The following is a 113,278-nucleotide window of genomic DNA, read 5'->3' on the forward strand; positions in this document are numbered from 1 at the left end:
ATCGCGCTGCAGGAAGGGATCAGCCCCGCCATGGTGGAGGCGATCGCCGGGCGGCGCCGGCCCGACGCCATGATGGACGACGAGGCGCTGGTGCACGACTTCTGTGTGGAACTGCACAGGAACAAGCGGGTGTGCGACGCCACCTACAGCGCCGCATTGGCGCGCTTCGGCGAGCACGGGGTGGTGGATTTGATGGGGTTGAACGGCTACTACACGTTCCTGGCGATGGTGATGAATGCCGCGCAGTCGGCAGCGCCGCTGTCGGGCGTGGCGCCGCTGCCCTAGCTGCGGGCTTGGCGGCGCGGCATTGGCGGCTTATTGCGGTGCCAGGCCGCGGGTTACCACGTCGGCGACAACTTCGTTGAGGTCTTTGCCGCTGTCTTTGGCCAGCGCTTGCAGCTGCGCCACCAGGTCGCTATTGAGCTTGACGGCGAAGGGCACGAGGCCCAGCGCCTGGTCGCGGCGGCGCTGTTCGCGCTTGTCCACCACCTCGCCGGCGGCGCCGGTGTTGCCGAATCCGGCCGCGCCAGGGGCAACCATCTTGCCCATCAACTTCTTGGCGTCGCTTTTTGCCATGCCGGTTTTCTTCATTTTCTGCTTTCAGTGGTACTGCGGGGGTTAGGCCAGGACCTTCTTCAGCCATGCGCTGATGTGCACAACCTCTTCCTGGCACAGCGAGTGCTGCATGTAGTAGTCGTGCCATTCCACCTGGTAGCCCAGCTTGGCCAGCAGGTCGCGCGAGGCCTCGGCGCGGGCCACCGGGATCACCGGGTCCATACGGCCGTGCACCATGAAGACCGGCACTTGCAGGCTGGCTTCGCTGCGCTCGGCGGCGACCTTGTCGGCCAGCGGCACATAGCCGGACAGGCACATCAGGCCAGCCAGCTTTTCAGGGTGGCGCAAGCCTGCCTGCAGGGTCATGGCGCAGCCTTGCGAGAAGCCGGCCAGGATGATGCGGTGGGCCGGGATGCCGCGCGCTTTTTCGCGCGCGATCAGTGCTTCCACCTGCAGCTGCGAGGCGCGCAGGCCTTTTTCATCTTCCTGGCGGCCCAGGTCGGTGTGGACGATGTCGTACCAGGAGCGCATCACGTAGCCGTTGTTGATGGTCACCGGCATGGTGTTCGCATGCGGAAAGATGAAGCGGATGGCGGGCAGGCCGTCCAGGTCCAGCTCATTTACCATGGGCACGAAGTCGTTGCCGTCGGCGCCCAGGCCATGCATCCAGATGATGGACACGGTCGGGTTCGTGCCCGATTCGATTTCGATGTTTTCCAGCAGTGCGGTCATTGCAAATCCTCAGGCAGGCTTGATTGCCGATTTGGGGCGGAATGCCTTGCATACCGCCGGATTGGTTTCCATGTAGGGGCCGCCGATCAGGTCCACGCAGTAAGGCACGGCCGCGAAGATGCCGCCCACCAGCTGCTTGCCGTCGGCGTCCTTCAAGCCTTCCAGGGTTTCCTTGATGGCTTTCGGCTGGCCGGGCAGGTTCATCACCAGCGCGGCGTGGCCATCGATCTCGCGGATCACGGCGGTCTGGCGCGACAGGATGGCGGTTGGCACGAACTGCAGGCTGATCTGGCGCATCTGCTCGCCGAAGCCGGGCATTTCCTTGGTGCCGATGGCCAGCGTGGCCTCCGGCGTCACGTCGCGCCGCGCAGGGCCGGTGCCGCCGGTGGTCAGCACCAGGTGGCAGCGGGCGGTGTCGACCAGTTCCACCAGCGTCGCTTCGATCTGCGCGCGCTCGTCGGGAATCAAGCGGGTTTCGACGCGGAAGGGCGTCGTCAGCGCGCACGCCAGCCATTCCTGCAGCGCGGGCAGGCCCTGGTCTTCATAGACGCCGCCGCTGGCGCGGTCGGACACCGACACCAGGCCGATCACCAGCACCGGCGCTGCCACGTCACTCGTCATCTTCTTCGCTGTCCTCATCCTCGGCGTCGGCATCGTCGGCCTTGGCTTTGCGGTGCTTGGCGTCGACCTGCTTCAGGATCTGGAAGATCTCGCGGTAAGCCTTGGGCGGCTTGTTCTCGGCCTGCTCCTTGCGGGCGTTGCGGATCAGGGTGCGCAGGTGCTGCACGTCCAGTTCCGGGTTCTCCGACAGCAGCGTGGTGAGCGCGTTGTCGTCGGCCAGCAGCTTGTCGCGGCGGCGTTCCAGCGCGTGCATGGCGGCCGTGTCGGCCTTGGACGCGCCTTTCCAGCCCTCGATGGTGCGCTGGATGACGGCCACTTCTTCCTCGTCCAGGGTGCGCATCTTCTTGCCCACGAACTGCATCGCGCGGCGGCGGCCTTCGTGATTAGTGATAGTTTGGCAAGTCAGGATGGCCTCTTTCACGTCCTCCGGCATGGGGACGCGCTTGACGCGGTCGCGCGGGGCTTCCACCAGCTCGGCGCCGAGCGCCTGCAGGGCGTCGGACTGGCGCTTGAGTTCGGTTTTAGATGGGCGCTCGTATTCTTGTTCGAACTCGGAAGATTGGAAGCCGACGGCGCCCCGGTTTGCATTTGGCATGATAACTGTGAGGCAGGGCATGAACCCGGCCTGTAAAAACTGTAAACGACTGCTATGATAACTGTTTTAACGGTCACCCGAAGAAAACACCACATGAGCGACTCCGCATTTAGCCACAGCCAGGATCAATTGAAGCAGCTTGCACGCGACGTTTTGGCGTACGCGCGCGAGAAGGGCGGCACCGATGCCGCCGTCGAGATCAGCGAGGGCAGCGGCTTGTCCGTCTCTGTGCGCAAGGCGAAAATCGAAACCATCGAGCAAAACCGCGACAAGGGCCTGGGCGTGACCGTGTTCATCGGCCAGAAGCGCGGCAACGCCAGCACCTCGGACTTTTCGCCGGCCTCGCTGCGCGCCACCGTGGACGCGGCTTACAACATCGCCAATTTCACCGCCGACGACGACTGCGCCGGCCTGGCCGACGAGGACATGCTGGAGAAGAACCCGCGCGACCTGCAGCTGTACTACCCGTGGCTGATCTCCACCGAAGAGGCGGTGGCGCTGGCGCAGCGCGCCGAAGCGGCCGCCTTCGAGGTGGACCCGCGCATCACCAACAGCGAAGGCGCCGGCGTGCACGTGCAGCAGTCGCACTTCGTGTCGGCCAACTCGCGCGGCTTCATCGGCGGCTACCCGTACTCGCGCCACACCCTGTCGGTGGCGCCGATCGCCGGCAAGGGCGCCAAGATGCAGCGCGACGACTGGTACAGCTCGGTGCGCGACGCCGCCAGGATGGCCGCGCCCGAAGCCATCGGCCGCTACGCCGCCGAGCGCGCGCTGGCGCGCCTGAACGCGCGCAAGCTCGACACCCGCACTTGCCCGGTGCTGTTCGAAGCGCCGCTGGCGGCCGGCCTGCTGGGCGCCTTCGTCCAGGCCACCTCGGGCGGCGCGCTGTACCGCAAGTCCACCTTCCTGCTCGACAGCCTGGGCCGGTCGGCCTTCCCGTCGCATATCCAGATCAAGGAAGACCCGCACGTGATCGGCGCGGTCGGCTCGGCCCCGTTCGACGAGGAAGGCGTGCGCACCCAGCGCCGCGACGTGGTCAAGGACGGCGTGGTGCAGGGCTACTTCCTGTCGACCTACTCGGCGCGCAAGCTGGGCATGCAAACCACCGGCAACGCGGGCGGCTCGCACAACCTGTCGATGACGTCCTCGCTGACGAAGAAAAACGACGATTTCGTGGCCATGCTGAAGAAGATGGGCACCGGCCTGCTGGTGACCGAACTGATGGGCCAGGGCACCAACTACGTGACCGGCGACTACTCGCGCGGCGCGTCCGGCTACTGGGTGGAAAACGGCGTGATCCAGTACCCGGTGGAGGAGATCACCATCGCCGGCAACATGAAAGAGATGTTCCAGCAAATAGTCGGTATCGGCTCGGACGTACTGGTGCGCGGCACCAAGCAGACCGGTTCCATCCTGATCGAAAAAATGGTTGTTGCAGGAAGCTAATTTCCCGTTGCAAGCTTGCCCACGTTTCCATACACTGTCCCCGGCATATTAAAAAAACCTAGGAGACAATGTATGGAACGCCGTTCATTCATGACCAAGGCCGCTGTCGGCGCCACCGCAGGCATCATCGCCGCCCCGGCCCTGGCGCAGTCGCTGCCCACCATCAACTGGCGCCTGGCGTCCAGCTTCCCCAAATCGCTGGACACCATCTTCGGCGCCGCCGACACCTTCACCAAGCGCGTCTCCCAGCTCACCGGCGGCAAGTTCAACATCCGCTCGTTCGCCGGCGGCGAAATCGTGCCCGGCCTGCAGGTGATGGACGCGGTGCAAGCCGGCACCGTCGAGTGCGGCCACAGTGCCTCCTACTACTACTTCGGCAAGGACGCCACCTTCGCCTTCGACTGCGCGGTGCCGTTCGGCCTGACCTCGCGCCAGCACACCGCCTGGTACGACCAGGGCGGCGGCCGCGAGCTGACCCGCGAATTCTTCAAGGGCTACGGCATCATCAACTTCCTGGGAGGTAACTCCGGCACCCAGATGGGCGGCTGGTTCCGCAAGGAAGTCAAATCCGTGGCCGACCTGAAAGGCACCAAGATGCGCGTGGGCGGCTTCGCCGGCAAGGTGCTCGAGCGCCTGGGCCTGGTGCCGCAGCAGCTGGCCGGCGGCGACATCTACCCGGCGCTGGAAAAAGGCACCATCGACGCGGCCGAATGGGTCGGCCCGTACGACGACGAAAAGCTCGGCTTCCACAAGGTGGCGCCGTTCTACTACGCGCCGGGCTGGTGGGAGGCGGGCGCCTCGTTCTCGTTCTACGTCAACATCAAGGAATGGGAAAAGCTGCCCAAGGAATACCAGGCCGCGATCGAGTGCGCCTCGTACGAAGCGCACGTGGTGATGCAGGCCGAATACGACTTCCGCAACCCGACCGCGCTGGCGAAACTGCTGAAGGGCGGCGTCAAGCTGCGCAACTTCCCGAAAGACATGATGGACGCCTGCTACAAGGCCGCCAACGACGTCATGAACGAAGAGGCGGCACGCAACGCCAAGTTCGCCAAGATCTACGAGCCATGGAAAAAGTTCCGCCAGGACCAGAACCAGTGGGCCTCGGTGGCCGAAGCGACAATGCAGAACTTCCTCATCAGCGCCGGCCGCGGCAAGTAACTTAATTCCGCACATTTTGCTTATCGGCAAAGAGTGCTCTGGGGCTGGCCACAGGTGATCAGGCGGGCGACGTCGGGGTTGTCGAGGTAGCGCACGTGGGCGTCGACGGGATTTTCGAAGGCGCCGAACCAGGTGCGGGCGTTGGATACCAGCACGTTGTGCACCGCCACGCCCGGGCGTTCGTACTTTTCCTTGAGCAGCGTGTAGGACAGCAGATCGTTCGGGTCGGTGAAGGCCAGCAGCGTCAGGCCGGCGATGGCGGCCGGTGCTTCCGATGCCGCCGGTGCCGGGGCGCCGGCGCTGCGCGGGCGGCGCCGCTCCAGCACGCGCTGCAGGCTGTCCTGCGGCAGCGCGCGGCGGCCCACTTCCAGCGGCAGCCCCTGGTCGGCCAGGCCCAGGATGGGAATCTGGTTGGCCGCCATCACCAGGTAGGCCAGGCGGTCCAGCGTTTGCTGGGCGGCTTCCGCTGCTCTTGTCGCCCCGGGTGCGGCGCCGCGTTCGTCCAGCATGCTGCTCAGCGTGTCGAACAGGATCTTGCTGCCCAGGCTTTCCGCGATCACCACCAGCGGCGCATCCGGCGCCGCGCCTGCCGTGGCGCGCAGCACCGCGTCGCGCATGCGCTGCTGGATCTGGCCGCGCGCTTCGCCCTGGTAGATCAGCGCATCGGGCAGGCAGTCGTCCATCAGCCGGTCCTTCACCCGGGCGTTGACGCCGGCGCGCTGCGGCGCGTAGGGCGGGCTGCCCTGGCAGACGGGGGATTTGTCGGTCTGGTCGTAGCACAGCTGCTGCTTGAGGGGCGTGGTCAGCGGCGACCAGATCAGCGACTGGAAGCGGACCGCGCCGTCGCCGGCGGGCACGGTGGCGGGGATGATCTCGATCTGCCCCGGCGCGGCCCTGGACAGCGCCGGGGCGGCCGGCGGCAGGTGGGCGGCCAGCGCGCTGCCGAGCTGCCGCACGGTCTCCTTGGCCCAGCTGGCGTCGTGCGTGCACATGCCGTGCACCAGCAGCACGTCGACCCGGTGGCCGGGCGTGTGTTCGACAAAATGGGCCAGGCCCGGAAAGGTGGTGCCCGCTTCCATGAACTGCGCGGGGCGGTAGGGCATGCTGCAGGCGGACAGGCACAGCAGGGACAACAGCATCGGTTTTTTCATGGCGTTCTCCAAGCAAGGCGCTGGAGACCATGATCTGCGCAGGCGCACGCCGCCGCAAGCATAAACTCGCGGCGGGCTTGTGCTACATCAGAATTTCATTTCCAGCAGCGCGCGCACCACGGCGGTGGTGGGGGTGAGGGTGCCGTCGCGCAGGGTGCCGGTAGGTTCGACGAAGGTCGATTCGCTGTAGTTGTCCTGGTGCAGGGCGTTGGCCACGGCCACGCGCAGCTGGGTCTTCGGGGTGAATTTCCACAAGCCGTACAGGTCCAGCGAACGCTTCGGTATCGAGTACGCGTACTGTTTCTCCGAGATGCGCACCGGGCCGCCGCTCTGGAAGCTGAAGCTGCCGCCCAGCGTGAGCGGCAAGCTGTCCAGTTTCCAGTCCGCGCCGACCGTGCCGCTGACCGGGGTCTGCTGGTCCAGGCGGTTGTTCGGGCCGGGCACGGAGTCCAGGTCGGACCAGTTGCGCGACAGGTTGGCGCGCATTTCGATGGCCGGCGCTGTCGGGTACATGGAGCGCAGCGGCAGCTTGGCTTCCAGTTCGATGCCGCGCGTGTTGGCGGTGCCGGCGTTCATGGGGCGCGACACGTACAGGCCGTCGACCAGCGCCACCTGCTGGCGCGTGATGTCCTTGATGCGGCGCACGAAGGTGCTGGCCGTCATCAGGCCGCCGCCCGGCAGGTAATGCTCGAACGCCAGGTCCAGGCCCCACGCCAGTTCCGGTTTCAGCAGCGGGTTGCCGGTCTGGTCCGGGCTGGTGGCGGTGTTGTTGTTGGCGGCGAAGCGGCGCGGGATCAGGCTGTTGACGCCAGGCGCCTTGTAGGTGCGCGAAATGCCCAGGCGGACCTGGTCGGCCTTGCTGCCGGGGATTTTCCACAAGGTCTGGAACAGCGGGCTCCACACGCTGGACTTGTTGCTCACCGGCGCATAGTCGTTGCCTTCGCTGGTGGTCTCGATGCCTTCCCAGCGCAGGCCGAAGTACACCGACCAGCGGTCCGTGATGGTCCATTCGTCCTGCGCGTACAGGGCCAGGCGCTGCACCTCGGCGTTGTAGACCTGGTCCAGGTCGGACACCGGCGCGCCGATCGGGCTGCTTTCGCGCTGGATGCGGTCTTCGTCGCGCTTGCTGTAGCCGGCGTCCCAGCCGGTGGCCAGCGCGTGGCCTTCGAACAGCGGCGTGGAGTATTTGCCGGTGGTGGTGAAGCCCTTGTCGGTGGAGTCGGACGTGACCAGGCGGTCCACCGCCAGCACGTTGTTGGCGAAGTACTGCAGCGTGGGCGCTTCGGTGGAGCGCTTGTTGTAATTGGCGCCGCCTTTCACTTCCAGCTTGGCGCCGGCGGCCAGCTTGCGGGTCCAGGTCAGGTCGGTGCGCAGCAGGGCGACGTCGGAATCGATGTTCACGCTGGTGGCGCTGTAGCGCGGCAGCTTGCCTTGCAGTGTATTCACGCGCTCGTCGGTGTCGCCGCGGAAGCGGTTCACGTTGACGAAGCTTTGCGAGGTGACGATGTCGTTCGGGCCGAGGTTGACGTTCACGCGCGGCGACAGGTTCAGCGCCTGGAAGGTGCCCTGGCTGGTCTGCTCGGTGCGGCGCAGCAGGTGCTGTTCGCCTGCCGGGGTGTAGCCGGTGGTGACGATTTCCGCCGGGCGGTTGAACTTGCCGTAGGTGACGCCGCCGCCCACCGCGTAGGAAATGGCGCCCTTGCGGTCGGAGAGCTGGAAGTTGGTGTTGGTGCCGAGCTTGCCGTTGTCGTCCTGCAGGCCCACTTTGACTTCGCGCTGGGCCGTGACGATGGCTTTCTTCAGCACGATGTTGATGCCGCCGGCGATGGCCTGGGTGCTAAATTCGGCGGTGGCCGCGCGCATCACTTCGATGCGCTCGATCATGTCCGGCGACAGCGAGTCCAGCGAGAAGCCGGGCGGCGCCGGTTCGCCGTTCAGCATGATCTGGGTGTAGCCGCTGCCCAGGCCGCGCATGCGGATGTCGCCGCCGCGCCCCTGCACGCCGCCCACGGTGATGCCCGGCAGGCGCTTGAGCACCTCGCCGATGGTGGTGTCGCCGTTCTTCAGGATTTCTTCCTGCGTCACCACGATCTTGGTGGCGGTGTCGTTGCGGCGCGCGTCATAGGTCTCGGCCGCGCCCTTGATCTCCACCTTTTGAATCGGCTGCTTGGCGGGCTGGACCGGTTCGTCGGCCGCGTAGGCCTGGGCGCTGCTGATGAGAACGGGAACTGCGGCCAGCAGGCGCAGCAAGGTGGGGGACGGGCGGAGCCGTTGGGTCATGGTGGTTGCCGATTGGGTAATGTTTGCACAAGAAAAAGCCCGCTCAGAGGCGGGCTTTGTCCACTTTGCCGTTATGGTAATAGGAACGTTGCCTACTTTCAATTGGCTATTTTGGTGCATTGGCAGCGGCTTGGCTGTCTATCCGGCTCGATACGCGGCAGATGGGCGCAAATGCCGAATATTGCCGACAATCACCGCAAATCGCGGCAAATCGGCGTCGGCCGGCGGGGCGCCGGCCGGCAAAATATTTTCTCAAGCGTTGGCGCGCAGCGACATCAGCACCGGTTGCAAAATGGCCGCGCCCAGGCGGGCGCTGCGGGCGCCATCCCAGCCGGTCACTGGATCGGGGTCGTTGGCGTTGTCCTTGAACGGCATTTCCAGCGTCAGCGACAGGCAGCCGAAGGCGTGCGAAATGTGCGGCGAACCCATGGTCAGGGTTTCCGGCGTCAGCGGGCTTTCACCGTAGCCGAACGCGTCCTGGAAGTCCGGGCTGGCGATCTTGAAGGCTTGCACGAAGTCCTGCTGGCGCTGGGCGTCGGCCTTGCTCCAGGTTTCCAGCGCTTCGCTGCCGGCGGTGAAGACATAGGGCAGGCCTTCGTCGCCGTGGATGTCCAGGAACAGGTCGCAGCCCGTTTGCTTCATCTTGTTCAGCACCAGGAACACTTCCGGGCTGCGCTCCATGGTCGGGTTCAGCCATTCGCGGTTCAGATTGGCGCCGGCCGCGTTGGTGCGCAGGTTGCCGCGCACCGAGCCGTCCGGGTTCATGTTCGGCACCACGTAGAACACCGCTTCCTGCAGCAGCTGGCGGCCGAAGGGATTGGCCACGTCCAGCAGGGCGTCGACCATGCCTTCCACGAACCATTCCGCCATGGTCTCGCCCGGGTGCTGGCGCGCAATGACCCACACCTTCGGCTTGCCTTCTTCCGGCTCGCCGATCACCATCAGGTTCATGTCGTGGCCGTCCAGGGTGCTGCCCAGGTCTTCCACGCGCACGTAGTCGTTCAGCTGGGCGTTGTCCAGCAGGGCCAGGTGGCGCTCCCACGAGTAGGGCTCGAAGTAGGCGTAGTAGACGCTGTCGTATTCCGGCGTGTGCTCGATGACCATGGTCTGGCCGTCGTACGAGGTGGGCACGCGGAACCAGGTTTCGCGGTCGTAGCTGGCGGCGGCCTGGTAGTCTTTCCAGCCGTCCGGATAGGCGGCCTGGCCGGCGTTCAGGAAGTTCATGGTCAGCGGGGTCGCCTTGGCGCCCTGCACGCGGAAGTAGAACCACTGGATGATGTCGGCAGCGGAATCTTTGCGAATGTTCAGGTCGATCGCGGAAGGGTCGTCCGCGCGCAGAACGTCGATGGCGCCAGCATCGAATTGGTGGCTGATTTTGATAGGCATTGCGTCTGTCCTGATGGGTAAAAGTATCGGGTGTGCGACATGATACTAGTTTTATGGACAAGCTTGGGATTGCAAGCTTGTTAATTCGGTCATACACTAGGCCGGGATTCCTCATGAAAACAACACCGGAGACAGAACCTATGCAGCGTCGTTCCTTCCTGAAAAACGCCACCCTGGGCGCTGGCGCCGGCGCGCTGGCCGTGGCCCCGGCGCTGGCCCAGGCGCAGCCCGCCGTCACGTGGCGGCTGGCGTCGAGCTTTCCCAAGACCCTGGACACCATCTACGGCTCGGCCGACCACTTCTGCAAGCGCGTGGCCGAGCTGACCGGCGGCAAATTCACCATCCGCCAGCACGCCGCCGGCGAGATCGTGCCGGGCTTGCAGGTGATGGACGCGGTACAGGCGGGCACGGTGGAGATGGGCCACACGCCGTCCTACTACTACTTCGGCAAGGATCCGGCGTTCTGCTTCGACTGCGCGGTGCCGTTCGGCCTGACCGCGCGCCAGCAGACCGCGTGGTACGACCAGGGCGGCGGACGCGAGCTGATGCGCGAGTTCTACAAGGGCTACGGCATCATCAATTTCATGGCCGGCAATACCGGCACGCAGATGGGCGGCTGGTACCGCAAGGAAGTGAAAACGGTGGCCGACATGAAGGGCCTGAAGATCCGCATCGCCGGCTTCGCCGGCCGCGTGATGGAGCGCATGGGCGCGGTGCCGCAGCAGATTCCGGCCAGCGACGTCTACGGCGCGCTGGAAAAGGGCACCATCGACGCGGCCGAGTGGGTCGGCCCGTACGACGATGAAAAGCTGGGCCTGCAGCGCGTGGCGCCGCACTATTACGCGCCGGGCTGGTGGGAGGCCGGGCCGCAACTGTCGTTTTATGTCAACATCAAAGAGTGGGAAAAGCTGCCCAAGGAATACCAGGCGGCGGTGGAATGCGCCAGCTACGAGTGCCACGTGACCATGCAGGCCGAGTACGACACCAGGAACCCGGCCGCGCTGGCGCGCCTGCTGAAGAACGGCGCCAGGCTGCACACCTTCTCGAAAGAGATCATGGACGCGTCATACAAGCTGTCGACCGCCGTGATGGAAGAGGAAGCGGCCAGGAACGCCAAGTTCAAGAAGATCTACGAGCCGTGGAAGAAGTTCCGCCAGGACCAGAACCAGTGGGCCTCGGTGGCCGAAGCCACCATGCAGAATTACCTGATCAACGCCGGCCGCCGGTAGCGGCGCGGCAGGGCGCTTCGCCATGACCGGGGGATACTTCGTCGGCATCGCCGTGCTGCTGGTGCTTGTCGTTGGACCGGCGGCACTGGGCCTGGCCGGATGGTTCAAGACCCGCCGCGCTCCGCCGGCCCCGCAACCCGGCGGCAGCGTGCGATGGCGCTGGACGCTGATGTCGGCGTTGCTGTATGTCTTCGCTTTCAATCTGACCTTCTTCATCCAGGAGCTGTTCCTGGTGCTGCCCAAGGCCCTTACGCCGGGTTTGCGCCCGACCCTGTTCCACAACAACCACCGCTGGGAGGGCGAGAACCCGCTGGCAAGCCTGTTCCAGGGGACAGGCGCGCTGGCGACCTTGCTGGCGGGTGGTTTTTGCGCATGGCTGTTGTGGCGAGGCAGCGGCAAATCGGCCGCCGCGCGCCTGTTGCTATTCTGGATGGCGTACAGCGGGATCTTCATGGCGTTGCCGCAGGTGGCCATCGGCGCGCTCAGCACCCAGAGCGATGTGGGGATGGCGATGGCGTACCTGGGGACCACGCAGGCCGCCAAGCTGACGGCGGCGTTGCTTGCGCTTGGCGCCATCCCCCTGTTCGCCGGCTGGCTGCGGCAGCGCTTGCTCGACCAGGTTGGCGGCGTGGACCGTATCCCCGGTCCCACGGGCAGCAAGCTGCTGCTGTTCGAGCTGGCCGCGCTGCCGGCGGTGCTGGCGCTGCCCGCGATTTTCCTGTTTCGCATTCCCAGGGACTGGACGGAAGTGGTCCTGGTGCCGGTGGTGGTGACCATCGCCGGCGTATTCTGGATGCAGGCCGGAGCCTGGCGCCCCGGCGCGGGCAGCGTCAAAGGTGCCGGCGGCGCGGCGGCGGCGTCGGTTGCCTGGCCGCTTTGCGCGGTTGCGGCGCTGTTGCTGGTCTTCCAGCTGTTGTTGAGACCGGGTGTGCGCTTCTACTGACGGCGCCCAGGCTGCCTGCCGGTGCTTACGCCGCCGCGGGCAGCGGCAGGTCGAGCTGGTGCCATGCGGCCATGGCGCCGGCCAGTTCCAGGCTGCCATGGCCGCCCTGGCGCAGCAGGCCGCGCATGCTGTCGGCCAGCACCTCGGGCGTTTCTCCCTGGCCCAGCTTGAATTGCCCCTGTAGCGTGCGGACCCGGGCGCGAAAGGGCACGATGTACTGGCTCAGCACCTCGTAGCGCGGGCTTTCCGCCAGCCGCCACGGGCACGCCTCGCCCGCGTCCATCTGGTCGACCAGGGCCTGCAAGGCCGCGCGCGTGGCGTCCGGGCCGCTGCCGAACTCCAGGTCGACGTCGAACTGCGCCATCTCGTAGTTCCAGGTGGGTGCGTTGCGCCGGTCGCGCAGCCAGGCGGACGAGATGTAGCCTTGGGCGCCGGTGAACACCAGCAGCGCCCGGCCCGACTGGCGCAGGCTGGCCAGCTGCGGATTGTGCGTGGACAGGTGGCCGATGAACTCCAGCCCGCCGCCTTCGGTGCGCTGCAGCACCAGCGGCAGCGGGGTGGCCTGCGAGCCGGCATCGCCATGGCTGACCAGCAGGGCCAGCGGGTGGCGCTTGACGAGGTCTTCGATCGGCTGCAGCTCGGCTGGGCGGAAAATACTGGTGTGATACATTGCGCGTCTCCGGTGGGTTGGTGCGGCCATTGTGCGGCGCGCGCCGGGGCGGCGAAAGGCACGCCGTGCAATCGGCGCGTTCGCCGGTGAACAACAGAAAGGGCGGGACATGGCGGGCAGCGGCAAACTGGGATGGGGCGATTTGCATGTGCTGCACGCGGTGGCCAGCACCGGCTCGCTGTCGCAGGCGGCGGCGCTGCTGGGCACCAGCCATCCCACGGTGTTCCGCCGCATCCAGGCCATTGAGCAGACCCTGGGGGCGACGCTGTTCGAGCGCAGCCGCCAGGGCTATCGCGCGACCGCCGCAGCGGCTGAATTGCTGGAACTGGCCGAACATATTGCGCAGCGGCTGAACGACATGTCCGCTCCTGCCGCGCACGGCGCCGTCGGCGGCACGGTGCTGCTGAGCACGACTGAAACGATGCTGCCGACCGTGCTGCCGCCGGTGCTGGCCCGGCTGCGGGAAAGCGCGCCCGGGATACTGGTCGCGCTGGACATTGCGGACGGCCTGGCCAATCTGCAGCGGCGCGAGGCCGACGTGGCGCTGCGGGCCGGCGGCCAGCCGCCGGACGACCTGGTGGGCCGCGTGGTGTGCGGCATCGAGACCGCGGTGTACCGGCCGGCGGCGTGGCGGCCGGTCGACGAGGCGCGCCTCGCCGCAGTGCCGTGGGTCTGCCTGGATGACGGTTTTGCGCACCTGGCGTCGCTGCAGTGGCTGAAGCAGCGTGGCCTGCTGGCGCGCGCCGCCGCGCGCTGCAACAGCACCGTGGCCGTCATGCGGCTGGCGGAGCAGGGCATGGGCCTGGCGGTGCTGCCGTGCTACCTGGGCGACGCCAGCCCCGCGCTGCGGCGCGTGCTGCCGCCGCAGCCGCAGTTCCGGTCCGGGCTGTGGCTGCTGTCGCACGCCAGCACGCGCGGCGTGGCGCGCATCGGCGCCGTGCTGGAGGCGCTGGGCGACGGCCTGCGGCGGCAGGCGGACCTGTTCGAAGGCCGCCGTCCCTGGCCGGAGCCTTGATCGGCAAAGTCCACTTTCCCTGAGCCAGATCAACATGGGCTGCGCGCCGGCTTGCTATGTTGGCTTGCGGCCCTCCGCATTGTGCGGCCGCGCCGCGCTACCAGGAGACCACCATGGATCATTGCGGACCGGACCACATTGAAGTGCTGGACAAAAAAATCACCGCGCTGAGCGACGCGCTGGCGCACCTGGGCCAGGGCACCACGCTGAAAGAGCTGCTGCGCATCATCCGCTTCCCCGGCTACACTACCCCCGCCGAGTTCGCTTTCTCGGTCGCCATGCTCGACAGCATGGCCCACCAGGCCCGCATGCTCGAACAAATGGGCGACGATCTGCTCGCGGCCGCCAAGCAGGTGGGGCAGGAGGGCTGACGCGCGCTGCCGGCCTGTGGCTGCATTCAGTCCGCGGTCCCGCCGCCTTCCCGCCTGTTGCGCCGCGCTGACAAACCCTTGCGCTGAGGAAAATGTACGCTACACTGCCCTGGCCGCGTGCCGGGGCAGTGCGGCGTTCTTCCACTCTGAGGGGACATAGATGAAGCAGCTGTTTCGGGTAGTGTTGGCGGCCTTGCTGGCCTGTTCGTTCTTGCCGGCTGCGTCGGCGGCGAATGTGGGATCGGCGGACGAGGCGGTGGCGATGGTGAAGAAGGCGGCCGCCTACATCGCGGCCAACGGCAAGGACAAGGCCTACGCTGAAATTAACAACCCCAGCGGCCAGTTCAAGGACCGCGACCTGTATATCGCCGTGCTGGACACCAGGGGCGTGACCCTGGCGCACGGCGGCAACGCCAAGCTGATCGGCAAGCCCATGATCGACCTGAAGGACGTGGACGACAAGCACTTCATCAAGGCCTTCCTCGACGTGGCCGCCACCAAGGGCAGCGGCTGGGTCGACTACAAGTGGCCGAATCCGGTGAGCAAGGCCATCGAGAAAAAGTCCACCTACGTGGAGAAGGCCGGCGACCTGGTCATCATCTGCGGCATCTACAAAGGCTAGTCAGTTCAGTCCGCCGAAGCGCTGGTAGAAGGCGGGGCCGGCTTCGGCGGCGGTGTCATCCTCGCGCCGCAGCACGGCCAGCACGTGCTGCTCGGCGGCGCCCGCCACCAGGCGGTACAGTTCGCGCGCCAGCTCGTAGGCGGCGGCGCCCGGCCATGGATCGGGCAGCAGTTCCACCGGCAACTGCGGGTCGTGCAGCTGGACCCGGCGGTAGGCATGGATCAGCAGCGAGCGGATCACGAAGGCCTGCTCCGGCGCCGGGTGGTGCCCGCCGCGCAGCAGGGCCAGCAGCGGCTGGAACTGCGCGATGAATTGCTGGTAGCCATCCATCACGCCGCTCAAGTCCCAGCCCTCGTCTATCATTTCCCGCAGCGGACGGCCGCTGCGCGCGCCCGGCATCTGGGCGGCGTGGCAGATGAACAGCTTGTCGCGCGTGCCGGTGCGGGCCAGCAACTCGTCGAGCGTGTCCGGATTGCCGGCCGGGTGGCCGAACACGCCGGCCGACACCAGGCCGTAGCCTTCCCACACCAGTTCCTTGCGCAGCAGCGTGCGCTCCGCCGCGCCCAGGCTGTTGCCGCTCATCACCAGCGTCCAGTTGCCGTCCCAGTGCAGGTGCAGCGGCGAGTAGACGCGGCGCTGCGCGCGCGCCAGGCGGGCCTGCGATTCGGGCGGAATGGAGTACGACGAGCGCCGCCCGTCGCGCTGGGACACCAGCCAGCCCTCCTGCGCCAGCCGGAACACCGAGGTGCGCAGCAGCCTGTCGTTGACGCCGAACGGCGCCAGCAGCTCGATCAGGCTGCCCAGCCACACCACGCCGCCGTGCGGCACGATGGCGTCGCCGAAGATGGTCATGACCAGCGATTTGGAGCGCGGCGGGTCGCTGGCCAGGAAGTGGGCTATCCATTCGTTGCTGTTCAGGGTTTTCATCTTGCGCACGGGTGTTTTTCTCTCAAGCGGGGAGTTTACTTTGCTGTGGCTTCGGCGCAGCATTATTTTTCTTGGATCGGGCCATTCTGGCACCAACACGCCGCAAAGGGATACAGTTTTTTGATTTGAGTCAAAAAAACAGTATGCAAACGAATTTTTGTATCGTATGATGATTTTACACCCTTGACCAAGGAGACAAAACATGTACGCACAGATGGTTGAAACCGGCCTGAAGAAAGTTCAGACGAACGAGGACATGAGCGCCGACGAGCGCGCGTTCCAGGCCCGCATCGACGCCGGCGTGAAGATCGAGGCCAAGGACTGGATGCCCGACGCCTACCGCAAGACGCTGATCCGCCAGATCTCCCAGCATGCCCATTCCGAAATCGTCGGCCAGTTGCCCGAAGGTAACTGGGTGACGCGCGCGCCCACGCTGAAACGCAAGTCCGTGCTGCTGGCCAAGATCCAGGACGAAGCCGGCCACGGCCTGTACCTGTACAGCGCCGCCGAAACGCTGGGCGTTTCGCGCGACGAACTGCTGGCCGCCCTGCACAGCGGCAAAGCCAAGTATTCCAGCATCTTCAACTACCCCACGCTGAGCTGGGCCGACATGGGCGCCATCGGCTGGCTGGTGGACGGTTCGGCCATCATCAACCAGATCCCGCTGTGCCGCTGCTCCTACGGTCCGTATTCGCGCGCCATGATCCGCGTGTGCAAGGAAGAGTCCTTCCATGCGCGCCAGGGCTACGACATCATGATGTCGCTGGCCAAGGGCACGCCGGAACAGAAAGCCATGGCGCAGGACGCGCTGAACCGCTGGTGGTGGCCGTCGCTGATGATGTTCGGCCCGTCCGACGCCGAGTCGGTCAACAGCGCGCAGTCCGCGCAATGGCGCATCAAGCTGTTCTCGAACGACGAACTGCGCCAGCGCATGGTCGACCAGACCGTCCCGCAAGCCGAATACCTGGGCCTGACCGTGCCCGATCCCGACCTGAAATTCAACGCCGAAACCGGCCACTATGAATTCGGCGAAATCGACTGGAGCGAGTTCCAGGCTGTGCTGAAGGGCAACGGCCCGTGCAACCGCGAGCGCCTGCGCACCCGCGTCAAGGCCTACGAGGACGGCGAATGGTTCCGCGACGCGCTGGTGGCCTACGCCGACAAACACAAAGAGGAGAAGGCTGCGGCCTGAGGAGACATAAGATGAGCAAAGAATGGCCATTGTGGGAAGTATTCATCCGCAGCCAGCACGGCCTGGCGCACAAGCATGTGGGCAGCCTGCACGCGTCCGACGCCGCCATGGCGGTCAACAACGCGCGCGACGTCTACACCCGCCGCAATGAAGGCGTGAGCATCTGGGTGGTGAAAGCCACCGACATCGTGGCCAGCAGCCCGGGCGACAAGGACGCGCTGTTCGAACCGTCCAACAGCAAGGTTTATCGCCATCCCACCTTCTTCCCGATGCCGGAAGAAGTGAAGAACCTGTAAGCGGGACGCGGTCATGGACAAACTCATGGACGATAAGCTCGCCTGGCTGCTGCGCCAGGGCGACAATGCCCTGATCCTGAGCCAGCGCCTGTCGGAGCTGTGCGGCAAGGGGCCGGCGCTGGAAGAGGATATGGCGCTGACCAATGTGGCGCTGGACCTGCTGGGCCAGACCCGCATGTGGTACACCTGCGCCGGCGAACTGGAAGGCGCCGGCCGCGACGAGGACCGGCTGGCCTACCACCGCGACGCGCACGATTTCAAGAACTGCCTGCTGGTGGAGCAGCCGAACGGCAACTACGCCGACACCATGGTGCGCCAGTTCTACTTCGACACCTGGCACTACTTCTTCATCGGCGCGCTGACCAGCTCCGGCGATGAGCGCATCCGCGAGATCGCCGAGAAGTCGCTGAAGGAAGTGACCTACCACCTGCGCCGCAGCGGCGACCTGATCGTGCGCCTGGGCGACGGTACTGAAGTCAGCCGCGCCAAGACGCAGACGGCGGCCGACGAGCTGTGGATGTACACCGGCGAGTTCTTCAACTACGACGCGGTGGACCAGGCCATGGTGGCCGCCGGCGTGGCCCCGGCTTGCGAGCCGCTGCGCGCGCAATGGCTGGCGCACGTGAGCGACATCTTCGGCGAAGCCACGTTGACGATGCCGTCGCCGGACGCCTGGATGCAGAAGGGCGGCAAGCAGGGCGTGCACAGCGAGCACCTGGGCTACCTGCTGGCCGAAATGCAGTTCCTGCAGCGCGCCTATCCCGGATCGGAGTGGTAAGTGAACGCCGCCGCCGCTGTTGCCGCCACGGGCGCCGCCGTCACCGCTGAGCAGGTCTGGGCCTGGCTCGCCGAGGTGGCCGATCCGGAAATCCCCGTGATCTCCGTGGTCGACCTGGGCATCGTGCGCGACGTGGCCGTGGCGGAGGGCGGTGCTTGCACCGTCACCATCACGCCCACCTACTCGGGCTGCCCGGCCATGCAGGTGATCGCGGACGCCGTCACCGACGCGCTGCGCGAGCGCGGCATCGCGCAGGTGGACCTGCGCACGCAGCTGTCGCCGGCATGGACCACCGACTGGATGAGCGAAGAGGGCAAGGCCAAGCTGAAGGGCTACGGCATCGCCCCGCCCGCGCAGCAGGTGGTCGACATCAGCGGCTTGCGCCGCGGGGCTTCCGGCACTGCCGACCTGGCCGCCGGCCTTCGTGCCAATATCAAGCGCGGCGCCATTGCGCGGCCCAAGGTGGTGTGCCCCCATTGCGGCTCCAGCCACACCGAAAACACCAGCCAGTTCGGTTCCACGCCTTGCAAGGCGCTGTACAAGTGCCTCGATTGCCGCGAGCCGTTCGACTACTTCAAGTGCCACTGAGAGCATAACCATTATGAGCAAATTCTATCCGCTGTCCGTCGCCCAGGTGAGCAACGAAACGCGCGACTGCATCGCCGTCACCTTCGCCGTGCCGCCCGAACTGGAAGAGAGCTTCAAATACCAGCAAGGCCAGCACCTTACGCTGCGCACCCATATCAACACCGAAGACGTGCGCCGCTCGTACTCGATCTGCTCCGCCGTGCAGGACGGCGCGCTGCGCGTGGCCATCAAGCGCACGCCCGGCGGCATGTTCTCCACCTGGGCCAACGACACGCTGAAGCCGGGCACGGTGATCGAAGTGATGCCGCCCATGGGCCACTTCAACGTGCCGCTGAACGCCGCCAACCGCAAGAACTACATGGCGTTCGCGGCCGGCAGCGGCATCACGCCTATCCTGTCCATCATCAAGACCACGCTGCTGACGGAGCCGAACAGCCGCTTCACGCTGTTCTACGGCAACCGCGCCTCGTCGTCGGTGATCTTCAAGAACGAACTGGCCGACCTGAAGGACATTTACACCGACCGCCTGAACATCGCTTACGTGATGAGCCGCGAGCAGCAGGATATCGAACTGTTCAACGGCCGCATCACCAAGGAAAAAGCGCAGCAGTTCCTGCAGCACTGGGTGCGCGTGGCGGACTACGACAACGCCTTCATCTGCGGCCCGGAAGACATGATGCACGGCGTCTCGGCCGCGCTGCAGGAAGCGGGCATGCCGAAGGCGAACATCAAGATCGAACTGTTCGCGGCCAGCATCCCGAAGCACCAGCACAAGCCGCGCGCGCAAGCAGAGGTGGGTACCGGGCTGACAGAGGTGACGGTGGTCATGGACGGCAACCACACCATGTTCACCATGGACCGCGACAAGGAATCCATCCTGGACGCCGGTCTGCGCGCCGGCATCGACATGCGCTACTCGTGCAAGGGCGGCGTGTGCTCCACCTGCCGCTGCAAGGTGCTGGACGGGAAAGTGGACATGGACGTGAACTACGCGCTGGAAGACTACGAGATCGCGCGCGGCTTCGTGCTGAGCTGCCAGAGCTTCCCGGTGACGGACAAGGTGGTGGTCGACTTCGACCAGCACGAATAAACCTGGGCTCAGACCCGCTGGGTCCGACCCCTGCTTTAACGGAGACGCCATGAGTTACGAGAACATCCTGTTTGAAATCAAAGGCGGTATCGCCAAGCTGACCCTGAACCGCCCGGACAAGCTGAACAGCTTCACCCAGGCCATGCACCTGGAAGTGCGCGACGCGCTGGCCAAGGTGCAGGCCGACAAATCCGTGCGCGTGCTGCTGCTCACCGGCGCGGGACGCGGCTTCTGCGCCGGCCAGGACCTGGGCGACCGCGCCGTGGAACCCGGCGCCGCAGGCGTGGACCTGGGCGACTCGGTGGAGAAATTCTACGCCCCGCTGGTGCTCACGCTGCGCAGCCTGCCCATGCCCGTCATTTGCGCCGTGAACGGCGTGGCGGCAGGCGCAGGGGCCAACCTGGCGCTGGCCTGCGACATCGTCATTGCCGGCAAATCGGCCAGCTTCGTGGAAGCGTTCTGCCGCCTGGGCCTGATCCCGGACACCGGCGGCACCTGGATCTTGCCGCGTTTGATCGGCATGGCGCGCGCCACCGGCCTGGCCATGCTGGGCGAGAAGCTCACCGCCGACCGTGCCGAGCAGTGGGGCCTGATCTGGAAAGCCGTGCCCGACGAACTGCTGATGACCGAAGCCGCCGCCATGGCCGAACACTTTGCCGCCGCGCCGACCAAGGGCCTGGCCTTCACCAAGAAAGCGCTGCAGATCAGCCACTGCAATTCGCTGCCCGAGCAGCTCAAGCTGGAAGGTGAGATGATGCGCGAGCTGGGTTACAGCCATGACTACCGCGAAGGCGTGGCCGCCTTCATCGGCAAGCGCACGCCCGAGTTCAAAGGAGAGTAAGCAATGGCAGCTCTGGATAAAGCCAGCGTCGTCGCCGTCATCGGCAGCGGCGCCATGGGTTCGGGTATTGCGCAGGTGGCGGCGGCCGCCGGCCACACGGTCAAGCTGTACGACACGCGCGCCGAGGCGGTGCACAAGGCCATCGCCGACATCGCCAAGGTCTACCAGAAGCTGGTGCACAAGGAGCGCATGAGCGCCGCCGACGCGCAAGCCGCCACTGCCCGCCTGCAGGCGGCCGACGGCCTGGCCGGCATGGCCGATGCCGCGCTGGTGGTGGAAGCCATCGTCGAGAACCTGGACGTGAAGCGCTCCCTGTTCGCCGACCTGGAAGGCATCGTTGGCGACGAGTGCATCCTGGCCACCAATACTTCCTCGATTTCCGTCACCGCCATCGCCGCCAGGCTGCGCCGCCCGCAGCGCCTGGTGGGCATGCACTTCTTCAATCCGGTGCCGCTGATGGCGCTGGTGGAAGTGATCAGCGGCCTGGCCACCGAACCTGCCGTGGCAGAGACGGTGTCCGATACGGCGGTCGCATGGGGCAAGAATCCGGTGTACGCCAAGTCCACCCCCGGCTTCATCGTCAACCGCGTGGCGCGCCCGTATTACGCCGAAGGCCTGCGCCTGCTCAACGAGCAGGCCGCCGACGCCGCCACCATCGACGCCGTGATGCGCGAGGCGGGCGGCTTCCGCATGGGGCCATTCGAGCTGATGGACCTGATCGGGCACGACGTGAACTACTCCGTCACCCAGTCGGTCTTCAACGCCTATTACAGCGATCCGCGCTTCACGCCGTCGGTGATCCAGCAGGAGCTGGTGAACGCCGGCTTCCTGGGCCGCAAGTCGGGCCGTGGCTTCTACGCCTACGGCGACGGCGCCGTGGTGCCGCCAGCGCAAAGCGAGGCGGCGCAAGCCAGGCCTGAATACGTGAGCTACAGCGTGGAACCAGGCGCCAGTGGCGCATCGTGCGTGACGGACGCCGTGCTGGCGCGCTTCCAGGAGCGCGGCATCGCCGTCACGCTGCGCAAGGCCAGCGAGGCGCACGGCCACGCTGCGGCGATCGTGCAGGAGCATGCGCCGGCCTTCCATTGCAACGGCGCGGCCGTCTATCTGACCGATGGCCGCAGCGCTACCCAGCGCGCGGCCGACAACAAGCATCCGGACACGGTGGTGTTCGACCTGGCGTACGATTACGGCAAAGCCACCCGCATCGCCATCGCCGCCGCCGACCAGTGCAGCGCTTCAGCGTACAGCGCCGTGGTGGGCCTGTTCCAGGCCGCCGGCTTCGCCGTGACGAAACTGGACGACGTGCCCGGGCTGGCCGTGATGCGCACCGTGGCCATGCTGGCCAACGAAGCGGCCGATGCGGTCAACCAGGGCGTGTGCAGCGCGCAGGGCGCGGACGTCGCCATGCAGAAGGGCGTGAACTATCCGCGCGGGCCGCTGGCCTGGGCCGACGCCGTCGGCGTCGATCGCATCGCCACCGTATTGGGCAACCTCGCAGCCGCTTATGGCGAAGACCGCTACCGCGTGTCGCCGCTGCTGCGCCGCAAACAGGCATCGGGAGCGAAATTCCATGCATAAAGACGCACCGGTTTTAACCGCCGCCGAGGCGCAGGCGCTGGCCCGGGCCGCCGGCGACGCGATGTATGCGCGCGACCGCGCCACCCAGGCCATGGGCATGCTGCTGGCCGAGATCCGGCCCGGCTATGCGCGCATGACCATGCCGGTAAGGGAAGACATGCTGAACGGGCACCAGACCTGCCACGGCGGCTTTATTTTCGCGTTGGCGGACAGCGCCTTCGCGTTTGCGTGCAACAGCCACAACCAAAACACGGTGGGCGCCGGCTGCACGATCGAGTACCTGGCCCCCGGCCGCCATCACGACCTGCTGACGGCCGAAGCCGTGGAGCAGGCGCTGGCCGGCAAGAGCGGCATCTACGACGTCAAGGTCAGCAACCAGGACGGACGCATCATCGCCCTGTTCCGTGGCAAGTCGCACCGCGTCAGCGGAGAAGTGGCGCCGCAGCAGGGTTAGTTCAAGAATACGAGGAGACAGCAATGGTTCAACGCAATCCCGCCCCAGCCGACCTGGAGCCTATCGAACGCGCCAGCAAGGACGAGCTGCAGGCGCTGCAACTGGAACGCATGAAGTGGACGTTGAAGCATGCGTATGAAAACGTGCCGCACTACCGCGCGGCATTCGACGAGAAGGGCGTACATCCGGACGACCTGAAGACATTGGCCGACCTGGCCAAGTTCCCCTTCACGGACAAGAAGACCCTGCGCGACAATTATCCCTTCGGCCTGTTCGCGGTACCGCGCGAGAAAGTGGTGCGCATCCACGCCTCTAGCGGCACCACCGGCAAGGCCACCGTGGTGGGCTACACGCAAAACGACATCGACACCTGGGCCAACGTGGTGGCGCGCTCCATCCGCGCCGCGGGCGGCCGCGCCGGCGACATGGTGCACATCTCCTACGGCTATGGCCTGTTCACCGGCGGCCTGGGCGCGCACTACGGCGCCGAGCGGCTGGGCTGCACCGTGATCCCCATGTCCGGCGGCCAGACCGAGAAGCAGGTGCAGCTGATCCAGGACTTCAAGCCCGAGATCATCATGGTCACGCCGTCCTACATGCTCAACATCATCGAGGAATTCCAGCGCCAGGGACTGGACGCGGCCGAATCGTCGCTGAAGGTGGGCATCTTCGGCGCCGAACCGTGGACCGACGCCATGCGCGCCGAGATCGAGGCGCGCGCCGGCATCGACGCGGTGGACATCTACGGCCTGTCCGAAGTGATGGGCCCCGGCGTGGCCAGCGAATGCATCGAGTCGAAGGACGGCCCGGTGATCTGGGAAGACCATTTCTACCCCGAGATCATCGACCCCGACACCGGCGAAGTGCTGCCGGACGGCTCGGACGGCGAACTGGTGTTCACCTCGCTGTCGAAGGAAGCGCTGCCCATCATCCGCTACCGCACGCGCGACCTGACCCGTTTGCTGCCGCCGACTTCGCGCTCCATGCGCCGCATCGGCAAGATCACCGGCCGCTCGGACGACATGATGATCATCCGCGGCGTGAACGTGTTTCCGACCCAGATCGAAGAGCTGATCTGCAAGATGCCGAAGCTGGCGCCGCAATACCAGCTGGTGGTGAGCCGCGACGGCCACCTGGACAAGCTGGACGTGATCGGCGAACTGCGCCCGGAGCTGACCGGCAAGCTGACCGCCAACGAAGTGGAGGCGCTGGCGCGCGAGCTGGAACACGCCATCAAGACCTATGTCGGCGTCACCACCCGTGTCAGCCTGCTGGCATCGAACAGCATCGAACGCACCATGACCGGCAAGGCCAGGCGCGTCATCGACAAACGACCAAAGATAGTCTAAGGAACCAACATGAACGAAGCATTCATCTGTGACGCGGTACGCACCCCCTTCGGCCGCTACGGCGGAGCACTTTCCGGCGTGCGCGCCGACGACCTGGCGGCACTGCCCATCGCCGCGCTCAAGGAGCGCAACCCCGGCGTCAACTGGGCCGAGGTGGACGACGTCTACTACGGCTGCGCCAACGGGGCGGGCGAGGACAACCGCAACGTGGGCCGCATGGCGGTGCTGCTGGCCGGCTTGCCGGTCGACGTGCCGGCCAACACCATCAACCGCCTGTGCGGTTCCAGCCTGGACGCGGTGGGCATCGCCGCGCGCGCCATCAAGTCCGGCGAGGCGCACCTGGTCATCGCCGGCGGCGTGGAGAGCATGACGCGCGCGCCTTTCGTCATGGGCAAGGCCGACAGCGCCTTCTCGCGCGCCGCCAAGATCGAGGACACCACCATCGGCTGGCGCTTCGTCAATCCGCTGATGAAGGCGCAGCACGGCATCGACTCGATGCCGGAGACGGCGGAAAACGTGGCCAATGAATTCAACATCAGCCGCGCCGACCAGGACGCGTTCGCCGTGCGCAGCCAGCAGCGCTGGGCGGCAGCCCACGCGGCGGGCCACTTCAAGAGCGAGATCGTGCCGGTGACGATCCTTCAAAAGAAGGGCGAAGCGAAGGTTGTCGACACCGACGAGCACCCGCGCCCGGACACCACCATCGAGATGCTGGCCAAGCTGAAGGGCGTGGTCAAGCCGGACGGCAGCGTCACGGCGGGCAATGCGTCCGGCGTGAACGACGGCGCCTGCGCCATCCTGCTGGCTTCGGCTGCGGCGGTGGACAAGTACGGCCTGAAGCCGCGCGGCAAGGTGCTGGGCATGGCAACTGCGGGACTGGCGCCGCGCATCATGGGCTTCGGCCCCGCGCCCGCATCGAAGAAGGTGCTGGCGCAACTGGGCCTGACCATAGAACAGATGGACGTGATCGAACTGAACGAAGCGTTCGCCGCGCAGGGCCTGGCCGTGACGCGCGACCTGGGCCTGGCCGACGACGCCGCCCACGTCAACCCGAACGGCGGCGCCATCGCTATCGGCCACCCGCTGGGCGCCTCCGGCGCGCGCCTGGTAACGGCCGCGCTGAACCAGCTGGAACGCACGGGCGGCCGCTATGCCCTGTGCACCATGTGTATCGGAGTGGGGCAGGGCATTGCACTGGTAATTGAACGCGTTTGAACACGATCCAAAACTAAAACTACGGAGACAACAATGTTCACGAATATCCTGAAAAAGACCGCCATCGCCGCTTCCTTGATCCTCGCCGCCGGCAGCGCGCTGGCCCAGAACATCAAGATCGGCTCGGTGCTGTCGGTATCCGGCCCGGCCGCCTTCCTGGGCGATCCCGAGCTGAAAACGCTGCAGATGTATGTCGAGAAGATCAACGCCGAAGGCGGCGTATTGGGCCGCAAGCTGGAACTGGTGCACTACGACGACGGCAGCGACGCCGCCAAGGCCAACGGCTTTACCAAGCGCCTGATCGAGTCCGACAAGGTCGACGTGCTGATCGGCGGCACCACCACCGGCGCCACCATGGCCATGGCGCCGCTGGTGGACAAGGCGGGCCTGCCGTTCATCTCGCTGGCCGGCGCGGTGGTCATCATCGACCCGGTGAAGAAGTGGGTCTTCAAGACTCCGCACACCGACCGCATGGCTGCCGAGAAGGTATTCGAGGACATGAAGAAGCGCGGCATCAGCAAGGTGGGCCTGCTGTCCGAAACCAGCGGCTTCGGCGCCTCCGGCCGCAAGGAATCGCAGATTGTCGCCTCCAAATACGGCATCACGCTGGTGGCCGATGAAACCTACGGCCCGAAAGACACCGACGTCACGGCCCAGCTGACCCGCATCAAGAACACCGCAGGCGTGCAGGCGGTGTTCGTGTTCGGCCTGGGCCAGGGCCCGGCGGTGGTGACCAAGAACTACGGCCAGCTGGGCATGACCGCGCTGCCGATGTACCAGTCGCACGGCGTGGCGTCGGACGAGTATCTGAAGCTGTCCGGCAAGGCCGCCGAAGGCGTGCGCCTGCCGACGCCTGCGCTGCTGATCGGCCAGATGCTGCCGGCCACCGACCCGCAGAAGGCCATCGTCACCGGCTACGACAAGGCTTACCGCGACCGCTACAAGGTGGAACCATCGACCTTCGGCGGCTACGCGCTGGACGCGCTGAACCTGTCGGTGGACGCCATCAAGCGCGCCGGCGGCACCGACAAGGAAAAAGTCCGCACCGCGCTGGAACAGACCAAGGGCTTCGTGTCCACCACCGGCGTGTTCAACATGACGGCCAAGGATCACATGGGCCTGGACCTGTCGGCGTTCCGCATGGTCGAAGTGAAGAACGGCGACTGGCAGTTGCTGAAGTAAGCAGGGGACCGCTATGCTCGCCCAATTCCTGCAATTCCTGTACTCGGGAATGACGGTCGGCTCCGCCTATGCACTGGCGGCGCTCGGCTTTACCATCATCTACAACACCAGCGGCGTGATCAATTTCGCCCAGGGCGAATTCATCATGCTGGGCGGGATGCTGGCCGCGATGATGGCGGGGGCGGGCGTGCCGCTGCCGCTGGCCATCATCGGCGCCGTCATCCTCACCGCCATTGTCGGCCTGGTGATGGAAAAAGCGGTGATCGAACCGGCGCAGAACGCGCAGGTGGTCACGCTGATCATCATCACCATCGGCGCCTCGCTGGTGGTGCGCGGGCTGGTGCAGATCTGGCTCGGCAAGGGCACGCACACGCTGCCAGCCTTCTCGGGCGACGCGCCGATCGAGTTCCTGGGCGCCAGCCTGCTGCCGCAAAGTCTGTGGGTGCTTGGGGTGACCCTGCTGATCGTGGCGGCGCTGGGCTGGTTCTTCGGCCGCACGCTGCTGGGCAAGGCCATGCTGGCCACCTCGCACAACAAGCTGGCCGCGCAGCTGGTGGGCATCAACACGCGCCGCGTGCTGCTGCTGTCGTTCGGCCTGGCCGCGCTGCTGGGCGCCGTCGGCGGGGCGCTGCTGGCGCCCATCACCTACACCTCCTATGACGCCGGCATCATGCTGGGCCTGAAGGGCTTCGTGGCGGCGGTGCTGGGCGGCTTGGGCGGCGGCGTGGGCGCCATCGCGGGCGGGCTGATACTGGGCATCGCCGAGGCCATGACGGCCGGCTACATTTCGTCGGCCTACAAGGACGCGGTGCCCTTCGTGCTGATCCTGCTGATCCTGTTCTTCATGCCGCGCGGACTGTTCGGCGCCAAAGTGTCGGAGCGCGTATGAAGACCTTCGCTTCCCGCCGGGTGGCACATCCTGGCCTGCTGATCCTGGCGCTGGTGCTGGCCGCGCTGCCGCTGCTGCTGCCGAACGCTTACTACTTCGACGTGGCGATCCGCATCGCCCTGAACGCGGTAGTGGTCATCGGCCTGAACCTGCTGATGGGCTACACCGGCCAGATCAGCCTGGGCCACGCCGGCTTCTTCGGCCTGGGCGCGTACGCCTCAGCCGTGCTGACCACGCATTTCAACTGGCCACCGGCGGCCGCGCTGGCTGCCGGCGCCGCCGCCACCGGCCTGCTGGCTTTCGTGCTGGCGCGCCCGGTGCTCAAGCTGAAAGGCCACACGCTGGCCATGGCCACGCTGGGCCTGGGCATCATCATCTCGATCGCCATCAACAACGAGGGCCAGTGGACCGGCGGGCCGGACGGCATTTCGGTGCCTGGCTTCGCCGTGTTCGGCTTTGAAATCACCGGCGAAAAATCGTGGTACGCCGTGGCTGCCGCCTTGCTGCTGCTGGTGACCTGGTTCGCGCTGAACCTGATCGATTCGCCGGTGGGCCGCGCGCTGCAGGCCATCCACGGTTCCGAAGTCGCTTCGCGCGTGGTCGGCATCGACACGACACGCTTCAAGGTGCGGGTGTTCGTGCTGTCGGCCGTGGTGGCCAGCATCGCGGGCAGCATCAGCGCGCACTACATCGGCTTCATCACGCCCAATATGGCGGGCTTCTTCCACTCCATCGAGCTGGTGACGATGGTGGTGGTGGGCGGCATGGCGTCGGTGTTCGGCTCCATCCTCGGCGCCGCGCTGCTGACCTTGCTGCCGCAGCTGCTGTCCGCCTTCGAAGGCTGGGAAGTGGTGGTGTTCGGCGCCATCCTGATGCTGACCATGATCTTCCTGCCGCGCGGCCTGGTGCCGTCGCTGGCGCGCCGCCGCAGCAAGCCGGCGCCGGCCGAAGGCGCTGCGCTGCAGCTGGTGAAGAAGCAGGGAGGCGGCCATGCTTGAGATCCGCAACCTGAGCAAGAGCTTCGGCGGCGTGCACGCGGTGCAGGACGTGAGCTTTGCCATCAAGGAGGGCTCCATCCATTCGGTGATCGGTCCCAACGGCGCCGGCAAGACCACGCTGTTCAACCTGATCACCGGCGTCTACACGCCGACCAGGGGCGAGATCCTGCTGCGCGGCGAGAACGTGGCCGGCATGTCGCCGGACGCGCTGGCGCGGCGCGGCATGAGCCGCACCTTCCAGAACCTGCAGATCTGCCTGAACATGACGGCCATCGACAACGTGATGGTGGGCGCGCACCTGCGCCTGAACCAGAACCTGTTCGCGTCCATGCTGCGCCTGCCGTCGGTGCGCAAGGCCGACCGGGTGTGCCGCGACGAGGCCGCGCAGCTGATGGATTTCGTCGGCGTGGGCCAGTATGTGGACGCCGACTCGACCCAGATGCCGTACGGCGCGCTGAAACGGCTGGAGATCGCGCGGGCGCTGGCGGCGCGGCCGAAAGTGCTGCTGCTGGACGAACCGGCCGCTGGCCTGAACCACACCGAGACCGGCGAGATCGAGGCCTTGATCCGCAAGGTGGCGCAGTCCGGCGTGACGGTGGTGCTGGTGGAGCACGACATGAAGCTGGTGATGAATCTATCCGACCATATCCTGGTGCTGGACTACGGCAAGAAGCTGGCCGAAGGCACGGCGGCCGAAGTGCGCGCCAATCCGGACGTGGTGGCGGCCTATCTGGGAGCGGCAGCATGAGGGATGCCATGACGAACAATACCGACGTGACGGTGAAGCCGCTGGTGCTCGAAATCAAAGGGCTCACCAGCCACTATGGCCGTATCCAGGCGCTGCACGGCATCGACATCGAAGTGCGCCAGGGACAGCTGGTGGCGCTGGTGGGCGCCAACGGCGCGGGCAAGACCACGCTGCTGCGCGCCATCTCCGGCGTGCAGCCTATCAGCGGCGGCAGCATCCACTTCAGCGGCCAGGACGTGAGCCGCGCCAGCGCGGACAAGCGCGTGCGCGCCGGCATCTGCCAGGTGCCGGAAGGGCGCCAGGTGTTCGGCCCCATGTCGGTGCAGGACAACCTGCTGCTGGGCGCCTACACCCGGCCCAAGGGCGAGGTGGAGGCGGAGATGGAGCGCATGTACCAGCTGTTCCCGATCTTGAAAGAAAAGCGCCTTCTCCTGGCGGGCACGCTGTCAGGCGGCCAGCAGCAGATGCTGGCCATGGCGCGCGCGCTGATGGGAAAGCCGTCGGTGCTGCTGCTCGATGAACCCAGCATGGGACTGGCGCCGCTGCTGATCGCCGAGATCTTCCGCATCGTCGCCAGCCTGCGCGACCAGGGCATCACCATTTTCCTGGTGGAGCAAAATGCGCACGCGGCGCTGTCGATCGCGGACGTGGGCTATGTGATCGAGACCGGCGCCATCACGCTGTCCGGACCCGGACCCGAACTGCTGAAAAACGAGCAGGTGCAAAGCGCCTACCTGGGCATGTAAGGAGCAGTCATGGTCAAAGTATATGAAATGAACGGCATCACGCCGGTGGTCCATCCCACCGCCTACGTCCACCCGAGCGCGGTGCTGATCGGCGACGTGATCGTCGGCCCGCGCTGCTACGTCGGCCCGCATGCGTCGATGCGCGGCGACTTCGGCCGCCTGATCCTGGAAGAAGGATCGAATCTGCAGGACGGCTGCATCATGCACGGCTTCCCCGGCGAAGACACGGTGGTGGAGGTGGACGGCCACGTCGGCCACGGCGCCGTGCTGCACGGCTGCCGCATCGGCCGCAACGCGCTGGTGGGCATGAACTCGGTCATCATGGACAACGCCGTCATCGGCGCCGACAGCATCGTTGCGGCGATGAGCTTCGTGAAGGCCAATATGGTGGTGCCGCCGCGCAGCCTGGTGGTCGGCACGCCGGCCCGCGTGGTGCGCGAAGTGACCGACAACGAAATTAGCTGGAAGTCCTCCGGCACCGCCCAATACCAGGAGCTGAGCGTGCGCTCGCTCGCCACCATGCGCGAGACCGTGGCGCTCACCGAGGTGGAGCCGGACCGCCAGCGCATGCAGTGGGAATCGTCGCTGCCGCTGCACCTGCACAAGAACGCTACTGAACAATCTGAATAAACTGGAGAACCCGCAATGGCACCAACTCTGCAAAGCCTGATCGCCGGCCGCTGGCACGGCAAGGAAGCGGCCACCCCGCTGCACAGCGCATTGAACAACAGCCTGATCTACCATACCCACGCCGAAGCCATCGATTTCAGCGAAGCCGTCACCTACGCCCGCAAGACCGGCGTGCCCGCCCTGATGAAGCTGGACTTCCAGCAGCGCGCCGCGCGCCTGAAGGCGCTGGCCATGTATCTGATGGAACGCAAGGAAGAGCTGTACAAGATCTCGCACCTGACCGGCGCCACCCGCGCCGACAGCTGGGTGGACGTGGAAGGCGGCATCGGCACCCTGTTCGCCTACGCCAGCATGGGCAGCCGCGAGCTGCCGTCGTCCAACGTGCTGCACGAAGGCCCGGCCATGGCGCTGGGCAAGCGCGGCGGCTTCGCCGGCACCCACATCCTGGTGCCGCGCGGCGGCCTGGCGGTGCACATCAACGCTTTCAATTTCCCGATCTGGGGCCTGCTGGAGAAATTCGCGCCGAGCTTCCTGGCCGCCATGCCCTGCATCGGCAAGCCCGCTACCGCCACCAGCTACCTGACCGAAGCCGTGGTACGCATGGCGCATGAATCCGGCCTGCTGCCGGAAGGCGCGCTGCAGCTGGTGATCGGCAGCACCGGCGACCTGCTGGACCGCCTGGGCGGCGCCGACGTGGTGACCTTCACCGGCTCGGCCGACACCGCAGCCAGGCTGCGCACCAACCGCAACCTGATCGCCAACTCGGTGCCCTTCACCGCCGAAGCGGACTCGCTGAACTGCGCCATCCTGGCGCCGGACGTGACACCGGACGATCCCGAATTCGACCTGTTCGTCAAGGAAGTGGCGCGCGAGATGACCGGCAAGGCCGGCCAGAAGTGCACCGCCATCCGCCGCATCATCGTGCCGAAGGACCGCGTGGACGCGGTGGCCGAACGCCTGCGCGAGCGCCTGGCGAAAGTCACCATCGGTGACCCTTCTGTGGAAGGCGTGCGCATGGGCGCGCTGGCCTCGAAGGACCAGCAGCGCGACGTCGGCGAACGCCTGGCCCTGCTGGCGCAAGGCAATGAGATCGTGTTCGGCGAGAAGGACGGCTACAAGCTGGTCGGCGAAGGCGTGGCGGAAGGCGCGTTCTTCTCGCCCACGCTGGTCCTGTGCCGCAACGCCGGCAGCAACGACGCAGTGCACGACGTGGAAGCCTTCGGGCCGGTCAGCACCATGATGACCTATGAAGGCATCGACGAGGCGCTGGAACTGGCCGCGCGCGGCAAGGGCAGCCTGGTGAGCACGCTGGTGACCAAAGATCCGAAGACGGCGGCCTACGCGGTGCCTATCGCAGCCGCTTCGCACGGCCGGGTGCACATCCTGGAGCGCGAATCGTCGGTGGACTCCACCGGCCACGGCTCGCCGCTGCCGCAGCTGAAGCACGGCGGCCCTGGCCGCGCGGGCGGCGGCGAAGAACTGGGCGGCATCCGCGCGGTGCGCCACTTCCTGCAGCGCGCTGCCGTGCAAGGCTCGCCAACCATGCTGGCCGCGGTGACGGGCGAATACGTGCGCGGCGCGGCCGTGAACGAAAGCGAAGTGCATCCATTCCGCCGCCACTTCGAAGACCTGAAGATCGGCGACTCGCTGCTGACGCACCGCCGCACCGTGAGCGAAGCGGACATCGTCAACTTCGGCGGTGTGTCGGGCGACTACTTCTATATGCACTTCGACGACATCGCCGCCAAGGACACGCAGTTCGGCAAGCGCATCGCGCACGGCTATTTCGTGCTGTCGGCGGCCGCGGGACTGTTCGTGTCGCCCGCGCCGGGCCCGGTGCTGGCCAACTACGGCCTGGACAACCTGCGCTTCATCACCCCGGTGGCGATCGGCGACACCATCCGCGCGCGCCTGACATGCAAGCGCAAAGTGGACCGCAACCGCACCGACGACAAAGGCCTCGGCCAGGGCGTGGTGGCGTGGGACGTGCAGGTCACCAACCAGAACGACGAGCTGGTGGCCAGCTACGACATCCTGACGCTGGTGTCCAAGCACGCGTAAAAAAAGCCGCTAAGCCGGCGCGGGATCGAGTGCGGCTTGCAGCCGTGCCATCGCGTCGGCGATGACTTCTGGTGGCAAAGCTTCCACAGCCCACCGAGTTTCCTTGCCGCCGTATGGTCGCTTCGCTTTCCATCATGCCTCCGGCTGGTAAAACGCTGTCTTACATCTTAGGCGGCATGCCTGAAAGCGTCAAATGAGCCCCTTCGTTTATTGCGCCTGCGCAAGACCGAACGGGTCATCGATGCTGTGGGCCGGTTCGGTGAACCATTTGGGGCCGGATTCGGTCAGGTAGAAGTGGTCTTCGTGGCGCACGCCGAACTCGCCGGGGATGCAGATCATCGGCTCGTTCGAGAAGCACATGCCGGGCGCCAGCGGGGTGGTGTCGCCGCCCACCAGGTAGGGCCATTCGTGGATGTCCAGGCCGATGCCGTGGCCGGTGCGGTGGGGCAGGCCGGGCAGCTTGTAGCCGGGGCCGTAGCCGTCCGCTTCCAGCGAACGGCGTGCGGCCTGGTCCACCTGCTCGCACGGCACGCCCAGCTGGGCCGCTTCGAAGGCGGCTGCCTGGGCTTTTTTCTCGCTGTTCCACACGCTGCGCTGGCGCGCGCTCGGCTCGCCGTATACATAGGTGCGCGTGATGTCCGAGATGTAGTTATGCAGCTTGCAGCCGGTGTCGATCAGCACCGTGTCGCCTTGCTTCAGCGTCTGCACATAGCTCACGCCGTGCGGGTAGGCGGTGGCTTCGCCGAACAGTACGATGACGAAGTAGGAGCCCGGCGCGCCCACCTTGCGGTGCGCGGCGGCGATGAACTGCTCTACCTCGGTGGTGGTGATCCCTTCACGCAGCATGCTGGCGGTGGCCACGTGCACGGCCAGGGTCATGTCCTTGGCGCGCTGCATCAGCGCGATTTCGGCGGCGGACTTGCGGGTGCGGCAGTGCGCCGTCACGCTGCGCGCGTTTTCCAGCGCGTAGCCTGCGGCCAGCGGGCGGATGCCGTCGTAGATGAAGAAGGCGGCGCTTTCGCAGATGCCCACGCGCGGCGCTTGCGCTGTATTGGCGGCAATGCCCATGCGGCCCAGCGTGTCCACGAACAGCTGATAGGGGCTTTCGTGCTCGTGCCAGCCATTCACTTTGCCTTCCACCAGCATGAAGTCCAGCAGCGTGCTTTCCTCGAAGGCGGGGGCGATATATTCCAGCGCGCCTTGCGCGGGCAGGATGGCGCCCACCATGCGCTCGCTGGCGTGCCAGCGGGTGCCGGTGAAGTAGAGCAGGTTGGAGCCGGCGTTGATGTAGATCGCGGCGATGCCTTGCTCGCGCATATAAGCCTGGGCTTTGGCGATGCGCTGCAGATGTTCTTCCTTGCCGATAGGGATAGCGCCCGCCGTCATGTCGGACAGGGTCGCCAGTGCTTGTTCAGCGGTTTTGCCGCCTACGCCTATGCTCATAGTCATGCTACTTTCCTCCAGAAGTGATGGCCGGGATGATATCAGTTTTGGGGGCTGGAGCCCCCGTGAACAGGTCGGCGGGATAGGTGAACAGCCAGTCGGCGTAGCGCGGCTTGCGGTTCAGGCTTTTGTCCTCGTCGCGGAAGCCCCCCTGCTTGATGGGCGCCTGCACGGACAGCGAATACACGCCCACGATGCGGCCCTGCTGGCGCAGCAGGCCCCATTCGGCCTTGCCGGTGATGGGATCCTTGTACAGGCGGCGCAAGTGGCGCTTGGCGCCGGGGTAGCGTGGGTCTTTCAGCAGTTCGTCCAGCGTGAGGGGGTATTGCGCCGCGCCGCCCGCACCTTGCGCGTTGTGATAGCGGCCCAGGGCCTGGCGGAACTCGTGGCCGATGAACAGCAGTTGCGCTTCCTTGTCGCGGCGCGCCGCCGTGGCGTAGGTTTCGGAGGCAATGGCCAGGCCCACGCCCGCGAAGGCCACCAGCATCAGGGTCCAGATATAGGCGAAGCCGCCTTGCCGAAGCAGCTTCATAGCTGGCCGAAGGGCACGCCGTCGCGCGTGCTGCCTTTGGCGCCGCTGCGCACGTCGGCCACGCCGGTCATTTCGCTGTCCTGCGGCGCCACCAGCTGCCAGGTGGCGGCCGATTCGGTGATGGGGTCCACCGGCACCTTGTTGAAGTAGCGGTGCGTCACCAGGTCCGCCAGGCCGGCGGGAAATTCGCCCTTGTCGCCATAGAATTTGTCGATGCTGATGCGCAGGACCTTCAGGTTTTCCTTGAGCGCCACTTCCTTGGACTTCTCCACCGAGCCGAAGTAGCGCGGCAGCGCCACCGTCAGCAGCAGGGAGATGATGGCCAGCACCACCAGCAGTTCAATCAGCGTGAAGCCTCGTTTATGCATTGCGGTCACCATGTCTTGAGGGGGATACCGTTCAGTCCCACCTTGTCGGAACGCGAGTGGACGTCGAACACGTCCTCGCCTTCGGTGGGGTTGTCGGGCGGCGCACTGTAGGCGCGCCTGTTCCAGGTGGCGGCCGCGCTGGCTGCGCTGGCCGGCGCAAACGGGTCGCGCGGCAGGCGGCGCAGGAAGTAGATGTTTTGCTTGCGCGGGCTGCGCTGGTCGGGCACGCCTTCCACCAGCTCTTCGAGCTTCTTGGGGAAGCCGGAGTCGCCGATGTTCAGCTTGATGCTGCCGTTGTCTGCGGCGCGCTTGTAGGCGTCGATCGCCTCGCGGATCTCCAGCAGGGCGGCGCGCAGCTGGTGCTCGCGCTCGCGCTGCACCGCCACCTGCACCATGGGTACGGCCACCGCCGCCAGCGTGGCCATGATGGCAAGGGTGATCATCAGTTCGATGAAGGTGAAGCCGCGCTGGGCGGCATCCGGTGCGCGGGCCGGCATTTACCGGCCCTTCTTGGGCACGTTCGGCACCGGACCGACGGGCTCGGGTTTGGCCGGGCTGGAAGGCTGGGCGAAGGCGCTGCCCTGGTCGTCGCCGCCGGTCATGGAGGAGTTGCGGGGCGGCAGCGGTTCGGACGGCGCTTGCAGCGCGGCCGGTGCGCCGCCCGAGCCGACGGCGGCGCCCGGCTGCGCGTAGCTGGCGCTGCCGGCACCAGCGGGCAAGGCGCCAGCGGCTCCGCCATCGCTGCCGGCGATCGGCCCGCGTCCGCCGATATTGGACTCGGTACCCGACAGGAACTCTGCCTCGCTCAGCTCCGGCCTGCGGATTGCGCGCACCAGGCGCGGCGTGATGGACAGCACGATCTCGCTGCGCGAGCGGTCGTCCTTCTGGCTGCCGAACAGGCGGTTTAGCATGGGCAGTTCGCCGATGCCGGGCACCTTGTTGCCGGTGCTGCGGTCCTCATCGCTGATCAGCCCCGCCAGCATCTGCGTTTCGCCGTCACGCAGGCGCAGCACGGTGGAGGCGCTGCGGGTGCCGATCTGGTAAGCCTGGGTGCCGGACTTGCTGGTCACGTCCTTCACAACATTGCTCACCTCCAGGTTGACCTTGATGGCCACCTCGTCGTCCAGGTAGACGTTCGGCTCCACGTCCAGCTTCAGGCCCACGTCGATGTAGTTCACGCTGTCCGAGCTGACGCCGTTGTTGGTGGTGACGGTGATCACCGGCACGCGGTCGCCGATCAGCACCTTGGCCTTGTCCCTGTTGCGCACGCGGATGCGCGGATTGGCGAGGATGTTGCTGTCAGTGTCGGTCTTGAGCGCGTTGATGACCACCGAGCCCAGTTCCAGGTTGGTGGTCTCGCTGCTCACGCGGCGCAGGTCGGCCAGTTTCAGTCCGCCCACGCTGGTTGCCGCGCTGCCCACGCTCAGCTTGGCCTGTTCCGGCCAGCGCACGCCCAGTTCCTGCAGGCGGGTGCGTTTCACCTCCAGCACTTCCACTTCCAGCACCACTTCCGGGTCCGCCACGTCCTGCACGGCGATGATGCGCTCGGCCATGCGAATCAGCTCGGGCGTGTCGCGCATGATGATGATGCCCACCCGTTCATCGGTGACGATGTCGCGTGCCTTGAGCAGCGTTTTCAGCGTGAACGCCACCTGCTTCACGTCCGCGTTGGTGATGAAGAAGGTGCGCACCAGGAGCTGCTGGTAGTCCTTCACCTTTTGCGCCGTGTTGGGGTAGATGGTGAGCGAGCGGTCGCCGGTGATGCTTTGCTCCAGCTGGTTGGAGCCGAGCAGCATGGCGATGGCTTCTTCGATGCTGGCATCGCGCACGGAGATGGTGGCGCGCAGGCCGGGATCGACTTCCTTGTCGAAGGCGAAGTTCAAACCCGAGACTTTGCCGATGAAGTCGAACACCGAGCGCAGCGGGGCGTCGCGGAATTCCAGCGTCACCGGCTTGCGGTAGGCCGCGGCCAGGCGTCCTGCGCCGGGCTTCTGGCGCGACTGCTCGTCCGTGATGCGGGCTTTCAGGCGCAGGGCGTCGCGCTGGCCGGGGCGCTCCTGCAGCACGGGGCGCAGCAGCTCCTGGGCGGCCGCCAGGTTGGCCTCGCCGCCACGCCGCGCAAGCCCTTCGGCCTCAGTCACGGCCTGACGGTAGCGTGCCTCTTGCGCCAGCGCTGCCTGTCCCTGGCGGGCGATGGCGTTGTTGGGATCGATGGCCAGCGCTTGCTGGTACAGGCTGTGCGCTTGCGCGGCGGCGGCATCGGTTCCTTGCGCGCGCTGGGCGTCGGCGCGGGCGGTCAAGCCGTTTACCAGGCTGGCTTTCCGGTTCAGCAGGGTGATGCGGTATTGCGCGTTGTGGGGATCCTCGCGTACCGCCTGTTCCAGTTTCGCCAGGCCATGTTCGGTCTGGCCGGCCTCCAGCAAAGCATTGCCTTCAGTGTAAGTCTGGCTGCCGGCGCAGGCGGCCAGCAGGACGCTCAGCGCCAGGATGTGCAGGCGTTTTGCAGCGGAGTGGTTCAATTCGTGTCCCCTACGGCTAAGGTTTGTTTCAGGTTGAGCGGCAGATAAGTGAAGGTCAGCGTCCCGTTGGCTGCGCCGTCGAGCTGATAGTGGTCGCCGACTTTTTCGCCGACGCGGGCGACGATGTTGCGGTCGTCCATTTGCAGGAAGTAAGCGGCCTTGCCGTCGTCGATGAAGCGGCCCATGAACTGGAATGGGAGCGCGGGTGCGCCGTTGCCGTTCCCGGTTTTGCTTCCCGCACCGGCCTGCCGATCTTGCGGCGCACGCGCGTCGATGGGTTTGAGCGGTGAGAGGGTTGGCCAGCCCTGGCTGGCGAACAGGTTGCCGAGGTCTTCTTCCGCCACGCGGCGCTGGATCTGCAGTTCGATGGGGATGGCGGGCGGCTGTGCGCCCGCGGCCTTGGCTTGGGCGACCTGCGCCGCGATGACGGTGCTGTTCGGGTCGCGGGCCGGGCGCGTCGTAGCCGCCGCTGGCGAGACGATCAGGCCTTCGTCTTCCGGCGCGAACCATGCGGCCAGCAAGGTGGCGGCCGCCGCGCCGGCCAGTATCATTTTCCTCATTGCGCGCCTTCCGCTTTACGCACCAGCAGCATGAATTGGATGCGCGCTTCGGTGTCGCCGCTATCGATGCGTTCGCGTTTGAACGCGACGCTGTCCAGCGTCAGGGCGGGCATGGCCTGCATGGCCTCGAGCATGAATGCTTGCACGCTGGCGTACTCGGCTTTCACTGGCAGGTTGATCTGGTATTGCATGAAGCCGGCGTGCGGCCCGGACTGGGCTTTGTAATCGGCCCTGGCAAGTGGCACCTTGTGCTTGCCTGCGATTTCCACCAGCGTTTGCAGCTGGTCGGGGATGGCGGCGTGCGCGGGCAGATAGGCATAGAATGCGCGCAGGCCGTCGGCGGCGGTGGGAACCACGGCTGGCGGCTGCGTTGCGGCGCGGGCCGCTGCCGCCAATTGCTTGCGCAGGGTGAACTCGCGTTCCTGCAGTTGGGCGGTGTGCCAGTGCGCGGCCACCGCTGCGGCCAGGGCGGCGATACCGATCGCGGCAGTGTGGCCGGTCTTGCGCCACAGGCGCTTGCTTTCCCAGGCCAGGCGCTGGCCTGGGTTCACCGGGAGCGCGAACTTCAGCACTGCGCCGGACTTCATTGCCGCCATTGGGCCTCCAGCTGGAATCGGTATGCCTGGCCGGCGGTGACGCTGGCCGTTTCGTGTTTGACAAGGTAGACGGAGCGGAACATCTGCTGCTGGTTCAGGAAGGCCAGGTAGCCCAGCATGTCTTGCGCGGTTTCCGCCTCGGCTGCGATCTTGATGGTGCCGGATGGGACGGCGATGGGCGCGGCCTTGGCGCCGCCCGCCTGCACAGCATCGGCTTCGTGCAACGGCTGTCCGTTCAGGTCGAGGCCCAGCAGGGCGACATGCAGGTCGGCCGGTGCTTGCAGGGTTTTCAGCAGGCGCGCGACCGGCAGGTTGAGCTGGCGCACGGCTTCGGCGATCGCTTTGGTTTGCTGGTCCAGGTCGCGCTGCTGGATGGGGGTGAGCGCCGGCTGCGGCGCGCGGCGCGGTTGCGCCTGGGCGAGCAGCGCCTCCAGGCGCTGGATTTCGTTTGCCTGCCGCAGCCAGAGCGCGCAGGAGGGAAGCAGGGCGATGAAGCCTGCCGCGAGCAGCGCGAGGCGCCAGCCGTTCAGCGGTGGCGCAACGCGGACGAAGGCGAGGCGGGTGACGCTCATGCGGCCTCCAGCAAGCCGCCGGCGTGGCCGAACGGCGTGCCGGCAAGACGGAAGCGGCCCGGGAGCCGCCCCTCCGCATGGGCGGCATGTTGACCGCTCAGGTCGACCACGGCGACGGCTGCGACCTCCGCCAGCTCCGGGGCGCGCAAGGCCCAGCGCTGCCAGGCTTGTGCCAGCTCGCCGTGCCATGCGGCGCTGCAGGGCTGCGACAGGACGGCGTTCACGCGGCCTTGCGCCAGCGCGGCCATCGTAATACGGCCCGGCTCGATGACGGCGAAAGCCTGCGGCTTGCCCGGTGCGAGCGAGGCGCAGACCACGCTGGCCAGCGGCTCGATGGCGGCGCAGCGCGTGCCGTGTTCGGCAGCCAGCGCATGCAGGGCGTCCAGCAGTTCGGTGGCTATGCCGCAGACCAGGCGTGGCTGGCCGTATGGCGCGTCGTCGCTGCTGGCCGTCCACGCGCGCGCGGCGTCACCGTAGACGGCGGCGAGCTGCATAGTGAGGAAACGCGAGGCGGCCGGCTCGGACAGCAGCGCGTCGTTCCACGGCGCCATCAGCGTCTGGCACCAGCGGCTGGACAGGCTCAAGTGCAGCGGCAGACGCGCAGCCAGGGCGGCCCGCGCAGCGGAACCCGCCCCGTGCTCCACGGTCACGGCTTCAGCGAGCAGGGCGCGCAGGGCGGCGAGCGGCGCTTGCCATTGGCCTGCGGGGTTGCCGACGGCGATGTGCAGCGCGCCATTGTCCGCAATGCGGCCGCCGTGGCGCACCACTGCCAGCAGGCTTTGCTGCGCGAGGTGGATGTGCAGCGTGCGGCGCGCCGGCAGCAGTCCTGCGATGCGTTTAATAAGTGACACGATTCAGCTCCGTCAGCGTGGTTTCTCCCAGCCGCACCAGCTCCAGCGCGGCTTCCCGCGCCAGCCGGAATCCGTTCTGCGCGGCCTCCTCCTTCATGCGGCTGACCGGCGCGCGGGTGCAGATCATCTCGCGCATGGCGTCGTTCAGTATCAGCACCTCGGCCACCGCCTTGCGGCCTTTGTAGCCGGTGCCCCGGCAGTGGCCGCAGCCCGCGCCGGCCTTGAAGCGCCATCCCTGCACTGCCTGTTCGGTGAGGCCGCTGTCGCGCAAATCCTGCGGGTCGGCCTGCACCTCCACCGCGCAGTGCGTGCAGTTCAGGCGCAGCAGGCGCTGGGCGACGATCCCGTTCAGCGCGGCCGCGAAGCTGTACGGGTCGACCCCCATGTGCAGGAAGCGGCCCACCACGTCGAACACATTGTTGGCGTGGACGGTGGTAAACACCAGGTGGCCCGTCAGCGAAGCCTGCACTGCGATCTGCGCAGTCTCGTCGTCGCGGATTTCGCCGATCAGGATCTTGTCCGGATCGTGGCGCAGGATGGAGCGCAGGCCGCGCGCGAAAGTCAGGCCCTTCTTTTCGTTGACCGGGATCTGCAGCACGCGCGGCAGGCGGTACTCGACCGGGTCTTCGATGGTGACGATCTTGTCGCGCCCCGTGTTGATCTCGGTGATGGCGGCGTACAGCGTGGTGGTCTTGCCCGAACCGGTGGGGCCGGTCACCAGCAGCATGCCGTGCGGTTTGGCGGCCAGGCGGCGGATCTGCACGATGGCGTCCGAGTTCAGGCCCAGGCTCTCGAGCCGCAGCGCGGCCGCGGCGGCGGTCAGCGCGCGCCTGTCCAGCAGGCGCAGCACCGCGTCTTCGCCGAAAATATTGGGCATGATCGAAACGCGGAAGTCGATCTCGCTGCCCTTGACGCGCACCTTGAAGCGCCCGTCCTGCGGCACGCGGCGCTCCGCGATGTCCAGGTCGGCCAGCACCTTGATGCGCGAGATGATCTGCTCGGCCATTTGCAGGCCCTGCACCTGGCCGGCCTGCACCAGCACGCCGTCGATCCGGTACTTGATGACCAGGCTGGCCACGTCGCATTCCAGGTGGATGTCGCTGGCCTGGACCTTCAGCGCGTCGTAGATGGTGGAGTTGACCAGCTTGACGACAGGGCTGCTGTCCTCGCTGATGCGGATCAGCGAAATGTCCTCGATGGTCTGGTCCAGGGTCGCGTCCTGGGCGGCTTCGCCGCTCATGCCGGCCATGGCTTGCTGGACGGATTCCTGCTGCGCCAGGTAGGCCGCCAGGTCGTCCGGGTGCGCCAGCGCCACGCTGAAGGCGGCGCCCACCGTGTAAGCTGCCCATTGCAGCACGTCGTCCGCCAGAGGATTTGCGATGACCAGCACCGGTCCGGCGGCGCCTTCCATCAGCACGCATTCGCGCTGCGCGCAGTCGGTATAGGACAGCAGGCGATAGGCGGGCGTGCCCGCTTGCAGGGCGGCCATGGGCCAGGCCGGGTAGCAGAACAGCGCCGCCAGCTGGCGCGTGAATTCTTCCGGCGCCAGCCCGGCCAGTTCTTCCAGCACCGCCAGCTGTGGCCTGCCCTGGGACTGCGCGGCGGCGCCTGCGCTGTGCAGCAGTTCGGGCGTGACAGCCGGCGCCAGCGCGGCTGGGCAGGACGGTGCGCGTGCGTTCAAGAGAGGCTCCCGGCGAGTTCGAATATCGGCATGTACATCAGCACCACCACGCCGCCGATGACCACGCCGATCAGCGTCATCAGCAGCGGTTCCAGCAGGCGCGAGGCCCAGTCCACCCAGCGCGCGAATTCCTCGTCGTGGAACCTGGCCGAGCGCTCCAGCATGTCGCCCAGGCGGCCGGTGTTCTCGCCCACCTTGAGCAGCGACTGCGCCACCGGCGTGGCCAGTCCCTGCAGCTCCAGCGCAACGGAGACGGGCTGACCTTCCTCCACCGCCCGGCGGGCCCGGGCCAGCGCATGCTGCTGTTGCGGCAGCAGCATGGCCGACACCATGGACAGCGCCTTCGGCAGCGGTATGCCTGCATGCAGCAGCAGGCTGAGGGCGCGGTAGAAGCGCGCCAGGCGGAATTCGGCGGCCTTGGCGGCCAGCAGCGGCAGGCGCAGTACCTGCAGCAGCAGCGCGCCGCGCATGGCGGCGTTGGCGGCGGCGAAGACGGCGCCGCCGGCCGCGCCCAGCAGCGCGGCCAGGCACAGCCAGGGATGGGCGGCCAGCCCGCGGCCGAAGGCCAGCAGCATCTGCGACAGCCACGGGATCTCGCGGCCGGAGCTTTCGTACACCACGCTGAACTTCGGCACCACATAGCCGAGCAGGAACAGCGTGACCAGCGTGCCCACGCACAGCAGCATCACCGGATAGATGGCTGCCGACACCAGCTTCTTGCGGATGGCGTCGAACTGCAGCTGATAGGCCACGTAGCGGGCCAGCGCTTCGGGCAGGTTGCCGGAGCGTTCCGCCGCGTGCACGGTGGAGACGTAGATGTCGGGAAAGGCGGCGGGATCGGTGGCCGACAGCGCCGCCAGGGTGTCGGAAAAGCTTTTGCCTTGCTGGAGCGAGCGCCGCATGCCGGCCAGCGTGGCCCTGGCGCCGGCGCGCGCTTCCTTGCTGTGCAGGGTGGCGATGGCTTCGCCCAGGTTCAGGCCCGCTTCGAGCAGGGCCAGCAGCTCCTGGCTGAATTGCAGCAGCGGGAAGGGTTGCTTGCCGGTACGCAGCGTGGCGCCGACGGCGGCAAACTGCGCCGGCCCATCGACGGCCAGCACGCGCCAGCCCTGGCGCAGCGCGAGCCTGACCGCATCCGATTCGCTTGCCGCCTCAATTGCTATGGTCTGACGGCCAGCCTTGCCGTTCGTGGCAGGCTGCACCTGGATCTGATACTGCATTACCGCCCTTCACTGTCGTACTTGGAAGCCGGGCTGAGCCGCATTCGCGCCAATTCGGGGTCTGACCCCGGATTTGGCCGAATGCGGCTCAGCCCGGCTGGTTTGCTACGCTTACTGGGTGACCAGGCTAACCTTGTCCACCACGAACGAGGTCTGGGCCGACGAGTCTTCCGTCATCGCGAACGACAGCGTCACCGTCTGGCCTTTGTACGGCAGCAGGTTGAAGGTGCGGGTCTGGTAGCCGGTGGCCTTGTTCAGGTTGGAGTAGGTGGCCAGCGTGCCGAGCACCGCGCCGCTGCTGTTTTTCACCGTGACCGTCAGCTTGTCGTAGACGGTGCTGGTGGTGGTTTCAGCGGTGTCGATGTGCAGCGCGAAGTTCAGCGTGGCCGAGGTGGCTGCCGAAGGGATGGCCACCGCTTGCGTCAGCGTTTCGGTGGCGGTGGTGCCATTGCCGCCCAGCCAGGCGAAGCGGGTGCCCTCGAACGCGGTCTGGCCGCTGTAGGAGCCGATCACGCCGGTGCTGCCGCTCCAGCCGGTGGTGCTGGACTCGAAGCCACCATTGGTCACGCGCTCGACGCCGCCCACCGTGGACACGGTCAGCGTGGCGTTGCTCGACGTTGCCGTCACGGCCGGCGACGACGAATCGGTCACGGTGGCCTTGAACACGGCGCCGTTGTCGGTGCTTTGCGCGGTAAACGAGTAGGTTGGCGAGGTGGCGCCCGAGATCAGCGCGTTGTTGCGGTACCACTTGTACACGTACGGCGCGGTGCCGCCGCTGGCGCTGACCGAGAACGAGGCGGTGGCGCCCGGTGCCACGGTGATGCTGCCCGGCTGGGTGCCGATGGCGACGCCGCCGCTGGCCACTTCATCCACGTCCAGGCCGACGTTGATGGCCGCGTAGGCGCGCTTGACGGCGGTGGCTTCCTTGCTGCCCACGCCGTACAATTCCTCGGCCGCCGTGATCATCTTGGTGCGCGCGTCGGCGTAGTTGGTGGATGAGGTGAACTTGGTGGTCAGCGCCTTGAACCAGATGCGGTAGGCCTTGTCGTTGCCGATGCCGGTCATGGCCAGCGGCTGCTTGTTCAGGTAGGAGCTGTAGTAGTCGCTGCTCGAGGTGGCGTTCGAGCCTTGCGACAGGAAGTAGAACATGCGGTTGTTCGGGCCGCTGCTGTAGTGCACGTTCAGGTTCTTCAGCGTGCTGCTCCACTGGTTCGGGCTGGAACCGTCCTTGCTCGGCTTGTACATCCAGCGCAGCGGCTGGCCGCTCTTCGAGATTTCCTTGCCCATCATCCAATCGTTGCCGGTGGCCGGGATCACGTTGCCGGTGCCGCCCGCGCGGGCATAGGCCTCGGTCATCTCGCCGGCGATGTCGGCGCCCGATTCATTCAGGCCGCCCGACTCGCCCGAGTAGGTCAGGTTGGAGGTGGCGTCGATCACGCCGTGGCCCATCTCGTGGCCGATCACGTCGATCGAACCGAGGTTGTTGAACGACGAGCCGCCGTCGCCGATGTACATGCATTTGCAGTTCGGGTCGAAGAAGGCGTTGTCGTAGTTGTTGTCGACGTGGACGGCGATGTAGGTGGAGGTGTTGTTGCCGTCCAGGGACTGCCAGCCCAGCGTGTTCTTCATGGTGTCGTAGGTGTTCATCAGACCCCACATCGCGTTCACGGCAGCGGTCTGGCCGTTGGCGTTGGTGGTGCTGCCGCCGCTGATGTACTGCTGGCCGTCGCCCCAGGTGTTGCTGCTGTTGGTGTAGACGGTGCCCGGGGTGGGGTTCGATTCCGGCGCGTGGTTGGCGTTGGTGATGGCCATGCCGCCGAAGGTGCCGCCCACGCCGCGCGACGGGTCTTTCATCTGGTAGGTGCTGCCCGACAGCGTGGTGTTGATCGGCACGGCGCCGTTGTACTGGCTGTTGCCGGTGCCGACCACCGTTTGCAGTGCTTCCCACTGGGCGATCACGGCGCCGGTCTTGGCGTTGACCACGGTGTCGTGGTACCGCACGCGCTTGCGGCTGTCGGCCATGCGGGTTTTCACCAGGTAGGCCAGCTCGTAACGGTCCACCACCTCTTCCAGGTCGGTCGCGTTCAGGGCCGATTCGGCCTTGTTCAGGGCCGAGGCCACGCGCACCGATTTCATCACCGGATAGATCAGCAGTTCGGCCTGCGGCGCCCAGCGGTGCACGCCGTTCGGCGCCACGCTCTTGACCACGGCGGCGACGGCGTCGGCGCTGCTCAGCGACGGCGTCAGTTCGGGCGCGCCGGTGCGGCTGCCGTTGGCGGCCACGCCGCGCGGCGCGTTCAGGCCTGCGCGGCGGTCGGACACGGACTCGCTGACGATGTTGTCGGTGGCGTCGGTGACGATCACGGATTCGGAACCGAACACGCGCAGGCCGTTATAGGTGTGCTGGGCGCGGGTGATCTTGGTGCCGGCCACGCCGGGGTGCTGGCCGCCGATGGCAAAGCCGTGCTGCATGCCGAGGCCGGCCGAGCTGGGACGCTTGGCCAGTTTGGCCGCCAGGCCGGCGCTCTCTTGTGGAGAGGCCTGGGCGACCGGCGCCGCCATCATTTGGGGACCGGCCGCGTGGGCCTGGGCGGCGAGCATCATCGGCAGGGCGGCGATGGCTGCGGCAAGCATGTTCTTACGTAGGTTCATCTTCTCTCCAAGGGTTTCGTTAGTGTTCTGGCAGTGCTTTTGGCGGGCCAGCGCAGCGACACTATTCCTTGCCGATGCGGCAAGTCAAAAAACTTGGGAAATGAGTCGTGAACGGGGAAACTGTTAAAAATGGGACAAACTTGCCTCCGGCCCATGTCGGGATTGCCTACAAAAACGCTAGCAATGGCGCACGATTGGTGGGTTTTATGCCGATACTGTGTGTTACACGCAACGGAATAGACGTAACACTCTATTTTCGTGACGTACGCGACACATTGCCCAATTCTTCAGCACGCTCGGGTTGCAATTTCTTAATGTTGCGATCTACACTAGAAGCACAAAGCGCAGGGCCAGACCCAACAAAAACGACGCGCACCGGGAACTACAGGGAACAGAGAACATGACCACACGCACAGCGCAACCCCAGCCCTCATAGGGCCACGCCGGGCCTCGCCGCCGCCCCCAGCACATCCGTACGCCGCCCGCCGCAACCCGGCTTCCGCGGTGCCATCGCGCGCCTTCGCCCACCCGTGGCCAGGTTCGCAGGGACAGCTTTTTTCTTTGTTTACTATGCTCTCTATATCTACCAAAGTTGAGCGGATCGTCATGGAATCGCCCTTCCTGACCGAGGGACTGGGGCGCGGACTGATCAACCTGTCGGAACTGGCGCGGCAGCTGCAGCCGCAGCTTGAAACGGACCTGTGGAAGCCGGTGGGACAGGCGGCCGTGGTGATGGCGCTGCGGCGCGTGGCCGAACGCCTGCCGCAGCACGAGGCGGCCGCGCACGGCGAGCTGTCGCTGGCGCGCAAGACCGGCGAGCTGACCACCCGCACTGACCTGACGATGTATACCTTCCGCTATTCGGAGAATACCTATGAATGCCACCGCCGGCTGCTGGCCGTGGCCGCGCCGCAGCAGGGCGCGTTCGTCTCGGTCACGCGCGGCATCCACGAGGTGATGGTGGTGTGCAGCCGCCCGCTCACCAGCGCGATCGACGAGGTGTTCGTCACCGAGCGCCAGCTGGCGCGGCTGGAGTGCCTGAACGCGGTGACCTTGCACCTGGACCCGGAGACGTTCAACATGCCGGGGATTTACCACGGCATCCTGAAGAAGCTGGCGTGGGACAAGATCAACCTGGTGAACATGATCTGCACCCACACCGAGCTGACGATATTGCTGGAGCAGCGCCAGACCGGCGCCGCCATTGCGGTGCTGTCGCGCCTGGTGGCGCAGTGATGGCGGCTCGCGGCGGCGCTTGGCGGGTGACGCACGGTGTGCTAACCCGCCCTACGCTACCAGCGGGGCCTGCCTAGGGCGGGCCAGGCGCAGCCGTAACCCGCCGCGACGGGCGCTCAGCCCGCCAGTTGTCCGCGCACGCGGGCGATGGCTTTGCGCACCTGGTTCGGCGCGGTGCCGCCCACGTGGTCGCGCGCGGCCACCGAGCCTTCCAGCGTCAGCACCTGGAAGATGTCCTGCTCGATCAGCGTGGAGAAGGCCTGCAGCTGCTCCAGCGACATTTCCGACAGGTCGATGCCCAGGTCCACGCAAGCGCGTACCGCGTGCGCCACGGCTTCGTGCGCGTCGCGGAACGGCAGGCCTTTCTTCACCAGGTAGTCGGCCAGGTCGGTGGCGGTGGCGTAACCCTGCAGGGCTGCCGCACGCATCGCTTCCGGCTTGACGGTGATGCCGCCGGCCATGTCGGCGAAGATGCGCAGCGTGTCCATCAGCGTGTCGACGGTGTCGAACAGCGGTTCCTTGTCTTCCTGGTTGTCCTTGTTGTAGGCCAGCGGCTGGCCTTTCATCAGGGTCAGCAGGCCCATCAGGTGGCCGTACACGCGGCCGGTCTTGCCGCGCGCCAGTTCCGGCACGTCCGGGTTTTTCTTCTGCGGCATGATGGACGAGCCGGTGCAGAACCGGTCGGCAATGTCGATGAAGCCCACGCGCGGGCTCATCCAGATGATCAGCTCTTCCGACATGCGCGACACGTGGGTCATGATCAGCGAAGCGGCGGCCGTGAATTCGATGGCGAAGTCGCGGTCCGACACGGCGTCCAGCGAGTTGTGGCACACGTCGTCGAAGCCCAGCGCCTTGGCCACTTGCAGGCGGTCGATCGGGAAGGTGGTGCCGGCCAGCGCGGCGGCGCCCAGCGGCAGGCGGTTCACGCGCTTGCGGCAGTCGGCCATGCGCTCGGCGTCGCGGCCGAACATCTCGACGTAGGCCAGCATGTGGTGGCCGAAGGTGATCGGCTGCGCCACTTGCATGTGGGTGAAGCCCGGCAGGATGGTGTCGGCGTGTTGTTCGGCCAGGTCGGTCAGCGCGCCGCGCAGCTGGTTCAGCAGGGCGGTCACGTCGTCGATGGCCGAGCGCACGTACAGGCGGATGTCCGTGGCCACCTGGTCGTTGCGCGAACGGCCGGTGTGCAGGCGCTTGCCGGCGTCGCCCACCAGCTCGGTCAGGCGTTTTTCAATGTTCAGGTGCACGTCTTCCAGGTCCAGCAGCCACTCGAACTTGCCCGCTTCGATTTCCTGGCTGATCTGCGCCATGCCGCGCTGGATGTCGGCCAGGTCGGCCGCCGTGATGATCTGCTGCGCGGCCAGCATGCCGGCGTGCGCCAGCGAGCCTTCGATGTCGGCCCTGGCCAGGCGGTTGTCAAAAAATACAGAAGCCGTGTAGCGTTTGACGAGGTCGGAAACCGGTTCGGAGAAGCGAGCGGACCAGGCTTCGCCCTTCTTGGAGAATTGATCAGTCATGATTTTTATAAGAGGGTGGGCGTGCGGATTAGCGACGATTATAAACAAGGTTGGCCTTCCTCACCGATTCCGGGGCGCCACGGGCGTGACAGCCGGGCTGAAATCGCCGATCATGGCACCATGAAGACACGCGTCGCGCACCCGGAGAACAGAGCATGAAACAGCCAGCCATAGCCAGCCTGTTGTACGTTTTGATGGCAGGTGCGCTGTGCGGCACGGCCACCGCCGGTGGCGTGCACGCCGCACCGGCCGCCCCGCTGGCCGCCACCGCAGCCGCCCCCGCCGGGCCTGCGGCCGGCGCCACGCCTGCCGCGCCAGCCTCCGGCGCCGCCGAGGGCGACGCAGGCCAGGCGCCTGCCATTGCGCCCGAATTGACCACGCTGGACGGCATCCTGTCCGCGCTGTACGGCACCATCTCCGGCGCGGCTGGCGCGCCGCGCGACTGGGAGCGCCTGCGCAGCCTGTTCACGCATGAAGGCCGCATGGCAGTGCATGGCCCGAACAAGACCGGCGACATGACCACCCGCGTGCTGACCATTTCCGACTACATTTCGCGGGTGACGCCGGTATTTGCCAAGGAAGGCTTCTACGAAACCGAACTGGCGCGCAGCACGGAGAGCTTCGGCCAGATCGCCCACGTGTTCAGTACCTATGAATCGCGCCGCTCGCCGGACGAGGCCACGCCCTTCCAGCGCGGCATGAACAGCATCCAGCTGGTGAACGACGGCCAGCGCTGGTGGATCCAGTCGCTGGTGTGGCAGGCGGAAAGCGAAAAAAACCCGCTGCCGGCGCGCTACCTGAAAGGCAAGCATTGAAAGGCAAGCATTGAACATCAGCACCGACAAGGCGGCACTCGACATACCGCTTATTCACCGTTTTCTGAGCGAGCGCTCCACCTGGGCGGTGGGCATGCCGCTGGCGATGCTGGAGAAGGCCATTGCCAATTCGCTGTGCTTCGGCGGCTATCAGGAGGATGGCGGGCAGATTGCGTTTGCCCGCGTGATCACGGACGGCGCCACCTTCGCCAACCTGGTCGATGTGTTCGTGCTGCCGGAGCACCGTGGCCTGGGCCACAGCAAGCGCCTGGTGGCGGCCATCATGGCCCATCCCGAGCTGCAAGGGCTGCGCCGCTTCACGCTGGCCACCGGCGACGCGCACGGCCTGTACGCGCAGTTCGGGTTTGCGCCCCCGCAGCGTCCGCAGACCCTGATGGAGCGCTACTTCCCCGACCTTTACGTCAAATGAACTGCGTGAAATGAACTACTGCCACTGCATCAGCGCCGGCGGAATCAGCAGCAGCAGCGCCATCACCGCGTAGATCAGCTGCAGCGGTATCATCCACTTGGCCCAGGTAATCCAGGGAATGCGCGCCAGGGCCAGCACGCCCACGGTGATGCCCGAGGTGGGGATCATGGGCGTGGTCAGCTCGCCGAACTGGAAGGCCAGCACGGCCGTCTGGCGTGTGACGCCCACCAGGTCCGCCAGCGGCGCCATGATGGGCATGGTCAGCGAGGCCTGGCCGGTGCCGGAGTGGATGAAGAAGTTGATCACGGTCTGGATGGCGAACATCTTCTGCGCCGCGAACACCGGGCTGGACGACTGCACCAGCGGCAGCAGGCCGTGCAGCATGGTGTCGATGATGTTGGCGTCGCGCGCCAGTATCATGGTGCCGCGCGCCAGGGCGATCACCAGCGCCGTGCCCACCAGGTCTTTCGCGCCCTGGATGAAGGCGCCCACCAGCTCGTCCGAATCGAGCCCGCCGATGATGCCAATCAGGATGCCCATGGTCATGAACAGCGCGGCGATCTGCTCGATGTACCAGTCGAACTTCACCACGCCCACCACCATGCCCAGCAGCGAGGCGGCGAAGATCCACAGCACCACCTTGTGCTTGAGCGTCATGCCCGCGAAGTCGTTCAGGTCAAGCTGGCTTTCCTGGCGCTTGACCTGGTCCAGCAAATACGTCGGGCTCAGTTCCGGGTTGCGCTTGATGCGCGCCGCATACCACATCATGAAGCCGGCCGTGAGGGCGGTGGCGACCACCCAGCAGATCAGGCGGTAGCTCATGCCGGAAAACACCGGGATGCCGGCGATGCCCTGCGCGATGCCGACGTTGAACGGGTTCAGGAAGGCGGCCCCGAAGCCCACCTGCGAGCCAAGGAAGGGGATGGAGACGCCGGTGATGGTGTCGTAGCCCAGCGCGAGCGCCAGCGGCACGAAGATGAGGATGAAGGGGATCGCCTCCTCGTTCATGCCGAAGGTGGCGCCGCCCAGCGAGAACAGGGTGATGAACACCGGGATCAGCGCGGCCCGCACAAAGGGTGAATGCGTGTGCGCCTTGGCGATGGACTTGATCATGGCGTCGATCGCTTCGGTCCTGTGCAGCACCTGGAAGGTGCCGCCCACGATGAGGATGAAGCCGATGATCAGGCCCGCTTCGGCGAAGCCCTTGATGGGCGCCATCATCAGCGCCGCCAGGCCTTGCGGCTTGCTCTCGACGTAGTGGAAGGTGTCCGGGTTGATCAGCTGCTTGCCGTTGACCAGGTGGGTGTCGTACTTGCCGCCGGGGATAAGCCAGGTCGCCAGCGCGATCAGCGCTAAAATGGCGAAGACCAGCACGTAGGTGTTCGGGATGCGGAGTTTCATAACGTCCTTGTATTTATTGGCTGAGCAGGTCGCCGGAGCGGAACGCCTCGGCCCCTGCGATTTTGCCGATGTTCCAGCCGCGCAGCACGTGGCGGTGGGCGGTGCGCGCAAACAGCACGCCGTCCACGCTGCAGCATACAGTGCTGGCGGCGCCGCCGACCGGATCGATCACGTCGGCCACCGCGTCGCCCGCCTTCAGTCTTTCGCCCATCTCGCGCTTATAGACCAGCACTCCGGCGTGCGGCGCCAGGATCGGTTCCACGCCCTCCAGCGGCGTGGCCGCGCACAGCGGCGCCGGCAGTTCGCCCACTTCCGCATCGAGCACGCCGGCCTGCGCCAGGAAGCGCACCAGCGCGTCCGCATCTTTTTGCGCCAGCTCGTAGCTCACGTCCATCTCGCCGCGCAGCTCCACCGTGGTGGACAGGCAGGCCGGCGGGATCGGATAGGCGTCGCCGAAATGCTCCTGCAAGTCCCACCACAGGCGGCTGCAGGCCTCGTCGAACGGCTCGCCGCCCGCCGCCAGTGCCAGCAGCACCGCGTGGGCGCCCATCAGGCGCGCCAGCGGGGCGATGCCTTCCGCCAGCGGCGTGCCGGCGTAGATGTGCAGCACGGCCTCGTTGTCGCAGTGCAGATCGAGCACGATGTCGGCGTCGATGGCCATTTCCAGCAGCAGTTTCTTGTGCGCCTCGCCATCCGATTTGGGCTGCCATGCGGCCACCGAGGCCAGCGCGTGTTCACGGATGGTGCGTACGTTGGCGTCCGCGTCCGGTCCCAGCTTGCCCGCCAGCGTGGTTTTCAGCTCGCCGGCCACGTGCTTGTAGGCGCGGTTGAAGTTCACGCCGGTGGTCAGGTCGAAGCGGCCGAAAGGGGCGCCGTGGATGGCTTGCGACAGGCCGATGGGGTTGGCCGCCGGCACCAGGATGATTTCGCCCTTGACCTTGCCCGCCGCGTCCAGCGCCTCCAGCTGCTTGCGCAAGAACTGCGCCACCAGCATGCCCGGCACTTCGTCCGCGTGCAGCGCGGCCTGGATATAGACCTTCTTGCCGCTGCCGGGCGCGCCGTAGCGGTAGCTGGTCAGTTCGAACTGGGCGCTGCTCTGGGGCGCCGAGATGGGGTGTTTTATGGTTCGCATGGAGGTGGCCTGATGGTGTGGTATCGAAGGATTATGCGCATTTGATGTATATTTGCAAGCAGTAGGCACCGTTCCGGGCGCCTCCCCCCGCAATTTCTCTGCAAAACGGACTGGATATGGGTGTACTCAAGACTTTGATTCATAGCGTAGGCCGCTTTTCCCTGCTTTGGTACGCCATAGTCGGCGCCCACACCCATGCGCATGCCGCCGAGCCGGCGCAGCCGAAAGGTTCGCTGGTCATCATCGGCGGCGGCCTGCGCGGCGACAATGCCGACATCTGGCAGCGCATCGTCCAGCTGGCGGGCGGCAAGGGCGCCCGCATCGCCGTTTTCCCTTCGGCCGCCGGAACCCCGGAACGCTCCGGCCAGGCCATCATCGGCTATCTGAAGCGCTATGGCGCCGACCCTTTCCTGGTGCCGATCGCCGTCAAGCTGGCCAATAGCGACTACCGCAAGGCGGCCGACGACATGACCCTGGCCGACCGCGTGCGGCGCGCCGACGGCGTGTATTTCGCCGGCGGCGACCAGGGCCGCATCACGCAGGCGCTGGTGCGCGCGGACGGCACCCGCACCGCGGCGCTGGACGCGATCTGGGACATCTACCGGCGCGGCGGCGTGATCGCCGGCACCAGCGCCGGCGCGGCCATCATGAGCAGCACCATGTTCTACGACGCGCGCCGCGTGCTGGCCACGCTGCAGGAGGGCGTGGCCGACGGCAAGGACATCGCGCCCGGCCTGGGCTTCATCGGCGACGACATCTTCGTCGACCAGCACCTGCTGATACGCGGCCGCTTCGCGCGCATGATCCCGGCCATGCTGAAGAAGGGCTACCAGCTCGGCCTGGGCATCGACGAGAACAGCGCCATGGTGGTCAACGCCAAGCGCGAGGTGGAGATCATCGGCTACCGCGGCGCCATGCTGCTGGACCTGTCGCGCGCCACCATGGATTCCGAATCGAGCGCCTTCAACGTCAGCAATATCCTGATCAGCTACCTGGACCGGGGCGACAAGTTCAACATCGCCACCCAGACCTTCACGCCGGCGCCGGACAAGGCCGACGGACGGCTGGACAACACGCGGCCGGTGCGGCGCGGCGCGGTCTACAGCAACGACATCCTGGGCAACAGCGCGGTGGTGGACCTGATGGAAAAGCTGATCGACAGCGACCAGCAGGACGCCATCGGCATCGCCAGCGGCGACCCGCGCGGCACGGCGCCGGAGATCGGCTTCGAGTTCCGCTTCTCCAAAACGCCCGAGAGCACCGGCTACCTGTCGTCGGTGGTGGAGGCGTACTCGATCCTGAACCTGCGGCTCGATATCCGTCCCATAGAAGTGCAACGTCCGCTGTACAAATACAAGAACTAATGCGGCGCGGGCTGTCTTAGAATACCGGGCACACAACCCCGGTACAAGGACCCGCCATGACCCTCACCACCAAGGCCCGCGCCGCATTGCTCGGCGCGGCGCTTGCCCTGTCTTTCCCCGCCTTCGCCGCACCCTACGCCGTGCCCGCCACGGCAAAGGCTGCCGTTCCCGCCACCGTGCGCCTGGACTATCTGCACACCGGCAACGCCCTCAACGAGCAGTACTCGATCGACCGCGTGGTGATCGAGCCGCTGCCGTGGGCCGGCAAGCTGTCGCGCAGCCTGGACGACACCGACCGCGGCGTGAACCGGGTGGAAGTGGTGGACGCCAGGAGCGGCGACCTGCTGTACTCGCGCGGCTTCTCCACCATTTTCGGCGAATGGCGCAGCACCGAGGAAGCGCAGAAGATGAGCCGGGGCTTCCAGGAGTCGGTGCGCTTTCCCAAGCCGGACCGCCCGGTGAAGGTGCGCATCCTCAAGCGCGACGAGCGCAACGCCTTCTCGGTGGTGTGGAGCGTGGAGATCGACACCGACGCGCCGGACGTGGTGCGCAAGCAGGAGCCGGCGCCGGCCAAGCCGATCCCGATCCGCGTCAGCGGCCCCTCGCCGGACAAGGTGGACCTGCTGATCATGGGCGACGGCTACACCAAGGCCGACATGCCCAGGTTCGAGGCCACCGCGCGCCGCCTGGCGGACTACCTGTTCAGCGTGTCGCCGTTCAAGGAGCGCGCCAAGGACTTCAACGTGTGGGGCCTGGCCGTGCCGACCCAGGAGTCCGGCGTGTCGCGCCCGTCCACCGGCGTGCACCACGCCTCGCCGCTGGGCACCCGCTACGACATCTTCGGCAGCGAGCGCTATGTGCTGGCGCTGGACAACCGCGCGCTGCGCGACATCGCCCAGCATGCGCCGTACGAGTTCATCGAGATCCTGGTCAACAACGACACCTATGGCGGCGGCGGCATCTATGGGCAGTTCAGCACCGCCGCGGCCAACAGCGACTGGGCCAACTACCTGTTCGTGCACGAATTCGGCCACCATTTCGCCGGCCTGGCGGACGAGTACTACACCTCGCCGGTGGCCTACCAGTCCACCGGCGAGCGGGTGGAACCGTGGGAGCCCAACGCCACCGCGCTGCGCGACCCGTCCAAGCTGAAGTGGAAGCACCTGGCCAACGCCGCCACGCCGCTGCCCACGCCGTGGCCGAAAGCCGAGTACGAGGCGCACTCGCGCGAGTACCAGAAGACGCGCGCCGCGCTGCGCAAGGCCAACCGTCCCGAGTCCGAAATGAGCGCGCTGTTCAAGGAAGACCTGGCGTGGACCAACAAGCTGTTCTCGGCCGCGCCGCACAAGCATGAAGTGGGCGCCTTCGAAGGCGCCAACTACGAAGCCACCGGCTACTACCGCCCGGCGCAGCAATGCCTGATGTTCGACCGCAGCGAGAAGTTCTGTGCCGTGTGCAGCGAGGCGGTGGGACAAACCATCGACCTGTATTCGCGCGATCCCGGTGAACCTCGTTAACGTTTGGTAACGTTTGATACGTGTACTTAGTGCGCCACCGTACAGATGGCAAAGGTAGCTCAGCATATTCTGGACCCGTGACAAGAAACAAGCACATCCCAGAAAACTACTGAAAGGTCCATACCATGAATAAGCTGATTGCTACCCTGATCGCAGGTCTGTTTGCCAGCGCCGCCATGGCGCAAACCCCGGCGCCAGCCGCCGACGTTGCCAAGGCCCAGGCCAAGGCCGAAAAATCGGTAGCCAAAGCCGAAGCCAAGGAAATGAAAAAGGACGCCGCTGCCGATGAAGACGTAGCGAAAGCCCAGGCCAAGGCCGACGAAAAAGTCGCCAAGGCCCATGCCAAGGCCGAAAAGACCCATATGAAGGGCGAAGAAAAGATCGCCAAGGCCGACCCTGAAGACAAGGTGAAAGCCGAAGCCAAGGCCGACAAGAAAATGGCCGACGCCAACATGAAGGTCGACAAGACCACCGCCAAGGCCGACGCCAAGGTAGCCAAGGAAAAGGCTGAAGCGATGGAAGACAAAGCCATTGCCGCCGCCAAGACCAACGAGGTGAAAGCGAAAGCCGCTGCCGACGTGAAAGCAGCCACCGTCAAGTAAGGGCTAGCGCGGCGGGGGGGGGCGGCGCGCGCGCCTGACCCGCCGTATCGCTCAGGAAGGGGCCGGAGACGGCCCCTTTTCTTATGCCGATTCCACCCGGTTGCGGCCCGATTGCTTGGCCTTGTACAAGGCGGCGTCGGCGCGCGACAGCATGGTTTCCACCGGCGTGCCGCTGTCCGCCGCGCAGTGCACGCCGATGCTCACCGTGGCGTTGAGCAGCTTGCCGTCCCCTACGGCCACCGTGTGCCGCGCGAACGCGTCGCAGATGCGCTGGGCGATCAGGCGCGCGTCTTCTTCGCTGCAGCCGGGCAGCAGCACCGCGAATTCTTCCCCTCCCAGCCTGCCCAGCAGGTCGCCGCCGCGCAAACAGCCTTCGGCAATGCGCGCGAAATTGATCAGCACCGTGTCCCCGGCCGCATGGCCATGGCTGTCGTTGACCTTCTTGAAGAAATCGATGTCCATCATCAGGACGGCCAGCGGGCGCCGCATCAGTTGCGGCGTGGCCAGCAGCTCGCCGGTGCGCAGCATGAAGCCGCCCCGGTTCAGCACGTGCGTGAGCGGGTCGTGCGAGGCGGCGTATTTCAGGCGCTCGAGCAGCTCGTTGCGCGCCACCATCACGCTGGCCACCGTCAGCGGCGCCAGCGCCGTCAGCGTCACGCCCACCCGCAGCGACATGATGGCCTGCTGGGTGTCGAAGTTGGCGCCGATGACCAGCGTGCCGCTGGAGATGGCCAGCAGGGTCCACATGGAAAAGAACAGCGTGATGCCGGCCGTGGCGAACAGGCTGTAGGTCAGCGCGCACCACAGCATGGCGGGGATGGGGTAGGGGATCACGCCCGGTCCGCCCAGCTGGGTGCCCAGCCACAGGCTGCCGGCGAAGGCGGCCAGGGGCGCCACTTGCTCCAGGCGCCAGCTGGGCCAGTCGGCCCGCCGCCGGTGCGCCTTCATCCAGACGCGCAGGTCCGGGAAAGTCAGCATCACCGGCAAAATGGCGATGTAGTTCACCAGCTCGGTGGAGAACCAGAATGCGAAGCCGTAGGCGGGGCTGCCGCCGAACAGCACCGGGTGAATGAAAATGCCCGCCACGCCGGCCGCCGCTGCCGCGCTCACGACCACCAGCACGAAGCGCAGCATGGAGCGCGGGTGGCGCAGGCGCTGGTGGTCGGCGCTCATGCGCGCCAGCAGCGCGTAGCCGGTGAGCACGCCCATCAGGTTGGTGCAGGTGAGCATGGCGCTTTTGGGCCAGCCGTGCTGCATATAGAGGTCGGCCAGCATGTAGCCGGCGGCGGCGGCCAGCCAGTGCAGAAGATTGGGGGGATGCTGGCGCCGCAGCAGCAGGCCGACCAGCACCGCGTTGGTGGGCCAGAACGCGGCCAGCACGCCGGGCGGCGCGGTGTAGATGCCGAAGATGGAGCAGGCGAAGACCACTGCGCCGACCAGCAGCGCATCCTTGAAGTCAAAGCCGGAACGGCCGTTGCTCATGACATCCCTCCACCCGAATCAGCCCATTGTGAGCATGTCGATAGCCCAAGTCAATTGGGTGGAGGACCGGGATTGCCTTACTTCGGCGCCAGCGTGGACGCTTTGATACGCTGCACCAGCTCCTTGCCCTTGCGGGCCCGCTTGCCGAAGTGCGGCGCCAGCACGTTGCCGGACATTTCCAGCTCGCGCGGCTTGGCCGCCATGGTGCCGTGCACGATCACGCCTTTCTGTGTGATAGCCGCAGCCGACAGCAGCGTTTCCCTGGCGTCGAGCTCCATCAGGATCACGCCGCGGCCGCCGTTGGTCAGCGTCTTCATTTCGGCCATGCCGAACACCAGCAGGCGGCCCTTTTCGGACAGCGTGGCCACGGCGCTGGCGTCTTCCGCCACCACCGACGGCGGCAGCGGCAGGTCGCCTTCATCCAGCGTGATGAAGGCCTTGCCGCCCTTCAGGCGGCTGACCATGTCGCCAGCCTTGGCGATGAAGCCGAAGCCCGCGCTGGAGGACAGCAGCAGCTGGGTCGATGCCGGACCGGCGAAGTAGTGCTTGATGCGCACGCCGCCGGACAGGTCCACCAGCGTGGTGATCGGCACGCCGTCGCCGCGCGCGTTCGGCAGCGCGGCCACCGGCACCGAGTACACCTTGCCGTTGTCGCCGAAGCCGAGCAGGGTGTCCACCGAGCGGCACTCGAAGGCGTCGTGCAGCGCGTCGCCCACCTTGAAGGTGAACTGGGTCTTGTCGTGGCCGATGCCGGTGCGGGCGCGTATCCAGCCCTTTTCCGAGATGATGACGGTGACCGGTTCGTCCACCACTTTCTGTTCTGCCACGGCCCGCTGCGCTTCCTCGATCAGCGTGCGGCGCGCGTCGCCGTAGGCTTTCGAATCGCTTTCGATTTCCTTGATGATCAGGCGTTTCATCGCCGACGGATTTTCCAGCAGGTCCATCAGGCCCTGTTTTTCCTTGCGCAGCTCGGCCAGTTCCTGCTGGATCTTGATCGCTTCCAGGCGCGCCAGCTGGCGCAGGCGGATTTCCAGGATGTCCTCGGCCTGGCGGTCGGACAGCTTGAAGCGTTCGATCAGCGCCGCTTTCGGGTCGTCCGAATTGCGGATGATGTGGATCACTTCATCGATGTTCAGCAGGATGGTTTCGCGGCCTTCCAGGATGTGGATGCGGTCGTCCACTTTCTTCAGGCGGAACTGGGTGCGGCGGGTGACGGTCTCGAAACGGAAGCCGATCCACTCGCCGATGATGTCGCCGATGCCTTTCTGGCGCGGACGGCCGTCGCTGCCTATCATGACCAGGTTGATCGAGGCCGACGATTCGAGCGAGGTATGCGCCAGCAGCATCAGCATGAATTCGGTCTGGTCCTGGTTCTTCGATTTCGGCTCGAACACCAGGCGCACCGGCGCGGCGCGGCCCGATTCGTCGCGGATGGTGTCGAGCGAGCCGAGGATCAGCTGCTTGAGCGCCAGCTGGTCCGGCGACAGCGCCTTCTTGCCCATCTTGACCTTGGGGTTGGTCAGCTCTTCGATCTCCTCCAGCACCTTCTGCGAGGAAGTGCCCGGCGGCAGTTCGGTGACCACGGCCTGCCACTGGCCGCGCGCCAGTTCTTCGATTTTCCAGCGCGCGCGCACTTTCATCGAACCGCGGCCGGACGCGTACATGTCCTGGATCTGCGACGGCGGGGTGATGATCTGGCCGCCGCCCGGGAAGTCCGGGCCGGGGATGATGGCCATCAGTTCGGCGTGGCTGATCTTCGGATTGCGGATCATGGCCACGGCGGCCTGCGCCACCTCGGTCAGGTTGTGCGACGGGATTTCGGTGGCCAGGCCCACGGCAATGCCGGAGGCGCCGTTCAGCAGCACCATCGGCAGGCGCGCCGGCAGCAGGCTCGGTTCTTCGGACGAGCCGTCGTAGTTGGGCTGGAAATCGACCGTGTCCTGGTCGATTTCGTCGAGCAGCAGGCGCGAAATCGGCGTCAGCCGGGCTTCGGTGTACCGCATCGCCGCCGCACCGTCGCCGTCGCGCGAGCCGAAGTTGCCCTGGCCGTCGATCAGCGGGTAGCGCAGCGAGAAGTCCTGCGCCATGCGCACCAGCGCGTCGTACACCGACTGGTCGCCGTGCGGGTGCAATTTACCCAGCACGTCGCCCACCACGGTGGCGGACTTGCGCGGCTTGGCGGTGTGGCCCAGGCCCAGTTCATTCATCGAGTACAGGATGCGGCGCTGTACCGGCTTCTGGCCGTCGCATACGTCAGGCAGGGCGCGGCCCTTGACCACGGAGATCGCGTAGTCGAGGTAGGCGCGTTCGGCGAAGGTGGACAGCACCAGCGTTTCGCCGCCGTCGCCACCGTCGCCGTCATCGCCGTCGCCGCCATCATCGCCGCCGTCGCCGCCGTCGCCGTCGCCGCCATTGCCTTCGGCTGCGGCCGCGGCGTCGTCCAGCGGCTGCAGTTCGTCCATGGTCTCAGCCACGGGATTGACGCCGGGGCCGGCTTTTTCTGCACCGGTAGCTGCTTCCTGCGCCGGTTCGTCAAAGAGATTTGCTTGATGAGTCATATCAGATAACGTGTGCTGTATTAAATGTCGGCTTCGACTTCGTTGCCGTGTTCCTCGATCCATGCGCGGCGGGCGGCGGCTTCGCCTTTACCCATCAGCATGTTGAAGCGCGCGGAGGAGCTGGTGTGGCCGGGGCGGCCCACTTTCACCGGCAGCAGGCGGCGCGTGTCCGGGTTCATGGTGGTTTCCCACAGCTGCTCGGCGTTCATCTCGCCCAGGCCCTTGAAGCGGGAGATCGACCAGCTGCCGTCCTTCAGGCCGTCCTTGCGCAGCTTGTCCTCGATGGCCACCAGCTCGCCGTCGTCCAGCGCATACAGCTTCTGGATCGGCTTCTTGCCGCGCGCCGGCGCGTCCACGCGGTACAGCGGCGGACGGGCGATGCAGATATGGCCCTTCTGGATCAGCGCCGGGAAGTGGCGGAAGAACAGCGTGAGCAGCAGCACCTGGATGTGGGAGCCGTCCACGTCCGCATCGGAGAGGATGCAGATTTTGCCGTAGCGCAGGCCGGACAGGTCGGGCGAGTCGCCGTTGGCGTGCGGATCGACGCCGATGGCCACCGAGATGTCGTGGATCTCGTTGTTGGCGAACAGGCGGTCCTTGTCGGTTTCCCAAGAGTTGAGCACCTTGCCGCGCAGCGGCAGGATGGCCTGGAATTCCTTGTCGCGGCCCATCTTGGCCGAGCCGCCCGCCGAATCGCCCTCGACCAGGAAGATCTCGGTGCGGGTCACGTCGGTCGATTCGCAGTCGGTCAGCTTGCCCGGCAAAACGGCCACGCCGGACGATTTTTTCTTTTCCACTTTCTGCAGCGAGCGCAGGCGCGACTGCGCCTGCTTGATCACCAGCTCGGCCAGTTTCTTGCCGTAGTCGATGTGCTGGTTCAGCCACAGCTCCAGCGGCGGCTTGGCAAAGGTGGACACCAGGCGCACCGCGTCGCGCGAGTTCAGGCGCTCCTTGATCTGGCCCTGGAACTGCGGGTCCAGCACTTTCGCCGACAGCACGAAGGAAACGCGCGCGAACACGTCTTCCGGCAGCAGCTTCACGCCTTTGGGCAGCAGCGAGTGCATCTCGGCGAAATTCTTCACCGCGCCGAACAGGCCGTCGCGCAGGCCCGATTCGTGGGTGCCGCCGTTCGGCGTGGGAATCAGGTTGACGTAGGATTCGCGCACCACGGCGCCCGATTCGGTCCAGGCCACCACCCAGGCCGCGCCTTCGCCCTCGGCAAAGCCTTCTGCGTCCGGGCCGGCGAACTGCGCGCCCTCGAACAGCGGGATCAGGGTTTCGCCGTCGGACGCCTGCGCCAGCGCTTCGGTCAGGTAGCCGCGCAGGCCTTCGTCGTATTTCCAGGTCTGCGAGTCGCCGGTCTTGGCATTGTTCAGCGTGACGGTCACGCCCGGCAGCAGCACGGCCTTGGAGCGCAGCAGGCGCTGCAGCTCAACCTGCGAGATCAGCGAGGAATCGAAGTACTTGGCGTCCGGCCAGGCGGTCACGCGCGTGCCGGACTTCTTGCCGTCCTTCGGCGCCGGCATGGAGTTCAGCGGTTCCACCACTTCGCCGTGCTCGAACACCAGGTGGTGGTAGCCGTTGCCCTTGTCGTCCTTGCGCCAGACGGAGATCTCCAGGCGCTTGGACAGCGCGTTGGTGACCGATACGCCCACGCCGTGCAGGCCGCCCGAGAAGGCGTAGGCGCCGCCCGAGCCCTTGTCGAACTTGCCGCCCGCGTGCAGGCGGGTGAAGACGATTTCCACCGTCGGCACGTTCTCTTCCGGGTGCAGGCCGACCGGGATGCCCCGGCCGTCGTCTTCCACCGTGATGCTGCCGTCGGCATTCTGCGTGACGATGATATTTTTGCAATGGCCGCCCAATGCCTCGTCGGAGGCATTGTCGATCACCTCCTGGATGATGTGCAGCGGGTTCTCCGTGCGGGTGTACATGCCCGGACGCTGCTTGACGGGCTCCAGGCCCTTGAGGACGCGGATGGATGATTCGCTATAGTCGGAAACTGGTTTTTTAGTGGCCATACGTGATCAAGCTAGGTTGTGCGGTTCTTATTGGTGCGGCAGCTCATCTGCTCAGTGCGATGCAAAATGCTGTGATTATATACAGTTATTTCGCTCCGGAAGTGCTTTCTGCGCAACGCCGGCAGGCGCGCTTGCTTGCGCATTCTATCCGCAACCGGCGGCAACGGCGGGATTCACGGCGCTGGAAATGGCGGGCAGTTGTGGTTAAATGGGGAAAAGCGCTGTCAATATCACCACGGTTCACCACGTTTGACCTCGTTGAAGCACGCCGCGTCCATGAATGCAGACACCTTTCCGTTCGCAGTGCGCCTGATCGGCTTTGCCGGGGCGCAGGCCGATGCCCTGGCGGCGGCGCTCGGCCGCACGCCACCGGGCGGGCCGGCGTATTTTTGCGTGTCGGCCGACAGTTTGCAAGAGCCGGACCTGTTGCTGGTCAACGGCGCGGACCTGAAGGCGCTGGCCGCGCTGGCCACGCTCAGCCCGGGCGACGTGCGCCCGGCGCTGCTGCTGGGCGCCGCGGCGCCTGCATTGGCGCCGGCCTATCCGTCGCTGCCGCTGCCGTGCGACGACGACAGCCTGCACGCCGAGCTGGCGCGCCTGGTGGAACGCCGCGCCGACGCGCTGGCCAGGCTGGCCGGCACCGGCCGGCCGCCGCCGGCCGAGCGGCGCACCCGCGCGCGGCTGGACCTGGACCTGACCGATCCCTCCGACTACGCTGTCCAGCGCAGCCCGGCCGAAGACAGGCGCGGCGCCGTGCTGGTGGTGGACCGCAACGCGCGCTTCAGCCAGCACATCGGCAAACTGCTCAAGCCCTGGGATGTAGCGACCCTGTGGGCGTCGGACGAGCCGTCGGCGCTGGCCGCCTGCGCGGACGCGCCGCAGATGCTGGCGCCGGTGGCGGTGGTGCTGGTCAATACGTCGCTGGCCGGGATCGATCCCTACGCGCTGTGCGCCGCGCTGCGCGCGCAGGGCGGGGTGGCCGGCGGCGTGGCGGTGCGCGCCCCGGACGTCATCTTCACGGTGTCGCGCGGCTATCCCTATGACAGCGCGCGCGCCCGCGCCGCAGGCGCCGCCGGCCTGCTCGACAAACCCGTCTCCGACCCCACGCTGCGCGCGGTGCTCATGAAGCTGATGCGCCTGGCCTGATCTATACGCCGCGTATACGCCCGCCACACCTCTTTTTAGGCCGTTTTTACGGGCCGGCCGATAAGCTGCCGGACAGGCGGACCGGGCCAGACAGCACCAGCTGATCGCCCGCTTGCACTCGGCCCGCATCCGATCCGGGCTTGCGCGTGACGTCGGCTGCCCTGGCTTGCACCGTCGTCCACAAGGACAAGGCGGCCGATGGCATGCCCGGCTTGTACCGCGACGTGTTCGCCGCCTGACCAATCCACCCACCTGAGAAAGATTGCACCATGAAGAAATCGCTGCTTCCCGCCGCCATCGCGGCCGTACTTTCCGCTATGCTGGCCGTGCCGGCGCACGCCGGAGAACAGGCGCCGGACCGCGGCCTGGTCTACAATGCGGCCGCCACGTCGGACTATCGCTACCGGGGCATTTCCCAGACCCGGCTGCAGCCCGCGCTGCAAGGCGGCGCTGACTATGTGCATGCCCCGAGCGGCTTCTACGCCGGCGCCTGGGGCTCCAGCATCAAGTGGACAGGCGACGCCGGCGGCGACGGCAGCGTGGAGCTGGACCTGTACGCAGGCAAGCGCGGCGTGCTGGGCGCGGACGTGTCCTACGACGTCGGCGTGCTGACCTATGTTTATCCGTCCAACGGGCTGAAACGCGTGGCCGGCTTCGCCAACGCCGACACCACCGAAGTCTACGGCCAGCTGGGCTACGGTCCGGCCTATGTCAAGTATTCGCACGCGGTGACCAATCTGTTCGGCTTTGTCGACAGCAAGAACAGCGGCTACCTGGACGCAGGCGTCAATCTCGAGGCGGGCGGCGGCTACACCGTCAACCTGCACGCCGGCCACCAGAAGGTGAAAAATGCCGGCCAGGCCGACTACACCGACTGGAAAATCGGCGCCACCAAGGACTTCGGCGTGGTCACCGGCGCGCTGGCCGTGGTCGGCACCAACGCCGGAAAAGCCGCCTACGCCTCGCCCGCCAATGGCAAGTTCCTGGGCAAGACCGCGCTGGTGCTGACCGTCAGCAAAGTGTTCTAGGCTGCACGCGACTCAGTCGCCCAGCGAAGCCGCCAGCGTCAGGCCAATGGCGAGATAGCGCTCGGCGCCGCGGCGTCCGGCGCGGTCGCCGTAGCCGATGTCGATATCGGCCCGGCCGGGGACCAGGCTGTAGCGCGCGCCCAGCTGCACATAGCTGCCGGCGCGCTGCCGTCCGTAGGCCTCCAGCGTGAGGGCGGCGCGTTCGCCGGCCGCCAGCTCCAGCCCCAGCGCCCAGCTGCGCTGCACGCCTGGGCTGGGCTGGTCCTGCCGGCCGCGCTGGCGCAGCCAGCCCAGGTTCGCGTGCAGCATGGCGCGCTGGCCCGCCAGTTCCACACTGAGCGGCAAGTTCAGCGACAGGTCGCCGCGCCCGCCAGATCCGGCGCGGAACTGGTCGGCCAGCACCAGGCCCAGTCCCCAGCCATCGTCCTGCGGGGCGCGCAGCATCGTTTTCGCCTGCAGCAGCGCCAGTGACATGGCGGCGCTATCCTGCAGGTCGCGCGTGCGTCCGGCGCCCGCCGCCAACTCCCATCCACCACCGAAGTTACACGCCGGGACCGCCCAGTACTCGTCCTGCGCGCGGCTGTGTTGCGTCCACGTCTCCAGCTGGCATTGGCGCGGATCGAGGATGGCGGCGTCGTCCGCTGCCATGGGACGGCCGGCCTGCGCGGCTGGCGCGCACAGGGACAAGAGCAGGGCGTTGCGCCAAGCGGATCGGATTTTTTGCATGGGGACTCCTGGAACGGCGTCAGCATAGGGCGGCGCGGCGGCGATGTCCGTCATCACAGGCAATTTTTACGGCTTGTTTACACCCGCCCCGCCAGTCTTTACACCGATTTTAGACCCCTGCCGATAAGCTGGAAACATCAAAACAAGACCTGCGAGGGCTTCAAATGGATGTGGTGTTTATCGGCGCAATAGTCGTCCTTCTGGCCGCGAGCTGCGGCTTGGCCGCCGGCTGCGGCGTGCTGGGAGAGCGGAAATGACTGGCTTCTATGTACTCGGTGCGGCGGCGGCGGCGGGCCTGCTGGTCTATCTGGTGGCAGCCTTGCTGAAAGCGGAGGACCTGTGATGACGATGCAATCCTCGATGGAGTCCTTCATGCTGCTGGCGGCCTTCCTTGGCGTGCTGCTGGCACTGGCCTGGCCGCTTGGCATTCTGCTGGCCCGCGTCGGCGATGGCGCAGGGGGCGCGCTGCCCGGCTTCGGCTGGCTGCTGCGCGTTGAGCAGCTGCTGTACCGCGCGGCCGGCGTGCCGCTCAAGGCGGAACAGCGCGGCATGGGCTGGGAAAGCTATGCCATCGCCCTGCTGATCTTTAACGGCCTGGGCGCGCTGGTGGTGTACGGCCTGCAGCGGGTGCAAGCCTGGCTGCCGCTCAATCCGCAAGGGCTGGGCAATGTCAGCCCGGATTCGTCCTTCAACACCGCTGTCAGCTTCGTGGCCAACACCAATTGGCAAGGCTACAGCGGCGAACAGACCATGAGCTACCTGGTGCAGATGCTGGCGCTGACCTGCCAGAACTTCTTCTCGGCCGCCACCGGCATGGCCGTGGCCTATGCGCTGATACGCGGCTTCAGCGCGCGCTCGGCCAGGTCGATCGGTAATTTCTGGGTCGACGCCACGCGCTCGACGCTGTACGTGCTGCTGCCGCTGTCGCTGCTGCTGGCCGTGTTCCTGATGGGCCAGGGAGTGATCCAGAATTTCTCGGCCTACAAGCAAGTGGCGCTGCTGGACCAGGTCAGCTACAGCGTGCCGACAACCGGCGCCGACGGCCAGCCCGTGCCGGACGCGCTGGGCCAGCCGGCCATCGAGGCAATGACGGCCGCCACCCAAACCATCGCCATGGGCCCGGTCGCCTCGCAGGAAGCGATCAAGATGCTGGGCACCAATGGCGGGGGCTTCTTCAACGCCAACTCGGCCCACCCGTACGAGAACCCGACGGCGCTCACCAATTTCATGCAGATGCTGGCCATCTTCATCATCCCGGCCGGCTTGTGCTTCGCCTTCGGCCGCATGGTGGGCGACCGCCGCCAGGGCTGGGCCGTGCTGGGCGCGATGACCGTGCTGTTCGTCGCCTGCGCGTCGGTGGTGCTGGTGGCCGAGCAGCAGGCACATCCCGCGCTGCAGGCATTGGGTGTGGACCAGGGCATGAGCGCGCTGCAGTCGGGCGGCAATATGGAAGGCAAGGAAACCCGCTTCGGCATCAGCGCCTCGGCCCTGTTCGCGGCCGTGACCACGGCCGCCTCCTGCGGCGCGGTGAACGCCATGCATGACTCGTTCACGCCGATCGGCGGCATGGTGCCCATGCTGCTGATGCAGTTCGGCGAAGTGATTTTTGGCGGCGTGGGCTCCGGCCTGTACGGCATGCTGGTGTTCGCCATCATGGCGGTGTTCATCGCCGGCCTGATGATAGGCCGTACGCCGGAATACCTGGGCAAGAAGATCCAGGCCTATGAAATGAAGATGGCCTCGATCGCCATCCTGGTCACGCCCCTCCTGGTGCTGGGCGGCACCGCCGTCGCCGTGATGACGGACGCCGGCAAGGCCGGCATCGCCAATCCCGGCGCGCACGGCTTCTCGGAAATCCTGTACGCATTCACTTCTGCCGCCAATAACAACGGCAGCGCGTTTGCCGGCCTGTCCGCCAATACGCCGTTCTACAACACCATGCTGGCCATTGCCATGTGGTTCGGCCGCTTCGCCGTGATCGTACCCATCCTGGCCATCGCCGGTTCGCTGGCCGGCAAGCAGCGCCTGGAGGCGAACGCCGGCACCATGCCGACCCACGGCGCCATGTTCGTCGGCCTGCTGGTGGGCGTGGTGGCGCTGGTCGGTGTGCTGAACTACGTGCCTGCGCTGGCGCTCGGCCCGGTGGTCGAACACCTGCAGCTATTTAACAAATAAGGAGCACTGCATGTCGCAAGCTAATCCATCCGCCAAGGACATGACGCAGCACGCAGCGGCGCCGGCCCGGCGCCTGAAAATGTTCGATTCCGAATTGCTGCTGCCGGCCATCGCCGATTCGTTGCGCAAGCTGAGCCCGCGCACCCAGTTGCGCAGCCCGGTCATGTTCGTGGTCTACGTCGGCAGCATCATCACCACGCTGCTGTATCTGCAGGCGCTGTTCGGCCAGGGCGAGACCGCTCCTGGCTTTATCCTGGCCACCACCGTGTGGCTGTGGTTTACCGTGCTGTTCGCGAATTTCGCCGAAGCCATGGCCGAGGGCCGCAGCAAGGCGCAGGCGGCTTCGCTGCGCAGCCTGAAAAAGAGCGTGACGGCCAAGAAGCTGGCTTCGCCGCGCCACGGCACCACCTGGCTGCCTTGCGACGGACCGGACCTGCGCAAGGGTAACTTCATCCTGGTCGAGGCGGGCGACGTGATCCCGATCGACGGCGAGGTGATCGAAGGCGTGGCTTCGGTGGACGAAAGCGCCATCACCGGCGAATCGGCTCCCGTGATCCGCGAATCGGGCGGCGACTTCTCGGCCGTCACCGGCGGCACCCGCGTGCTGTCGGACTGGCTGGTGGTGAAGGTCAGCGCCAATCCGGGCGAAACCTTTTTGGACCGCATGATCTCCATGGTGGAAGGCGCCAAACGCCAGAAGACCCCGAACGAGATCGCCCTGACCATCCTGCTGGTGGCGCTGACCATCGTATTCCTGGTGGTGACGGTCACGCTGCTGCCGTTCTCGCTGTTCTCGGTTGCCGCCGCCGGCAGCGGCACGCCGATCACCATCACGGTGCTGATCGCGCTGCTGGTGTGCCTGATCCCGACCACCATCGGCGGCCTGCTGTCGGCCATCGGCGTGGCCGGCATGAGCCGCATGATGCAGGCCAACGTGATCGCCACCTCCGGCCGCGCGGTGGAGGCGGCGGGCGACGTGGACGTGCTGATGCTGGACAAAACCGGCACCATCACGCTGGGCAACCGCCAGGCGTCGGCCTTCGTGCCGGCGCCCGGCGTGAGCGAGCAGCAGCTGGCCGACGTGGCGCAACTGGCTTCGCTGGCCGATGAAACGCCGGAAGGCCGCAGCATCGTGGTGCTGGCCAAGCAGAAGTTCAACATCCGCGAACGCGACATGGCGTCGCTGCAGGCGGTGTTCGTGCCCTTCACCGCGCAGACCCGCATGAGCGGCGTGGATTTGCCGGGCCGGGACGTGCGCAAGGGCGCGGCCGATTCGGTGAAGAGATACGTCGAGTCGCTGGGCCTGCCATACCCGGACGAGGTGGCGCGCGCGGTGGAGGACGTGTCGCGCAGGGGCAGCACGCCGCTGGTGGTGGCCGACGGCGGCCGCGTAATGGGCGTGGTGGAACTGAAGGACATCGTCAAGGGCGGCATCAAGGAGCGCTTCGCCGCACTGCGCCGCATGGGCATCAAGACGGTGATGATCACCGGCGATAACAGGCTGACCGCCGCCGCCATAGCAGCGGAAGCGGGCGTGGACGACTTCCTGGCCGAAGCCACGCCGGAGGACAAGCTCAAGCTGATCCGCAGCTACCAGTCCGAAGGCCGCCTGGTGGCCATGACCGGCGACGGCACCAACGACGCTCCCGCGCTGGCCCAGGCCGACGTGGCGGTGGCCATGAATTCGGGCACCCAGGCTGCCAAGGAGGCCGGCAACATGGTGGACCTGGATTCCAATCCCACCAAGCTGCTGGAGATTGTTGAAATCGGCAAGCAGATGCTGATGACGCGCGGCTCGCTGACCACCTTCTCGATTTCGAACGACATCGCCAAGTACTTTGCCATCATTCCGGCGGCCTTTGTCGGCACCTTCCCGCAGCTCAAAGCGCTCGACATCATGCATCTGGCCAGCCCCTCCTCGGCCATCATGTCGGCGGTGATCTTCAATGCCCTCATCATCGTTGCGCTGATCCCGCTGGCACTGAAGGGCGTGCAGTACCGCGCCATCGGCGCCACCGCGCTGCTGCGCCGCAACCTGCTGGTGTACGGCCTGGGCGGCATCATCCTGCCTTTCATCGGCATCAAGCTGGTCGACATGCTGCTGGCCGCGTTCAACCTCGTTTAAACAGGAACCATCATGACATCCCATCTTCGTCCCGCGCTGGTGGTCTTCGGCACTCTGACCCTGATTTGCGGCGTGCTGTATCCGCTGGCCGTCACCGGCATCGGCGCCGCCGCCTTCCCGTCGCAGGCGGCGGGCAGCATCGTTGAAGTGAACGGCAAGGCGGTCGGCTCGGAACTGATCGGCCAGTCCTTCACCTCGCCCAAGTACTTCTGGGGCCGCCCGTCGGCCACCGCGCCCATGGCCAACAATGCCGCCGGTTCGGGCGGCGCCAACCAGGGGCCGCTGAACCCGGCCCTGCTGGAAGCGGTGAAAAGCCGCATCGAGGCGCTCAAGGCAGCCGATCCCGGCAACACGGCGCCGGTGCCGGTGGACCTGGTGACCGCTTCGGCCAGCGGGCTCGATCCCGAGATCAGCCTGGCCGCCGCCCAGTACCAGGTGCACCGCATTGCCGCCGCGCGCGGCCTCGACGCCCAGCAGGTGCGTGTGCTGATCGAGCGCCAGATGCGCGGCCGCGTGTTCGGCTTCTTCGGCGAGCCGCGCGTGAACGTGCTGGCGCTGAATCTGGCGCTGGACGGCAAATCCGCGCATACTCGCTGAATCGTTTTGCAGAGTAGAGATCCATGTTTCCAAGCGAGGGCCAACGGCCCGATCCCGACGCGCTGCTGGCGCAGGTCCAGGCGCAGGAGCGCAAGGCTGCGCACGGCCGGCTGCGCATCTATTTCGGCGCCTCGGCTGGCGTCGGCAAGACCTACGCCATGCTGTCGGCAGCGCGCAAGCTGCAGGCGGCAGGCCAGGAGGTGCTGGTGGGCGTGGTGGAAACCCACGGCCGCAATGAGACCGCGATCCTGCTGGACGGGCTGGACGTGTTGCCGCTCAAGGAGGTGGCCTATCGTGGCAAGGTGCTCAAGGAGTTCGACATCGACGCCGCGCTGGCGCGCCGGCCGGCGCTGATCCTGATGGACGAGCTGGCGCACTCCAACGTGCCCGGCTCGCGCCACCCCAAGCGCTGGCAGGACGTCGAGGAGCTGCTCGATGCCGGCATCGACGTGCTCACCACCGTCAACGTGCAGCACCTCGACAGCCTGAACGACGTGGTGGGCGGCATTACCGGCATCCGCGTCAACGAAACCGTGCCGGACACCGTGTTCGACGCGGCCGACGAGGTGGTGCTGGTCGATATCCCTGCCGACGAATTGCTGGCGCGCCTGAAAAGCGGCCGTGTGTACCAGCGGCCGCAGGCCGAGCGCGCGTCAAAGAATTTTTTTCGCAAGGGAAACCTGATTGCGCTGCGCGAGCTGGCGCTGCGCCGCACCGCCGACCGCGTGGAGGACGACGTGCGCGCCTACCGCGTCGAACAATCCATCGGCACGATCTGGAAGACCGGCGCTTCGCTGTTGTGCTGCGTGGGCCCGCGTCCGGGCTGCGAGCACGTGGTACGCAGCGCCGCCCGGCTGGCCGGCCAGCTCGGCACCGAGTGGCACGCGGTGTACATCGAAACACCGGCCTTGCAACGCCTGCCGGAGGCGGAGCGCGAGCGCATCCTGAGGACGCTCAAGCTGGCCCAGGAGCTGGGTGCAGTCACGGCCGTGCTGGCCGGCGGCGACATTGCCGCGACGGCGGTCGAGTATGCGCGCAGCCACAATCTGTCCAGGATCGCGCTGGGACGCGGCCATCCAGGCTGGCCTTGGCGCGCGGCCCACATCAAGCGCATGGCCGGCCTGGCGCCGGATGTGGACCTGATCGAGATCGGCGCCGCCAGCCGCGACAGCGTGCCAGCGGCGGGCGCCGGCGCGGCCTCAGCCCCCGGCTCCGCAGACGGCGACGACGCGCCCGGCGCCGCCGGCAAGCGGCGCGGGCTGGCTTACCTGGGCGCGGCGGCCGCCAGTATCGCCACCGCGCTGGCCACCGCGCCACTATTGCCGCATGTGGACCTGGCCAATATCGCCATGCTGTTCCTGCTGGTGGTGGTGCTGGTGGCGGTGCGCCTGGGGCGCGGCCCGTCCGTGCTGGCCACCTGCGTCAGCGTGCTGTGCTTCGACTTCTTTTTCGTGTCGCCACGCTTCAGTTTCGCCGTGTCGGATTTCCAGTACGTGATCACCTTCGGCGTGATGCTGGCGGTGGGCCTGATCACCGGCCACCTGACGGCCGGGCTGCGTTTCCAGGCGCGTGTCGCCTCGCACCGGGAGGCGCGCTCGCGCGCCCTGTACGAGTTCGCGCGCGAGCTGTCCGGCGTGCTTCAGACCGAGCAGATTTTCGACAGTACCCGCAGCGCGGTGCGGGCCGCATTCCGCGCCAGGGCCACGCTGCTGCTGCCGGACGACGACGGCCGCCTGCAGCCGGCCGCGCCGCAGCCAAGCGGTGCGGCCGGCGCCGTCAACCTGTCGGTGCTGGACCTCGGCATCGCCCAGTGGGCTTACGACCGTGCCGAAAGCGCCGGCCTGGGTACGGACACACTGCCGGCCAGCCGCATCTTCTACTTGCCGCTGGTGGCGCCGATGCGCACGCGCGGCGTGCTGGCCATCGAGCCGGAAAACCGGCGCTGGATGCTGATCCCCGAACAGCGGCAGCAGCTCGATACCTTCGCCGCCCTGGCCGCCATCGCGCTCGAACGCGTGCACTACATCGAGGTGGCGCAGGCCGCGCTGGTCAGCATGGAATCGGAACGGCTGCGCAACTCGCTGCTGGCTGCCCTTTCGCATGACTTGCGCACGCCGCTCACGTCGCTGGTCGGGCTGTCCGAATCGCTGGCCGCTTCGAAGCCGCCGCTGGCGCCGCAGCAGCTGGACCTGGCGCAGTCGCTGCACGCCGAATCGCTGCGCATGAGTACCCTGGTCGCCAACCTGCTGGACATGGCGCGCATCCAGAGCGGCGAGGTGAAGTTCAACCTGGAGTGGCAGGCGCTGGAGGAAGTGGTGGGCAGCGCCTTGCGCGCCAGCGCACCGCAGCTCAGGCGGCACGCCGTCAGCACCGGGCTGCCGCACGGCCTGCCGCTGCTGCGCTACGACGCGGTGCTGATGGAACGCGTGCTGTGCAACCTGCTGGAGAACGCCGCCAAGTACACGCCGCCCGGCTCGCAGATCGTCGTCAGCGCCGCGCTGCACGGCGCCTGGATGAATGTGATGGTGTACGATGACGGACCCGGCCTTCCGGCGGGCCGCGAGGAAGCCGTGTTCGAGAAATTCACGCGCGGCGAACGCGAGTCGGCCAAGCCGGGCGTGGGCCTGGGACTGGCGATCTGCCGCGCCATCGTGGAAGCGCACGGCGGCGCCATCCATGCCGCTCCGTCGCCGCTGGGCGGCGCCGCCTTCGTCATCGCGCTGCCGCTCGGCTTGCCGCCTGCACCGCCTGAAGAATTGATGGAATGATGAATACCCGACCGATGGAAAAACCGGGCGAAACGCCGCCCGTCGCCCTGCTGGTGGAAGACGAACCGCAAATCCGCCGCTTCGTGCGCGCCGCGCTGGAAGAGGAGGGCTGGCACGTGCACGAATGTCCGACCATGCAGCGCGGCCTGATTGATGCGGGCACCCGCAAGCCGGACCTGGTGGTGCTCGATCTGGGCCTGCCGGACGGCGACGGCGTGGCCTTCCTGAACGATTTGCGCAAGTGGTCCACGGTGCCGGTGATCGTGCTGTCGGCGCGGGTCAACGAGGCCGACAAGATCAAGGCGCTGGACGCCGGCGCCGACGACTACCTGACCAAGCCCTTCGGCGTGGGCGAGCTGCTGGCCCGGGTGCGCGCCACCCTGCGCCGCCAGCGGCAGCCGCAAGCCGACACGGCGGGCATCGTGCGCTTCGGCGAAGTGGCGGTGGATTTGCAGAACCGCCGCGTCACCAAGGGCGGCCAGGGCGTGCACCTGACGCCCACCGAATACCGGCTGCTGGCGGTGCTGGTGGGGAATGCCGGCCGCGTGATGAGCAATCCGCAGCTGCTGCGCGCCGTATGGGGGCCGTCGCAAAGCGAAAACGGCCACTACCTGCGCATTTATATGGGCCACCTGCGCCACAAGCTGGAGGACGATCCTGCCCAGCCGAAATACCTGCTGACCGAAACGGCGGTCGGCTACCGGCTGCAGCTGCCCGGCTAGAAACAAATTGTAATTCTTCTCATGCGCGTCAAAACAGCGGCCTAAGATTAGCCATCGATTGCGCGAGGAGAGCATGATGGGTTACATACTGCACGGCACCGACTGGGACGACAACATCGACGGCACCGCCGGCGACGACGACCTGTACGGCTACGCCGGCTACGACTCCCTGTTCGGCGGCCGGGGCGACGATTACCTGAACGGCGGCGCCGGCCTCGACGAGGCCTTCTACAACGGCTACCGCGGCGAATATTCGGTGCTGGCCGACGGCGGACAGTTCTGGGTCAACGACGAGGTCGGCGATGAGGGCCTGGACCTGCTGATGAATGTGGAGCGCCTGAACTTCAAGGACGGGGCGGTGGCGCTGGACATCGACGGCAACGGCGGCGAGGCCTACCGGCTGTACCAGGCCGCTTTCAACCGCGAACCGGACGAAGTGGGGCTGGGCTTCTGGATGGCGCATATGGACCAGGGCTACAGCCTGCGCGCCATCGCGCAGAACTTCGTCACCTCGAACGAGTTCCGCGACACCTACGGCGCCAATGCCAGCAACGCCGAAATCGTGCTGCGCTTCTACTTCAACGTGCTGCACCGCGCGCCCGACCAGGAGGGCTTGAATTTCTGGGTGACCGCGCTGAACACCGGCCAGGCCACCGTGGCCGACGTGCTGACCGGCTTCAGCGAGAGCGCGGAAAACTACGCCCAGCTGATCGGCAAGATGCAGGACGGTATCGACTACCAGCCCTGGGGCTAGGCGCTTCGTCGCGCGCTATTTGCTCAGCATGCGCATGGCCCGCTCCAGCCCTTCGATGGTGAGCGGGAACATGCGGTTGTTCATCAGCTGGCGGATGACGGCGATCGACTGGCGGTACTGCCACAGTCCTTCCGGTTCCGGATTGAGCCAGATGAATTTGGGGAAGGCGTGCGTGAAGCGGCCCAGCCATTCGGCGCCGGCCTCCTCGTTGTTGTATTCGACCGAACCGCCCGGCTGCAGGATTTCGTAGGGGCTCATGGTGGCGTCGCCGACGAAGATCACCTTGGTGTCCGGCGTATATTTGCGCAGCACGTCCCAGGTGGGAAAGCGTTCGGCGTTGCGGCGGCGGTTGTTCTTCCACAGGTAGTCGTACACGCAGTTGTGGAAGTAGAAGAATTCCATGTTCTTGAACTCGGTCTTGGCGGCCGAGAACAGCTCTTCCGTGCGTTCGATGTGGTCGTCCATGGTGCCGCCCACGTCGAGCAGCATCAGCACCTTGATGTTGTTCTTGCGCTCGGGCTGCATCTTGATGTCGAGGAAGCCGGCGTTGTTGGCGGTGGCGCGGATGGTCTGGTCCAGCGCCAGTTCGTCCTCGTGGCCTTCGCGCGCGAACTTGCGCAGGCGGCGCAGGGCCACCTTGATGTTGCGCGTGCCCAGCTCCCGTTCGGAGTCGTAGTCCTTGTAGGCGCGCGCTTCCCACACTTTGACGGCGGTGCGGTTGCCGCCCTTGCCGCCGATGCGCACCCCTTCCGGGTTGGTGCCGCCGTTGCCGAACGGCGAGGTGCCGCCAGTGCCTATCCACTTGCTGCCGCCCTCGTGGCGTTCCTTCTGCTCTTTGAGCAGCTCGTTCAGGCGGTCCATCAGCTTGTCGTAGCCGAATTTTTCCAGCGCGGCCTTCTGCTCCTCGCTCAGCTCGCGCTCCATGCGCTTGATCAGCCAGTCGAGCGGAATCGCGCTGTTGGTTTCAAAGGCGCCGTTGATGCCCTTGAAGTATTGCGCGAAGGCGCGGTCGAACTTGTCGTAGTGGGCTTCGTCCTTCACCAGGGTCAGGCGCGACAGATAGTAGAAATCGTCCATCGAGGCGTCGATGACGTTCTTCTGCATCGCTTCCAGCAAGGTCAAAAACTCCTTGATGGAGACGGGGATCTTCGCGTCTTTCAGCGTGAAGAAAAAATCGATCAGCATGTCACTCTCTATCCAGCTTGTAGCGCAGGTGCGCCTTGATTTCCGGCCATTCGCCGCGCACGATGCTGTACATGACGGTGTCGCGCACGGTGCCGTCGCGGCGCAGCGCGTGGTGACGCAGCACGCCGTCCTTTTTCGCGCCCAGGCGCTCGATGGCGGCCTGCGAGGCGTGGTTGAAGTTATCGGTGCGGAAGCCGACCACGGCGCAGCCCAGCGTTTCGAAGGCGTGTGTCAGCAGCATCAGCTTGCAGCTGGTGTTGACGTAGCTGCGCTGGCGGCTGCGGGCGTACCAGGTGTAGCCGATTTCGGCGCGGTCCAGCGCCGGCACGATGTCGTGGTAGCTGGTGGTGCCCACCACTTCCCCGGTCACGCTGTCGACGACGGCGAAGGCGAAGCGGCCCGGGCGCATTTCCAGCGCCGTGGCGATGTAGCCGTCCACCTGGTCCGGCGCCGGCACGGAGGTGATGCGCAGCTTCCACAGCTCGCCGTCGTGGGCGGCCGCCAGCAGGCCGGCGGCGTGCTGCGGGCCGAGCGGCTCCAGGCGCACGCCGTTCAGTTCCAGCGTGACGGAGGCGAAATTGGCCAGGGCGCTGTTCATCAGCGGTTGGTCCGGTTCATGAACACCAGGCGCTCGAACAGGTGCACGTCCTGCTCGTTCTTCAGCAGCGCGCCGTGCAGCGGCGGCACCACGGCCTTGGCGTCCTTGCTGCGCAGCGCTTCGGGCGGGATGTCCTCGGCCAGCAGCAGCTTGAGCCAGTCCAGGAACTCGGAAGTGGACGGCTTTTTCTTCAGGCCGGGCACGTCGCGCACTTCATAGAAGGTCTGCAGCGCGGTGGCCAGCAATTCCTGCTTCAAGGTGGGGTAGTGCACCTTGACGATTTGCTCCATCGTGTCCTTGTCCGGGAACTTGATGTAGTGGAAGAAGCAGCGGCGCAGGAAGGCGTCCGGCAGTTCCTTTTCGTTGTTGGAAGTGATGATGACCAGCGGGCGGTGCTTGGCCTGGACCATTTCGCGCGTCTCGTAGACGTAGAATTCCATGCGGTCCAGCTCGCGCAGCAGGTCGTTCGGGAACTCGATGTCGGCCTTGTCGATCTCGTCGATCAGCAGCACCACCGGTTCCGGCGCGGTGAACGCCTGCCACAGCACGCCCTTGACGATGTAGTTGTGGATGTCGCGCACGCGCTCGTCGCCCAGCTGCGAATCGCGCAGGCGCGACACGGCGTCGTATTCGTACAGGCCCTGCTGGGCCTTGGTGGTGGACTTGATGTGCCACTGCATCAGCGGCATGTCCAGCGCGGCGGCCACTTCCTCGGCCAGCATGGTCTTGCCGGTGCCCGGTTCGCCCTTGATGAGCAGCGGGCGCTGCAGCGTCAGGGCCGCGTTCACGGCCAGTTTCAGGTCGTTGGTGGCGACGTAGTTGTCGGAACCCTGGAAGCGTTGGCCTTGGCCCTTGTTTGCTTGCATAGAATGGCGTCTCTTAGTGGAAAATGAATCCCCTGAGTATATGCCAGAACGCTATACCACACTGCGGGCGGATGATGTGGACTCGCAACTTGTTATTGGGTTAGAATCGTTGGCTGGTAGTGTAAAAGTCAACTTTTGCGACTACTGTTTCACGCAGTATCAATCACATTACTGACGCTAACCTAGCCATCCACCATGAAAAAAATCTACGCAGTTCTCGTGCTTGCAGGCATCGCCAACGTTGCCGCAGCAGCGGACATCGTTGGAAACGCCAAGGCGGCTCCAGCCAAGATCGAAATGTGTATCGGTTGCCACGGCATCCCCGGCTACAAAGCCACCTTCCCGGAAGTGTTTCAGGTGCCCATGATTGGTGGCCAATCGGCTAAATACATCGAGAACGCGTTGCAAGGCTACAAGAAGGGCGAGCGCAAGCACCCTTCGATGAAGGGCATCGCCGTCAGCCTGTCGGACCAGGATATCGCCGACATCGCTGCCTTCTATTCGCAGCAGACCGCTAAAACCGCGCAGAAATGAGGCCTTACGACATGAAAAAACTGATCATCGCCCTGTTCTGCGCTTCCGCTTCCTTCGCCGCCACCGCCGGCGGCAACATCAACGCCGGCAAGGCACTGGCAGAGAAGTACAGCTGCGCCGCCTGCCACGGCAAGGACTACAATTCGCCGATCGACCCGTCGTATCCGAAGCTGGCCGGCCAGCACAAGGATTACCTGCAGCACGCGCTGACCGCCTACAAGCGCGGCGACGCGCCGAACGGCCGCAGCAACGCCATCATGACCGGCCAGGTCAAGCCGCTGAGCAACCAGGACATCAAAGACCTGGCGGCGTACCTGCACAGCCTGCCAGGCAATATGGTGACGCACCGCTGATTCCGCGCTGCAGCATCAATCGGCCAAAGCCACGCAGCGCGTGGCTTTTTTTATTCCGCCTGCACCGTGAGCCGCTTGATGGCGGCGTTCTTGCCGTAGGTGGCGGAGGCCAGCAGCGGGGCGGGGCAGCGCACGCGGTACAGATAGCTGCGCTCCTCGCCGTCGGTGCTGCGGCGCAGCAGTTCCAGTTGCAGCGGGGCCGGGCAGGGGCGCAGCAGCGCCGCTTCCGCCGTGCCCGCGCCAGCGCCCCTGCGCGCCAGCGCGGCGGCCACTTCCCTGGTCACTTCCGGCTCGGCATCCTCGATGGGCGCAGCGGCGGCCGCGGCCGCTGTGCGCTGCGCCTGGGCGGCCGGCATGGCGCAGCCGGCGGCCAGCGCGCAGGTCAATGTCAGGGATAGCACTCGTCGCATGGGCTTCGCTCCTTGTAAAGTTGGCCCATCTTAGCCCGAGTTCGGGCGCCCTCCAAATTGTCTCAAATTGAACAAAGCGCGGCGTTCTGTCTAAAAAGGCCTGCTTTTACAACGGCGCAAAACGCGTGGCTATACTCGGCTGGCAGCCATATGCACCAGCATATGCCCCCTTATTTGCACACCACCGAACTGATAGGAGTCGTTGCCGCATGCGCCACTTTGCCCGTCCCATCCTCGCATCCCTGATCGTCCTCGCCTACGCCGGCGCCGCCCACGCGGACAGCCGCTCGGTGGACAACCTGACCTTGTTCTCCAACACCAAGGCCGGCTCGGCCGAGGACGCGCTGCGCCAGAACGCGGCCCGCTTCGGCCTGCCCGCTTCGCTCAAGAACCTGGAACTGGTGAAAGTGCAAGAGTCGCTGACCGGCAAGCACTACCACTACCAGCAAATGCTGCGCGGCCTGCCGGTGGACCGGGCCGTCATCATCGTGTCGATCGGCAAGGGCGGCCAGTTGCAGAAGATCTTCAACGAAACCCGCCACATCTCGGACGAGGTGGACGCCAAGGCCGTCAACCAGCTGTACAACCAGTCGCACATCTCGGAAGAGCAGGCGCTGGACAAGGGCTGGAACAACATGAAGGTGCAGCACCCGCTGGTGGACGTGCCGCGCACCGAGCTGGTGTGGGTGCCGAGCAAGGACGGCGTGCAGCTGGCGCGCAAGGTCAGCATCGAAGCGCAGATGCCGACCGGCGGTTTCGTGCAGTACCTGAACGCGCACGACGGCAGCGTCATCGATTCCTACTCCACCTCCATCCCGCGCAAGGGCGAGCGCTCGCTGGCGGCGCGCGCCACAGTGGGCGGTCCGGTGCTGGACCGCCGCAGCGCCATGAAGGCGGCCAGCGACACCCAGGCGGCCCGCACTTCGCTGCGCGCTTCGGCGCCGGTCGCCGCGCTGGCGCCGTCCGGCATCAACGGTTCCGGCTACGCCTTCGATCCCGATCCGCGCACCGCGCTGGCCACCGAGGCGCTGACCGACACGTCGGCCGCGTCCGCCTTCGACGCCGGCTACTCGAACAAATCGCTGCGCGACCTGACCGTGGTGGGCAGCAACTACACGCTGACCGGCCCCTACGTGAACATCAAGAACATCGAAGCGCCCAACACCGCGCCGTCGACCACCACCAACGGCGTGTGGACGGCCAAGCGCGGCAGCAACGCCTTTGACGACACCAACGTCTATTTCCATCTGGACCAGAACCAGCGCTACATCCAGTCGCTGGGCTTCACCGGCACCAAGTCCATCATCAACCGTCCGTTCGACGTCGACACGGACGGCCTGAACGGCGACGACAACTCGCACTACAGCTATAGCGGCAGCACCGACTACCTGGCCTTCGGCCACGGCTGCGTGAACGACAGCGAGGACGCGGACGTGATCCTGCACGAGTACGGCCACGGCATCCACCGCAACATCAACTCCGGCTGGAGCGGCGGCGACACCGGCGCCATGGGCGAAGGCTTCGGCGACTACTGGGCCGCGTCCTACTCGTACAGCACTCCCAACGGCAAGACCTTCCACCCGGAATGGGCCTTCAGCTGGGACGGCCACGGCGCCTGCTGGGCCGGCCGCATGCTGAACCGCACCGATGCCAAGTACAACAGCAGCAAGACTTACGGCGCGCACCAGTCGGTGACCGAAGGCGGCGTCTCGTTCTCGTCCGACGAACTGTGGTCGGCGCCGCTGTACCAGTCCATGGTGGCGCTGATCGCGGCCGGCAAGCCGCGCGGCAATATCGACCAGATCATCCTGGAAGCGCACTTCGGCCTGGGCAGCAACATCAAGATGCCGGCCATGGCCACGGCCATCGTCAACGCGGCCAAGACGCTGTACCCGGCCGACCTGACTTATGCCAACACCTTCCAGGCCAAGTTCGAGGCGCAGAACATCCTGTCGTCCACGCCGAGCGGCCCGAGCGTGGCCGAAACCGAGAGCAACAACACCACCGCCACCGCGCAAGTGATCGCCACGGCCGGCACCACGGTGAACGGCACCATCAGCGCCAACTCGGATGTGGATTACTACAAGGTGACCTTGCCAGCAGGCAAGACGCTGACGCTGACCCTGACCCCGAACGCCGCCTCGGATTACGATCTGGAACTGTACAACAGCGCCGGCACCAAGCTGACCTCCAGCACCAAGGGCACCGGCCAGGTGGACACCGTGACCAGCACGGCGTCCGGCGTGCTGTACGCCAAGGTGATCCGCTACAGCGGCGGCACCGGTTCGACCAACGGCAAGTACACGCTGTCGGCCGGCTGGTAATGTTGGGGTAGCAAAGAAACAACCCGCCGCGGCGGGTTGTTTCGCGTCAGCGCGCCGCGCGGCGCTGCACCGCTTCGATGTAGGCCAGCCCGTCCAGCGGCTGGCCGCTGCGCTGGGCGTTCCAGATCATCTCGCCCAGGCATTCCATGATCTGGTGCTGGGCCTCGTGCGCCGAGTCCAGTTTCAGGGTCAGCGCCGTGGCGGCCGCGCGGATGCCGGGTGGCTGGTCGATCGAGATCTGCTCGTCGATCGACAAGTGCATGGACAGGTGCAGGAAGGGATTGGTCTGGCCGGTATCGACGGAGTAGTCGCGCGCCAGGGCCGCTTCCACGTCGCTCAGGATGTCTTCGTATTCGGGATGGTGGCGGATCCAGTCGCCCGCCATGGTTTCCAGCGGCGTCAGGATGTCGTTGGCGCGCTGCTTCTGGAACACGGCGCAGAAGAAGCGCCGCACGTCGTCGGAGGAGGGATTAAACATGGGCGGTATTGTACCCCGGCATAAAAAAACGGACGCGCGAGCGTCCGTTTTTGCCTAGTCCTGGCCCGGCAGTACGATGCGGGGCGTGTCGGCCGCGCAATCGCAGGGATCGCCGCCCACCAGCTCCGGCGCGCCCACCGCGGCCGCTGCGTTGGCGGCGTTGGCCGCCACGGCAGCGCTGGCGATGCTTGCCTTGCTGGCATTGCTGCCAACATTGCCAGTGTTGCCATTATTTCCGCTATTGCCGCCGCCATTCCTGGGAGCATGCGGCTGGCGCAGGTAGCGCGACGTGTGGTGGCGGTTACCGTTGCCGTTGCCATGCGCCGGCCACGTCAGGAAACGCGACAATTCCTGCAGCGCGCGCTGGTAGACGTCGCGCTTGAACTCGATCACCACATCCAGCGGCACCCAGTACTCATGCCAGCGCCACGCGTCGAACTCGGGATGGTCGGTCAGGCGCAGGTTCACGTCGTTGTCGCGCGCACACATGCGCAGCAGGAACCAGATCTGCTTCTGGCCACGGTAATGGCCGCGAATTTCGCGCTTGATGAAGTGGTCGGGCACCTCGTAGCGCAGCCAGTCGCGGGTGCGGCCGACAATCTTGACGTGTTCCGCCCGTAAGCCTATTTCTTCCTCCAGCTCCCTGTACATTGCCTGTTCAGGCGTTTCGCCGTACTTGATCCCGCCTTGCGGGAACTGCCATGAGTGCTCGCGCACCCGCTTGCCCCACCACACCTCGTTATGGGCGTTCAGCAGGATGATGCCGACGTTGGGCCGAAACCCTTCACGGTCGAGCATGTTGCACCTCAAACTTTCTGCTTGCAGTACGTCCTTCTTATATTTTTGCCCACAAACCTGCGCGCCAGCCCGGTTTTCGGGGTACGAAAACCGTCGGCGGGCCATCTAATGAACGCATTTGTATAAAGTATGGACGCATCAGCCAGCTAATCCTTTAAAATTAGGTTGATTATAACTCTCTCTTTTTAAAAAGAATTCACCGTATGCGTGCCTCCCGATTTTTTATTTCAACTCTCAAAGAAGCGCCTGCCGACGCCGAGATCGTCAGCCACAAATTGATGATGCGCGCAGGCATGATCAAGCGCCTGGGCTCCGGTATCTACACCTATATGCCGATGGGCCTGAAGGTGATCCGCAAGGTCGAAGCCATCGTGCGCGAAGAGATGAACAATGCCGCCGCCATTGAGCTGCTGATGCCGCTGGTGCAGCCGGCCGAGCTGTGGCAGGAGACGGGCCGCTGGGACAAGATGGGCGCCGAACTGATGCGCGTGAAGGACCGTCACGGCCGCGAGTTCGCCATCCAGCCGACTTCCGAGGAAGTGATCACCGATGTTGTTCGCTCGGAAATTAAATCCTACAAGCAGCTTCCGTTGAATTTTTACCACATCCAGACCAAGTTCCGCGACGAGCGCCGTCCGCGTTTCGGCCTGATGCGCGGCCGCGAGTTCACCATGAAGGATGCCTATTCCTTCGACCGCGACCTGGCCGGCATGCAGCAGTCGTACCAGGTCATGTTCGACGCCTACACCCGCATCTTCACCCGCTTCGGCCTGAAGTTCCGCGCGGTGGCGGCCGACAACGGCGCCATCGGCGGCACCGGTTCGCATGAATTCCACGTGATCGCCTCCACCGGCGAGGACGCGCTGGTGTACTGCCCGACCTCGGACTACGCGGCCAATATGGAAGCGGCCGAGGCGCTGGCGGCCGGCACCCGCCCGGCGCCCGGCGCCGAGCTGGTGAAAACCGCCACGCCGAAGGCAGCCAAGTGCGAAGACGTGGCCAAGCTGCTGGGCACCGAGCTGAGCAAAACGCTGAAGACGCTGGCGCTGACGGTCGAGCAGGAAGGCAAGGACGGCAAGGCCGGCAGCAAGCAATACTTCATGCTGCTGCTGCGCGGCGACCATGAGCTGAACGAAATCAAGGTGGCCAAGGTGCCGGGCCTGGCCGGCCACCGCTTCTCCACCGAAGCGGAAATCCTGGAAGTGTACGGCTGCGTGCCGGGCTACCTGGGCCCGATCGGCACCAAGGCGCCGGTCACCGTGGTGGCCGACCGCAGCGTGGCCAACATGGCCGACTTCATCACCGGCGCCAACGAGGAAGACTTCCACTACACCGGCGCCAACTGGGGCCGCGACGTGGCCGAGCCCGCCATCGTGGCCGACTTGCGCAACGTGGTCGAGGGCGATCCTTCGCCGGACGGCAAGGGCGTGCTGGCGGTCGAGCGCGGCATCGAAGTGGGCCACGTGTTCCAGCTGGGCACGGCGTACTCGGAATCGATGAAAGCCACCTTCCTGGACGAGAACGGCAAGGCCGCGCCGCTGCAGATGGGCTGCTACGGCATCGGCGTGACCCGCATCCTGGGCGCCGCCATCGAGCAGAACTTCGACGACAAGGGCATCATCTGGCCGACCTCGCTGGCCCCGTTCGAGCTGGTGCTGTGCCCGATGGGCTATGACCGCAGCGAACTGGTCAAGGAAGAGACCGACAAGCTGTACGCCGCCGCCCAGGCAGCCGGCATCGACGTCATCGTGGACGACCGCGGTCTGCGCCCGGGCGCCATGTTCGCCGACTGGGAACTGATCGGCGTGCCGCACCGCGTGGTGATCGGCGAGCGCGGCCTGAAGGAAGGCAACCTGGAATACCAGGGCCGCCGCGACGCCGAAGCGACCGCCGTGCCGCTGGCCGAGGTGGTGGAATTCATCAAAGGCAAAGTGCAGCAGTGAGCACCATCAGCCAACAGCGCAAGGGCGCGGAACGGCGCCGGTTCTGGGCCCGCCCGCTGCGCTGGTGGCACGTGCTGGCGTTCTCGACCGGCGTGCTGAGCGCGCCGTTCGGCTTTGCCGGCAACCAGCAGGAAGAAGCGCTGGCCGACTCGGTGCGGCTGGCGCTGTCGAACGCCATCCTGGACGCCCGTCCGCCCAAGCCCTCTTTTTCCAACGCGGCCGACCGCCAGCGCTATGAACTGTGGCTGGCGCAGATGTCGGCGCGCCTGAAGCGCAAGCTGCCCGACGAACAGCTGCGCACCGAGTTCCTGGAAACGGCGTGGTACGAGGCGCGCCGCGCCGGGCTGGAGCCGGGGCTGGTGCTGGGGCTGATCCAGGTGGAGTCGGCCTACCGCAAATACGCGGTGTCGGTGGTGGGCGCGCGCGGCTACATGCAGGTGATGCCGTTCTGGACCAATGTGATCGGCGACCGCGACCGCCGCAAGCTGTTCAACATGCAGACCAATCTGCGCTACGGCTGCGCCATCCTGCGCATGTACATCGACATGGAGCGCGGCAACCTGTTCCTGGCGCTGGGCCGCTACAACGGTTCGCGCGGCCGGCCCGACTATCCGAACGCCGTGCTGGCGGCCTGGAACAACTGGAAAGTCACTCCGCCTATCTGATTCTCCACAGCACCGTTTTCAGATAAGATGGCTGCCTTTGCAACTTGAAGGTGGGCCATGGAAAATCGGATTCAGCGTGCGGCGGCAGGGCTTGCCATTACCGCGATTGCAGTTTCACTGTCCGGCTGCGCCGGCACCGGCTCGCGGCAGCCAGGCCCGCAAGCCGAGGCGCCCGTGCCGCCCGCCATGCCGGCTGCATCCACGGCGCTCAAGCACATCATCTTCCTGGTCGGCGACGGCATGGGCTTCAACACGCTCACCGCCGCGCGCAACTACGCGGTGGGCGAGTCGGGCGACCTGGCCATCGACACGCTGCCCGAGTCGGCTTACGTAAAGACCTATTCCAGCGATATGCAGGTGACCGACACGGCCGCCGCCATGTCGGCCTACATGACGGGCGTGAAGACCAACAACGGCCAACTGGCCGTGACCGGTTGCGCGCCGGCCGGCGGCGCCGCGCCGCGCGCGCCAGCCACGCTGCTGGAGCTGGCGCGCAAGCGCGGCTGGGCGGCCGGCGTGGTCAACGCGGCCAGCGTCACCGATCCGCTGACGGCGGCCGGTTACGCGCACACCTGCCAGGCCGCGCGCAGCGAGGACATCGCCGCCGCGCTGGTGCCGGGCGGCGCAGGCTACAACGAACAGTTGGTGGGCGGCCTGGACCTGGTGCTGGGCGGCGGCGCCCAGCACTTCCACAAGCGTGCCGACGGCCGCGACCTGCTGGCCGAACTGCGCGGCCAGGGCTACACGCAAGTGGCCGACTCGGCCGCGCTGGCGGCGCTCGCAGCGTCGGCGCCCGCCGTATCGCCCGCGCCTGCGGTCGCCGGCCAGCGCGTGATCGGCCTGTTCAATGGCGCGCTGCACGCGCCGTCCGCCACCGCTTCCGCCGCCGTGCCGGCGAACGGCAAGGAGCCTTCGCTGCCGGCCATGACCTCGGCCGCAATCGACCTGCTGGCCAAGAGCGGCAAGGGTTTCTTCCTGGTGGTGGGCAACGGCCAGATCGGCCAGGCGCAGCGCGCATCGACCGCGCGCCGCGCGCTCGATGAAACCGTGGCGCTGGACGCCGCGCTGAAAACGGCCATCGACAAGATGCAGGCCATCGACCCCGGCCTGAAGCGCACCCTGATCGTCATGACCGCCAGCAGCGACAGCACCTTGATCCTGAACGGCTATTCGATCCGCACCGGCAAGACCACCGCCACCGAACCGGGTGTGCTGGGCCTGGTGCGCAAGTACACGGACGGCAAATACTACAAGGACCTGGACGACGTGCCCTACACCATCATCGGCTACGGCAACGGCGTGAACCGGGTCAAGGGCAGCCGCGCCGGCGGCTCGCTGCTGAGCGACGCCATCGTGACGGAGCCGAACTACCGCCAGGAAGCGACGGTGCGCATGGCGCCGGGCGCCACCACCAATGGCGGCACCGACGTCTACCTGGGCGCCATCGGCGCGCGCGCGGCCGACTTCCGCGGCACGATCGAGAACACCCAGGTGCACACGCTGATCAAGAACGCAGCCGGCTGGTAAAGGATAACAACAATATGAAACGCAATCTGATCATCTCCGCGCTGCTGGCCGCCGCTGCCGCATCCGCCCACGTGCACGCCGGCGAAGCGAAGAACGTCATCTTCTTCCTCGGCGACGGCATGGGCCCGACCGCCATCACCGCCGCGCGCATCTACCAGTACAAGGAAGTAGGCCTGCTCAAGTTCGAGCGCCTGGAGCGCGTGGCGCGCATCAAGACCTATTCGCAGGACGCGCAAACCACCGACAGCGCGCCCTCCATGGGCTCCTACATGACCGGCGTGAAGATCCAGAACGAAGTGATCTCCATGTCGTCCGACACCAAGGCCATGGCGCCGAAGAAGGACGCGCACGGCAATCCCACCATCGACACCTGCGCCGCCGGCAACGGCCGGGCCGCTGTGACGATACTGGAACTGGCCAAGGCGCACGGCAAGGCCGTGGGCGCGGTCACCACCACCGAAGCGACGCACGCCACGCCGGCCTCCACCTACGCGCACAGCTGCCACCGCAGCAGCGGCTACGCCATCGCGGTGCAGGCGGTGCCGGGCGGCGCGGGCTACAATCCGGCGCTGGGCGACGGGCTGGACGTGCTGATGGGCGGCGGCCGCCACCACTTCACGCCCTACAGCGCCGACAACACCAAGGGCCGCGCCGATGGCCGCGACCTGCTGGCCGAACTGGCCGCGCGCGGCTACGCGGTGGCCACCGACCGCACCCAGATGGAAGCGGCCAAGCCGGGCCGGAAGTTCATCGGCCTGTATGCCAAGGAGGACCACCTGGCCTATGAGCTCGAGCGCGGCGCGCGCAATCCGAAAGGCGAGGCGGCCACGCAGCCGTCGCTGTCGGAGATGACCTCCAAGGCCATCACGCTGCTGTCGGCCAAGCCGGAAGGCTTCTTCCTGATGGTCGAAGGCGGCAAGATCGACCACGGCCTGCACGATTCGAACGCCAAGCACGCGCTGGTGGACCTGGTGGCGTTCGACGACGCCATCCAGACCGCGATCGACCGCATGCAGCTGCTCGATCCGGGCTTGCGCAACACGCTGATCGTCATCACGGCGGACCACGACCACACGCTGGCCTTCAACGGCACCGCGCGGCGCGGCAACCCCATCCTGGACATCGTGCGCAACGCGGACGGCACGCCGGCGCGGGATGCCGACGGCCGCACCTACACCGCGCTGGCCTTCGGCAATGGTCCGAACCGGCCCAACGAGCGCGCCGACGTGGCCAGCGAGACCGCGCTGGGCGACCACTACCACCAGGAGACGGGCATCCGTATCAAGGGTGAAACGCACGGCGGCGGCGACGTCAAGCTGTACGCCACCGGCGCCGGCGCGCAGGCGTTCAAGGGCACCATGGAGAACACCAGGGTGTTCGATCTGATGAAGGCCGCGTTCGGCTTCAAATAGGACGGGGCAAAAGCGGGAGGCGAAAAAAAAGGCCCCGGCCGCGCGTGCGACGGGGGCTTTAGTGTGCGCTGCGCACGCGCAGGCTCTTATTTCAAGTGATCGGAGATCAGCTTGGTCATTTCGAACATGGACACTTGGGCTTTGCCGCCGAAGACGGCTTTGAGCTTGTCGTCTGCATTGATCATGCGGCGGTTGGCCGCGTCTTGCAGATTCAGCTTCTTGATGTAGTCCCACACTTTCTTGGTGACTTCGGTGCGCGGCAGCGGGGAGGCGCCTACCACGGCGGCCAGCGAAGCCGATGGGGTCAGTTCCTTCATGAAGGCGGCGTTGGGCTTGCGAGGTGCTGCGGCTTTCTTGGCGGCGGCAGGTTTGGCGGCGGCGGTTTTAGCCGGAGCTGCTTTTTTGGCCGCAGGCTTTGCTGCTGCTGCTTTCTTTGCTGGTGCTGCTGGGGTTTTCTTGGCTGTTGCCATATTCGAGCCTCCTTAACGAACACAGGGAAAAGTTGCGCAATTCAATCGCACGGCTAATATTGGTGGGGATTTGCCGACTATGCAAGTGTTTTTCGTGTTTTTTCTCGGAAACGCCACGCAAGGGCAAAGGAAGCGCAAAGGGGCCAGGGTTAATTAAATAACCCTGGCCCCTTTTTGCCGCGATGCACCGGATTAGCGCAGGCCCGGCATCATGCCCTTCATCGAGCGCATCATCTTCATCATGCCGCCGCCCGAGAGCTTTTTCATCATGGTCTGCATCTGCTCGAACTGGTTCAGCATGCGGTTGACTTCCTGCACCTGCACGCCGGCGCCGGCGGCGATGCGGCGCTTGCGGGTGGCTTTGATCAGCTCCGGCTTGGCGCGTTCGGCCGGCGTCATCGAGTCGATGATGCCCACCATGCGGCGCACCTGCTTGTCGGCCTGGTCCATGTTGGCGCCGCCGGCGGCCTGCTGGAACTGGGCCGGCAGCTTGTCGACCAGGCTGGCCATGCCGCCCATTTTCTTCATCTGGCCCAGCTGGGCCTTGAAGTCGTTCATGTCGAACTTGCCGCCCGACTTGACCTTGGCGGCCAGGTCGGCGGCCGCTTTCGCGTCCACCCCTTTGCGCGCCTCTTCCACCAGCGCCATGATGTCGCCCATGCCCAGCACGCGGCTGGCCATGCGGGCCGCGTCGAACGGTTCCAGGCCGTCCAGCTTTTCGGACACGCCGGCGAACTTGATCGGCTTGCCCGTCACGTGGCGCACCGACAGCGCGGCGCCGCCGCGCGAGTCGCCGTCCAGCTTCGTCAGCACGATGCCGGTCAGCGGCAGCGCGTCGTTGAAGGCCTTGGCGGTGTTGATGGCGTCCTGGCCCAGCATGGCGTCGACCACGAACAGGGTTTCGATCGGTTTCACCGCCGCGTGCACGGCGGCGATTTCCTTCATCATCTCCTCGTCGATGCCGAGGCGGCCGGCGGTGTCGATGATCAGCACGTCGTGGTAGTGCTTCCTGGCCCAGTCCAGCGCGGCCAGCGCGATGTCGACCGGCTTGTCCTGCGCGGTGGAGGGGAAGAAGTCGGCGCCGACCTGGCCGGTCACCGATTGCAGCTGGGCGATCGCGGCGGGACGGTACACGTCGGCCGAGACGGTCAGCACTTTCTTCTTCTTTTCTTCCTTCAGGTACTTGGCCAGCTTGCCGACGGTGGTGGTTTTACCCACACCCTGCAGGCCGGCCATCAGGATGATGGCCGGCGGCTGCTGCGCGAACGACAGCTGCGACGCTTCCGGACCGAGGTCGGCGCCCATCAGGGCGGCCAGCTCGCGCTGCACCACGCCCACCAGGGCCTGGCCCGGCGTGAGCGAGGACAGCACCTCTTCGCCGAGGGCTTTTTCCTTGACCTTGGCGATGAACTCGCGCACGGCCGGCAGGGCGACGTCGGCCTCGAGCAGCGCCATGCGCACTTCGCGCAGCATCTCGGCGGTGTTGGCTTCGGTCAGGCGCGCCTCGCCGCGCATGGTCTTGACGACCTTGGCAAGGCGCTGGGTCAGATTGTCTAGCATGGTCAACCTACTAATTAATATGCATGGTCCGGCGGCAGGCCGGAAAGGCGCCCATTTTACCTTATCCGGGCGCCGCTTCAGCGCGGCGGCAGCACCAGGCGCACAATGGCCGAGCCCGACGCCACGGCGAAACTGTTGGGACCGGTCGGCACGATGCTGCGGATCAGCGACAAATGGCCGGGCAACGCGCCCAGTTCGGTGCCCAGCTGCAGTTGCAGCGCGGGCGTGCCGGCCACCAGGGTCTGGCTGCCGTCGGGCGCCACGCGGAAGATGCCGCCGGCCTGCAGGTCGGTCCGGTAGCGGTTGCCGTCCGGCGCCGCGCCCAGGCCGGCGGGCAGGGCGGCCACGGTGCTGACCACGCCCTGCGGCGTGACCATGCGCACATTGGTGCCGGAGTTGTTCTTGAGCACGCGGTCTTCGAGGTAGACGTTGCCGGCGCTGTCGATGCCGGCCAGCACCGGAAGGCCGAAGCGCGCGGCGATCCCCGTGCCGTCGCGCTGCAGCGGCAGCGCGGTATTGCTGCCCGGGACGCCGGCGATCAGGGTGAAGCTGTTGCCGGCCTCGACGCGGTAGAGACCGCCGCCTTCGGCGCCGTCCAGCGGCGCCACCGTCACCAGCAGCTGGCTGGCCGGATTGACCGCCATGCCCGTCACGCGCACGCTGAGTTCGGCCGAGGCGTAGGTGCTGACCGCACCGGACGGCGTGGTCTTGCGGATCACCGCGGTGCGCGGCGCGCCGTCGGCCTGCTCCACCGAGTAGATGTTGCCGTTCGCGTCGGCCGCCAGCAGGCCGGGGTGCACGTAGCGCGCGGCCGCGCCCTGGCCGTCGACCGCCTGCAGCGTGTCGTCTTCCAGGCCGGCCAGCAGCACGGCCTTGCCGTCGGCGCCGATGCGGCTCACGCTGTGCCGGCCGGCCACCAGCACGGCGCCGTCGGCCAGCACGCGCATGTGCAGCGCGGCCGTCTTATAGCTGCCTTGCGGCGTGCCGACTGTATACAAGGGGGCCAGCGCGCCGCCGCCGAGTTTGCGGATCTGGTAGCTGGTCTGGTCGGCGGCGGCGAACAGCACCAGCACGTTGCCGGCGGCGTCGGCGCCGATCTGCGCGGGGCGCGCGCTGGCGCTGCCCAGCTGCACCGGTTCCAGCCGCGCCAGCGTGCTGACCTCGCCGGCCGGCGTGATGCGGCGCACCGCGGCCGAGGTGAGCGCGTACAGGTTGCCGTCGCGCCCGGCCGCCACCGCACCCAGGCCGGCGAAGCGGGCCGCCGCGCCGCTGCCGTCGACGTCGGCCGGCACGGCGCCGGTACCGTCGCTGCCGCCGGCCAGCAGCGTGGTGCTGCCGTCGGCCTTGAGCACGCTGATGCGGTCGTCGCCCACCAGGTAGAGCGCGCCGCCGCGGCCGGCCAGCGCGCTGGCCCGCGGCGGCATGCCCAGCCGGGTGCCGTAGCTGGCCAAGGTGGACACATGGCCGTCGGCGCCCAGTTTGCGGGTCCATCCGGTCCACGAGTCGACCGAGCTGGACACGAAGTGGCGGCTTGAGTCGTCGAGATAGATGCTGCCGTCGGCGGCCACGCTGAGGCCGGTCAGGTCTTCAAAGCGGGCCTGCGCCAGCGGGCCGTCGCCGAAGCCGCGCACGCCGTTGCTGAGCGTGCTCACGGCGCCGTCCGGCGTGATTTTGCGCAGCCGGCTGCTCTGCAGGCTGTAGTCGGCGAGGTAGACATTGCCGGCCGCGTCCGCGTCGATGCCGGCGATGCCGGAGAAGCGGGCCTCGCTGCCCAGGCCGTCGCGCGGCCAGTTGTTCTCGCCGCCGTTGCCGATGTTGCCGGCCACCAGGGTCAGGCCGGGGCGGGCCGGGTCCGGCGCCAGGCTCAGCGTGAGGGTCTTGTTCAGGCTGCCGCTGGTGGCGACGATGGTCACGGTGGCTGCCGCGTTGACGGCGGCGCTGGCCGGCGGGGTGTAGCTGACGCTGGCGCCGCTGGCCGCGCTCAGGGCGCCCGGGCTGCCGGCGGCCAGCGCCCAGGCCACCGTGCCGGAACCGTTCAGGCTGGCCGTCAGCTGCACCGGCGCGCCGCCGGCAGTGGCGCCGGTGGCCGACGCGCTGACGCTCAGTTCGGTGGCCGGGGCGATCACCGGCGGGGGCACCGGCGATGCGCCGCCGCCGCCGCCGCAGCCAGCCAGCGCGGCGGCCAGCGTGGCGGCAAGCAGCCGGGCGGCCAGGTGCGGGGCGGAGGGAGGGCGCGGCGGCGCGGCTGGCAAGGTATCGGGCGGCATATTGCTTCCTTTAGTCTGTGTATCAATGTCAAGAAACCGTTTTCCCGCAGATTGTCCGCCATTGCGCCCCTGGCAATGTGCGCACAATGTCACAACGGCGCCGGCAGGCAATATATTTGCTGTTTTTCGCAATGTTGCTTGGTATGATCTGTTCACAATGACGCTGGCCGCCGGCCACAATCCCAAGGAGAGACTGCATGAAACTGAATTCGTTCGGCAAGGTGGTGGCGGTGGCAGCATTGGCGGCGGCGTGCGGCGCGGCCCAGGCGCAGGAAGTGGTGCGGCTGGGTAACCTGAAGTTCGCCCACTACGGGGCGGTTTCCTATATCAAGGAGATCGCGCCCAAGTGCGGCATCAAGGTCGAGGAGCACATGTTCGCCAAGGGCCTGGACGTGATGCAGGCCATCATCGCCGGCGAGCTGGACGTGGGCACCACCGCGTCCGAGGCGGCCATCTCGGGCCGCGCCGGCGGCGCGCCCATCGTGGTGGTGGCCGGCTTCGCCAAGGGCGGCGCGCGGCTGGTGGGGCGGGCCGACCTGAAGCTCAAGTCGGTCAAGGATTTGAAAGGCAAGCGGGTGGGCGTGACGCGCGGCGGCATCCAGGAAGTGCTGCTGCTGGCCGAGCTGCAGCAGGCCGGGCTGACCGTGTCCGAGCAGCCCGGCAAGGACGTGCAGCTGGTGCTGCTGGCCTACGCCGATTTGAACCAGGCCCTGCTGGGCAAGAACATCGACGCCATGATGCAGTCCGAGCCGCAGTCCTCGCAGGCGCTCAACAAGGGCTTCGGCACGGAAATCCTGAAGCCCTACGACACGCCGATCGGCGAGCCGATCCGCACCATGGTGATGACGGAGAAATTCTACAAGGAGAAGCGGCCGCTGGCCGAGAAGTTCATGCGCTGCTTCGTCGAGGCCACCAAGACCTTCATCGACCAGCCGGCCGTGGCCGAGAAGTATGTGCGCGACGTGGTGTTCAAGGGCCAGATCAGCAGCGACGACTTCCAGGACGCGATCAGCAATTCGCCGTATTCCTACGACATCACGCCCGAGCACATCCAGATCACCACCGATGTCATGGTGAAAACCGGCGTGGGCAAGATGAGCAAGCCGCCGGTGGCCAGGGACTGGGTCAAGACCGACCTGCTGGACGCGGCCAAGAAAAGCCTGAACGTCAAATAAGGGGGCGCCATGGCACGACGCACGGGCAAATTCCTGGGCACGGTCGCCTGGCGCGAAGTGGGCGTGGGCCTGGTGGTGCCGGCCGCGGTGATCGCGGTGTGGCAGGCGGTGGCCATGCTGGGCTGGGTCAACCCGCAGGTGCTGCCGTCGCCGCTGGCGGTGGTGCAGAAGTGGATCGCCTACCTGCTGCCGCTGCAGCCCTACGCCGAGGGCAGCTGGCTGCGCTGGGCGCTGTCGGGCGAACTGATCCACGATTCGCTGGGCAGCTTGTACCGCGTGGTGGTGGGCTTCGTCATTGGCGCCGGCCTGGCACTGCCGCTCGGCCTGTCGATGGGGGCCAGCCCGCGCGTGTATGCGTGGATGAACCCGCTGGTCCAGCTGCTGCGCCCGATTCCGCCCATCGCCTACATCCCGCTGTCCATCCTGTGGTTCGGGCTGGGCAACCCGCCGGCCGTGTTCCTGATCGCGCTGGGCGCCTTTTTCCCGGTCTTGATGAACACCATCGCCGGCGTGCGCCAGGTCGACAGCATCTATATCCGGGCGGCGCGCAATCTGGGCGCCTCCGGCTCGACCATGTTCCTGCGCGTGATGCTGCCGGCCGCCGTGCCCTACATCCTGTCGGGCGTGCGCATCGGCATCGGCACCGCCTTCATCGTGGTCATCGTGTCGGAAATGATCGCCGTCAACAACGGCCTGGGCTTCCGCATCCTGGAGGCGCGCGAGTATTTCTGGTCCGACAAGATCATTGCCGGCATGATCACCATCGGCATGCTGGGCCTGGCGATCGACGTCGGCATGAACCGCCTCAACAACCACCTGCTGCGCTGGCACCGGGGACTGGAGCACTGATGGCACAGATACAGATTTCCAAGGTGAGCAAGGTGTTCAAGACCGCCGAGCGCGACGTGGTGGCGCTGCAGGACATCGAGCTGGCGATCCCGCAAGGCCAGTTCGTCTGCCTGCTGGGGCCGTCCGGCTGCGGCAAGTCGACCCTGCTCAACGCAGTGGCCGGCTTCGCGCCGCCGTCGTCCGGCCAGATCGTGGTGGATGGCAAGCCGGTCGAGGCGCCGGGGCCGGAGCGCGGCATGGTGTTCCAGGAGTATGCGCTGTTTCCGTGGATGACGGTGGCCGACAACGTCGCCTTCGGCCTGCAGATCAAGGGCTTGCCCAAGGCCGAGATCGACGCCACCGTGGCGCGGCTGCTCAAGATGCTGTCGCTGGGCGACTTCGGCAACCGCTTCCCCAAGGATTTGTCGGGCGGCATGCGCCAGCGCGTGGCCATTGCCCGCGTGCTGGCGCTCGATTCGCCCATCATGCTGATGGACGAGCCGTTCGGCGCACTGGACGCGCTGACGCGGCGCAACCTGCAGGACGAGCTGCTGCGCATCTGGTCCGAGCTGAAAAAGACCATCATCTTCGTCACCCACAGCATCGAGGAGGCCATCTACCTGGCCGACCGCATCGTGGTCATGACCTACCGGCCCGGCACCGTCAAGCGCGACCTGGCGGTGGACCTGCCGCGCGGGCGCGACCCGGCCGCGCCCGAGTTCAACGCCCTCAAGCGCGAACTGGGCCAGCTGGTGATGGAGGAACAGCAGCGCCACCACCACGACGAGCTGCGCATGGCGGCGGTCGATTAGCGGGCGGGCATGCGGCGCGCCCGCTTAGTGTAAACTTATCCCCATGCAGACTTATTTTCTGATCGCAGCCGCGTTGCTGTATATAGTGTGTGCCGTCCTGCCGCCGCGCCGGGCCGGCCTGATCTCGGCCGCCACGGCGGCGGCCTGGCTGCTGCACGGGGCCAGCCTGTGGCTGGCGGTGTCGGCGCCCGGTTCGCTGCGCATCGGCTTTGCCGCCATGCTGTCGTCGGCGCTGTGGATCTCGGTGGGCGCCTACTGGCTGGAAAACCGCAATTTCGCGCTGGACGGCTTGCGCCGCATCGTCATGCCGAACGCGGCGCTGGCGGTGCTGCTGCAGGCCGCCTTCCCCGGCGCGCTGGTGGCGCTGGACGGCAACGCCCGCATGCTGGGCTGGCACATCGCGGTGGCCACGCTGGCCTACAGCACCTTGACCATCGCCGCCTTCCACGCGGTGCTGATGGCGCTGCAGGAATCGCGCCTGCACACGCGCGGCCAGCGCGCCGGCTTCCTGTCGGCCGCGCTGGACCAGCTGCCGGCGCTGCTGACCATGGAAAAGCTGCTGTTCCGCCTGATCGCCTTCGGCTTCGTGCTGCTCAGCCTGACCGTGCTGTCGGGCATCGTATTCTCCGAGGAACTGTTCGGCAAGGCGCTCAAGTGGGACCACAAGTCGGTCTTCACCCTGCTGTCCTGGCTGCTGTTCGCGGCGCTGCTGGCGGGCCGCCACTTCCGCGGCTGGCGCGGCAAGACGGCGCTCAGTTTCACCCTGGCCGGTTTCGCCACTCTGCTGCTGGCCTATGTCGGCAGCCGTTTTGTCCTGGAAGTGGTTTTGCATCGAGGTATGGCATGACACGTATTTTGTTCTGGCTGGCGCTGATTTTCCTGGTGGTGGCGGCGATCCGCAGCAAGCTGCGCGCGGCCGCGCGCGCCCAGCAGATGCGCACCGACCCGCAGCAAGCGGCGCGCATGGCCGCCGCGCGCGCGGCCGCCGAAGCCGAGGCGCTGGCCCAGGAGCGGGCGCGCCAGGCCGGCTCGCCCCAGGCGCAGGCGCGCGCGCGCGCCGTGGCCGAGGCGGAAACCATGCTCAGCTGCGCGCACTGCGGGGTGTTCTTCCCGGCGTCCGAGGCGGTGCAGCGCGGCGGCCGCGATTTCTGCAGCCAGGCCCACGCCGAGCAGCCGGCGCCCTGACAGTGACGGCGCGCCTGCAAGCGCTGACGGCCGCGTCGCGCGACACCTTCTGGCGCTCGCTGCAAACCCTGAACGGCACCCGGGTGGTGATCGCGCTGGTGCTGCTGGCCTACCTGAGCGTCGATACGCGCGGCCTGCGCGGCGCCGGTTCGCTGATGTACGCCCAGGTGTGCGCGGCCTACCTGCTGCTGGCGCTGGGCTTCGCGGTGCTCACCAGCAAGGTGCGGCGCCGCTTCCTGGCCCAGCTGCTGCTGCAAATCGCCTGCGACCTGGCCCTGATTTCCCTGCTCTACCTGGGCGCCGGCGGCGCCCGCAGCGGCCTGGCCATCCTCTACCTGTTCCCGCTGGCCGGCCTGGCCATCCTGGCGCCGCTGGTGCTGGCGCTGTTCTCGGCCTCGCTGGTGGCGCTGTTCATGCTGGGCACGGCGCTATGGCAGACGGTGGTGCAGGACGCCGACAGCACCTTGCTGCAGTCCGGCCTGTTCGGCGCGGCCTTCCTGGCGGCGGTGCTGGTGGTCAACCGCATGGCGGCCAAGCTGATCGGCCAGGAAGAGCTGGCGGCGCGGCGCGGGGTGGAGATCGGCGTGCAGCAGGCGGTCAACCGGCTGGTGATGTCGCACATGAGCGACGGCATCGTGGTGGTCGACGCCGGCGGCCAGGTGGTGGCCGGCAACCCGGCCGCGCAGCAAATGCTGGGCCTGGCCGGCGACGCGCAGTTCGACCTGGCGTCGGCGCCGGCACTGGCGCCGCTGGCGCGCGCCTACCGCGACTGGCGCGCCGACCCGCTGCAGGCCACGGCGTTCCTGACCATCAAGCCCTACACCGACCCGGCGCTGCAGGACGTGACGGCGGCCTGGAGCGCGCGGCGCGAACTGGCCGCGCATTTGAAGGTGCGCTTCGCGCCGGTCGAGGCCGACGGCCTGGACGTGGAGCGCAGCGTGATCTTCCTGCAGGACGTGACGGCCATCGAAAACCAGGCGCAGGACTTGAAGCTGGCCTCGATGGGACGGCTCACGGCCAGTATCGCGCACGAGGTGCGCAACCCGCTGTCGGCCATCGGCCATGCCACCTCGCTGCTGAGCGAGGACCTGGCCGGGCCGGTGCACACGCGCTTGCTCAAGATCGTGGCCGACAACGTGGCGCGCGTGAACCGCATGGTGGAGGACATCCTGCAGCTGTCGCGCAAGGTGCAGCCGCACAGCGAGCCGCTGGCGCTGGCCGGCTTTCTCGCCGAGCTGGCCGCCGAGTTCCTGGACACGCACGCGCTGGCGCCGGGCATCGTGCGGCTGGAGGTGGGCGGCGGCGCGGCCACGGTGCGCTTCGACGCGCTGCACCTGCGCGAGGTGGTGCTCAACCTGCTCAACAACGCGGTGCGCTACGCGAGCGGCCGGCCGGGCAGCATCCGGGTGTTCGTGGTGGGCGGGCGCGGGCGCGGCGCGGGCCTGGAGCTGCACGTGCAGGACGACGGTCCCGGCATTTCGCCCGAGGTGCGGGCCCACCTGTTCGAACCGTTCTACACCACCTCCAGCAAGGGCACCGGGCTGGGGCTGTATCTGGCGCGCGAATTGTGCTTGAATAACGAGGCCATGCTGGACTATGAATACCGCTACGACCAGGGCGTGCAGGCCGACGGCAGCCGCCAGTCCAGCGGCCGTTTCGTGATCACGTTTGCCAGGCCGGGCGCCTGAACCACCTACTATATAGAGAAGGACACCCATGAGTGCTCCCCGCAATTCCCCGCGCGTGCTGGTCGTCGACGACGAAGCCGACCTGCGCGAGCTGCTGGAAATTACCCTGCTCAAGATGGGGCTGGACGTGGACAGTGCCGAAAACCTGGCGCAGGCGCGCGCCTATCTGGCGCAAGCCCAGGCCCAGGCGCAAGGGGAGGGCGCGGACGGCAAGGGCGCGGCGCCCTACGCGCTGGTGCTGACCGATATGCGCCTGCCCGACGGGCTGGGGCTGGAGCTGGTGCGCGAAGTGTCGGCCAGCTTCCGCAATACGCCGATCGCGGTGGTGACGGCCTACGGCAGCGCCGACAACGCGGTGGTGGCGCTTAAAGCGGGCGCCTTCGACTACATCAGCAAGCCGGTGGCACTGGACCAGCTGCGCGTGATGGTGCAGTCGGCGCTGCGGCTGAACGCACCGGCGGCCGGGGCGGCGGACGCGGCGCCGCGCGCGCCGAGCCGGCTCAAGGGCGACTCGGCCGTGATGCAGGCGCTGCGCGCGCAGATCGCGCGCCTGGCGCGCTCGATGGCGCCGATCGCCATCAACGGCGAGTCCGGCAGCGGCAAGGAGCTGGCCGCGCGCGAGATCCACGCGCAAAGCTCGCGCGCCGGCAAGCCCTTCATCGCCGTCAACTGCGGCGCGATTCCCGAGGCGCTGATGGAGGCCGAATTCTTCGGCTACCGCAAGGGCGCTTTCACCGGCGCGGCCGACGAGCGCGACGGGTTTTTCCAGGCCGCCAACGGCGGCACCCTGATGCTCGATGAGGTGGCCGACCTGCCGCTGGCCATGCAAGTCAAGCTGCTGCGCGCGATCCAGGAGCGGCGCGTGCGCAAGATCGGCGCCACCGCCGAGGAGGCCGTGGACGTGCGCATCATCAGCGCCACCCACAAGAACCTGGAGCAGCTGGTCGAGCGCGGCGCGTTCCGGCAGGACTTGTTTTACCGGCTTAACGTGATCGAGCTGAGTTTGCCGCCGCTGCGCGAGCGGGCCGACGACCTGGGCCTGCTGACCGACGCCATCCTGGCCCGGCTGGGCACTTTCGAGCAGCGCGTGGTGCTGGGGCCGGGCGTGCTGGAAGCGCTGCGCGGCTACGCCTTCCCCGGCAATGTGCGCGAGCTGGAGAATATCCTGGAGCGCGCGCTGGCCTTCGCCAACGACGGCGTGATCGAGGTGCGCGACCTGGCGCTCAAGGTGGGCAAGAGCCCGGATGCGCCGCCCGGCTACCTGCCGCCCCCGGCCGAGCTGCGCCACGACACCGGCGCGCCGCAGGGGCCGGGCACGCCGCAGGGCTACATGCACCTGCCCGCGCCGCCCGCACCCGCACCCGCCGCGTCCGCGCCGGCGCCCACACCGGCGCCGGCGGCTGGCGGCCTGCCCGCCGCCCCGGACGCGCTGCCGAGCAACCTGCCCGACTACCTGGCCCAGGTCGAGCGCGACATCATCATGCGCGCGCTGGCGCAGACCCAGTACAACCGTACCCAGGCCGCCAGCCTGCTGGGCATCAGCTTCCGCCAGCTGCGCTACCAGATGCAAAAGCTCAACATCCAGGAGCCGGAAGGGTAGGACCGTGCCGGGTAGACTATAATGCTGCCCCGCCGCCCGGTTCCGGCCAGGGTGCCGGCGGCTGGCGCAAGCGGCAATGTTGTGTTTTCGCCAGTGCAATATACGGCCGCGCCGGCCCGGCTGCCCAAGGATAAGGCAGCGCGAAACGGTGCGCCAAACGCGGCGTTAGTGCTTGCTATCCGGCTCCGGCCCGGGGCTTCGGGCGTCGCTAAATGTCAATAGAAAAATTGCCGTTTTTGCGCCAATTTTCCCTTGTCTTGCCCAGGCAGGCTAACTACAATTAGTGTCTAAATTTGGTCCGTTCACTAGATGTAGTACTAAATCTTGGCAATCGCTCAAAGATACTCTAGAGCAATTGACGAACTTTATTATCAAATCACGCTGGCAACACACTGCTATTTCGGGAGCTTAAATGCAATCAACTCAAGACATCACGAACCAAGTGGCGCCACAAGCGCCGGCATCGGCGGGCGCCGTCAGCGGCCTGGCCACGGCAGCCAGCGCGCTGGGCGATTACCGCATCATCCGCCGCAACGGCGCGGTGGTGGCGTTCGAACCGTCCAAGATCAATGTCGCCATGACCAAGGCTTTCCTGGCCGTGCACGGCGGCCAGAGCGCCGCCTCTGCCAGCGTACGTGAAATCGTCGAAGAGTTGACCAACAGCGTGGTGTCGGCGCTGGTGCGCCGCCAGCCGTCCGGCGGCACCTTCCATATTGAAGACGTGCAGGACCAGGTGGAACTGGCGCTGATGCGCTCGGGCCAGCACGACGTGGCGCGCGCCTATGTGCTGTACCGCGCCAAGCACATGGAAGAGCGCCGCGCCAAGAAGGACGCCGCCGGCACCGCCGCCGCCGCCGAGCCTGAACTGAGCGTGACCGAGAACGGCGTGCGCCGTCCGCTGGTGATGCAGGAAGTGCGCGACCTGATCAACGCAGCCTGCTCCGGCCTGGAAAAGCACGTGGACGCGGACGCCATCCTGGCCGAGACCGTGAAAAACCTGTACGACGGCGTTCCGGTCGAGGAACTGCACAAGTCCGCCATCCTGGCCGCCCGCGCGCTGATGGAAAAAGACCCGGCCTACTCGCAAGTGACGGCCCGCATCCTGCTGCACACCATCCGCAAGGAAGTGTTCGGCCATGAAGTGCCGCAAGCCAAGGCTGCCGCCGAGTACATTACCTATTTCCCGCAGTACATCGCCAAGGGCATCGAGAACGAGCTGCTGGACGCCGAGCTGGCCAAGTTCGACCTGGCCAAGCTGGCCAAGGCCCTGGTGGCCGACCGCGACCTGCAGTTCGGCTACATCGGCCTGCAGACCCTGTATGACCGCTACTTCCTGCACGTGCGCGAAGTGCGCATCGAGATGCCGCAGGCGTTCTACATGCGCGTGGCCATGGGCCTGTCGCTGCGCGAAGAGAACCGCGAAGCGCGCGCCATCGAGTTCTACAACCTGTTGTCGACCTTCGACTTCATGAGCTCGACGCCAACCCTGTTCAACTCGGGCACCCTGCGTTCGCAGTTGTCGTCGTGCTACCTGACCACCGTGTCGGACGACCTGGAAGGCATCTACGACGCCATCAAGGAAAACGCGCTGCTGGCCAAGTTCGCCGGCGGCCTGGGCAACGACTGGACCCCGGTGCGCGCGCTGGGCGCCCACATCAAGGGCACCAACGGCAAATCGCAAGGCGTGGTGCCGTTCCTGAAAGTGGTCAACGACACCGCCGTGGCGGTCAACCAGGGCGGCAAGCGCAAGGGCGCGGTGTGCGCCTACCTGGAAACCTGGCACATGGACATCGAGGAATTCCTCGACCTGCGCAAGAACACCGGCGACGACCGCCGCCGCACCCACGACATGAACACGGCCAACTGGATTCCCGACCTGTTCATGAAGCGCGTGATGGAAAAGGGCGAGTGGACCCTGTTCTCGCCGTCCGAAACGCCGGACCTGCACGACAAGGTGGGCAAAGCCTTCGAACTGGCCTACACCGGCTACGAAGCCAAGGCCGCCGCCGGCGAAATCCGCGTGTTCAAGAAGATCGCCGCGCTGGACCTGTGGCGCAAGATGCTGTCGATGCTGTTCGAAACCGGCCACCCATGGATCACCTTCAAGGATCCGTGCAACATCCGTTCGCCGCAGTCGCACGTGGGCGTGGTGCACTCGTCCAACCTGTGCACCGAGATCACCCTGAACACCGGCCCGGACGAAATCGCCGTCTGCAACCTGGGTTCGGTGAACCTGCCGGCCCATATGAAAGAGGGCAAGCTGGACCACGTGAAGCTGCAAAAGACCATCCGCACCGCGATGCGCATGCTCGACAACGTGATCGACATCAACTACTACGCCGTGGACAAGGCCCGCAACGCCAACATGCGCCACCGTCCGGTGGGCCTGGGCGTGATGGGCTTCCAGGACTGCCTGCACATGATGCGCGTGCCGTTCTCGTCGCAGGAATGCGTGAACTTCGCCGATACCTCGATGGAAGCGGTGTGCTACTACGCCTACCTGGCTTCGACCGAGCTGGCCGAAGAGCGCGGCCACTATGAATCGTACAAGGGTTCGCTGTGGGACCGCGGCATCTTGCCGCAGGACTCGATCGCGCTGCTGGCCGAAGAGCGCGGCGGCTACCTGGAGCAGGACCGCTCGGCGGCCATGGACTGGACCCCGGTGCGCGAGCGCATCAAGAAGTTCGGCATGCGCAACTCGAACTGCGTGGCGATCGCTCCGACCGCCACCATCTCGAACATCATCGGCGTGTCCGCTTGCATCGAGCCAACGTTCCAGAACCTGTACGTGAAGTCCAACCTGTCGGGCGAGTTCACCGAGATCAACTCCTACCTGGTGCGCGACCTGAAGGCGCGCGACCTGTGGGACGAGGTCATGATCGCCGACCTGAAGTACTTCGACGGTTCGCTGACCAAGATCGACCGCGTGCCGCAAGACCTGCGCGACATCTACGCCACCGCGTTTGAAGTCTCGCCGAGCTGGCTGGTGGAAGCGGCTTCCCGCCGCCAGAAGTGGATCGACCAGGCCCAGTCGCTGAACATCTACATGGCCGGCGCCTCGGGCAAGAAGCTGGACGAGACCTACAAGCTGGCCTGGCTGCGCGGCCTGAAGACCACCTACTACCTGCGCACCATCGCCGCCACCCACATGGAGAAATCGACCTCCAAGACCGGCGCGCTGAACGCGGTGGCCGTGGACGGCGGCATGTCGGCCAGCGCCATCGCCGCTGCGGCCCCTGCCGCTGCCGCCGCCGCGGCATCGGCCGCCGCCGTGGAAGACGGCGCCGCCTGCTACCTGCGTCCGGGTGACGATGGTTTCGAGGAATGCGAAGCCTGCCAGTAATACAATAGGAAGTTAGGAAGACCGCGCCCGATGGCGCGGTTCCGTCGTTAATTCAAGAAGGAAATATCATGCTGTCCTGGGACGAAGACACTGCGCCAGCCGCGCAACCCCAAGCACCACTCAACGCCGAAGGCACCGCCGAGCAGATCGCCCGCCGCGTGAACGCCGACGACAAGCGCGTCATCAACGGCCAGACCGACGTCAACCAGCTGGTGCCGTTCAAGTACAAATGGGCCTGGGACAAATACCTGGCCGGCTGCGCCAACCACTGGATGCCGCAGGAAGTAAACATGCAGCGCGACATCGAGCTGTGGAAGAACCCGAACGGCCTGTCCGAAGACGAGCGCCGCCTGGTGAAGCGCAACCTGGGCTTTTTCGTCACCGCCGACTCGCTGGCCGCCAACAACATCGTGCTGGGCACCTACCGCCACATCACGGCGCCGGAATGCCGCCAGTACCTGCTGCGCCAGGCCTTCGAGGAAGCCATCCACACCCACGCCTACCAGTACATCGTGGAGTCGCTGGGCCTGGACGAGCAGGAAATCTTCAACGCCTACAACGAAGTGAAGTCGATCCGCGACAAGGACGAGTTCCTGATTCCGTTCATCAACACGCTGACCGACCCGGCCTTCACCACCGGCACCGTGGAAAACGACCAGAAGCTGCTCAAGTCGCTGATCGTGTTCGCCTGCCTGATGGAAGGCCTGTTCTTCTACGTCGGCTTCACCCAGATCCTGGCGCTGGGCCGCCAGAACAAGATGATGGGCGCTGCCGAGCAGTACCAGTACATCCTGCGCGACGAATCGATGCATTGCAATTTCGGCATCGACCTGATCAACACCATCAAGATGGAAAATCCGCTGCTGTGGACGCCAGCTTTCAAGGAAGAGATCAAGGGCCTGTTCCTGAAGGCCGTGGAGCTGGAGTACGCCTACGCCGAGGACACCATGCCACGCGGCGTGCTGGGCCTGAACGCGGCCATGTTCAAGGGCTACCTGCGCTTCATCGCCAACCGCCGCGCCACCCAGATCGGCCTGGAAACGCTGTTCGACCAGCCTGAGAATCCATTCCCGTGGATGAGCGAGATGATCGACCTGAAGAAGGAACGCAACTTCTTCGAAACCCGCGTGACCGAATACCAGACCGGCGGCGCCCTGAACTGGGACTGATCCGTTTCTGCGTCACCAGGAACCCGGCCACGCGCCGGGTTTTTTTATGGGTGAGGGGTGAGCCCACGCAGCCCCTCTGCCTAACATGTCGAATTGGATGCTGCCGGACGAGTGATTCCAGATAATCCGGTGGCAAATTCAAGATGATGATCTAGAGTGATGGTGATAGCCGTTTGATTTGATTCAGAATTTTTCTGGTTTTTTAAGATAGCTGAATCGCCCATTTCAGATAATCATCATGCCGGAGTTCCGCCACGCCGACCTCAAGCTGCTGAATCCTTCCTTCGATTCGTCGCTGGTCGACGTGTTGACGGCTGGAGCAGCTGCGCCGCCTGCAGATCGTCGGCAGCACGCCAGCGCCGGTTTTTCTCCAGCTCAAGCAAATCTTCCACATGCTTGAGAGCCTGGGCTCGGCGCGCATCGAGGGCAACCACACCACGTTGGCAGACTATGTAGAGTCGGCCGTCGAAGGCCGCACGCAGGACAGCGACCAGCTGCGCGAGATATCTAATATAGAAGACGCCATGCAATATATAGAGCGGACCGTCGAACCAGGCGGCCCGATCAGCGAGCGCTTCGTGCGCGAGTTGCATAGCATGGCGGTGCTTGGTCTGACTAGAGAGGGCGACCGCAACCCCGGCGCCTATCGTAGCGAGCCGGTACGGATCGCCCAGTCCCGCCACCTGCCGCCGCCACCGCTCCAAGTGCCAGCCTATATGCAGGAACTGATCGCCTTTATCAACCACGGCGCACCGCCGAAATACGACCTCATCAAAGTGGCGACTGCCCATCACCGCTTCGCCTGGATACATCCCTTCGGCAACGGCAATGGCCGCGTGGTCCGCCTCCTGACCTATGCGCTGCTAATTAAGTACGGCTACAACGTGCGCGAAGGGGGCCGCGTGCTTAACCCGACCGCCGTGTTCTGCAACGACCGCGACCACTATTATGAGATGCTGGCCCTCGCCGACCTGGGCCACGACGCCGCACTGGAAGGCTGGTGCATCTACGTCCTGCAAGGCATCCTGGACGAGTTGCGCAAGGTCGACCGCCTCGCCGACTACAGCTACTTCCAGGAAAAAATCCTCGTCCCGGCGCTGGCCGTGTCGCGCGAGCGCGGTCTCATCACTGCGGACGAACACGCCGTGCTGCTGACCGTGATGAAGCTGAAGACCGCCAAGTCGGCCGACCTCGCCCCCAGTCTGCCTGCGCTCAGCGACGCGCAGCGCACCTACCAGCTCAGAAAGCTGGTGGATCGGAAGATGCTGCAGCCCATCCACGGGGGCGCGCGGCAGTACTCGCTGTCCTTCACTTCCAGCTATCTGCTGCGCGGCGTGGTCAAGGCGCTGGGCGAGCAGGGCTTCATCCCGCCGTCGCTGAACTAGCCGGCGGCGGCGATCGCCTCGACCTCTATCATCGCCTCCGGCGCGTACAGCGCCGCCACTTCCACGATGGTGTCGGCCGGGTAGGGCGGCGCGAACCACTGGCGCCGCAGCTCGACGATCTTGCCGAAGTGCCGCATCGACGTCAGGTAGATGGTCACCTTGATGACGCGCTGCAAGCTTGAGCCGCCGGCCAGCAGCACCCGCTCCAGGTTGCGGAAAGCCTGCGCGGCTTGCGCGTCGAAATCGTCCGCGCCGACGATGGCGCCGTCGTCGCCCACGCCGGCCTGGCCGGATATATAGAGCAGCCCGCCGGCGCGGATCGCCTGCGACAGCAGGTAGGGCGCGTACGGGTCGGGCGTGGTGTGGATCTGTTCAAGCTGCATGGCGAATCCTTTCAATGACTGAGTTAAAATGAATCGAAGCCCATTATGCGAACGCCGCTCCATGGCGGCAAACGATCATTCCTCATTCGATAGATGAGAAAAACTAAGCCATCGACAGCATGAGAAAACTGCCTGCCATCGGCGCCCTGCGCGTGTTCGAAGCGGCCGCGCGCCGCCTCAGCTTCAAGGACGCTGCCGAGGAGCTGAACGTCACGCCCACCGCCGTCAGCCACCAGATCAAGCACCTGGAGCAGGCCATCGGCGTGGCGCTGTTCGAGCGCGGTCCGCGCCGCGTCACCCTGACCGCCGCCGGGCGCCAGCTGTTCCCCACCTTGCGCGACGGCTTCGACAGCATCGAGCGCGCCATCGAGCAGCTGGTGCGCGCGCAGGGCGCGCAGGTGGCGCGGCTGTCGTCGACGGTGGCCTTCATGGCGCGCCGGCTGGCCACCCGCGCCGGCGCCTTCCGCGACGCTTACCCCGACTGGACGCTGCGCCTGGACGCCTCCAACGAACTGGTGGACCTCGACGCCGATGCCGACGCGGCCATCCGCTACGGCAGCGGCCTGTATCCCGGCCTGCTGGTCGAGCACTTGTTCGAGGACCGCTTCGCGCCCGTGTGCAGTCCGCTGCTCAACATCCGCAGCATGCGCGAGCTGCGCCGCGCCACCCTGATCCACTTCGAGTGGGGCGACGCGGTGCGCGGCGACGAGCGCGCGGTCGAGTGGCGCCAGTGGTTGTCGGCCGCCGGCGCGGCCGGCATCGACGCCGACACCGGCGTCTCCTTCAGCGAGGAACTGCACGCGGTGCAGGCGACCATCGCCGGCCAGGGCATCGGCTTGCTGAGTCTCACTTTGGTGGAGGAGGAGCTCGCGGCCGGCGTGCTGGTGCAGCCGTTCGAGTTGTCGCTCGAGAGCTTCCGCTACGACCTGGTGTACAGCGCGCGCGCGTCGGCGCGGCCGGCCACGACGGTGTTGCGCCATTGGGTGCGCGAGCACTTCGGCGCGCACTGACCGGCGCGCGCCGGCGCACCCAAAACCGCGCGCGTCCATACGCCAAAACTGCGCGTCGAAGTGCGCCTGCGCGCACAAGGCTTCCTTGCCCGCGCACCGAAAAAATGCGCGCGCACTTTTCGAATTCGCGCGCGCGCATCGGCGTGATCGGAGCGCCGAAAATCGCTGTGCAGTGTCTTCATTTGACGAACTAATGTGCGATAGCGCGCCTAACGTGCAAAAAAGAGTGCGAAAGTGAGTTGTGCCGGTTGCGCACCGACAAGGTTTTCGTGTACTTTACGAGATTGAATTTGCGTGATTTTTTTTGTGCGGTTTTTTGAACCGCGCGGCCCCGCAAAACGATCAACAAAATGGGATACGAACACGCACGAGTATGCACAAGACCACACCGTTTTTTCGATGACCGCCTTGCCTGAGAACGACTCAGGTCGGGCGGTTTTTTCTTCGAAAATCAAAACGCGATGTGGCTGCGATGGGGACGACCGGAGCTGAGCGCACGCCCGCGACCCGCGAACATCGCAACAAGATTTAGTGCGTCGGCCGTTCAAGTGAACGGCGACGCCAGGGCTGAAGCGCTGCAAACGTGAGGAGTTGCAGCAGTTCAGCTGGTGCCGAATTCATTAGCGCAAACCGTCGTTTGCGCCGATGAATAATTCGCCTGGCCAGGGGGCCGGACGGGTTTAAATCTTGTGCGTAATTCTCATCTCTAGATGAAGGAGAGACCAAAATGGCTACAGCAAAAGCAAAGAAAGAAGTAAAGAAACCAGCGGCTAAACCAGCCGCTGCCGCCAAACCAGCCGCTAAGAAGGCCGCCGCCAAGCCGGCAGCCAAGCCAGCGGTGAAAGCTGCCGCTAAACCGGCTGCTAAACCAGCAGCGAAGAAAGCCGCCGCGAAACCGGCAGCCAAGCCAGCCGCTAAGGCAGCAGCCAAGCCGGCAGCGAAACCAGCAGCCAAGAAAGCCGCAGCCAAGCCGGTAGCGAAGAAAGCCGCAGCGAAGCCAGTAGCGAAAAAAGCTGCAGCCAAGCCAGCAGCCAAGCCAGCAGCGAAAGCAGCAGTCAAGCCGGTAGCGAAGAAAGCCGCCGCTAAGCCAGCCGCCAAACCAGCGGCGAAGAAAGCCGCAGCTAAGCCAGCAGCTAAGCCAGTTGCCAAGAAAGCCGCTGCTAAGCCAGCAGCCAAGCCAGCAGCGAAGAAGGCCGCCGCCAAGCCAGCCGCTAAACCAGCTGCGAAAAAAGCCGCTGCCAAACCAGCTGCCAAGAAAGCTGCTGCCAAACCGGCCGCCAAAGCTGCCGCTAAACCAGCTGCCAAGAAAACTGCCGCCAAGCCTGCAGCTAAACCGGCTGCGAAAAAAGCTGCCGCGAAACCTGCAGCCAAGCCGGCCGCCAAAGCTGCTGCTAAACCAGCCGCCAAGCCAGCCGCGAAACCTGCAGCCAAGCCGGCCGCTAAAGCCGCTGCCAAGCCTGCCGCCAAGCCTGCGGCCAAAGCAGCAGCCAAGCCTGCGGCGAAAGGCGTCGCCAAGCCAGCAGCAAAAAAGGCCGTTAAGGCAGCTGCCAAGCCGGCAGCTGCCAAGCCAGTAGCCGCGCCTGCTGCTCCCGCAGCAGCGCCGGCCGCTGCTGCCGCGCCGGCCGCACCCGCTCCAGTAGCCGCCAAACCGGCAGCGAAAAAGCCGGCCGCGCCGAAAGCCGCTGCGCCTAAGAAGGAAGCCGCCAAGCCTGCAGCACCTGCTGCTGCCGCCGCTCCTGCTGCCGCGCCAGCCGCCAAGACCGTGCCAACCCCGGCGGCCGCATGGCCGTTCCCGACCAGCACTCGTCCATCCTGAGCTGAGTCGTCGCTAGCCTTATGAGGCGAGGCCGCTGTGTGAGACAATCACACAGCGGTTTTTTTATGGAGGGAGCCCGTGCTTAGTATCGTCATGCTGATAGTGGACACCATCGCCGGTTTGCTTGGCGCTGTCCTGTTGTTGCGCTTCTGGATGCAAGCCATCCGCGTGCGTCCGCCGTCGTCGGTGGCCCAGTTCACCTTCCAGCTGTCGGACTGGCTGGTGCGCCCGCTGCGCCGCGTGGTGCCGGGGGTGGGCGGCTTCGATTGGGCCAGCCTGATCGGCGCCTTCCTGATCGTTTTCCTGGCCACCTCGGTGCTGTTCTTCGTCGGCGCGCCGTGGCAGACCGTGCTGCTGGCCGCGCTGCACCGCTTCCTGCAATGGATACTGTACGGCTTCATGGCCATGCTGGTGATTGAGGCGATCTTCAGCTGGGTCAACCCGCACGCGCCGCTGGCGCCCTTCATCCGGGCCCTCAACGAGCCGCTGCTGCGTCCTCTGCGCAAGGTGGTGCCGCTGGTGGGTAACCTGGACCTGTCGCTGCTGGTGGCCCTGATCCTGCTGCAGATCGCGCAGCTGGTGCTAGGCATGCTGTTCGGCCGCTAGACAAAAAAAGGGGACGCCGCGGCGTCCCCTTCTTCATTGCGCCGCCGGCGCGTCAATTTCACTCGTAACGGTAGCCGAAGGCCGCTTCGAAGCGGTCGGCAATCTGCTGCTTCGTCAGCACGTGGTTCTGCGCGCCCTTGTGGGCGATCTTGATCGCGCCCAGCAGGCTGGCCAGGCGGCCGGTGGTTTCCCAGTTCAGGTCGTGCGTGATGCCGTACAGCAGGCCGGCGCGGTAAGCGTCGCCGCAGCCGGTCGGGTCCAGCACCGCTTCGGCCGTCACGGCCGGGATGACGATGCGCTGGCCGCCGGTGTAGATTTCCGAACCCTGCTCTCCGCGCGTGACGATCAGCGCCTCCAGGCGGGATGCGATGTCTTGCAGGGTCAGGCCGGTCTTCGACATCAGCAGCTCGATCTCGTAATCGTTGCAGGTCACATAGGTGGCCTTGTCGATGAAGGCGATCAGCTGCTCGCCGTTGAACATCGGCATCTGCTGGCCCGGGTCGAACATGAAGGGAATGCCCAGCGCGGCCAGGTCGTCGGCGTGCTTGAGCATGCCCAGGTGGCCGTCCGGCGAAATGATGGCCACGCGCGCCGCGCCGGCGTTGGCCACCGGGTTCTCGTGCGCGAACGACATCGCACCCGGGTGGAAGGCGTTGATCTGGTTGTTCTCGCTGTCGGCGGTGACGAAGCACTGCGCCGTGTACGCGTCGCCCTTGACCAGGATGTTGGCCGTCGAGATGCCCAGCTTCTGCAGGCGCGCCAGGTAGGGGCCGCTGTCCTGGCCCATCACGCCGACGATGCGGCCGTCGCCGCCCAGCAGTTTCAGGTTGTAGGCGATGTTGCCGGAGCAGCCGCCGAATTCGGTGCGCATGGTCGGCACCAGGAAGGACACGTTCACCTTGTGCAGCTGGTCGGCCAGCAGGCTGTCGGCGAAGCGGCCCTCATGCTGCATGATGAAGTCGATGGCGAGCGATCCGCAGATCAGGGAAGTCTGGTTCATCTGATTTTTCTCCGTGAAACCCCGTCCTTCAGGACGGGGAGTGAAAGGAGCCGACGGCGAAGCCATCGAACTCGCATGATGAGTACGGAACCAAATTCGGCTCCGCAGGTCAAACCAATATGAATCTGGTCTACCGTTATCGTGTGAAGTCCTTGACCGGCTTGCTGAACCAGCAGGCGCGGGCAGTCAACTTCGTGTGGAACTACTGCAACGACAGGCAGAAGGATGCGTTGCGCTTTAACCGGCCCTGGCATAGCGGTTTTGATCTGATTAGGCTGACCACCGGCTGCAGCAAGGAACTGAAGCTGCATTCGGGAACGGTGAACGACGTGTGCCAGCAGTATGCAAAATCGCGCAGCCAGTCTCGCCGCCCCTATCTGCGCTACCGTGGCCGGAAGTCGTTGGGCTGGGTGCCGCTCAAAGGGCGCGAACTGAAGCGGGAGGGTAATGCCTTCCGTTTTGCAGGCAATACCTTTCGCGTATTTTACTCGAGGCCGTTGCCCGAAGGGAAGATCCTCGATGGCACCAATTTTTCGCGCGACCTGCTTGGCAATTGGTTTCTGAACATCGTGCTCGACGTAGCGGAGCCGCCTGCCCGGATGCCGGTACGCGGCGTCGGCATCGACCTTGGCTTGATGGATCTGGCTACGCTGTCCGATGGCGAAAAAATCGCCGCGCCGCAGATATACCGCGAGGCTGAGGCGGCGCTGGCGGTGGCGCAGCGCGCGCGCAAAACGCGGCGGGTCAAGGCCATCCATGCCAGGATTGCCAACCGCCGGCGCGATTTTCTGCACAAGCTTTCCACCCGCATGGTGCGCGCTTGCGACTACATCGTGGTTGGCAATGTCCATGCCGCCGCCCTCGCCAGAACCAGCATGGCGAAGTCGGTTCTTGATGCAGGCTGGTCGTCCTTTCGCAATCAACTGGCGTACAAGGCTGTTAAGCATGGCGCCTGGTTCGAGGAAGTGGACGAACGTTTGACCACCCATATCTGTTCGACTTGTGAAAAGCCATTCCAGACCCTCGCGCCAAGGCGGGGACCGAAAGGTATCGCAGACCTTGGAGTAAGAGAATGGCGGTGCGGGGATTGCGGTGCTGAACATGATCGAGACCTCAATGCTGCGTTAAACATTCTCCGTCGCGGACGTGCGACGCTGTCTGCAGGAATCTCCCTCCTTTAGGGCCGAGAGGACGTCAAGATAGTGTCTTATGGGTAGAAAACTGCGATGTGATAGCCCGATGCCTTGATCTGGGCCAACTCGAAATACAGCTTAACTGATTGCTCGGAGCGCGGGGCGAAACCTTTGGCGATATCAGCCGGGTTGGCCGGGAGGGCTGGCTTGCCAGTGTTGCCTGCGTTGCCGGCGTTGGCCAGGTAGTCGCGCGGCGAGAACACGCGCCGCAGCACGGGCTTGCCGGCGTCGTCGTTCAGTATCAGCTCGATGTGCGGCCAGGCCTGGGCGCTGCGCGCGCCGTTGCGCAGGGTGGTGGTGAAGCTGAATACATTGTCGGCCAGCGTCTGCAGCTCGCCTTGTTCGATGCTCAGCGCGTCGATCTGCGCCGGCAGGTCCACGGTGCAGCCAACCAGCGCGCAGGCCGACACCAGCATCGGCTTCAGCGCAGGCACGGCGGCGGCCAGCGGGTTGCGGAAGGTGCCCAGCACCTGCGCGGCCAGCGCGGCCAGCAGCAGCGGTATGCCAAGCGCCATGGCCACGCGGGAGGCCTTGCCGACCTGCTGGCGGCGGCGGCCACGCTTCACGAAGCCGGGTTCGTCGTCGTCCGCAGCGCCGGCGCCGGCGCTGGCTGCAGCACCTGCGCTGGCCAAGCCGGCCGAGATGGGTGTGGCTGGGCCGCTGCTGGCGCGTGCGGTGTTGTCTTCGGCGAGCGGGAGCGCTTCGGCGCCTGGCTGGAGTCCCGCTTCAATATCCGATTCGGTATCCGCTTGGGCATCCGACTCCGTGCCTGGGAGCTGCTCCGTGGCGGCATCGGCATCTGCGGACGGGGGAGCGGCACCGGATAGCGTGACGATGTCCTCATCGTCGTCCTCCGGCGCATCGCTGCGGGCCGGGTAGGCGTCCAGCTCGAAACTGTCGTGCAGCGCCACGGCGGTCAGGTGTTCGTCAGGGGGCAGGTCCAGCGTGGGCTCGCGGCGGCCGTGCGGCTCGTCGTCGACCGGCGCGGGCAGGGCAGGGGAGGTCGCTTGCGGCTCGTCGTCGACATCGACGTCAATATCGACGTCCAGGTCCAGTTCGATTGCCTCGTCGTCGGGCTGCGCGGGCGGGGCGCTGGGAGCAGGCTCGGGCTCGGGTTCGGGCTCGGGCTCGGGCTCGGGCTCGGGTTCCAGCGTGGCTTCGGGCACAAACTCCGGCTCAGGCGTAATAAGCTCAGGCTCAGGCTCAGGCGAGAATTCCGGCTCCAGCTCCGGCGCAGCGTCATCCTCCGCCTCGGCGGCGCGCGCGTCGAGCGTGGTGATCAGGGCTTCAAGTTCGGGAGAGGAGGTGGGCGCCGGAGTGGGCGCCGCTGGCATGTCGATGATGACGGGCTGCTTGAGCGCCGCTTCCACCAGCGCGGCGTTGCCGTCGAAAACTTCATGGCAGGCGCCGCAGCGCACTATGCCCCCACGTAATTTCAGCTGGTCGTGGGCGACCCGAAATATCGTGTTGCAGTGGGGGCATTTGGTGGCGAGCGCCATCGGCTAGCGTGAGCTTAGCGGGCTTGCGGTGCAGTATCGCTGCCAAGCACGCCGTGCAGCGCAACCCAGCCGTCCAGCTCCGCCCACACGCCCAGCTTGATGAACGGCGCGTACGCGGCTGCCACTTCCTCCGCCTGGCGCGCCAGCACGCCGGACAGGATCAGCGAGCCGCCTTCGGCCACGCGGCCCGACAGCATCGGCGCCATCAGCTTCAGTGGGCTCGACAGGATGTTGGCCACCACGGTGTCGAAGCGTGCATTCGCATGCGCCGACGCCGCGAAGCTGTCCGGCAGGAAGTATTCGATCTCACCGACCTGGTTGCGCTGCGCATTGTCGCGCGCCGACTCGATCGCCTGCGGATCGATGTCCACGCCGGCCACCGCGCCCGCGCCCAGCTTCTTGGCCACCATGGCCAGGATGCCCGAGCCGCAGCCGTAGTCCAGCACCGTCTTGCCCGGCGCCGGATGCGCTTCCAGCCACTCCATGCACAGGCGGGTGGTCGGATGCGAACCGGTGCCGAAGGCCAGGCCCGGGTCCAGTTCCAGGATCAGGGCGTCCGGATCCGGCGCCTCGTGCCAGCTCGGCACCACCCAGATGTTCTTGCCGATGTGGATGGGATCGAACTGCGACTGCGTCAGACGCACCCAATCCTGCTCCTCCACACCGCGCAGCGTGTACTTCGGCACTTCGGCCAGGCTGATGGCGGCGGCCGCGTCGGCCACGATGGCCGCCTGGTCGGCGTCCTCACCGGTCAGCGCCACGACGCGGGAATGGTCCCACGCCGCTTCTTCCGGCTCCATGCCCGGCTCGCCGAACAACGGCTTCTCGGCGTCGGTGCCCTCATCGGCATCTTCCACCGAGACCGACAGCGCGCCCGCTTCCATCAACGCGTCCGACAGCGCCTCGGCGTGGTCGCGCGCGACCTCGATGACGATTTCTACGTAGTTCATTTGTCCGCCTTGGGCATCGCTGCCAGTTTCTGTTCCAGATAATGGATGTTGGTGCCGCCTTCGATGAAGCGCGCGTCCACCATCAGTTCGCGGTGCAGCGGGATGTTGGTCAGGATGCCCTCGACCACCATTTCCGACAGCGCGATCTGCATGCGGCGGATAGCCTGCTCGCGGGTGGCGCCGTAGGTGATGACCTTGCCGATCATCGAATCGTAGTGCGGCGGAACGTAATAGCCGGCGTACGAATGCGAGTCGACGCGCACGCCCGGACCGCCCGGCGCGTGCCAGGAGGTGATGCGGCCCGGCGACGGGGTGAACTTGAACGGGTCTTCGGCGTTGATGCGGCACTCGATGGCGTGGCCGGCCAGCATCACGTCGCGCTGGCGGAAGCGCAGCTTCTCGCCGGCGGCGATGCGGATCTGCTCCTGCACGATGTCGATGCCGGTGATCATTTCGGTTACCGGATGCTCTACCTGCACGCGGGTGTTCATCTCGATGAAGTAGAACTCGCCGTTCTCGTACAGGAACTCGAAGGTGCCCGCGCCGCGGTAGCCGATCTTGCGGCAGGCTTCTGCGCAGCGGTCGCCGATCTTCTCGATCAGCTTGCGCGGGATGCCAGGCGCTGGCGCTTCTTCAATCACTTTCTGGTGGCGGCGCTGCATCGAGCAGTCGCGCTCGCCCAGCCACACGGCGTTCTTGTGCTCGTCGGCCAGGATCTGGATCTCCACATGGCGCGGATTTTCCAGGTACTTCTCCATATACACTTCCGGATTGCCGAACGCAGCGCCGGCTTCCGCCTTGGT

Annotated in this window: 103 protein-coding genes (2 of these 103 cut by a window edge); 60 read left to right on the forward strand and 43 right to left on the reverse strand. The window is 66.2% G+C overall.

What is annotated here, in order from left to right:
- Positions 1–285, forward strand: the 3' portion of a protein-coding gene (locus ASD15_RS02025) for a carboxymuconolactone decarboxylase family protein (protein WP_057153070.1). The gene continues 267 nt to the left of window position 1, outside the view; the window shows 285 of its 552 coding nt (coding positions 268–552); the start codon falls outside the window, past its left edge; the stop codon is at positions 283–285.
- A 30-nt stretch (positions 286–315) separates the two neighbouring features.
- On the opposite strand, the gene ASD15_RS02030 is transcribed toward ASD15_RS02025, so the two are convergent.
- From ASD15_RS02030 to yjgA, 4 genes are read right to left on the reverse strand one after another with little or no spacing between them, the layout of a single operon-like run.
- Positions 316–591: a hypothetical protein gene (locus tag ASD15_RS02030; protein ID WP_057153071.1), complete on the reverse strand. Its 276-nt coding sequence runs from the start codon at positions 589–591 to the stop codon at positions 316–318.
- Between the two features lie 27 nt (positions 592–618).
- Positions 619–1,287, reverse strand: coding sequence for an alpha/beta hydrolase (locus ASD15_RS02035; protein WP_057153072.1), 669 nt, complete (start codon positions 1,285–1,287; stop codon positions 619–621).
- Positions 1,288–1,296: 9 nt separating this feature from the next.
- On the reverse strand, positions 1,297–1,908 hold the full coding sequence (mog, locus tag ASD15_RS02040) for a molybdopterin adenylyltransferase (protein WP_057153073.1): 612 nt from the start codon (positions 1,906–1,908) through the stop codon (positions 1,297–1,299).
- Positions 1,898–2,503, reverse strand: a complete 606-nt coding sequence (gene yjgA / locus ASD15_RS02045; RefSeq protein ID WP_057153074.1) for a ribosome biogenesis factor YjgA — start codon at positions 2,501–2,503, stop codon at positions 1,898–1,900. Before yjgA ends, mog begins: the two co-directional genes overlap by 11 nt.
- Before the next feature lie 93 nt (positions 2,504–2,596).
- Here yjgA and pmbA point away from each other — a divergent pair, with 93 nt between their 5' ends.
- Together pmbA and ASD15_RS02055 are read left to right on the forward strand one after the other, a co-directional pair.
- Positions 2,597–3,949 (forward strand): metalloprotease PmbA, encoded by a 1,353-nt coding sequence (pmbA, locus tag ASD15_RS02050; protein ID WP_057153075.1) that lies wholly within the window; start codon positions 2,597–2,599, stop codon positions 3,947–3,949.
- Positions 3,950–4,021: 72 nt separating this feature from the next.
- Positions 4,022–5,110 carry a TRAP transporter substrate-binding protein gene (locus ASD15_RS02055; protein ID WP_057153076.1) on the forward strand — a complete coding sequence of 363 codons (1,089 nt, stop codon included), beginning with the start codon at positions 4,022–4,024 and terminating at the stop codon, positions 5,108–5,110.
- Between the two features lie 20 nt (positions 5,111–5,130).
- Here the strand turns inward: ASD15_RS02055 and ASD15_RS02060 are convergent, their stop codons facing one another.
- The 3 genes from ASD15_RS02060 to ASD15_RS02070 all read right to left on the reverse strand — a co-directional run bounded on the left by ASD15_RS02060 (position 5,131) and on the right by ASD15_RS02070 (position 9,927).
- Entirely contained in the window at positions 5,131–6,261 is a 1,131-nt protein-coding gene (locus ASD15_RS02060; protein WP_057153077.1) for a hypothetical protein, read from the reverse strand.
- An 87-nt stretch (positions 6,262–6,348) separates the two neighbouring features.
- A complete protein-coding gene (locus ASD15_RS02065) occupies positions 6,349–8,541 on the reverse strand; it encodes a TonB-dependent siderophore receptor (RefSeq protein ID WP_162249873.1) in 2,193 nt (730 codons plus the stop codon).
- 252 nt (positions 8,542–8,793) lie between these two features.
- Positions 8,794–9,927: a M14-type cytosolic carboxypeptidase gene (locus ASD15_RS02070; protein ID WP_057153079.1), complete on the reverse strand. Its 1,134-nt coding sequence runs from the start codon at positions 9,925–9,927 to the stop codon at positions 8,794–8,796.
- A 140-nt stretch (positions 9,928–10,067) separates the two neighbouring features.
- Between ASD15_RS02070 and ASD15_RS02075 the strand changes: the two genes are divergently transcribed.
- Both ASD15_RS02075 and ASD15_RS02080 read left to right on the forward strand, forming a co-directional pair.
- Complete coding sequence (locus ASD15_RS02075; RefSeq protein WP_057153080.1) at positions 10,068–11,156, forward strand: TRAP transporter substrate-binding protein; 1,089 nt, start codon at positions 10,068–10,070, stop codon at positions 11,154–11,156.
- Positions 11,157–11,178: 22 nt separating this feature from the next.
- A complete protein-coding gene (locus ASD15_RS02080; RefSeq protein ID WP_057153081.1) occupies positions 11,179–12,099 on the forward strand; it encodes a hypothetical protein in 921 nt (306 codons plus the stop codon).
- Positions 12,100–12,124: 25 nt separating this feature from the next.
- Here ASD15_RS02080 and ASD15_RS02085 read toward each other — a convergent pair whose 3' ends face one another.
- Complete coding sequence (locus tag ASD15_RS02085; RefSeq protein WP_057153082.1) at positions 12,125–12,769, reverse strand: FMN-binding negative transcriptional regulator; 645 nt, start codon at positions 12,767–12,769, stop codon at positions 12,125–12,127.
- A 109-nt stretch (positions 12,770–12,878) separates the two neighbouring features.
- Here ASD15_RS02085 and ASD15_RS02090 point away from each other — a divergent pair, with 109 nt between their 5' ends.
- The 3 genes from ASD15_RS02090 (at position 12,879) to ASD15_RS02100 (ending at position 14,777) form a co-directional block, all read left to right on the forward strand.
- The gene (locus ASD15_RS02090) at positions 12,879–13,784 is read left to right on the forward strand and encodes a LysR family transcriptional regulator (protein WP_057153083.1); all 906 of its coding nucleotides are present in this window, start codon (positions 12,879–12,881) and stop codon (positions 13,782–13,784) included.
- 113 nt (positions 13,785–13,897) lie between these two features.
- Positions 13,898–14,155 (forward strand): hypothetical protein, encoded by a 258-nt coding sequence (locus tag ASD15_RS02095; RefSeq protein ID WP_057153084.1) that lies wholly within the window; start codon positions 13,898–13,900, stop codon positions 14,153–14,155.
- 160 nt (positions 14,156–14,315) lie between these two features.
- Entirely contained in the window at positions 14,316–14,777 is a 462-nt protein-coding gene (locus ASD15_RS02100) for a cache domain-containing protein (protein WP_057153085.1), read from the forward strand.
- On the opposite strand, the gene paaX is transcribed toward ASD15_RS02100, so the two are convergent.
- Positions 14,778–15,704, reverse strand: coding sequence for a phenylacetic acid degradation operon negative regulatory protein PaaX (gene paaX / locus ASD15_RS02105; protein WP_057153086.1), 927 nt, complete (start codon positions 15,702–15,704; stop codon positions 14,778–14,780).
- 202 nt (positions 15,705–15,906) lie between these two features.
- On the opposite strand from paaX, the gene paaA reads away from it, so the two are divergent.
- Genes paaA through paaZ form a run of 17 tightly spaced genes read left to right on the forward strand, consistent with a single transcriptional unit; the run spans position 15,907 to position 32,342 of the window.
- Positions 15,907–16,896: a 1,2-phenylacetyl-CoA epoxidase subunit PaaA gene (paaA, locus tag ASD15_RS02110; RefSeq protein WP_057153087.1), complete on the forward strand. Its 990-nt coding sequence runs from the start codon at positions 15,907–15,909 to the stop codon at positions 16,894–16,896.
- 11 nt (positions 16,897–16,907) lie between these two features.
- Positions 16,908–17,192 carry a 1,2-phenylacetyl-CoA epoxidase subunit PaaB gene (gene paaB / locus ASD15_RS02115; protein WP_057153088.1) on the forward strand — a complete coding sequence of 95 codons (285 nt, stop codon included), beginning with the start codon at positions 16,908–16,910 and terminating at the stop codon, positions 17,190–17,192.
- Positions 17,193–17,205: 13 nt separating this feature from the next.
- Positions 17,206–17,970: a 1,2-phenylacetyl-CoA epoxidase subunit PaaC gene (paaC, locus tag ASD15_RS02120; protein WP_082551490.1), complete on the forward strand. Its 765-nt coding sequence runs from the start codon at positions 17,206–17,208 to the stop codon at positions 17,968–17,970.
- Positions 17,971–18,558 (forward strand): 1,2-phenylacetyl-CoA epoxidase subunit PaaD, encoded by a 588-nt coding sequence (paaD, locus tag ASD15_RS02125; RefSeq protein WP_057153089.1) that lies wholly within the window; start codon positions 17,971–17,973, stop codon positions 18,556–18,558.
- Positions 18,559–18,571: 13 nt separating this feature from the next.
- Positions 18,572–19,648, forward strand: coding sequence for a 1,2-phenylacetyl-CoA epoxidase subunit PaaE (paaE, locus tag ASD15_RS02130; RefSeq protein ID WP_057153090.1), 1,077 nt, complete (start codon positions 18,572–18,574; stop codon positions 19,646–19,648).
- Positions 19,649–19,697: 49 nt separating this feature from the next.
- Positions 19,698–20,489, forward strand: a complete 792-nt coding sequence (paaG, locus tag ASD15_RS02135) for a 2-(1,2-epoxy-1,2-dihydrophenyl)acetyl-CoA isomerase PaaG (RefSeq protein ID WP_057153091.1) — start codon at positions 19,698–19,700, stop codon at positions 20,487–20,489.
- Between the two features lie 3 nt (positions 20,490–20,492).
- A complete protein-coding gene (paaH, locus tag ASD15_RS02140) occupies positions 20,493–22,070 on the forward strand; it encodes a 3-hydroxyacyl-CoA dehydrogenase PaaH (RefSeq protein ID WP_057153092.1) in 1,578 nt (525 codons plus the stop codon).
- Positions 22,063–22,524, forward strand: a complete 462-nt coding sequence (paaI, locus tag ASD15_RS02145; RefSeq protein ID WP_057153093.1) for a hydroxyphenylacetyl-CoA thioesterase PaaI — start codon at positions 22,063–22,065, stop codon at positions 22,522–22,524. Before paaH ends, paaI begins: the two co-directional genes overlap by 8 nt.
- 23 nt (positions 22,525–22,547) lie before the next feature.
- Positions 22,548–23,873 (forward strand): phenylacetate--CoA ligase PaaK, encoded by a 1,326-nt coding sequence (paaK, locus tag ASD15_RS02150; protein WP_057153094.1) that lies wholly within the window; start codon positions 22,548–22,550, stop codon positions 23,871–23,873.
- A gap of 9 nt (positions 23,874–23,882) precedes the next feature.
- The gene (gene pcaF / locus ASD15_RS02155; protein WP_057153095.1) at positions 23,883–25,088 is read left to right on the forward strand and encodes a 3-oxoadipyl-CoA thiolase; all 1,206 of its coding nucleotides are present in this window, start codon (positions 23,883–23,885) and stop codon (positions 25,086–25,088) included.
- A 33-nt stretch (positions 25,089–25,121) separates the two neighbouring features.
- Positions 25,122–26,270, forward strand: coding sequence for an ABC transporter substrate-binding protein (locus ASD15_RS02160; RefSeq protein WP_057153096.1), 1,149 nt, complete (start codon positions 25,122–25,124; stop codon positions 26,268–26,270).
- 13 nt (positions 26,271–26,283) lie between these two features.
- The gene (locus ASD15_RS02165) at positions 26,284–27,159 is read left to right on the forward strand and encodes a branched-chain amino acid ABC transporter permease (RefSeq protein ID WP_057153097.1); all 876 of its coding nucleotides are present in this window, start codon (positions 26,284–26,286) and stop codon (positions 27,157–27,159) included.
- Entirely contained in the window at positions 27,156–28,157 is a 1,002-nt protein-coding gene (locus ASD15_RS02170) for a branched-chain amino acid ABC transporter permease (RefSeq protein ID WP_057153098.1), read from the forward strand. Before ASD15_RS02165 ends, ASD15_RS02170 begins: the two co-directional genes overlap by 4 nt.
- Positions 28,150–28,905 carry an ABC transporter ATP-binding protein gene (locus ASD15_RS02175; protein WP_057153099.1) on the forward strand — a complete coding sequence of 252 codons (756 nt, stop codon included), beginning with the start codon at positions 28,150–28,152 and terminating at the stop codon, positions 28,903–28,905. Before ASD15_RS02170 ends, ASD15_RS02175 begins: the two co-directional genes overlap by 8 nt.
- A gap of 8 nt (positions 28,906–28,913) precedes the next feature.
- Positions 28,914–29,651 carry an ABC transporter ATP-binding protein gene (locus ASD15_RS02180; protein WP_082551491.1) on the forward strand — a complete coding sequence of 246 codons (738 nt, stop codon included), beginning with the start codon at positions 28,914–28,916 and terminating at the stop codon, positions 29,649–29,651.
- Positions 29,652–29,660: 9 nt separating this feature from the next.
- Positions 29,661–30,281 (forward strand): phenylacetic acid degradation protein PaaY, encoded by a 621-nt coding sequence (locus tag ASD15_RS02185; protein ID WP_057153100.1) that lies wholly within the window; start codon positions 29,661–29,663, stop codon positions 30,279–30,281.
- Positions 30,282–30,296: 15 nt separating this feature from the next.
- Positions 30,297–32,342: a phenylacetic acid degradation bifunctional protein PaaZ gene (gene paaZ / locus ASD15_RS02190; protein WP_057153101.1), complete on the forward strand. Its 2,046-nt coding sequence runs from the start codon at positions 30,297–30,299 to the stop codon at positions 32,340–32,342.
- A gap of 207 nt (positions 32,343–32,549) precedes the next feature.
- Here paaZ and ASD15_RS02195 read toward each other — a convergent pair whose 3' ends face one another.
- The 12 genes from ASD15_RS02195 to ASD15_RS02250 form a co-directional block, all read right to left on the reverse strand.
- Positions 32,550–33,785 (reverse strand): Xaa-Pro peptidase family protein, encoded by a 1,236-nt coding sequence (locus ASD15_RS02195; RefSeq protein ID WP_057153644.1) that lies wholly within the window; start codon positions 33,783–33,785, stop codon positions 32,550–32,552.
- A 7-nt stretch (positions 33,786–33,792) separates the two neighbouring features.
- Entirely contained in the window at positions 33,793–34,317 is a 525-nt protein-coding gene (locus ASD15_RS02200) for a type II secretion system protein (RefSeq protein WP_229418025.1), read from the reverse strand.
- Complete coding sequence (locus ASD15_RS02205; protein ID WP_229418026.1) at positions 34,314–34,685, reverse strand: type IV pilin protein; 372 nt, start codon at positions 34,683–34,685, stop codon at positions 34,314–34,316. The genes ASD15_RS02200 and ASD15_RS02205 overlap by 4 nt, the downstream gene beginning before the upstream one ends.
- A 5-nt stretch (positions 34,686–34,690) precedes the next feature.
- The gene (locus ASD15_RS02210) at positions 34,691–35,182 is read right to left on the reverse strand and encodes a type II secretion system protein (RefSeq protein ID WP_057153103.1); all 492 of its coding nucleotides are present in this window, start codon (positions 35,180–35,182) and stop codon (positions 34,691–34,693) included.
- On the reverse strand, positions 35,183–37,204 hold the full coding sequence (locus ASD15_RS02215; protein ID WP_057153104.1) for a secretin N-terminal domain-containing protein: 2,022 nt from the start codon (positions 37,202–37,204) through the stop codon (positions 35,183–35,185).
- Positions 37,201–37,764: a hypothetical protein gene (locus ASD15_RS02220; RefSeq protein ID WP_057153105.1), complete on the reverse strand. Its 564-nt coding sequence runs from the start codon at positions 37,762–37,764 to the stop codon at positions 37,201–37,203. The genes ASD15_RS02215 and ASD15_RS02220 overlap by 4 nt, the downstream gene beginning before the upstream one ends.
- Positions 37,761–38,360 carry a hypothetical protein gene (locus ASD15_RS02225; protein ID WP_057153106.1) on the reverse strand — a complete coding sequence of 200 codons (600 nt, stop codon included), beginning with the start codon at positions 38,358–38,360 and terminating at the stop codon, positions 37,761–37,763. The genes ASD15_RS02220 and ASD15_RS02225 overlap by 4 nt, the downstream gene beginning before the upstream one ends.
- A complete protein-coding gene (locus tag ASD15_RS02230; protein ID WP_057153107.1) occupies positions 38,348–38,932 on the reverse strand; it encodes a hypothetical protein in 585 nt (194 codons plus the stop codon). The genes ASD15_RS02225 and ASD15_RS02230 overlap by 13 nt, the downstream gene beginning before the upstream one ends.
- Complete coding sequence (locus tag ASD15_RS02235) at positions 38,929–39,783, reverse strand: hypothetical protein (RefSeq protein WP_229418027.1); 855 nt, start codon at positions 39,781–39,783, stop codon at positions 38,929–38,931. Before ASD15_RS02235 ends, ASD15_RS02230 begins: the two co-directional genes overlap by 4 nt.
- On the reverse strand, positions 39,770–41,464 hold the full coding sequence (locus tag ASD15_RS02240; protein WP_057153108.1) for a GspE/PulE family protein: 1,695 nt from the start codon (positions 41,462–41,464) through the stop codon (positions 39,770–39,772). Before ASD15_RS02240 ends, ASD15_RS02235 begins: the two co-directional genes overlap by 14 nt.
- Positions 41,461–42,681: a type II secretion system F family protein gene (locus ASD15_RS02245; protein WP_057153109.1), complete on the reverse strand. Its 1,221-nt coding sequence runs from the start codon at positions 42,679–42,681 to the stop codon at positions 41,461–41,463. The genes ASD15_RS02240 and ASD15_RS02245 overlap by 4 nt, the downstream gene beginning before the upstream one ends.
- Before the next feature lie 111 nt (positions 42,682–42,792).
- A complete protein-coding gene (locus tag ASD15_RS02250; RefSeq protein WP_057153110.1) occupies positions 42,793–45,333 on the reverse strand; it encodes a M4 family metallopeptidase in 2,541 nt (846 codons plus the stop codon).
- Positions 45,334–45,939: 606 nt separating this feature from the next.
- Here ASD15_RS02250 and ASD15_RS02255 point away from each other — a divergent pair.
- The gene (locus ASD15_RS02255; RefSeq protein ID WP_229418028.1) at positions 45,940–46,569 is read left to right on the forward strand and encodes a hypothetical protein; all 630 of its coding nucleotides are present in this window, start codon (positions 45,940–45,942) and stop codon (positions 46,567–46,569) included.
- A 116-nt stretch (positions 46,570–46,685) separates the two neighbouring features.
- Here the strand turns inward: ASD15_RS02255 and argH are convergent, their stop codons facing one another.
- Positions 46,686–48,083 (reverse strand): argininosuccinate lyase, encoded by a 1,398-nt coding sequence (gene argH / locus ASD15_RS02260; RefSeq protein ID WP_057153112.1) that lies wholly within the window; start codon positions 48,081–48,083, stop codon positions 46,686–46,688.
- 155 nt (positions 48,084–48,238) lie between these two features.
- Between argH and ASD15_RS02265 the strand changes: the two genes are divergently transcribed.
- Positions 48,239–48,898, forward strand: coding sequence for a hypothetical protein (locus ASD15_RS02265; protein ID WP_229418029.1), 660 nt, complete (start codon positions 48,239–48,241; stop codon positions 48,896–48,898).
- Positions 48,899–48,908: 10 nt separating this feature from the next.
- Positions 48,909–49,328, forward strand: coding sequence for a GNAT family N-acetyltransferase (locus ASD15_RS02270; RefSeq protein ID WP_229418030.1), 420 nt, complete (start codon positions 48,909–48,911; stop codon positions 49,326–49,328).
- 15 nt (positions 49,329–49,343) lie between these two features.
- Here the strand turns inward: ASD15_RS02270 and ASD15_RS02275 are convergent, their stop codons facing one another.
- Positions 49,344–50,729 (reverse strand): YfcC family protein, encoded by a 1,386-nt coding sequence (locus ASD15_RS02275; RefSeq protein WP_057153114.1) that lies wholly within the window; start codon positions 50,727–50,729, stop codon positions 49,344–49,346.
- A 13-nt stretch (positions 50,730–50,742) separates the two neighbouring features.
- Entirely contained in the window at positions 50,743–51,861 is a 1,119-nt protein-coding gene (locus tag ASD15_RS02280; protein WP_057153115.1) for a succinylglutamate desuccinylase/aspartoacylase family protein, read from the reverse strand.
- A gap of 116 nt (positions 51,862–51,977) precedes the next feature.
- Here ASD15_RS02280 and ASD15_RS02285 point away from each other — a divergent pair, with 116 nt between their 5' ends.
- The 3 genes from ASD15_RS02285 to ASD15_RS02295 all read left to right on the forward strand — a co-directional run bounded on the left by ASD15_RS02285 (position 51,978) and on the right by ASD15_RS02295 (position 55,344).
- Positions 51,978–53,225, forward strand: coding sequence for a cyanophycinase (locus ASD15_RS02285; protein ID WP_082551492.1), 1,248 nt, complete (start codon positions 51,978–51,980; stop codon positions 53,223–53,225).
- Positions 53,226–53,281: 56 nt separating this feature from the next.
- On the forward strand, positions 53,282–54,742 hold the full coding sequence (locus ASD15_RS02290) for an IgA Peptidase M64 (protein ID WP_082551493.1): 1,461 nt from the start codon (positions 53,282–53,284) through the stop codon (positions 54,740–54,742).
- A 125-nt stretch (positions 54,743–54,867) separates the two neighbouring features.
- A complete protein-coding gene (locus tag ASD15_RS02295; RefSeq protein ID WP_057153116.1) occupies positions 54,868–55,344 on the forward strand; it encodes a hypothetical protein in 477 nt (158 codons plus the stop codon).
- Positions 55,345–55,425: 81 nt separating this feature from the next.
- On the opposite strand, the gene ASD15_RS02300 is transcribed toward ASD15_RS02295, so the two are convergent.
- From ASD15_RS02300 to ASD15_RS02310, 3 genes are all read right to left on the reverse strand, one after another.
- The gene (locus ASD15_RS02300) at positions 55,426–56,826 is read right to left on the reverse strand and encodes a GGDEF domain-containing protein (RefSeq protein WP_082551494.1); all 1,401 of its coding nucleotides are present in this window, start codon (positions 56,824–56,826) and stop codon (positions 55,426–55,428) included.
- A gap of 77 nt (positions 56,827–56,903) precedes the next feature.
- Positions 56,904–59,384: a DNA topoisomerase IV subunit A gene (gene parC, locus ASD15_RS02305; RefSeq protein ID WP_229418031.1), complete on the reverse strand. Its 2,481-nt coding sequence runs from the start codon at positions 59,382–59,384 to the stop codon at positions 56,904–56,906.
- Positions 59,385–59,404: 20 nt separating this feature from the next.
- Complete coding sequence (locus tag ASD15_RS02310) at positions 59,405–61,402, reverse strand: DNA topoisomerase IV subunit B (RefSeq protein ID WP_057153117.1); 1,998 nt, start codon at positions 61,400–61,402, stop codon at positions 59,405–59,407.
- 276 nt (positions 61,403–61,678) lie between these two features.
- On the opposite strand from ASD15_RS02310, the gene ASD15_RS02315 reads away from it, so the two are divergent.
- Complete coding sequence (locus tag ASD15_RS02315; RefSeq protein ID WP_157200791.1) at positions 61,679–62,548, forward strand: response regulator; 870 nt, start codon at positions 61,679–61,681, stop codon at positions 62,546–62,548.
- A 269-nt stretch (positions 62,549–62,817) separates the two neighbouring features.
- Positions 62,818–63,576, forward strand: coding sequence for a TorF family putative porin (locus tag ASD15_RS02320; RefSeq protein WP_057153119.1), 759 nt, complete (start codon positions 62,818–62,820; stop codon positions 63,574–63,576).
- A gap of 12 nt (positions 63,577–63,588) precedes the next feature.
- Here the strand turns inward: ASD15_RS02320 and ASD15_RS02325 are convergent, their stop codons facing one another.
- Positions 63,589–64,302: a hypothetical protein gene (locus ASD15_RS02325; protein WP_057153120.1), complete on the reverse strand. Its 714-nt coding sequence runs from the start codon at positions 64,300–64,302 to the stop codon at positions 63,589–63,591.
- 253 nt (positions 64,303–64,555) lie between these two features.
- Here ASD15_RS02325 and ASD15_RS31495 point away from each other — a divergent pair, with 253 nt between their 5' ends.
- The 7 genes from ASD15_RS31495 (at position 64,556) to ASD15_RS02355 (ending at position 73,443) form a co-directional block, all read left to right on the forward strand.
- Positions 64,556–64,645 carry a potassium-transporting ATPase subunit F gene (locus tag ASD15_RS31495; protein ID WP_082551496.1) on the forward strand — a complete coding sequence of 30 codons (90 nt, stop codon included), beginning with the start codon at positions 64,556–64,558 and terminating at the stop codon, positions 64,643–64,645.
- Positions 64,645–66,477 (forward strand): potassium-transporting ATPase subunit KdpA, encoded by a 1,833-nt coding sequence (gene kdpA / locus ASD15_RS02330; RefSeq protein WP_057153121.1) that lies wholly within the window; start codon positions 64,645–64,647, stop codon positions 66,475–66,477. The genes ASD15_RS31495 and kdpA overlap by 1 nt, the downstream gene beginning before the upstream one ends.
- 40 nt (positions 66,478–66,517) lie before the next feature.
- Positions 66,518–68,602, forward strand: coding sequence for a potassium-transporting ATPase subunit KdpB (kdpB, locus tag ASD15_RS02335; protein ID WP_057153657.1), 2,085 nt, complete (start codon positions 66,518–66,520; stop codon positions 68,600–68,602).
- 12 nt (positions 68,603–68,614) lie between these two features.
- Positions 68,615–69,199, forward strand: coding sequence for a potassium-transporting ATPase subunit KdpC (gene kdpC / locus ASD15_RS02340; RefSeq protein ID WP_057153122.1), 585 nt, complete (start codon positions 68,615–68,617; stop codon positions 69,197–69,199).
- A 23-nt stretch (positions 69,200–69,222) separates the two neighbouring features.
- Positions 69,223–71,967 (forward strand): two-component system sensor histidine kinase KdpD, encoded by a 2,745-nt coding sequence (kdpD, locus tag ASD15_RS02345; RefSeq protein WP_057153123.1) that lies wholly within the window; start codon positions 69,223–69,225, stop codon positions 71,965–71,967.
- The gene (gene kdpE / locus ASD15_RS02350) at positions 71,964–72,689 is read left to right on the forward strand and encodes a two-component system response regulator KdpE (RefSeq protein WP_229418032.1); all 726 of its coding nucleotides are present in this window, start codon (positions 71,964–71,966) and stop codon (positions 72,687–72,689) included. Before kdpD ends, kdpE begins: the two co-directional genes overlap by 4 nt.
- A 73-nt stretch (positions 72,690–72,762) precedes the next feature.
- Positions 72,763–73,443 carry a DUF4214 domain-containing protein gene (locus ASD15_RS02355; protein WP_082551498.1) on the forward strand — a complete coding sequence of 227 codons (681 nt, stop codon included), beginning with the start codon at positions 72,763–72,765 and terminating at the stop codon, positions 73,441–73,443.
- Between the two features lie 15 nt (positions 73,444–73,458).
- Here ASD15_RS02355 and ASD15_RS02360 read toward each other — a convergent pair whose 3' ends face one another.
- Genes ASD15_RS02360 through ASD15_RS02370 form a run of 3 tightly spaced genes read right to left on the reverse strand, consistent with a single transcriptional unit; the run spans position 73,459 to position 76,092 of the window.
- Positions 73,459–74,628, reverse strand: coding sequence for a VWA domain-containing protein (locus ASD15_RS02360; RefSeq protein WP_057153126.1), 1,170 nt, complete (start codon positions 74,626–74,628; stop codon positions 73,459–73,461).
- Position 74,629: 1 nt separating this feature from the next.
- The gene (locus ASD15_RS02365; RefSeq protein WP_057153127.1) at positions 74,630–75,226 is read right to left on the reverse strand and encodes a GNAT family N-acetyltransferase; all 597 of its coding nucleotides are present in this window, start codon (positions 75,224–75,226) and stop codon (positions 74,630–74,632) included.
- Complete coding sequence (locus ASD15_RS02370; protein ID WP_057153128.1) at positions 75,226–76,092, reverse strand: MoxR family ATPase; 867 nt, start codon at positions 76,090–76,092, stop codon at positions 75,226–75,228. The genes ASD15_RS02365 and ASD15_RS02370 overlap by 1 nt, the downstream gene beginning before the upstream one ends.
- A gap of 195 nt (positions 76,093–76,287) precedes the next feature.
- Here ASD15_RS02370 and ASD15_RS02375 point away from each other — a divergent pair, with 195 nt between their 5' ends.
- Both ASD15_RS02375 and ASD15_RS02380 read left to right on the forward strand, forming a co-directional pair.
- Positions 76,288–76,626 (forward strand): cytochrome c, encoded by a 339-nt coding sequence (locus tag ASD15_RS02375; protein ID WP_057153129.1) that lies wholly within the window; start codon positions 76,288–76,290, stop codon positions 76,624–76,626.
- A gap of 11 nt (positions 76,627–76,637) precedes the next feature.
- Positions 76,638–76,979: a cytochrome c gene (locus ASD15_RS02380; protein WP_057153130.1), complete on the forward strand. Its 342-nt coding sequence runs from the start codon at positions 76,638–76,640 to the stop codon at positions 76,977–76,979.
- A 50-nt stretch (positions 76,980–77,029) separates the two neighbouring features.
- On the opposite strand, the gene ASD15_RS02385 is transcribed toward ASD15_RS02380, so the two are convergent.
- A complete protein-coding gene (locus ASD15_RS02385) occupies positions 77,030–77,389 on the reverse strand; it encodes a hypothetical protein (RefSeq protein ID WP_057153131.1) in 360 nt (119 codons plus the stop codon).
- 209 nt (positions 77,390–77,598) lie between these two features.
- Between ASD15_RS02385 and ASD15_RS02390 the strand changes: the two genes are divergently transcribed.
- Positions 77,599–79,713, forward strand: coding sequence for a M36 family metallopeptidase (locus tag ASD15_RS02390; RefSeq protein WP_057153132.1), 2,115 nt, complete (start codon positions 77,599–77,601; stop codon positions 79,711–79,713).
- A gap of 46 nt (positions 79,714–79,759) precedes the next feature.
- On the opposite strand, the gene ASD15_RS02395 is transcribed toward ASD15_RS02390, so the two are convergent.
- Positions 79,760–80,191, reverse strand: coding sequence for a DUF1841 family protein (locus tag ASD15_RS02395; RefSeq protein ID WP_057153133.1), 432 nt, complete (start codon positions 80,189–80,191; stop codon positions 79,760–79,762).
- A gap of 54 nt (positions 80,192–80,245) precedes the next feature.
- On the reverse strand, positions 80,246–80,989 hold the full coding sequence (locus ASD15_RS02400) for an RNA pyrophosphohydrolase (RefSeq protein ID WP_229418033.1): 744 nt from the start codon (positions 80,987–80,989) through the stop codon (positions 80,246–80,248).
- A gap of 203 nt (positions 80,990–81,192) precedes the next feature.
- Here ASD15_RS02400 and ASD15_RS02405 point away from each other — a divergent pair, with 203 nt between their 5' ends.
- Genes ASD15_RS02405 through ASD15_RS02420 form a run of 4 tightly spaced genes read left to right on the forward strand, consistent with a single transcriptional unit; the run spans position 81,193 to position 86,536 of the window.
- Positions 81,193–82,932, forward strand: coding sequence for a proline--tRNA ligase (locus ASD15_RS02405; protein ID WP_057153134.1), 1,740 nt, complete (start codon positions 81,193–81,195; stop codon positions 82,930–82,932).
- 56 nt (positions 82,933–82,988) lie between these two features.
- Positions 82,989–83,597, forward strand: coding sequence for a lytic transglycosylase domain-containing protein (locus tag ASD15_RS02410; protein WP_057153659.1), 609 nt, complete (start codon positions 82,989–82,991; stop codon positions 83,595–83,597).
- Positions 83,598–83,654: 57 nt separating this feature from the next.
- Positions 83,655–85,124: an alkaline phosphatase gene (locus ASD15_RS02415; RefSeq protein ID WP_057153135.1), complete on the forward strand. Its 1,470-nt coding sequence runs from the start codon at positions 83,655–83,657 to the stop codon at positions 85,122–85,124.
- A gap of 14 nt (positions 85,125–85,138) precedes the next feature.
- The gene (locus tag ASD15_RS02420; RefSeq protein WP_057153136.1) at positions 85,139–86,536 is read left to right on the forward strand and encodes an alkaline phosphatase; all 1,398 of its coding nucleotides are present in this window, start codon (positions 85,139–85,141) and stop codon (positions 86,534–86,536) included.
- Positions 86,537–86,622: 86 nt separating this feature from the next.
- Here the strand turns inward: ASD15_RS02420 and ASD15_RS31500 are convergent, their stop codons facing one another.
- The 3 genes from ASD15_RS31500 to ASD15_RS02435 all read right to left on the reverse strand — a co-directional run bounded on the left by ASD15_RS31500 (position 86,623) and on the right by ASD15_RS02435 (position 90,833).
- Positions 86,623–87,006 carry an SWIB/MDM2 domain-containing protein gene (locus tag ASD15_RS31500; protein ID WP_082551499.1) on the reverse strand — a complete coding sequence of 128 codons (384 nt, stop codon included), beginning with the start codon at positions 87,004–87,006 and terminating at the stop codon, positions 86,623–86,625.
- A 192-nt stretch (positions 87,007–87,198) separates the two neighbouring features.
- Positions 87,199–88,566: a signal recognition particle protein gene (gene ffh / locus ASD15_RS02430; protein ID WP_057153663.1), complete on the reverse strand. Its 1,368-nt coding sequence runs from the start codon at positions 88,564–88,566 to the stop codon at positions 87,199–87,201.
- Positions 88,567–88,643: 77 nt separating this feature from the next.
- Positions 88,644–90,833, reverse strand: coding sequence for a hypothetical protein (locus tag ASD15_RS02435; RefSeq protein ID WP_057153137.1), 2,190 nt, complete (start codon positions 90,831–90,833; stop codon positions 88,644–88,646).
- A gap of 197 nt (positions 90,834–91,030) precedes the next feature.
- Here ASD15_RS02435 and ASD15_RS02440 point away from each other — a divergent pair, with 197 nt between their 5' ends.
- The 10 genes from ASD15_RS02440 to ASD15_RS02485 all read left to right on the forward strand — a co-directional run bounded on the left by ASD15_RS02440 (position 91,031) and on the right by ASD15_RS02485 (position 104,018).
- Positions 91,031–92,008: an ABC transporter substrate-binding protein gene (locus ASD15_RS02440; protein ID WP_057153138.1), complete on the forward strand. Its 978-nt coding sequence runs from the start codon at positions 91,031–91,033 to the stop codon at positions 92,006–92,008.
- Between the two features lie 9 nt (positions 92,009–92,017).
- On the forward strand, positions 92,018–92,857 hold the full coding sequence (locus tag ASD15_RS02445; protein WP_057153139.1) for an ABC transporter permease: 840 nt from the start codon (positions 92,018–92,020) through the stop codon (positions 92,855–92,857).
- The gene (locus ASD15_RS02450; protein ID WP_057153140.1) at positions 92,857–93,648 is read left to right on the forward strand and encodes an ABC transporter ATP-binding protein; all 792 of its coding nucleotides are present in this window, start codon (positions 92,857–92,859) and stop codon (positions 93,646–93,648) included. Before ASD15_RS02445 ends, ASD15_RS02450 begins: the two co-directional genes overlap by 1 nt.
- Before the next feature lie 43 nt (positions 93,649–93,691).
- Entirely contained in the window at positions 93,692–94,495 is an 804-nt protein-coding gene (locus tag ASD15_RS02455; RefSeq protein WP_057153141.1) for an inner membrane protein YpjD, read from the forward strand.
- A complete protein-coding gene (locus ASD15_RS02460; protein ID WP_057153142.1) occupies positions 94,492–94,833 on the forward strand; it encodes a PP0621 family protein in 342 nt (113 codons plus the stop codon). Before ASD15_RS02455 ends, ASD15_RS02460 begins: the two co-directional genes overlap by 4 nt.
- 2 nt (positions 94,834–94,835) lie before the next feature.
- Positions 94,836–96,521, forward strand: a complete 1,686-nt coding sequence (locus tag ASD15_RS02465) for a PAS domain-containing sensor histidine kinase (RefSeq protein ID WP_057153143.1) — start codon at positions 94,836–94,838, stop codon at positions 96,519–96,521.
- 28 nt (positions 96,522–96,549) lie between these two features.
- Positions 96,550–98,121: a sigma-54 dependent transcriptional regulator gene (locus tag ASD15_RS02470; protein WP_057153144.1), complete on the forward strand. Its 1,572-nt coding sequence runs from the start codon at positions 96,550–96,552 to the stop codon at positions 98,119–98,121.
- Between the two features lie 412 nt (positions 98,122–98,533).
- Entirely contained in the window at positions 98,534–101,464 is a 2,931-nt protein-coding gene (locus ASD15_RS02475; protein WP_057153145.1) for a ribonucleoside-diphosphate reductase subunit alpha, read from the forward strand.
- Between the two features lie 68 nt (positions 101,465–101,532).
- Positions 101,533–102,633 (forward strand): ribonucleotide-diphosphate reductase subunit beta, encoded by a 1,101-nt coding sequence (locus tag ASD15_RS02480; RefSeq protein WP_200953902.1) that lies wholly within the window; start codon positions 101,533–101,535, stop codon positions 102,631–102,633.
- Between the two features lie 392 nt (positions 102,634–103,025).
- Positions 103,026–104,018, forward strand: coding sequence for a Fic family protein (locus ASD15_RS02485; RefSeq protein ID WP_229418034.1), 993 nt, complete (start codon positions 103,026–103,028; stop codon positions 104,016–104,018).
- Here the strand turns inward: ASD15_RS02485 and ASD15_RS02490 are convergent.
- Positions 104,015–104,401 (reverse strand): RidA family protein, encoded by a 387-nt coding sequence (locus ASD15_RS02490; RefSeq protein ID WP_057153147.1) that lies wholly within the window; start codon positions 104,399–104,401, stop codon positions 104,015–104,017. The genes ASD15_RS02485 and ASD15_RS02490 overlap by 4 nt on opposite strands.
- Before the next feature lie 119 nt (positions 104,402–104,520).
- Here ASD15_RS02490 and ASD15_RS02495 point away from each other — a divergent pair, with 119 nt between their 5' ends.
- On the forward strand, positions 104,521–105,411 hold the full coding sequence (locus tag ASD15_RS02495; RefSeq protein WP_057153148.1) for a LysR substrate-binding domain-containing protein: 891 nt from the start codon (positions 104,521–104,523) through the stop codon (positions 105,409–105,411).
- 528 nt (positions 105,412–105,939) lie between these two features.
- Here ASD15_RS02495 and ASD15_RS32850 read toward each other — a convergent pair.
- Positions 105,940–106,962, reverse strand: a complete 1,023-nt coding sequence (locus ASD15_RS32850; RefSeq protein WP_200953903.1) for a hypothetical protein — start codon at positions 106,960–106,962, stop codon at positions 105,940–105,942.
- Between the two features lie 358 nt (positions 106,963–107,320).
- Between ASD15_RS32850 and ASD15_RS02500 the strand changes: the two genes are divergently transcribed.
- Positions 107,321–107,833: a YggT family protein gene (locus tag ASD15_RS02500; protein ID WP_057153149.1), complete on the forward strand. Its 513-nt coding sequence runs from the start codon at positions 107,321–107,323 to the stop codon at positions 107,831–107,833.
- Positions 107,834–107,891: 58 nt separating this feature from the next.
- On the opposite strand, the gene ASD15_RS02505 is transcribed toward ASD15_RS02500, so the two are convergent.
- A complete protein-coding gene (locus ASD15_RS02505; protein WP_057153150.1) occupies positions 107,892–108,833 on the reverse strand; it encodes a carbohydrate kinase family protein in 942 nt (313 codons plus the stop codon).
- Between the two features lie 119 nt (positions 108,834–108,952).
- Between ASD15_RS02505 and ASD15_RS02510 the strand changes: the two genes are divergently transcribed.
- Positions 108,953–110,014, forward strand: coding sequence for an RNA-guided endonuclease TnpB family protein (locus tag ASD15_RS02510; RefSeq protein ID WP_057153151.1), 1,062 nt, complete (start codon positions 108,953–108,955; stop codon positions 110,012–110,014).
- A 26-nt stretch (positions 110,015–110,040) separates the two neighbouring features.
- On the opposite strand, the gene ASD15_RS02515 is transcribed toward ASD15_RS02510, so the two are convergent.
- The 3 genes in view from ASD15_RS02515 to accC are tightly spaced (at most 14 nt apart) and all read right to left on the reverse strand, a layout consistent with a single transcriptional unit that may run on beyond the window.
- Positions 110,041–111,525: a DUF3426 domain-containing protein gene (locus tag ASD15_RS02515; RefSeq protein ID WP_082551501.1), complete on the reverse strand. Its 1,485-nt coding sequence runs from the start codon at positions 111,523–111,525 to the stop codon at positions 110,041–110,043.
- A gap of 14 nt (positions 111,526–111,539) precedes the next feature.
- Positions 111,540–112,475: a 50S ribosomal protein L11 methyltransferase gene (prmA, locus tag ASD15_RS02520; protein WP_057153153.1), complete on the reverse strand. Its 936-nt coding sequence runs from the start codon at positions 112,473–112,475 to the stop codon at positions 111,540–111,542.
- Positions 112,472–113,278, reverse strand: partial view of an acetyl-CoA carboxylase biotin carboxylase subunit gene (accC, locus tag ASD15_RS02525; RefSeq protein WP_057153154.1) — the 3' portion only. It continues 552 nt past the right edge of the window; 807 of the gene's 1,359 nt are visible here — the last part of the coding sequence; the start codon falls outside the window, past its right edge — the gene reads right to left on this strand; the stop codon is at positions 112,472–112,474. Before accC ends, prmA begins: the two co-directional genes overlap by 4 nt.

Origin of the sequence: Massilia sp. Root351 (assembly GCF_001425045.1) — a bacterium.
GTDB lineage: Bacteria > Pseudomonadota > Gammaproteobacteria > Burkholderiales > Burkholderiaceae_D > Rugamonas.

Bases quoted from the DNA above. Each gene is read 5' to 3' on its own strand.
- ASD15_RS02405 (WP_057153134.1), top strand. From the start codon at position 81,193: ATGCGTGCCTCCCGATTTTTTATTTCAACTCTCAAAGAAGCGCCTGCC.
- argH (WP_057153112.1), bottom strand. From the start codon at position 48,083: ATGACTGATCAATTCTCCAAGAAGGGCGAAGCCTGGTCCGCTCGCTTC.
- paaG (WP_057153091.1), top strand. From the start codon at position 19,698: ATGAGTTACGAGAACATCCTGTTTGAAATCAAAGGCGGTATCGCCAAG.
- ASD15_RS02285 (WP_082551492.1), top strand. From the start codon at position 51,978: ATGGGTGTACTCAAGACTTTGATTCATAGCGTAGGCCGCTTTTCCCTG.
- ASD15_RS02205 (WP_229418026.1), bottom strand. From the start codon at position 34,685: ATGCATAAACGAGGCTTCACGCTGATTGAACTGCTGGTGGTGCTGGCC.
- ASD15_RS02415 (WP_057153135.1), top strand. From the start codon at position 83,655: ATGGAAAATCGGATTCAGCGTGCGGCGGCAGGGCTTGCCATTACCGCG.
- ASD15_RS02255 (WP_229418028.1), top strand. From the start codon at position 45,940: ATGGAATCGCCCTTCCTGACCGAGGGACTGGGGCGCGGACTGATCAAC.
- ASD15_RS02490 (WP_057153147.1), bottom strand. From the start codon at position 104,401: ATGCAGCTTGAACAGATCCACACCACGCCCGACCCGTACGCGCCCTAC.
- ASD15_RS02180 (WP_082551491.1), top strand. From the start codon at position 28,914: ATGACGAACAATACCGACGTGACGGTGAAGCCGCTGGTGCTCGAAATC.
- ASD15_RS02055 (WP_057153076.1), top strand. From the start codon at position 4,022: ATGGAACGCCGTTCATTCATGACCAAGGCCGCTGTCGGCGCCACCGCA.
- paaA (WP_057153087.1), top strand. From the start codon at position 15,907: ATGTACGCACAGATGGTTGAAACCGGCCTGAAGAAAGTTCAGACGAAC.
- ASD15_RS02370 (WP_057153128.1), bottom strand. From the start codon at position 76,092: ATGCAAGCAAACAAGGGCCAAGGCCAACGCTTCCAGGGTTCCGACAAC.
- kdpC (WP_057153122.1), top strand. From the start codon at position 68,615: ATGACATCCCATCTTCGTCCCGCGCTGGTGGTCTTCGGCACTCTGACC.
- ASD15_RS02250 (WP_057153110.1), bottom strand. From the start codon at position 45,333: ATGAACCTACGTAAGAACATGCTTGCCGCAGCCATCGCCGCCCTGCCG.
- kdpD (WP_057153123.1), top strand. From the start codon at position 69,223: ATGTTTCCAAGCGAGGGCCAACGGCCCGATCCCGACGCGCTGCTGGCG.
- ASD15_RS02080 (WP_057153081.1), top strand. From the start codon at position 11,179: ATGACCGGGGGATACTTCGTCGGCATCGCCGTGCTGCTGGTGCTTGTC.
- ASD15_RS02090 (WP_057153083.1), top strand. From the start codon at position 12,879: ATGGCGGGCAGCGGCAAACTGGGATGGGGCGATTTGCATGTGCTGCAC.
- ASD15_RS02445 (WP_057153139.1), top strand. From the start codon at position 92,018: ATGGCACGACGCACGGGCAAATTCCTGGGCACGGTCGCCTGGCGCGAA.
- pcaF (WP_057153095.1), top strand. From the start codon at position 23,883: ATGAACGAAGCATTCATCTGTGACGCGGTACGCACCCCCTTCGGCCGC.
- ASD15_RS02035 (WP_057153072.1), bottom strand. From the start codon at position 1,287: ATGACCGCACTGCTGGAAAACATCGAAATCGAATCGGGCACGAACCCG.
- ASD15_RS02060 (WP_057153077.1), bottom strand. From the start codon at position 6,261: ATGAAAAAACCGATGCTGTTGTCCCTGCTGTGCCTGTCCGCCTGCAGC.
- ASD15_RS02395 (WP_057153133.1), bottom strand. From the start codon at position 80,191: ATGTTTAATCCCTCCTCCGACGACGTGCGGCGCTTCTTCTGCGCCGTG.
- ASD15_RS02070 (WP_057153079.1), bottom strand. From the start codon at position 9,927: ATGCCTATCAAAATCAGCCACCAATTCGATGCTGGCGCCATCGACGTT.
- ffh (WP_057153663.1), bottom strand. From the start codon at position 88,566: ATGCTAGACAATCTGACCCAGCGCCTTGCCAAGGTCGTCAAGACCATG.
- ASD15_RS02165 (WP_057153097.1), top strand. From the start codon at position 26,284: ATGCTCGCCCAATTCCTGCAATTCCTGTACTCGGGAATGACGGTCGGC.
- ASD15_RS02505 (WP_057153150.1), bottom strand. From the start codon at position 108,833: ATGAACCAGACTTCCCTGATCTGCGGATCGCTCGCCATCGACTTCATC.
- ASD15_RS02290 (WP_082551493.1), top strand. From the start codon at position 53,282: ATGACCCTCACCACCAAGGCCCGCGCCGCATTGCTCGGCGCGGCGCTT.
- ASD15_RS02440 (WP_057153138.1), top strand. From the start codon at position 91,031: ATGAAACTGAATTCGTTCGGCAAGGTGGTGGCGGTGGCAGCATTGGCG.
- ASD15_RS02315 (WP_157200791.1), top strand. From the start codon at position 61,679: ATGAATGCAGACACCTTTCCGTTCGCAGTGCGCCTGATCGGCTTTGCC.
- ASD15_RS02085 (WP_057153082.1), bottom strand. From the start codon at position 12,769: ATGTATCACACCAGTATTTTCCGCCCAGCCGAGCTGCAGCCGATCGAA.
- ASD15_RS02160 (WP_057153096.1), top strand. From the start codon at position 25,122: ATGTTCACGAATATCCTGAAAAAGACCGCCATCGCCGCTTCCTTGATC.
- ASD15_RS02470 (WP_057153144.1), top strand. From the start codon at position 96,550: ATGAGTGCTCCCCGCAATTCCCCGCGCGTGCTGGTCGTCGACGACGAA.
- ASD15_RS02310 (WP_057153117.1), bottom strand. From the start codon at position 61,402: ATGGCCACTAAAAAACCAGTTTCCGACTATAGCGAATCATCCATCCGC.
- prmA (WP_057153153.1), bottom strand. From the start codon at position 112,475: ATGAACTACGTAGAAATCGTCATCGAGGTCGCGCGCGACCACGCCGAG.
- ASD15_RS02455 (WP_057153141.1), top strand. From the start codon at position 93,692: ATGCAGACTTATTTTCTGATCGCAGCCGCGTTGCTGTATATAGTGTGT.
- ASD15_RS02480 (WP_200953902.1), top strand. From the start codon at position 101,533: ATGCTGTCCTGGGACGAAGACACTGCGCCAGCCGCGCAACCCCAAGCA.
- ASD15_RS02265 (WP_229418029.1), top strand. From the start codon at position 48,239: ATGAAACAGCCAGCCATAGCCAGCCTGTTGTACGTTTTGATGGCAGGT.
- paaZ (WP_057153101.1), top strand. From the start codon at position 30,297: ATGGCACCAACTCTGCAAAGCCTGATCGCCGGCCGCTGGCACGGCAAG.
- ASD15_RS02365 (WP_057153127.1), bottom strand. From the start codon at position 75,226: ATGAACAGCGCCCTGGCCAATTTCGCCTCCGTCACGCTGGAACTGAAC.
- ASD15_RS02420 (WP_057153136.1), top strand. From the start codon at position 85,139: ATGAAACGCAATCTGATCATCTCCGCGCTGCTGGCCGCCGCTGCCGCA.
- yjgA (WP_057153074.1), bottom strand. From the start codon at position 2,503: ATGCCAAATGCAAACCGGGGCGCCGTCGGCTTCCAATCTTCCGAGTTC.
- paaH (WP_057153092.1), top strand. From the start codon at position 20,493: ATGGCAGCTCTGGATAAAGCCAGCGTCGTCGCCGTCATCGGCAGCGGC.
- ASD15_RS02280 (WP_057153115.1), bottom strand. From the start codon at position 51,861: ATGCGAACCATAAAACACCCCATCTCGGCGCCCCAGAGCAGCGCCCAG.
- ASD15_RS02220 (WP_057153105.1), bottom strand. From the start codon at position 37,764: ATGAGGAAAATGATACTGGCCGGCGCGGCGGCCGCCACCTTGCTGGCC.
- paaB (WP_057153088.1), top strand. From the start codon at position 16,908: ATGAGCAAAGAATGGCCATTGTGGGAAGTATTCATCCGCAGCCAGCAC.
- parC (WP_229418031.1), bottom strand. From the start codon at position 59,384: ATGACTCATCAAGCAAATCTCTTTGACGAACCGGCGCAGGAAGCAGCT.
- ASD15_RS02375 (WP_057153129.1), top strand. From the start codon at position 76,288: ATGAAAAAAATCTACGCAGTTCTCGTGCTTGCAGGCATCGCCAACGTT.
- kdpA (WP_057153121.1), top strand. From the start codon at position 64,645: ATGACGATGCAATCCTCGATGGAGTCCTTCATGCTGCTGGCGGCCTTC.
- ASD15_RS02400 (WP_229418033.1), bottom strand. From the start codon at position 80,989: ATGCTCGACCGTGAAGGGTTTCGGCCCAACGTCGGCATCATCCTGCTG.
- paaE (WP_057153090.1), top strand. From the start codon at position 18,572: ATGAGCAAATTCTATCCGCTGTCCGTCGCCCAGGTGAGCAACGAAACG.
- ASD15_RS02095 (WP_057153084.1), top strand. From the start codon at position 13,898: ATGGATCATTGCGGACCGGACCACATTGAAGTGCTGGACAAAAAAATC.
- kdpE (WP_229418032.1), top strand. From the start codon at position 71,964: ATGATGAATACCCGACCGATGGAAAAACCGGGCGAAACGCCGCCCGTC.
- ASD15_RS02320 (WP_057153119.1), top strand. From the start codon at position 62,818: ATGAAGAAATCGCTGCTTCCCGCCGCCATCGCGGCCGTACTTTCCGCT.
- ASD15_RS02450 (WP_057153140.1), top strand. From the start codon at position 92,857: ATGGCACAGATACAGATTTCCAAGGTGAGCAAGGTGTTCAAGACCGCC.
- ASD15_RS31500 (WP_082551499.1), bottom strand. From the start codon at position 87,006: ATGGCAACAGCCAAGAAAACCCCAGCAGCACCAGCAAAGAAAGCAGCA.
- ASD15_RS02325 (WP_057153120.1), bottom strand. From the start codon at position 64,302: ATGCAAAAAATCCGATCCGCTTGGCGCAACGCCCTGCTCTTGTCCCTG.
- ASD15_RS02200 (WP_229418025.1), bottom strand. From the start codon at position 34,317: ATGAAGCTGCTTCGGCAAGGCGGCTTCGCCTATATCTGGACCCTGATG.
- ASD15_RS02500 (WP_057153149.1), top strand. From the start codon at position 107,321: ATGCTGATAGTGGACACCATCGCCGGTTTGCTTGGCGCTGTCCTGTTG.
- ASD15_RS02210 (WP_057153103.1), bottom strand. From the start codon at position 35,182: ATGCCGGCCCGCGCACCGGATGCCGCCCAGCGCGGCTTCACCTTCATC.
- paaC (WP_082551490.1), top strand. From the start codon at position 17,206: ATGGACAAACTCATGGACGATAAGCTCGCCTGGCTGCTGCGCCAGGGC.
- ASD15_RS02515 (WP_082551501.1), bottom strand. From the start codon at position 111,525: ATGGCGCTCGCCACCAAATGCCCCCACTGCAACACGATATTTCGGGTC.
- ASD15_RS02175 (WP_057153099.1), top strand. From the start codon at position 28,150: ATGCTTGAGATCCGCAACCTGAGCAAGAGCTTCGGCGGCGTGCACGCG.
- ASD15_RS02185 (WP_057153100.1), top strand. From the start codon at position 29,661: ATGGTCAAAGTATATGAAATGAACGGCATCACGCCGGTGGTCCATCCC.
- ASD15_RS02245 (WP_057153109.1), bottom strand. From the start codon at position 42,681: ATGCAGTATCAGATCCAGGTGCAGCCTGCCACGAACGGCAAGGCTGGC.
- ASD15_RS02495 (WP_057153148.1), top strand. From the start codon at position 104,521: ATGAGAAAACTGCCTGCCATCGGCGCCCTGCGCGTGTTCGAAGCGGCC.
- ASD15_RS02355 (WP_082551498.1), top strand. From the start codon at position 72,763: ATGATGGGTTACATACTGCACGGCACCGACTGGGACGACAACATCGAC.
- ASD15_RS02065 (WP_162249873.1), bottom strand. From the start codon at position 8,541: ATGACCCAACGGCTCCGCCCGTCCCCCACCTTGCTGCGCCTGCTGGCC.
- paaI (WP_057153093.1), top strand. From the start codon at position 22,063: ATGCATAAAGACGCACCGGTTTTAACCGCCGCCGAGGCGCAGGCGCTG.
- ASD15_RS02295 (WP_057153116.1), top strand. From the start codon at position 54,868: ATGAATAAGCTGATTGCTACCCTGATCGCAGGTCTGTTTGCCAGCGCC.
- ASD15_RS02100 (WP_057153085.1), top strand. From the start codon at position 14,316: ATGAAGCAGCTGTTTCGGGTAGTGTTGGCGGCCTTGCTGGCCTGTTCG.
- ASD15_RS02225 (WP_057153106.1), bottom strand. From the start codon at position 38,360: ATGGCGGCAATGAAGTCCGGCGCAGTGCTGAAGTTCGCGCTCCCGGTG.
- ASD15_RS02170 (WP_057153098.1), top strand. From the start codon at position 27,156: ATGAAGACCTTCGCTTCCCGCCGGGTGGCACATCCTGGCCTGCTGATC.
- ASD15_RS02195 (WP_057153644.1), bottom strand. From the start codon at position 33,785: ATGAGCATAGGCGTAGGCGGCAAAACCGCTGAACAAGCACTGGCGACC.
- ASD15_RS02460 (WP_057153142.1), top strand. From the start codon at position 94,492: ATGACACGTATTTTGTTCTGGCTGGCGCTGATTTTCCTGGTGGTGGCG.
- ASD15_RS02435 (WP_057153137.1), bottom strand. From the start codon at position 90,833: ATGCCGCCCGATACCTTGCCAGCCGCGCCGCCGCGCCCTCCCTCCGCC.
- ASD15_RS02360 (WP_057153126.1), bottom strand. From the start codon at position 74,628: ATGCTGATCGATTTTTTCTTCACGCTGAAAGACGCGAAGATCCCCGTC.
- pmbA (WP_057153075.1), top strand. From the start codon at position 2,597: ATGAGCGACTCCGCATTTAGCCACAGCCAGGATCAATTGAAGCAGCTT.
- mog (WP_057153073.1), bottom strand. From the start codon at position 1,908: ATGACGAGTGACGTGGCAGCGCCGGTGCTGGTGATCGGCCTGGTGTCG.
- ASD15_RS02275 (WP_057153114.1), bottom strand. From the start codon at position 50,729: ATGAAACTCCGCATCCCGAACACCTACGTGCTGGTCTTCGCCATTTTA.
- ASD15_RS02030 (WP_057153071.1), bottom strand. From the start codon at position 591: ATGAAGAAAACCGGCATGGCAAAAAGCGACGCCAAGAAGTTGATGGGC.
- ASD15_RS02390 (WP_057153132.1), top strand. From the start codon at position 77,599: ATGCGCCACTTTGCCCGTCCCATCCTCGCATCCCTGATCGTCCTCGCC.
- ASD15_RS02475 (WP_057153145.1), top strand. From the start codon at position 98,534: ATGCAATCAACTCAAGACATCACGAACCAAGTGGCGCCACAAGCGCCG.
- paaK (WP_057153094.1), top strand. From the start codon at position 22,548: ATGGTTCAACGCAATCCCGCCCCAGCCGACCTGGAGCCTATCGAACGC.
- ASD15_RS31495 (WP_082551496.1), top strand. From the start codon at position 64,556: ATGACTGGCTTCTATGTACTCGGTGCGGCGGCGGCGGCGGGCCTGCTG.
- ASD15_RS02230 (WP_057153107.1), bottom strand. From the start codon at position 38,932: ATGAGCGTCACCCGCCTCGCCTTCGTCCGCGTTGCGCCACCGCTGAAC.
- ASD15_RS02485 (WP_229418034.1), top strand. From the start codon at position 103,026: ATGCTTGAGAGCCTGGGCTCGGCGCGCATCGAGGGCAACCACACCACG.
- ASD15_RS02300 (WP_082551494.1), bottom strand. From the start codon at position 56,826: ATGAGCAACGGCCGTTCCGGCTTTGACTTCAAGGATGCGCTGCTGGTC.
- ASD15_RS02510 (WP_057153151.1), top strand. From the start codon at position 108,953: ATGAATCTGGTCTACCGTTATCGTGTGAAGTCCTTGACCGGCTTGCTG.
- ASD15_RS02380 (WP_057153130.1), top strand. From the start codon at position 76,638: ATGAAAAAACTGATCATCGCCCTGTTCTGCGCTTCCGCTTCCTTCGCC.
- paaX (WP_057153086.1), bottom strand. From the start codon at position 15,704: ATGAAAACCCTGAACAGCAACGAATGGATAGCCCACTTCCTGGCCAGC.
- ASD15_RS02385 (WP_057153131.1), bottom strand. From the start codon at position 77,389: ATGCGACGAGTGCTATCCCTGACATTGACCTGCGCGCTGGCCGCCGGC.
- kdpB (WP_057153657.1), top strand. From the start codon at position 66,518: ATGACGCAGCACGCAGCGGCGCCGGCCCGGCGCCTGAAAATGTTCGAT.
- ASD15_RS02075 (WP_057153080.1), top strand. From the start codon at position 10,068: ATGCAGCGTCGTTCCTTCCTGAAAAACGCCACCCTGGGCGCTGGCGCC.